At 68.7% G+C, this 114893-nt stretch carries 106 protein-coding genes, 1 tRNA gene and 1 pseudogene (1 of these 108 only partly in view); 69 read left to right on the top strand and 39 right to left on the bottom strand.

Annotation, left to right across the window (positions count from 1 at the left end; all coding sequences use genetic code 11):
- The 4 genes from ppc to ppk1 all read left to right on the top strand — a co-directional run.
- Positions 1–1578, top strand: partial view of a phosphoenolpyruvate carboxylase gene (gene ppc / locus N5095_RS08275; RefSeq protein ID WP_267622296.1) — the 3' portion only. 1170 nt of this gene lie to the left of the window's left edge; 1578 of the gene's 2748 nt are visible here — the last part of the coding sequence; the start codon falls outside the window, past its left edge; its stop codon occupies positions 1576–1578.
- A gap of 156 nt (positions 1579–1734) precedes the next feature.
- Positions 1735–2421 carry a helix-turn-helix domain-containing protein gene (locus N5095_RS08270; RefSeq protein ID WP_267622295.1) on the top strand — a complete coding sequence of 229 codons (687 nt, stop codon included), beginning with the start codon at positions 1735–1737 and terminating at the stop codon, positions 2419–2421.
- A 191-nt stretch (positions 2422–2612) separates the two neighbouring features.
- A complete protein-coding gene (locus N5095_RS08265; RefSeq protein ID WP_267622294.1) occupies positions 2613–3305 on the top strand; it encodes a metallophosphoesterase family protein in 693 nt (230 codons plus the stop codon).
- 4 nt (positions 3306–3309) lie between these two features.
- Positions 3310–5853 (top strand): polyphosphate kinase 1, encoded by a 2544-nt coding sequence (gene ppk1, locus N5095_RS08260; protein WP_267622293.1) that lies wholly within the window; start codon positions 3310–3312, stop codon positions 5851–5853.
- A gap of 136 nt (positions 5854–5989) precedes the next feature.
- Here the strand turns inward: ppk1 and N5095_RS08255 are convergent, their stop codons facing one another.
- Together N5095_RS08255 and N5095_RS08250 are read right to left on the bottom strand one after the other, a co-directional pair.
- Positions 5990–9313 (bottom strand): hypothetical protein, encoded by a 3324-nt coding sequence (locus tag N5095_RS08255; RefSeq protein ID WP_267622292.1) that lies wholly within the window; start codon positions 9311–9313, stop codon positions 5990–5992.
- A gap of 374 nt (positions 9314–9687) precedes the next feature.
- Entirely contained in the window at positions 9688–10539 is an 852-nt protein-coding gene (locus N5095_RS08250; RefSeq protein WP_267622291.1) for an isoaspartyl peptidase/L-asparaginase, read from the bottom strand.
- 159 nt (positions 10540–10698) lie between these two features.
- On the opposite strand from N5095_RS08250, the gene icd reads away from it, so the two are divergent.
- Positions 10699–11961: an isocitrate dehydrogenase (NADP(+)) gene (icd, locus tag N5095_RS08245; RefSeq protein ID WP_267622290.1), complete on the top strand. Its 1263-nt coding sequence runs from the start codon at positions 10699–10701 to the stop codon at positions 11959–11961.
- A gap of 134 nt (positions 11962–12095) precedes the next feature.
- Here the strand turns inward: icd and N5095_RS08240 are convergent, their stop codons facing one another.
- On the bottom strand, positions 12096–13673 hold the full coding sequence (locus N5095_RS08240) for an amidohydrolase (protein ID WP_267622289.1): 1578 nt from the start codon (positions 13671–13673) through the stop codon (positions 12096–12098).
- Between the two features lie 90 nt (positions 13674–13763).
- Between N5095_RS08240 and hmgA the strand changes: the two genes are divergently transcribed.
- Together hmgA and N5095_RS08230 are read left to right on the top strand one after the other, a co-directional pair.
- Positions 13764–15008, top strand: a complete 1245-nt coding sequence (gene hmgA / locus N5095_RS08235; protein WP_267622288.1) for a hydroxymethylglutaryl-CoA reductase (NADPH) — start codon at positions 13764–13766, stop codon at positions 15006–15008.
- A 256-nt stretch (positions 15009–15264) separates the two neighbouring features.
- Positions 15265–15612, top strand: a complete 348-nt coding sequence (locus N5095_RS08230) for a hypothetical protein (RefSeq protein WP_267622287.1) — start codon at positions 15265–15267, stop codon at positions 15610–15612.
- A gap of 84 nt (positions 15613–15696) precedes the next feature.
- Here N5095_RS08230 and N5095_RS08225 read toward each other — a convergent pair whose 3' ends face one another.
- Complete coding sequence (locus tag N5095_RS08225) at positions 15697–17250, bottom strand: methyl-accepting chemotaxis protein (protein WP_267622286.1); 1554 nt, start codon at positions 17248–17250, stop codon at positions 15697–15699.
- A 282-nt stretch (positions 17251–17532) separates the two neighbouring features.
- Between N5095_RS08225 and N5095_RS08220 the strand changes: the two genes are divergently transcribed.
- Positions 17533–17709, top strand: a complete 177-nt coding sequence (locus N5095_RS08220) for a hypothetical protein (protein ID WP_267622285.1) — start codon at positions 17533–17535, stop codon at positions 17707–17709.
- A 15-nt stretch (positions 17710–17724) separates the two neighbouring features.
- Here N5095_RS08220 and N5095_RS08215 read toward each other — a convergent pair whose 3' ends face one another.
- Complete coding sequence (locus tag N5095_RS08215) at positions 17725–18255, bottom strand: DUF5817 domain-containing protein (RefSeq protein ID WP_267622284.1); 531 nt, start codon at positions 18253–18255, stop codon at positions 17725–17727.
- 131 nt (positions 18256–18386) lie between these two features.
- Here N5095_RS08215 and N5095_RS08210 point away from each other — a divergent pair, with 131 nt between their 5' ends.
- The 9 genes from N5095_RS08210 (at position 18387) to N5095_RS08170 (ending at position 25939) form a co-directional block, all read left to right on the top strand.
- The gene (locus N5095_RS08210) at positions 18387–19178 is read left to right on the top strand and encodes a YihY/virulence factor BrkB family protein (RefSeq protein WP_267622283.1); all 792 of its coding nucleotides are present in this window, start codon (positions 18387–18389) and stop codon (positions 19176–19178) included.
- Between the two features lie 215 nt (positions 19179–19393).
- Positions 19394–19768 (top strand): translation initiation factor IF-5A, encoded by a 375-nt coding sequence (locus tag N5095_RS08205; RefSeq protein ID WP_267622282.1) that lies wholly within the window; start codon positions 19394–19396, stop codon positions 19766–19768.
- A 33-nt stretch (positions 19769–19801) separates the two neighbouring features.
- A complete protein-coding gene (locus N5095_RS08200) occupies positions 19802–20647 on the top strand; it encodes an arginase family protein (protein ID WP_267622281.1) in 846 nt (281 codons plus the stop codon).
- A 377-nt stretch (positions 20648–21024) separates the two neighbouring features.
- Positions 21025–21792 carry a Nif3-like dinuclear metal center hexameric protein gene (locus tag N5095_RS08195; RefSeq protein WP_267622280.1) on the top strand — a complete coding sequence of 256 codons (768 nt, stop codon included), beginning with the start codon at positions 21025–21027 and terminating at the stop codon, positions 21790–21792.
- A gap of 139 nt (positions 21793–21931) precedes the next feature.
- Complete coding sequence (locus N5095_RS08190) at positions 21932–23041, top strand: deoxyhypusine synthase (RefSeq protein ID WP_267622279.1); 1110 nt, start codon at positions 21932–21934, stop codon at positions 23039–23041.
- A gap of 338 nt (positions 23042–23379) precedes the next feature.
- Positions 23380–24459 carry a D-xylose 1-dehydrogenase Gfo6 gene (gfo6, locus tag N5095_RS08185; RefSeq protein WP_267622278.1) on the top strand — a complete coding sequence of 360 codons (1080 nt, stop codon included), beginning with the start codon at positions 23380–23382 and terminating at the stop codon, positions 24457–24459.
- Between the two features lie 295 nt (positions 24460–24754).
- Positions 24755–24946: a hypothetical protein gene (locus N5095_RS08180; protein WP_267622277.1), complete on the top strand. Its 192-nt coding sequence runs from the start codon at positions 24755–24757 to the stop codon at positions 24944–24946.
- A gap of 78 nt (positions 24947–25024) precedes the next feature.
- Positions 25025–25528 carry a cupin domain-containing protein gene (locus N5095_RS08175; RefSeq protein ID WP_267622276.1) on the top strand — a complete coding sequence of 168 codons (504 nt, stop codon included), beginning with the start codon at positions 25025–25027 and terminating at the stop codon, positions 25526–25528.
- Positions 25529–25744: 216 nt separating this feature from the next.
- Positions 25745–25939, top strand: coding sequence for a cold-shock protein (locus N5095_RS08170; protein WP_267622275.1), 195 nt, complete (start codon positions 25745–25747; stop codon positions 25937–25939).
- Between the two features lie 114 nt (positions 25940–26053).
- Here N5095_RS08170 and N5095_RS08165 read toward each other — a convergent pair whose 3' ends face one another.
- Both N5095_RS08165 and N5095_RS08160 read right to left on the bottom strand, forming a co-directional pair.
- Positions 26054–27052, bottom strand: a complete 999-nt coding sequence (locus tag N5095_RS08165) for an NAD(P)H-binding protein (protein WP_267622274.1) — start codon at positions 27050–27052, stop codon at positions 26054–26056.
- 105 nt (positions 27053–27157) lie between these two features.
- Positions 27158–28111, bottom strand: coding sequence for an NAD(P)H-binding protein (locus N5095_RS08160; RefSeq protein WP_267622273.1), 954 nt, complete (start codon positions 28109–28111; stop codon positions 27158–27160).
- Positions 28112–28231: 120 nt separating this feature from the next.
- Here N5095_RS08160 and N5095_RS22350 point away from each other — a divergent pair, with 120 nt between their 5' ends.
- The gene (locus N5095_RS22350) at positions 28232–29152 is read left to right on the top strand and encodes a DMT family transporter (protein WP_267622272.1); all 921 of its coding nucleotides are present in this window, start codon (positions 28232–28234) and stop codon (positions 29150–29152) included.
- A gap of 243 nt (positions 29153–29395) precedes the next feature.
- Positions 29396–29650 (top strand): annotated as a pseudogene (locus N5095_RS22540) (DUF8113 family protein); the annotation flags it as partial.
- Between the two features lie 42 nt (positions 29651–29692).
- On the opposite strand, the gene N5095_RS08145 reads toward N5095_RS22540, so the two are convergent.
- Both N5095_RS08145 and N5095_RS08140 read right to left on the bottom strand, forming a co-directional pair.
- Positions 29693–30367 (bottom strand): phosphoesterase, encoded by a 675-nt coding sequence (locus N5095_RS08145; protein ID WP_267622270.1) that lies wholly within the window; start codon positions 30365–30367, stop codon positions 29693–29695.
- Positions 30368–30490: 123 nt separating this feature from the next.
- Positions 30491–31489 (bottom strand): DMT family transporter, encoded by a 999-nt coding sequence (locus N5095_RS08140; protein WP_267622269.1) that lies wholly within the window; start codon positions 31487–31489, stop codon positions 30491–30493.
- Positions 31490–31744: 255 nt separating this feature from the next.
- Between N5095_RS08140 and N5095_RS08135 the strand changes: the two genes are divergently transcribed.
- Positions 31745–32542 carry a helix-turn-helix transcriptional regulator gene (locus tag N5095_RS08135; RefSeq protein ID WP_267622268.1) on the top strand — a complete coding sequence of 266 codons (798 nt, stop codon included), beginning with the start codon at positions 31745–31747 and terminating at the stop codon, positions 32540–32542.
- 157 nt (positions 32543–32699) lie between these two features.
- On the opposite strand, the gene eif1A is transcribed toward N5095_RS08135, so the two are convergent.
- From eif1A to N5095_RS08110, 5 genes are all read right to left on the bottom strand, one after another.
- Positions 32700–32987, bottom strand: a complete 288-nt coding sequence (eif1A, locus tag N5095_RS08130; RefSeq protein WP_267622267.1) for a translation initiation factor eIF-1A — start codon at positions 32985–32987, stop codon at positions 32700–32702.
- A gap of 125 nt (positions 32988–33112) precedes the next feature.
- On the bottom strand, positions 33113–34087 hold the full coding sequence (locus N5095_RS08125) for an ROK family protein (protein ID WP_267622266.1): 975 nt from the start codon (positions 34085–34087) through the stop codon (positions 33113–33115).
- 79 nt (positions 34088–34166) lie between these two features.
- Positions 34167–38237 carry a PAS domain S-box protein gene (locus N5095_RS08120; protein WP_267622265.1) on the bottom strand — a complete coding sequence of 1357 codons (4071 nt, stop codon included), beginning with the start codon at positions 38235–38237 and terminating at the stop codon, positions 34167–34169.
- A gap of 3 nt (positions 38238–38240) precedes the next feature.
- Positions 38241–38672, bottom strand: a complete 432-nt coding sequence (locus tag N5095_RS08115) for a response regulator (RefSeq protein WP_267622264.1) — start codon at positions 38670–38672, stop codon at positions 38241–38243.
- Positions 38673–38871: 199 nt separating this feature from the next.
- Positions 38872–40188, bottom strand: a complete 1317-nt coding sequence (locus N5095_RS08110; RefSeq protein ID WP_267622263.1) for a flippase-like domain-containing protein — start codon at positions 40186–40188, stop codon at positions 38872–38874.
- Positions 40189–40423: 235 nt separating this feature from the next.
- On the opposite strand from N5095_RS08110, the gene N5095_RS08105 reads away from it, so the two are divergent.
- Positions 40424–41731 carry a glycosyltransferase family 2 protein gene (locus tag N5095_RS08105; RefSeq protein WP_267622262.1) on the top strand — a complete coding sequence of 436 codons (1308 nt, stop codon included), beginning with the start codon at positions 40424–40426 and terminating at the stop codon, positions 41729–41731.
- Positions 41732–41755: 24 nt separating this feature from the next.
- Here N5095_RS08105 and N5095_RS08100 read toward each other — a convergent pair whose 3' ends face one another.
- The 3 genes from N5095_RS08100 to N5095_RS08090 form a co-directional block, all read right to left on the bottom strand.
- A complete protein-coding gene (locus N5095_RS08100; RefSeq protein ID WP_267622261.1) occupies positions 41756–44026 on the bottom strand; it encodes a glycoside hydrolase family 3 C-terminal domain-containing protein in 2271 nt (756 codons plus the stop codon).
- A 93-nt stretch (positions 44027–44119) separates the two neighbouring features.
- Complete coding sequence (locus tag N5095_RS08095; protein WP_267622260.1) at positions 44120–44338, bottom strand: DUF8015 family protein; 219 nt, start codon at positions 44336–44338, stop codon at positions 44120–44122.
- A 118-nt stretch (positions 44339–44456) separates the two neighbouring features.
- Positions 44457–44858, bottom strand: a complete 402-nt coding sequence (locus tag N5095_RS08090) for a pyridoxamine 5'-phosphate oxidase family protein (protein WP_267622259.1) — start codon at positions 44856–44858, stop codon at positions 44457–44459.
- Between the two features lie 159 nt (positions 44859–45017).
- Between N5095_RS08090 and N5095_RS08085 the strand changes: the two genes are divergently transcribed.
- A complete protein-coding gene (locus N5095_RS08085) occupies positions 45018–45917 on the top strand; it encodes a fructosamine kinase family protein (protein ID WP_267622258.1) in 900 nt (299 codons plus the stop codon).
- A gap of 383 nt (positions 45918–46300) precedes the next feature.
- The gene (locus tag N5095_RS08080) at positions 46301–47989 is read left to right on the top strand and encodes an asparagine synthetase B family protein (protein ID WP_267622257.1); all 1689 of its coding nucleotides are present in this window, start codon (positions 46301–46303) and stop codon (positions 47987–47989) included.
- A 37-nt stretch (positions 47990–48026) separates the two neighbouring features.
- Here the strand turns inward: N5095_RS08080 and N5095_RS08075 are convergent, their stop codons facing one another.
- From N5095_RS08075 to N5095_RS08055, 5 genes are all read right to left on the bottom strand, one after another.
- Positions 48027–49118, bottom strand: coding sequence for a ferredoxin--NADP reductase (locus tag N5095_RS08075; RefSeq protein WP_267622256.1), 1092 nt, complete (start codon positions 49116–49118; stop codon positions 48027–48029).
- A gap of 116 nt (positions 49119–49234) precedes the next feature.
- Positions 49235–49642 (bottom strand): peptide-methionine (R)-S-oxide reductase MsrB, encoded by a 408-nt coding sequence (msrB, locus tag N5095_RS08070; RefSeq protein ID WP_267622255.1) that lies wholly within the window; start codon positions 49640–49642, stop codon positions 49235–49237.
- A 201-nt stretch (positions 49643–49843) separates the two neighbouring features.
- Positions 49844–50209 (bottom strand): nucleoside triphosphate pyrophosphohydrolase, encoded by a 366-nt coding sequence (locus N5095_RS08065; RefSeq protein ID WP_267622254.1) that lies wholly within the window; start codon positions 50207–50209, stop codon positions 49844–49846.
- Complete coding sequence (locus N5095_RS08060) at positions 50206–50985, bottom strand: aldo/keto reductase (RefSeq protein WP_267622253.1); 780 nt, start codon at positions 50983–50985, stop codon at positions 50206–50208. The genes N5095_RS08065 and N5095_RS08060 overlap by 4 nt, the downstream gene beginning before the upstream one ends.
- Before the next feature lie 87 nt (positions 50986–51072).
- Positions 51073–51747: an HAD family hydrolase gene (locus tag N5095_RS08055; protein ID WP_267622252.1), complete on the bottom strand. Its 675-nt coding sequence runs from the start codon at positions 51745–51747 to the stop codon at positions 51073–51075.
- 127 nt (positions 51748–51874) lie between these two features.
- Here N5095_RS08055 and N5095_RS08050 point away from each other — a divergent pair, with 127 nt between their 5' ends.
- The 4 genes from N5095_RS08050 (at position 51875) to N5095_RS08035 (ending at position 55551) form a co-directional block, all read left to right on the top strand.
- On the top strand, positions 51875–52945 hold the full coding sequence (locus N5095_RS08050; protein ID WP_267622251.1) for an NAD(P)/FAD-dependent oxidoreductase: 1071 nt from the start codon (positions 51875–51877) through the stop codon (positions 52943–52945).
- Positions 52946–53029: 84 nt separating this feature from the next.
- Entirely contained in the window at positions 53030–53836 is an 807-nt protein-coding gene (locus N5095_RS08045) for a DUF1405 domain-containing protein (RefSeq protein WP_267622250.1), read from the top strand.
- Positions 53837–53898: 62 nt separating this feature from the next.
- Positions 53899–54369, top strand: a complete 471-nt coding sequence (locus N5095_RS08040) for a cupin domain-containing protein (RefSeq protein ID WP_267622249.1) — start codon at positions 53899–53901, stop codon at positions 54367–54369.
- A 102-nt stretch (positions 54370–54471) separates the two neighbouring features.
- Positions 54472–55551 (top strand): enolase-like domain-containing protein, encoded by a 1080-nt coding sequence (locus tag N5095_RS08035; protein WP_267622248.1) that lies wholly within the window; start codon positions 54472–54474, stop codon positions 55549–55551.
- Positions 55552–55564: 13 nt separating this feature from the next.
- Here the strand turns inward: N5095_RS08035 and N5095_RS08030 are convergent, their stop codons facing one another.
- Positions 55565–56518 carry an HFX_2341 family transcriptional regulator gene (locus tag N5095_RS08030; RefSeq protein ID WP_267622247.1) on the bottom strand — a complete coding sequence of 318 codons (954 nt, stop codon included), beginning with the start codon at positions 56516–56518 and terminating at the stop codon, positions 55565–55567.
- Between the two features lie 528 nt (positions 56519–57046).
- On the opposite strand from N5095_RS08030, the gene secY reads away from it, so the two are divergent.
- Positions 57047–58519 (top strand): preprotein translocase subunit SecY, encoded by a 1473-nt coding sequence (gene secY / locus N5095_RS08025; protein ID WP_267622246.1) that lies wholly within the window; start codon positions 57047–57049, stop codon positions 58517–58519.
- 546 nt (positions 58520–59065) lie between these two features.
- The gene (locus tag N5095_RS08020) at positions 59066–59257 is read left to right on the top strand and encodes a DUF7511 domain-containing protein (RefSeq protein WP_267622245.1); all 192 of its coding nucleotides are present in this window, start codon (positions 59066–59068) and stop codon (positions 59255–59257) included.
- A 60-nt stretch (positions 59258–59317) separates the two neighbouring features.
- Here the strand turns inward: N5095_RS08020 and N5095_RS08015 are convergent, their stop codons facing one another.
- Entirely contained in the window at positions 59318–60229 is a 912-nt protein-coding gene (locus N5095_RS08015) for an ArsR/SmtB family transcription factor (protein ID WP_267622244.1), read from the bottom strand.
- Positions 60230–60379: 150 nt separating this feature from the next.
- Positions 60380–61330, bottom strand: a complete 951-nt coding sequence (locus N5095_RS08010) for an ArsR/SmtB family transcription factor (RefSeq protein ID WP_267622243.1) — start codon at positions 61328–61330, stop codon at positions 60380–60382.
- A 282-nt stretch (positions 61331–61612) separates the two neighbouring features.
- On the opposite strand from N5095_RS08010, the gene N5095_RS08005 reads away from it, so the two are divergent.
- Positions 61613–62011, top strand: coding sequence for a DUF8159 domain-containing protein (locus N5095_RS08005; protein WP_267622242.1), 399 nt, complete (start codon positions 61613–61615; stop codon positions 62009–62011).
- Positions 62008–62922 (top strand): alpha/beta fold hydrolase, encoded by a 915-nt coding sequence (locus N5095_RS08000; RefSeq protein ID WP_267622241.1) that lies wholly within the window; start codon positions 62008–62010, stop codon positions 62920–62922. The genes N5095_RS08005 and N5095_RS08000 overlap by 4 nt, the downstream gene beginning before the upstream one ends.
- A gap of 115 nt (positions 62923–63037) precedes the next feature.
- Here the strand turns inward: N5095_RS08000 and N5095_RS07995 are convergent, their stop codons facing one another.
- The 3 genes from N5095_RS07995 to N5095_RS07985 form a co-directional block, all read right to left on the bottom strand.
- Positions 63038–63796 carry an SDR family NAD(P)-dependent oxidoreductase gene (locus N5095_RS07995; RefSeq protein ID WP_267622240.1) on the bottom strand — a complete coding sequence of 253 codons (759 nt, stop codon included), beginning with the start codon at positions 63794–63796 and terminating at the stop codon, positions 63038–63040.
- A 193-nt stretch (positions 63797–63989) separates the two neighbouring features.
- The gene (locus tag N5095_RS07990; protein WP_267622239.1) at positions 63990–64433 is read right to left on the bottom strand and encodes a desampylase; all 444 of its coding nucleotides are present in this window, start codon (positions 64431–64433) and stop codon (positions 63990–63992) included.
- The gene (locus tag N5095_RS07985) at positions 64420–65025 is read right to left on the bottom strand and encodes an NUDIX hydrolase (RefSeq protein ID WP_267622238.1); all 606 of its coding nucleotides are present in this window, start codon (positions 65023–65025) and stop codon (positions 64420–64422) included. Before N5095_RS07985 ends, N5095_RS07990 begins: the two co-directional genes overlap by 14 nt.
- Positions 65026–65144: 119 nt before the next feature.
- Here N5095_RS07985 and N5095_RS07980 point away from each other — a divergent pair, with 119 nt between their 5' ends.
- Complete coding sequence (locus tag N5095_RS07980; protein WP_267622237.1) at positions 65145–65813, top strand: PHP domain-containing protein; 669 nt, start codon at positions 65145–65147, stop codon at positions 65811–65813.
- A gap of 174 nt (positions 65814–65987) precedes the next feature.
- Here the strand turns inward: N5095_RS07980 and N5095_RS07975 are convergent, their stop codons facing one another.
- Positions 65988–66401 (bottom strand): Lrp/AsnC family transcriptional regulator, encoded by a 414-nt coding sequence (locus N5095_RS07975; RefSeq protein ID WP_267622236.1) that lies wholly within the window; start codon positions 66399–66401, stop codon positions 65988–65990.
- Positions 66402–66497: 96 nt separating this feature from the next.
- On the opposite strand from N5095_RS07975, the gene carA reads away from it, so the two are divergent.
- The 8 genes from carA (at position 66498) to N5095_RS07935 (ending at position 73140) form a co-directional block, all read left to right on the top strand.
- Complete coding sequence (gene carA / locus N5095_RS07970; RefSeq protein ID WP_267622235.1) at positions 66498–67583, top strand: glutamine-hydrolyzing carbamoyl-phosphate synthase small subunit; 1086 nt, start codon at positions 66498–66500, stop codon at positions 67581–67583.
- Between the two features lie 314 nt (positions 67584–67897).
- Positions 67898–68275 carry a HalOD1 output domain-containing protein gene (locus N5095_RS07965; RefSeq protein WP_267622234.1) on the top strand — a complete coding sequence of 126 codons (378 nt, stop codon included), beginning with the start codon at positions 67898–67900 and terminating at the stop codon, positions 68273–68275.
- 86 nt (positions 68276–68361) lie between these two features.
- A complete protein-coding gene (locus tag N5095_RS07960; RefSeq protein ID WP_267622233.1) occupies positions 68362–69225 on the top strand; it encodes a COX15/CtaA family protein in 864 nt (287 codons plus the stop codon).
- Positions 69226–69550: 325 nt separating this feature from the next.
- Positions 69551–70477 (top strand): basic amino acid ABC transporter substrate-binding protein, encoded by a 927-nt coding sequence (locus N5095_RS07955; protein ID WP_267622232.1) that lies wholly within the window; start codon positions 69551–69553, stop codon positions 70475–70477.
- 42 nt (positions 70478–70519) lie between these two features.
- A complete protein-coding gene (locus N5095_RS07950; RefSeq protein WP_267622231.1) occupies positions 70520–71353 on the top strand; it encodes an amino acid ABC transporter permease in 834 nt (277 codons plus the stop codon).
- Entirely contained in the window at positions 71350–72171 is an 822-nt protein-coding gene (locus N5095_RS07945; protein ID WP_303651554.1) for an amino acid ABC transporter ATP-binding protein, read from the top strand. Before N5095_RS07950 ends, N5095_RS07945 begins: the two co-directional genes overlap by 4 nt.
- Positions 72172–72240: 69 nt before the next feature.
- A complete protein-coding gene (locus N5095_RS07940; protein ID WP_267622230.1) occupies positions 72241–72525 on the top strand; it encodes a hypothetical protein in 285 nt (94 codons plus the stop codon).
- A gap of 81 nt (positions 72526–72606) precedes the next feature.
- Positions 72607–73140 (top strand): DUF5815 family protein, encoded by a 534-nt coding sequence (locus N5095_RS07935; RefSeq protein WP_267622229.1) that lies wholly within the window; start codon positions 72607–72609, stop codon positions 73138–73140.
- A gap of 25 nt (positions 73141–73165) precedes the next feature.
- Here the strand turns inward: N5095_RS07935 and N5095_RS07930 are convergent, their stop codons facing one another.
- Positions 73166–74203 (bottom strand): S66 family peptidase, encoded by a 1038-nt coding sequence (locus N5095_RS07930; RefSeq protein WP_267622228.1) that lies wholly within the window; start codon positions 74201–74203, stop codon positions 73166–73168.
- Positions 74204–74359: 156 nt separating this feature from the next.
- Here N5095_RS07930 and carB point away from each other — a divergent pair, with 156 nt between their 5' ends.
- Complete coding sequence (gene carB / locus N5095_RS07925; RefSeq protein WP_267622227.1) at positions 74360–77605, top strand: carbamoyl-phosphate synthase large subunit; 3246 nt, start codon at positions 74360–74362, stop codon at positions 77603–77605.
- A gap of 196 nt (positions 77606–77801) precedes the next feature.
- Here carB and N5095_RS07920 read toward each other — a convergent pair whose 3' ends face one another.
- Positions 77802–78623: an NAD(+)/NADH kinase gene (locus N5095_RS07920; RefSeq protein ID WP_267622226.1), complete on the bottom strand. Its 822-nt coding sequence runs from the start codon at positions 78621–78623 to the stop codon at positions 77802–77804.
- 214 nt (positions 78624–78837) lie between these two features.
- Here N5095_RS07920 and N5095_RS07915 point away from each other — a divergent pair, with 214 nt between their 5' ends.
- The 11 genes from N5095_RS07915 to N5095_RS07865 all read left to right on the top strand — a co-directional run bounded on the left by N5095_RS07915 (position 78838) and on the right by N5095_RS07865 (position 90007).
- On the top strand, positions 78838–80058 hold the full coding sequence (locus N5095_RS07915; RefSeq protein WP_267622225.1) for a KaiC domain-containing protein: 1221 nt from the start codon (positions 78838–78840) through the stop codon (positions 80056–80058).
- Positions 80059–80562: 504 nt separating this feature from the next.
- On the top strand, positions 80563–81192 hold the full coding sequence (locus tag N5095_RS07910) for a Yip1 family protein (RefSeq protein ID WP_267622224.1): 630 nt from the start codon (positions 80563–80565) through the stop codon (positions 81190–81192).
- Positions 81192–82718, top strand: coding sequence for an NEW3 domain-containing protein (locus N5095_RS07905; protein WP_267622223.1), 1527 nt, complete (start codon positions 81192–81194; stop codon positions 82716–82718). Before N5095_RS07910 ends, N5095_RS07905 begins: the two co-directional genes overlap by 1 nt.
- Positions 82719–82806: 88 nt before the next feature.
- Positions 82807–83601, top strand: a complete 795-nt coding sequence (locus tag N5095_RS07900; protein ID WP_267623020.1) for an ABC transporter ATP-binding protein — start codon at positions 82807–82809, stop codon at positions 83599–83601.
- Positions 83598–84740: an ABC transporter permease gene (locus N5095_RS07895; RefSeq protein ID WP_267622222.1), complete on the top strand. Its 1143-nt coding sequence runs from the start codon at positions 83598–83600 to the stop codon at positions 84738–84740. Before N5095_RS07900 ends, N5095_RS07895 begins: the two co-directional genes overlap by 4 nt.
- A gap of 71 nt (positions 84741–84811) precedes the next feature.
- Positions 84812–85147, top strand: coding sequence for an amphi-Trp domain-containing protein (locus tag N5095_RS07890; protein WP_267622221.1), 336 nt, complete (start codon positions 84812–84814; stop codon positions 85145–85147).
- A 51-nt stretch (positions 85148–85198) separates the two neighbouring features.
- A complete protein-coding gene (locus N5095_RS07885; RefSeq protein WP_267622220.1) occupies positions 85199–86512 on the top strand; it encodes an NAD(P)/FAD-dependent oxidoreductase in 1314 nt (437 codons plus the stop codon).
- A 128-nt stretch (positions 86513–86640) separates the two neighbouring features.
- Positions 86641–87273 carry a TetR/AcrR family transcriptional regulator gene (locus N5095_RS07880; RefSeq protein ID WP_267623019.1) on the top strand — a complete coding sequence of 211 codons (633 nt, stop codon included), beginning with the start codon at positions 86641–86643 and terminating at the stop codon, positions 87271–87273.
- The gene (locus N5095_RS07875) at positions 87270–88775 is read left to right on the top strand and encodes an MATE family efflux transporter (protein WP_267622219.1); all 1506 of its coding nucleotides are present in this window, start codon (positions 87270–87272) and stop codon (positions 88773–88775) included. The genes N5095_RS07880 and N5095_RS07875 overlap by 4 nt, the downstream gene beginning before the upstream one ends.
- Before the next feature lie 313 nt (positions 88776–89088).
- Positions 89089–89706 carry an arsinothricin resistance N-acetyltransferase ArsN1 family B gene (locus tag N5095_RS07870; protein WP_267622218.1) on the top strand — a complete coding sequence of 206 codons (618 nt, stop codon included), beginning with the start codon at positions 89089–89091 and terminating at the stop codon, positions 89704–89706.
- A 25-nt stretch (positions 89707–89731) separates the two neighbouring features.
- Entirely contained in the window at positions 89732–90007 is a 276-nt protein-coding gene (locus tag N5095_RS07865; protein WP_267622217.1) for a hypothetical protein, read from the top strand.
- 71 nt (positions 90008–90078) lie between these two features.
- Here N5095_RS07865 and N5095_RS07860 read toward each other — a convergent pair whose 3' ends face one another.
- Entirely contained in the window at positions 90079–90669 is a 591-nt protein-coding gene (locus N5095_RS07860) for a DUF6149 family protein (protein WP_267622216.1), read from the bottom strand.
- Between the two features lie 260 nt (positions 90670–90929).
- Here N5095_RS07860 and N5095_RS07855 point away from each other — a divergent pair, with 260 nt between their 5' ends.
- On the top strand, positions 90930–92168 hold the full coding sequence (locus N5095_RS07855; RefSeq protein WP_267622215.1) for an NAD(P)/FAD-dependent oxidoreductase: 1239 nt from the start codon (positions 90930–90932) through the stop codon (positions 92166–92168).
- Between the two features lie 50 nt (positions 92169–92218).
- On the opposite strand, the gene N5095_RS07850 is transcribed toward N5095_RS07855, so the two are convergent.
- Complete coding sequence (locus N5095_RS07850) at positions 92219–93238, bottom strand: zinc-dependent alcohol dehydrogenase family protein (protein WP_267622214.1); 1020 nt, start codon at positions 93236–93238, stop codon at positions 92219–92221.
- Positions 93239–93360: 122 nt separating this feature from the next.
- Between N5095_RS07850 and N5095_RS07845 the strand changes: the two genes are divergently transcribed.
- The 8 genes from N5095_RS07845 to N5095_RS07810 all read left to right on the top strand — a co-directional run bounded on the left by N5095_RS07845 (position 93361) and on the right by N5095_RS07810 (position 100118).
- Entirely contained in the window at positions 93361–93585 is a 225-nt protein-coding gene (locus N5095_RS07845) for a DUF7979 domain-containing protein (RefSeq protein WP_267622213.1), read from the top strand.
- A gap of 117 nt (positions 93586–93702) precedes the next feature.
- Entirely contained in the window at positions 93703–94119 is a 417-nt protein-coding gene (locus N5095_RS07840) for a DUF7124 domain-containing protein (protein ID WP_267622212.1), read from the top strand.
- An 82-nt stretch (positions 94120–94201) separates the two neighbouring features.
- Positions 94202–94495, top strand: coding sequence for a DUF211 domain-containing protein (locus N5095_RS07835; protein ID WP_267622211.1), 294 nt, complete (start codon positions 94202–94204; stop codon positions 94493–94495).
- The gene (locus N5095_RS07830; protein WP_267622210.1) at positions 94492–95073 is read left to right on the top strand and encodes a VIT1/CCC1 transporter family protein; all 582 of its coding nucleotides are present in this window, start codon (positions 94492–94494) and stop codon (positions 95071–95073) included. Before N5095_RS07835 ends, N5095_RS07830 begins: the two co-directional genes overlap by 4 nt.
- 64 nt (positions 95074–95137) lie before the next feature.
- Positions 95138–96070, top strand: a complete 933-nt coding sequence (gene mptA / locus N5095_RS07825; RefSeq protein ID WP_267622209.1) for a GTP cyclohydrolase MptA — start codon at positions 95138–95140, stop codon at positions 96068–96070.
- Between the two features lie 97 nt (positions 96071–96167).
- Positions 96168–96238 (top strand) — tRNA-Pro (locus tag N5095_RS07820).
- A gap of 68 nt (positions 96239–96306) precedes the next feature.
- On the top strand, positions 96307–98067 hold the full coding sequence (locus tag N5095_RS07815) for a DUF7845 domain-containing protein (RefSeq protein ID WP_267622208.1): 1761 nt from the start codon (positions 96307–96309) through the stop codon (positions 98065–98067).
- 569 nt (positions 98068–98636) lie between these two features.
- Positions 98637–100118 carry a hypothetical protein gene (locus N5095_RS07810; RefSeq protein ID WP_267622207.1) on the top strand — a complete coding sequence of 494 codons (1482 nt, stop codon included), beginning with the start codon at positions 98637–98639 and terminating at the stop codon, positions 100116–100118.
- A 336-nt stretch (positions 100119–100454) separates the two neighbouring features.
- Here N5095_RS07810 and N5095_RS07805 read toward each other — a convergent pair whose 3' ends face one another.
- Both N5095_RS07805 and N5095_RS07800 read right to left on the bottom strand, forming a co-directional pair.
- On the bottom strand, positions 100455–101522 hold the full coding sequence (locus N5095_RS07805) for an AI-2E family transporter (RefSeq protein WP_267622206.1): 1068 nt from the start codon (positions 101520–101522) through the stop codon (positions 100455–100457).
- A 47-nt stretch (positions 101523–101569) separates the two neighbouring features.
- Positions 101570–102409 (bottom strand): helix-turn-helix domain-containing protein, encoded by an 840-nt coding sequence (locus tag N5095_RS07800; protein ID WP_267622205.1) that lies wholly within the window; start codon positions 102407–102409, stop codon positions 101570–101572.
- 73 nt (positions 102410–102482) lie between these two features.
- On the opposite strand from N5095_RS07800, the gene N5095_RS07795 reads away from it, so the two are divergent.
- The 3 genes from N5095_RS07795 to N5095_RS07785 all read left to right on the top strand — a co-directional run bounded on the left by N5095_RS07795 (position 102483) and on the right by N5095_RS07785 (position 106045).
- Positions 102483–104162, top strand: a complete 1680-nt coding sequence (locus N5095_RS07795) for a gamma-glutamyltransferase family protein (protein WP_267622204.1) — start codon at positions 102483–102485, stop codon at positions 104160–104162.
- Between the two features lies 1 nt (position 104163).
- A complete protein-coding gene (locus N5095_RS07790) occupies positions 104164–105540 on the top strand; it encodes an OFA family MFS transporter (RefSeq protein ID WP_267622203.1) in 1377 nt (458 codons plus the stop codon).
- Positions 105541–105925: 385 nt separating this feature from the next.
- Positions 105926–106045: an LPXTG cell wall anchor domain-containing protein gene (locus N5095_RS07785; protein WP_267622202.1), complete on the top strand. Its 120-nt coding sequence runs from the start codon at positions 105926–105928 to the stop codon at positions 106043–106045.
- A 57-nt stretch (positions 106046–106102) separates the two neighbouring features.
- Here N5095_RS07785 and N5095_RS07780 read toward each other — a convergent pair whose 3' ends face one another.
- Together N5095_RS07780 and ilvD are read right to left on the bottom strand one after the other, a co-directional pair.
- Positions 106103–107656, bottom strand: a complete 1554-nt coding sequence (locus N5095_RS07780; RefSeq protein ID WP_267622201.1) for a D-glucuronyl C5-epimerase family protein — start codon at positions 107654–107656, stop codon at positions 106103–106105.
- A gap of 131 nt (positions 107657–107787) precedes the next feature.
- Positions 107788–109545 carry a dihydroxy-acid dehydratase gene (gene ilvD / locus N5095_RS07775; RefSeq protein WP_267622200.1) on the bottom strand — a complete coding sequence of 586 codons (1758 nt, stop codon included), beginning with the start codon at positions 109543–109545 and terminating at the stop codon, positions 107788–107790.
- Between the two features lie 255 nt (positions 109546–109800).
- On the opposite strand from ilvD, the gene N5095_RS07770 reads away from it, so the two are divergent.
- Entirely contained in the window at positions 109801–110649 is an 849-nt protein-coding gene (locus N5095_RS07770) for a bacteriorhodopsin (RefSeq protein ID WP_267622199.1), read from the top strand.
- 43 nt (positions 110650–110692) lie between these two features.
- Here N5095_RS07770 and N5095_RS07765 read toward each other — a convergent pair whose 3' ends face one another.
- The gene (locus N5095_RS07765) at positions 110693–111406 is read right to left on the bottom strand and encodes a MogA/MoaB family molybdenum cofactor biosynthesis protein (RefSeq protein ID WP_267622198.1); all 714 of its coding nucleotides are present in this window, start codon (positions 111404–111406) and stop codon (positions 110693–110695) included.
- A 138-nt stretch (positions 111407–111544) separates the two neighbouring features.
- Between N5095_RS07765 and N5095_RS07760 the strand changes: the two genes are divergently transcribed.
- From N5095_RS07760 to N5095_RS07745, 4 genes are all read left to right on the top strand, one after another.
- Positions 111545–112585 (top strand): zinc-binding dehydrogenase, encoded by a 1041-nt coding sequence (locus tag N5095_RS07760; protein WP_267622197.1) that lies wholly within the window; start codon positions 111545–111547, stop codon positions 112583–112585.
- Positions 112575–112958: a DUF7977 family protein gene (locus N5095_RS07755; protein ID WP_267622195.1), complete on the top strand. Its 384-nt coding sequence runs from the start codon at positions 112575–112577 to the stop codon at positions 112956–112958. The genes N5095_RS07760 and N5095_RS07755 overlap by 11 nt, the downstream gene beginning before the upstream one ends.
- 116 nt (positions 112959–113074) lie before the next feature.
- Positions 113075–113476 (top strand): DUF4864 domain-containing protein, encoded by a 402-nt coding sequence (locus tag N5095_RS07750; protein WP_267622193.1) that lies wholly within the window; start codon positions 113075–113077, stop codon positions 113474–113476.
- Between the two features lie 2 nt (positions 113477–113478).
- Positions 113479–114381 (top strand): alpha/beta fold hydrolase, encoded by a 903-nt coding sequence (locus N5095_RS07745; protein WP_267622191.1) that lies wholly within the window; start codon positions 113479–113481, stop codon positions 114379–114381.
- A 151-nt stretch (positions 114382–114532) separates the two neighbouring features.
- Here N5095_RS07745 and N5095_RS07740 read toward each other — a convergent pair.
- Positions 114533–114893: hypothetical protein (locus N5095_RS07740; protein ID WP_267622188.1), on the bottom strand; the 361-nt coding region annotated here is incomplete at its 5' end.

Here is a 114893-nt window from a genome sequence, read left to right as displayed (position 1 = left end):
GGCGCCGGCAACGTCGTCGACACCTACCTCAGCCCGCTGATTCGGCAGGTCGACACGTTCGGCTTCGCGCTCGCGAGCCTCGACCTCCGCGACCACCAGGAGAACCACACCCTCGCCATCGCCGAGGCGCTGGAGGGCGAGGACGTGGACTACCGCGCGATGGACGAGGCGGAGCGCGTCGACTTTCTCACGGAGGCGATTCTGCAGGACGAGCCCGTGTTCGACATCGAGGAGCCGGGCGACGTGTCGGACACTGCCGGCCGCGTCTGTGAGCTGTTCGCCAACCTCGGCGAGTGGCAGCGCGAGTACGGCGTCGCCGCCATCGACACCTACTGCATCTCGATGACGGACGAGCCGAGCCACGTGCTCGAAGTGCTGTTCCTCGCCGACCAGGCCGGTGTCGTCTCCCTGCCGGAGCACTGCGGCATCGACGTGGTGCCCCTGCTCGAGACCGAGCGCGCGCTGAAGGGCGCCCGTCGCATCATGGGCGACCTGTTCGAGAACGAGGCGTACGCCGCCGCGCTGGAGGCCAGGAACGGCGTCCAGGAGATAATGCTCGGCTACTCCGACTCGAACAAGGAGAACGGCCCGCTCGCGGCCGGCTGGGACCTCCACAAGAACCAGCGCCGCCTGGCGGACATCTGTGACGACCACGACGTGACGATGCGGCTGTTCCACGGCCGCGGCGGCTCCATCTCCCGCGGCGGCGGGCCGATGAACGAGGCGATGCTCGCGCTGCCCAGCGAGACGGTGACGGGCCAGATCAAGTTCACCGAGCAGGGGGAGGCCATCGCCGAGAAGTACGCGAACCCACGCATCGCGGAGCGTAACCTCGAACAGATGCTGGACGCCCAGATTCGAGCGCGCTACCGCTCGATTCGGGAGCACGGCGAGTCCGTTCCCGAGGAGTGGACCGACGCGATGGAGACGATGGCGGAGGCCGCCCGCTCGGAGTACCGGGACCTACTGAACACGGAGGGGTTCGTCCCCTACTTCGAGCAGGCGACGCCCATCACCGTCATCGAGGACCTCAACCTCGGCTCCCGGCCGGCCTCGCGCTCCGGCGAGCGCACGGTCGAGGACCTCCGGGCCATCCCGTGGGTGTTCTCGTGGACGCAGTCCCGCTGTATCCTCCCGGGGTGGTACTCCCTGGCGTCCGGGATGGAGGCCTACCTCGACGGCGGCGGCGACGAGGAGACCCTGAAGGAGATGTACGAGGGGTGGCCCTTCTTCCGCACCACGCTCGACAACGCCGCGCTGTCGCTGGCGCGGACCGAGATGGAGATCGCCGAGGAGTACGCCGCGCTCGCCCCCGAGGAGTTGCGCGAGCGGTTCTTCCCGCGCATCCGCGACGAGTACGAGACCGCCGTCGAGCGCGTCCTCTCGGTCAGCGGCCGCCGCCGGCTCCTCAAGCGCGAGTGGCTCGGTGAGAGCCTCCGCCGGCGCAACCCGTACGTCGACCCGCTGAACCTGCTCCAGACCCATCTGCTCGGACAGACTCACCGGACCCCCGAAGAGGAGCGGACGCTCCGGCTCACGGTGAAGGGTATCGCCGCGGGGATGAAGAACACCGGCTAAGTCCGTGCGTCGAGGGGCGTCGGGACCCCGAGGCACAAGCTTCATGTCCCGCACTCGCGACACCAACTACATGATTAATGTAATGAAAAAGCCACGTTCGCCGGGGAGCCAGGTCGTGCGGTCCCGAAGGGAGGTGAGCGGCTGGGCGACCGAACCATGATCATCGTCGAGTTCCGAACCGACCCGACCATCTTCGAGCAGTCGTTCGCCCGGAACCCGGAGACGACCGTCGAGTGGGAGCGCTCGAACGCCGTCGACGGCGACCGTCTCCGGGCGCTCGTGTGGGCGACCGGTGGCGACCTCGACGCCTTCGGTGCCGACCTCGCATCGGACCCCACGGTGCTGCGTGTCGAACCCCTCACCGACGTCGGCAACCGCCGGCTGTTCCAGGTCGAACTCGGAAGCGATGGCGTCGACGCCAGCGTCTACCGACACCTCGTCGAGGTCGGCGGCATCGTCCAGAAACTCGTCGGCACCGACCGGGGGTGGGAGTTCCGCGTGAAATTCCCGACCCGCGGTGCGGTCGACCGTTTCTTCGACGCCTGCAGGGCCAAGGGCACAGACCCGACGGTCCGACGCCTGTACGAGGAACGCACGACCGAGCACGGGCGCCAGGAGTACGGCCTGACCGAGCCACAGCGCGATGCGCTCCTCGAAGCGGTGCGGGCTGGCTACCTCGAGGTCCCCCGGAAGGCCGACCTCCAGGAGCTGGGAGCGAGCCTGGGCGTCTCCGATACGGCCGCTTCACAGCGACTGCGACGGGGGATGAAGACCCTGGTCGAACACACCCTCCAGTCGGGCACGGACGACGACGGGGAAGCAGCGTCGGAGACCGGCGAGTGACGCCAACTGACGGCGGGTGGCGGTGGGCCGAGTAGGGGTGAGCCGAGGCGACGGTGAGGCCGGCCGTGGTGCCCGACGCGCCCCCCTGCCGGCGTGGACCTGAATATCGCTCCCTACGTCTATATAGCGGTCGGGAACCCTCTTAGCAACGGTTTATCCGGCTCGAGCACGTCACCTATCGACAGCACAGCATGACTCCTCGTTTCAGCGACGACATCGAAGCCTACCACCGACGCGTCGACATCGACGAGTGGAACGACGTGTACGTCGTCGGCGACGTACACGGCTGTCTGCGGGAGCTCGAGGCGCTACTCGACGACCTCGACCCCGGAGCGGACGACTTGGTCGTCTTCGTCGGCGACCTCGTCCGGAAGGGCCCGGACAACCACGGCGTCGTCGACCTCGTGCGCTCCGCGGACAACATGCTCAGCGTCCGCGGCAACAACGAGGAGAAGATTCTCCGCGGGAACAAGGACCCGGACGACCTCACGGAGGCCGACAAGGAGTGGCTCGCTTCGCTCCCGGTCGCCATCTCTTGGGAAGGAACGCTCGTCACCCACGCCGGCGTCGACCCGCGAAAGCCGCTCGACGAGCACACCGTCGACGACCTCCAGAACGTCCGGTCGATGGTGCCCGACGCCAGCTACCAGCCGCCGTTCTGGTTCGACCGCTACGACGGGCCCGACCGCGTCTTCTTCGGCCACACCGTCCTCGAGGAGCCGGTCGTCCGCGAGTACGCCGTCGGCCTCGACACCGGCTGCGTCTACGGCGGGGAGCTCACCGCCTACGACTGGCGCCGGGACGAACTCGTGACCGTCGACACCGACCGCACGGTCGAACACCGCGACCCCGAGAAGTTCATCGCGCCGGCGCCGCTGGCGTAGGTTCATGAGCGACGGGCACCTTCCCGACGACATGAGCGGCGAGTCGACGGACGGAGCCGACGACCGGACGGAGCCGGACGGGGGTGACGCCTCCGAGACGGAGTCGGAGTCGTCCCCTGCCGAGACGGAGTCGAGAACGGAACCGGTCGACGCCGACGCCGTCGATTCGAACGGCGGCGACGGAGCCACCGAGCCCGAACCCGCCGCCACCGACACCGACGACGCCCCCGTCGACACCGACATCGTCGACAACGAGCACGTCGACACCGACACTGTCGACGACGAGCCCGTCGACCTCGACGACCCACGATACTACCTCAACCGCGAGCTGAGCGAACTCGCCTTCCAGCGGCGGGTGCTCCACGAGGCGCTCGACGAGCGAAACCCCCTGCTCGAGCGCACGAAGTTTCTCGCCATCTTCACTCAGAACATGGACGAGTTCTTCATGAAGCGGGTGGGGGGGCTGAAACAGCAGATGGACGCCGGGGTCACCGAGCTGACGCCCGACGGCCGGACGCCCGAGGAGCAGTGGGCCGAGATTCTGGAGGAGAGCCGCGGACTGTTCCGCGACCAGGCGGACTGCTTCGAGAACGCCGTGCGGCCGGCGCTCGCCGAGGCGGGGGTTCGCATCGTCGACCACGACGCGGTGGACGACGACCAGCGGGCGGCGCTCAGAGAGTACTTCGAGTCCTCGGTGCTGCCGACGCTGACCCCCCTCACCTTCGACCCCGCGCACCCGTTCCCGTTCATCTCGAACCTCTCGCTCTCGCTCGCGGTGTTGACGCGAGGCGACGAGGACGGCGACGGCGAGCCCGACGAGACGAAGTTCTCGCGGGTGAAGATTCCGAAGAACCGCCCGCGGTTCGTCGACGCCGACGACCCGGGTGCGCGCGTCGAGGGGCGGGAGTCGGCGACGCTCGTCCCGCTGGAGCAGGTCGTCGAGGCGAACCTCGACCTCCTCTTTCCGAACGTCGAGGTCGTGGACACCTCGCTGTTCCGGGTGACGCGCAACGCCGAGGTCCGGCGCAACGAGGAGGTCGCGGAGGGGCTCATCGAGATGATAGAGGACGTGCTCCGCCAGCGCCGGTTCGCCACCGTCGTCCGCCTAGAGGTGGACGACGACATGCCGCCCGAGGTGCGGGAACTGCTCGTCGACCAGCTCGGCGTCGACGAGGCCGAGGTGTACGACCGGTCGGGCCTGCTCGACTACAAGGACCTGTTCGACCTCGTCGGGCTCGACCGCGCGGACCTGAAACTCGACCCGTGGACGCCGCAGGTCCACCCGCGCTTTGCGAACCTCGACCCCGACCGCCCCGACGAGCTGTTCGACGAGATTCGCCGCGGCGACGTGCTCGTCCACCACCCGTACCACTCGTTCACCAACACGGTCCAGACGTTCCTCGACGCCGCCGTCAACGACCCGGACGTGCTCGCCATCAAGGCGGCCATCTACCGGACCGCGAGCGACTCGCAGGTCATCGAGAGCCTCATCGAGGCCGCCCGGAACGGGAAGCAGGTCGCGGTGATGGTCGAGCTGAAGGCGCGCTTCGACGAGGAGAACAACCTCCGCTGGGTCAAGCGCCTGGAGGAGGAGGGCATCCACGTCGCCTACGGCACCATCGGACTGAAGACTCACAGCAAGACCGCCCTCGTCGTCCGCGACGAGGGTGACGAGGTCCAGCTGTACTCGCACGTCGCCACCGGCAACTACCACTCCGAGACGGCGAAGACGTACGTCGACCTCGGGCTCCTGACCGCGGACCGCGACATCGGTCAGGACCTGGTGAAGCTGTTCAACTACTTCACGGGCCACTCGCTCCACGAGCAGTACCGCAAGCTGCTCGTCGGGCCCGAGAACATGCGCGACCGGTTCAGCCGGCTCGTCGACCGCGAGGCCGAACACGCACGCGCCGGCCGGGACGCCCGCATCGTCGCGAAGCTGAACTCCCTCGAGGACCCGGAGATGGTGAAGAAGCTGTACGAGGCCTCGATGGCCGGGGTCGAGGTCGACCTCGTCGTGCGGGGCATCTGTCGACTCAGGCCCGGCATCGAGGGCGTGAGCGACACCGTCTCCGTGTCGAGCGTCGTCGGCCGGTTCCTCGAACACTCGCGCATCTACTACTTCGAGAACGGCGGGGGGTCGAAGACCCCCCAAGCAACCGACGAAGCCGGCGAAGCCGGCGAAGTCGGCGACGAGGCCGACCCCGAGTACTACCTCGGGTCGGCCGACTGGATGACGCGGAACCTCGACCGGCGCGTGGAGGCCGTCACCCCCGTCGAGGACCCCGACATCCGCGCGGAGCTGGAGTTCGTCCTCGACACGATGCTCTCCGACAACCGCAAGCGCTGGGTGATGGACGAGGACGGAAACTACGAACAGTGCCGCCCCGAGGAGGGCGACCCCGTCGTCAACACCCACCGCCGGCTGATGCACCGCGCGAAGGAGTCGGTGCCGGAGGAAGAGCCGCTCACGGAGCACACCCGCCGCGAGCCGGCTCGCGAACCCAGCGTCGACCTGGAAGGGACGTTCACCGACGGCCAGCCCTGAGCGGCGCCGAGGCCGCGTTCTCACGCCTGCGAGAGCGCCGGACCGGCGAGCCGTAGGCGCGGCGTGCCCACTGTCGAGGGACGCTACCCGGAAACGCGGAGCCGAAAACCGAATCTGGAGAACGACGACCCGGTCCTCAGCCGAGGTACGCGGGGTCGTACTTCTCGCCGTCTATCCACACCTCGACCCGGCCGTCGACCGAGAAGTCGGTGACGGTGCCCGAGAACTGGTAGTTGTCGGAGTACCAGCGCACCGAACCGGAGCCCGACGAGCCGCTCACCGAGTCGTCCGACTCCGTGTTGTCGGTCGCTCGGAGGTCGCCGGAGACGGTGAAGTCGTAGTCCGCGTCGTCACCCGTCCCGAGAATCGACATCTCGCGGTCGTAGGTGCCCGCGTCGCCGCCGGAGCCCGAGTCGTCGGCGCCGAACTCGGCGGGGTCGCGCTTCTCGCCGTCGACCCACAGGTCGACCGGCCCGTCGACTTCGAAGGACGTGATGTCGCCGGCGAAGCGGTAGTTGTCGGAGCGCCACTGCACCGACCCGCTGGCGGTGGTGTCGCTCACGCCGTCGCCGGACTCCGTGTTGTCGGTCGGGCCGACGCCGTCGGCGACGGTGAAGCGGTAGGTCGCGTCCTCGCCGGTGCCGACGACGGAGAGTTCGCGGTCGTAGCTCCCGTCGTCGGTCGACCCGCCCGAACCACCGGAGCCGCCCGACCCGGCGTCGCCGACCGTCACCGCCTCGCCGTCGACGAGCACGCTGACGGTGGCCACGTCGCCCTCGGTGACGGTGAAGTCGGTGAGGTCGCCGGTGAAGGTGTACCCGTCGCTGTAGCCGTTGCCGACGACGCCGGCGCCGCCGCCGTCGAGCACCGTGTCGCTGTCCTCCAGCGTGCCGGTCGGCTTCACGCCGCCGGAGACGGAGAACTTGTAGTCCACCACGCCGTCCTCGCCGACGACGGTGAGCGTGTGCCACTCCTGGCCGAGGTCGACGGGGTCGTACCGCTCGCCGTTTATCCACACCGCTACCGGTCCGTCGGCGGTGAACTCGGTGAACTCGCCGGAGAACTGGTAGTTGTCCGAGCGCCACTGCACCGACCCGGAGGCGGAGGAGCCGCTCACCGAGTCGCCGGACTCGACGTTGTCGGTCGCCCGGAGGTCGCCGCTGACGGTGAAGTCGTAGGACACGTCGTCGCCGGTGCCGACGATAGCCATCTCGCGGTCGTACGTGCCCGCGTCGCCCGACCCGGAGCCCGAGGAGCCGGACGACCCGACCTCGGGGAAGTCACTCGGGGCGTACTTCGCGCCCTCGACCCAGATGTCGACGTCCTCGTCGCCCGAGCGCACCGTGAACGCCTCCAGGTCGCCGGAGAAGTGGTAGTTGTCCGACCGCCACTGCACCGTCCCGGTCGCGTCGACCCCGTCGACGAGGTCGCCGCTCTCGGTGTTGTCGCCGCGTACGAGGTCCGCCGTGACGACGAACTCGTACTCGGTGGGGTCGCCCGTCCCGACGACGGCGAGGGTCTTGTCGCCGCCCGACCCCGACGACCCCGAACCGTCGTCCGCGTCCGAGCCGTCACCGGAGCCGGACCCCGACGAGCCGTCGTCGCCGCCGCCGTAGTCGTAGGACTCGCGGTACACGTCGATGCCGCGCGCGGCGCGCATCCCGTCGTCCAGCTGGTTGCCCGTGACGTACACCGAGCCGTCACCGTCGAAGGCGAGCGAGCGCGTCTCGGCGCCGCGGACGACGCAGTTCTCGACGAGCGTCTGCTGCTGGCTCTGGAGGTCGTAGCCGATCCAGACGCCGTAGTCGCCGCCGACTTCGAGCGTGGCGTCGTGGACGCGGACGCGCCGGACGGCGTCCCCGCGGAGGAGACAGATTCCGGAGCCGCCGTGGTTCCAGATGTCGGCGCCGAAGTCCAGCCCGTCGATGACGCCGCTGTCACGGTAGGTCGCGTGGACCGCGATGTCCGTGTTGTCGGGCGAGGAGCGAAGCGCCCCGTCGACGGCCACGTCGGCGACCGTCACGCCGTTCATGTCGAAGGCGTAGAATCGGTTGTCCGAGGTGATGTCGAGGTCGAAGTCGAGGTTCGAGATGTCCTCCTCGGGGTGGATGACGACCGCGGCGTTGCGGAAGGTGTTCCCCTCGTCGCGGACCGTCCCCTGCACGGAGACGTTGCTAGCGTCGTCTTTGACCTTCACCGCGGGACCGCTCCCGCCCTCGGCCTTGCCGACGATGGTCACGTCGCGGGCCTCGAAGTTCGCCCCCTCGATTGCGAGCCCGGTCGCCCCCGTCGTCACCCGCGTGCCGACGACCGTGGTGTCGCCGTCGGCGTGGGAGATGCCGGTGCTGACCGTCTCGATGTCGCCGCCCTCGATGCGGACCGTCCCGGCCCGGAACTCGTCGGTGTTCGGGTGCTGACCGACGCCGACGAGCGAGCAGTCCCGGACCGTCGGGTTCTTCACGAGTACGTCGGTCGTCCCCTGTCCCACGTCGACGCCGCGCCGGCAGTCGACGGTCGTCGTCGAGAGCGCCGTCACGCCGGTGCAGTGCTCGGCCTTGAGCGGCTCGCCCTTCCCCGGCCCCTTGCTCTGGGCGTGGCGCGCCGTGACGTTGTCCCACGTCACGTTCTTGCAGTCGAAGAAGTAGAAGCCCGCCGAGAAGTAGTTCTCGACGGTAGAGTCGGCGAAGACGCCGTCGCGAACCCACTGCATCTCGAACATGTCGCGGGTGTACTCCCGCCGGGACATGTAGTCGATATCGGGGTCGTTGTTGTCGCCGACCATCGTGAGCCCCTCGATGCGGGGGCCCGCGAGCAGGTCGACGCGCTCGACCTGCCCGTTCCAGGAGTCGTAGGCGAAGCGCGTCCCCTCGGCGACCTCGATGGCGCCGGAGCCGACGCCGGTCACCTCGGCGAGCTCGACGGCGAACTCGTTGGTGCCGCCGTCGCTCCCCGCGTCGTGGTAGTCGCCGGCGCGAATCTGGACGTAGTCGCCCGGCGCGACGTTCAGGGCACTCGCGTCCACGGGGACGCTGGTGCTCCCCCGCGGGACGTCGCCCGTCGTCTCGGCCCAGTCACCGGTGAGACCGTCGCCGACGAACCGGATGCCGATGTGCTCCGTCGTCCGGACGAGGCGGGCGCCGTCGGTGCCGGTGATGGTCAGCGACTTGCCGATGTGGTGGCTGCGAGAGATCTCGTACTCGCCGTCGCGGAATCGGACGGTGTCGCCCGGGTCCGCCCAGCCGACGACCTCGTCGAGCGCGCGGTCGGCGTCCCACCCGTTCGCCGCCATCACGTCCCGGACGTCCCAGGTCCGGCCGGCCGCCGCGGCCGACTCGCTCCCCGCGCCGGCGAGCGCCGCCGTCCCGGCCGCGAAGCCGGACAGCTGGAGGAACCGCCGTCGGCCGTAGTTGGTCTGTTCGTCCCCCGATTCCCCGTCGCGTGTGTCGTTGGTGCCTGACATACCCGTAGATTCCGCGTGTGCTCGACAGCGCCGCCGCTGTCGGGCGAGTTGCCCTGTGGTGTTCTCGTTCGGAGCTCGCCGGGGCTGTCGTGACGGAAACGAGAGATGAACCCCCCTGAATGTCACCCGCGGCGAACCGTCACTCCTGCCTGTGCGAGTCTCGGATAAAACATCTCCGACCGTTCACCTCAAAAGATTGACTGTTTCGCACTCTTGCACTACGTTTCAAGCTTCTGGCCGGTGGTGACCCGAATCGGCTCGAATCCGCGAAAACGGCGCTTAGGACGTTCGTATACGGGCGAATATCCATCTGAGCCGAGTGTACCGTGTGAACACACCTCATTTAGCCGAGGTCGACCGACGGCGGGGACCGGTCACTCGCGCGCGACGCCCGTCTGCATCCCGTCGCTGTTGAACGCGCTCCCGGCGCCGCCGTCGGCGTCGAGGACGATGAGGCCGGCCTCGCCGCCGGTCAACTCGGCGAACTCGGCGACGGCGCGGTCGGCGGCCCGCTGTGCGTCACACCCCGACTCGAGGTGCCGGACCGCGCGACGGGTGAGGGTAACGCGCGCGATATCCTCGCCGAACCCCGTGGCGCTCGCGGCGCCGGCCGGGGCGGCGTAGAACCCTGAACCGACCTGGGGGACGTCGCCGACACGCCCCGCGAGCGCGAACCAGCGCCCGCCGGTCGAAGTCGCCGCCGCGAACTCCTCGCCCGAACGCGCGACGGCGCCGACCGTGTCGTGACCGCCCCACACCTCGCGGAGCCACTGCAGATGCCGCTTCGGCCCTCCCTCCGGCGGCTCGGCGTCGGCCCACCGCGCCTCGCTCTCGTCGGTCAGGAGGTCGACGCCGGTGTCGACGCCGAAGTCCGCCGCGAGGTCGACGGCGTGGTCGCCGGCGACGAACACGTGGGGGGTCTCCTCGAGGACGACGCGGGCCGCGGAGACGGCGTCGCGGACGCCCGCCATCGACGCCGCCGCGCCGACCGAGCGGTCGCTCGTCATGACGCCCGCGTCGGTGCGGACGACCCCGTCCGCCTGCACCGCCCCGCCGTAGCCGGCGTTGAACCGGTCGTCGGCTTCGAGGACGTTCAGCGCCGCCTCGACGGCGTCGAGGGGGGTCGCCGTCGAGGTGCCCTCCCGGGCCGCCTCGTCGAGGACGGCCTGTCTGGGTTCCGGTTCGTCGGGGTCGCTACCGGCGCCGCCGTGGACGATGACCTGCATGCTCTCTCGGACTCCGGTCTGTGGGATAAGCGTCGGGATTCAGGGTCGTGCACCCACCCCCCACGACTCGCGTTCACACCCCCGGCTCCGTGCGAATCTTGCCACTGCCGTCCGCAAACGGCAGTCCTTTAACGGCGCCGGGAAAACCCGCTATCGTTCATGAGCCACGAGTACGAGAAGGTCGAGGTCCCCGCGGACGGCGAGCAGATCACCGCCAACGACGACGGCACGCTGAACGTCCCCGAGAACCCGGTCATCCCGATTATTCACGGCGACGGGATCGGACAGGACGTGGGTCCGGCCGCTCAGAAGGTGCTCGACGCGGCCGCCGAGGCCACGGGTCGCTCGGTCGAGTGGATGCGCGTCTACGCCGGCCAGTCCGCCCGCGACAAGTACGACGAGAACCTCCCCGACGACACCGTCGAGGCCATCAAGGAGTTCCACGTCGCCATCAAGGGCCCGCTCACGACGCCCGTCGGCGCCGGCTTCCGTTCGCTGAACGTCGCGCTCCGCCAGAAGCTCGACCTGTACGCGAACGTCCGACCGACCTACCACCTCGACGGCGTCCCGTCGCCGGTCAAGAACCCCGGCGCGATGGACATGGTGTTCTTCCGCGAGAACACCGAGGACGTGTACGCCGGCATTGAGTGGGAGGCCGGCACCGACGAGGTCCAGCAGGTCAAGGAGTTCGTCGAGGGGGAGATGGGCTTCGACGAGACGATGCACGACGGTCCCATCGGTATCGGTCTCAAGCCCATCTCGGAGTTCGGGACGAAGCGTCTCGTCCGCGAGTCCATCGACTACGCCCTGGAGAACGACCGGGACTCGGTCACGCTGGTCCACAAGGGCAACATCATGAAGTTCACCGAGGGCGCCTTCCGGGACTGGGGCTACGAAGTCGCGGAGGAGGAGTACGGCGAGGACGTCATCACCGAGGACACGCTGTGGGAGGAACACGACGGCGAACAGCCCGAGGGCACGCTCGTCGTGAAAGACCGCATCGCCGACAACATGCTCCAGCAGCTCCTCACGCGTACGGGTGACTACGACGTCATCGCGACGATGAACCTGAACGGGGACTACATGTCCGACGCCGCGGGCGCCCAGATCGGCGGCCTCGGCATCGCGCCCGGCGCGAACTTCGGCGAGACCCGCTGTCTTGCGGAACCCGTCCACGGCTCGGCCCCGAAGCACGCCGGCAAGGACAAGGCCAACCCGACCGCCCTCATCCTCTCGGGCCGCCTCATGTTCGAGTACATGGGCTGGGACGACGCCGGGAAGCTCATCCGCGACGCCGTCGAGGAGTCCATCTCCTCCGGCAAGGTCACCTACGACCTGGAGCGTCAGATCGAAGGCGGCGAGAAGCTGAAGGCCAGCGAGTTCGCCGAGAACGTCGTCGAGAACATCCACGAACTCTCGTAGAGCGCTTCCGGGACCTTCGCGGCTCTCAGCGCTTTCGCGGTTCGCAGTTCGCACTTTTCTCGGACTCCTCTCCCGAGCCGCGGCGCCGCCGTCCACAACGCCCCAGTGGACACAGCGGACCGCCGAAAACGGACCTACCGCCCGTCGTACACTACGTCGCCGCCGACTACGGTCGTCGCCACGTCGATGTCCCGAATCGACTCCTCGTGTGCCCAGGGCGACCGCTCCAGCGCGACGAGGTCGGCGCACTTCCCCACTTCTATCGTCCCGGTCCGGTCCTCGTCGAAGCCGGCGTACGACCCGCCGAGCGTGTACGCCCGCAGGGCTTCGGTGACGGTCAGTCGCTGGCCCTCCGCGGGCGCGTTGACGGCGTGGTGTACCCCCAGAAGCGGGTCGAGCGGCATACAGTCGCTCCCGAAGGCGAGGTGGACGCCGGCGTCCAGCAGGTCGCGGTACCGGTTGGTCTCGGTCCGGCGGTCGCCGAGCCGGTCTTCGTACAGCCCGCCCTCGCCGGCCCACTTGAGGAAGTTGGGCTGGACGGAGGCGACGACGCCGGTCTCGGCGAACCGCGCTATCGCCTCGTCGCTGGCGAGTTCGACGTGCTCGACGCGGTGGCGCGAGTCGCCCGGGTCGGCGCAGTCCGCGTAGGCGTCAAGCGTGGCGTCGACCGCCTCGTCGCCGATGGCGTGGGCGGTGAACTGGAGGCCGGCGTCGTCCGCGCGGGCGACGAGTTCGTCCAGTTCGTCGGGGTCGACGACCCACTGCCCGTAGCCGTCACCGGGCGGGTCGTCGACCGCGTCGGCGTCCGCGTACGGCTCGGAGAGCTTCGCCGTCCGGCCGCCGAAGGAGCCGTCGGTGAACGACTTGATGGCGCCCGTCCGAACCCGGTCGCTCCCCGCGTTGGTGCGGAGTCCGGTCTCGAGGACGGCGTCGAGGTGGTCCGTCCAGTAGTTGATGCGCACGCGTAGGGGGAGTTCGCCCGCCGTGTCGAGGTCGCGGTAGACGCGGGGCGCGTGGGAGTTCCGCACCATGTCGTGGACGGCGGTGACACCGAGTTCGTTCGCGCGGGCGGCGGCGGCGCGAACGAGTTCGCTCGTCCGCTCGGGGTCCGGTTCGATAGCCGCCCAGACCGCGTCGACGGCCTCCTCGACGACGACGCCGGTCGGCCGGCCCCCTTCGCGCTGCACGTCCGCTTCGGGCATCTCGTCGAGCAGGCGCTCGAGCGCGACCGAGTTCAACGAGGCGGTGTGCATATCCTCACGCACCGCGACGACCGGGCGGTCGTCGGCGACCCCGTCCAACTCGTCGCGAGTGAGGTACTCGCGTTCGCGCCACGTGCTCTCGTCGTAGCCGAAGCCGAGCACCCAGTCGTCGTCCCCGCTCCCGTCGTCGTCCCCCCGGCGGAGCTCGGCGGCGCGCTCCCGGAGTGCGTCGAGTGCCGCCCCCCGGTCGGCGACGGAGAGGTCGGCGTTCACCAGCGAGCGGCCCGTCATCGGCAGGTGGGTGTGGGCGTCGACGAACCCGGGGAGGAGCACGCGGCCGTCCAGGTCCACGACCTCGGTCTCGACGCCGACGAGGAAGTCGACCTCGTAGGCGTCGCCGACGCGGACGATGCGCCCGTCGCGGACGGCGACGGCCTCCGAAACCGAATCAGGGTCGGTCAGGCTGTGGACCTCGGCGTTCGTCAGCACGAGGTCCGCGGGAGCGGTCATACCGGGAGGGGAGCGGGAGCGGACAAAACCGTTCGGGATGCCGCCCCGTGAACCGACAACCCTTAGCGACCGCCGCGACGACTGCGGGCCATGAGCGACGACGCCGCTACCGACTCCGAGACGCCGGAGGACGCCGAGGCGCTCGCCGAGCGCGTCCGCGACGGCGAACTCCGACTCCACGAACTCGAAGACCACGCCGACGCCGACACCGCGGCGACGGCCCGGCGCCTGCTGGTCGAGACGCAGTCCGGGGCCGACCTCGGGACGGTCGGTGACTACGCGTTCCCGGCGGCTGAGGCCGATAGCGCCATCGAGAACATGGTCGGCACCGTGCAGGTACCCCTGGGCGTCGCCGGCCCCGTCCGAATCCACGGCGCCGCCCTCGACGGCGAGCGCTACCTGCCGCTCGCGACGACCGAAGGGGCGTTGCTGGCGAGCGTCAACCGCGGCTGTTCGGTGCTGAACGACGCCGGCGGGTCGGCGGCGCGCGTGACGAAGTCCGGGATGACGCGCGCCCCCGTCTTCCGCGTCGCCGACGTGGCCGAGGCCGAGGCGCTCGTCTCGTGGGTGCGCGACAACGAGGGCGCCCTCGCCGAGGCGGCCGAGGAGACGACGAATCACGGCGAGCTGCTCGACGTGACCCCCTACGTCGTCGGCAACTCCGTCTACCTCCGCTTCCGGTACGACACCAAGGACGCGATGGGGATGAACATGGCCACCATCGCGACCCGCGCCGCCGCCGACGTGGTCGAGGCCGAGACCGAGGCGTCGCTGGTCGCGCTCTCGGGGAACCTCTGTTCGGACAAGAAGCCCGCCGCGGTCAACGCCGTCGAGGGGCGCGGTCGCTCCGTAACGGCGGACGTGACGATTCCCCAGGAAACCGTCGAGGAGCGCCTCCACACGACGCCGGAGGCGATTGCGGAGGTGAACACCCGCAAGAACCTCGTCGGCTCCGCGAAGGCGGCGAGCCTCGGCTTCAACGCCCACGTCGCCAACGTCGTCGCCGCGATGTTCCTCGCGACCGGCCAGGACGCCGCGCAGGTCGTCGAGGGCGCGAACGCGATTACGACGATGGAGGTCGTCGACGGGGGTCTCTACGCCTCCGTCTCGCTCGCGAGCCTCGAAGTCGGCACCGTCGGCGGCGGGACGAAGCTCCCCACGCAGAACGAGGGGCTCTCCGTGCTCGGCGTCGCCGGCGGCGGCGACCCCGCCGGCTCGAACGCGGACGCGCTGGCGGAGGCCGTCGCGGTCGGGTCGCTGGCGGGGGAGCTCTCCCTCCTCTCGGCCCTCGCCTCGCGGCACCTCTCGAGCGCCCACGAGGACCTCGGGCGCTGATACTGTCGGTTGCACGTTCTGGAACTTCTCGGTATTCGGGGCGCCGAGGCGTTCCAAATGGGTACGGCCGACAGTGCGAGGCTCGACAGCGTAGCTGACAGGCAGTGAATCTCTCCCGTGAGCGGCACACCGCGCGCCCGCTTCGACCGACTCACGCCCGCTCGTCAGGTCATGTCGGGGGTGGTCCCCGCACCGTTGGTAAACGTTCGCACCCGCGAGGCCAACGTTTTTGCGCTCGACGGTTCGTCAGTGAGCCATGGACTGGTCCCTGTTCGGCCGCTACTTCCTCTGGTACGGTGTCGGTGCCGGTGCGGTCGTGGCGGTCGTACTCCTGGGAACGGCGTCGGTCGCCGGATTCCCACTCGGTCTCGCCGCGACGGTTCTGTTCCTCGGGTCGTCGGCCGTCGCCGCCGCGCTGTTCGGCACCTCGGACACCGGCATCGAGACCGCCTCCTCGGGCGCGCTCGTCGGGTTCGGCTCGTCGAACCCGATGGACTTCCAGCCCGAGTCGCTGCCGGGGTTCGACCGGGCCGCCGTCGCCTGTCTCTTCCTCGGCACGGCGCTGTACGGCGGCGTCGTGGTCGCCGTGCTGCTGGCTGGATGAGGGGAGCGTCCGACGCTCGCTCACCTCCCGTTTTCGCGTCCCTCCGTTCTCGTCCTCGGGTCACAGTCCCGGTAGCCGACCTTCTCAGGCGTCCTCGTCGCGGACGTCGAGCACCTCGGCCGCCCCCTCGGCGGTCAGCCGGTCGACGGTCGCCTGGAGGCGGTCCATCGACGCCGCGATGTCGCCGACGAGCGCCGACTGCTCCCCGTTCGCGGCGTCGACCGTGTCGACCTCCTCTCGGACCTGACTCGAACGCTCGGAGGCGGCCTCGACGATGCTCGCCACTTCCTCCGTGCGCACCGCCTGGTCCTCGGTCGCGGCCGCGATGTCGTCCATCCCGCTCGACGTGACGTCTACGGCCTCGACGATTTCCGACTGGTTGTCGACCATCTCGTCGACGGCCTCGGTGCTGTGGCGAATCTCCTCGGTGACCGACTCGATGCCGTCGACCGCCGTCTCGGCGTTCTCGCGGGTCTCCCGGATGATGGTCTCGATTCGTTCGGACTCCGACTGGACCTCCTCGGCGAGGTTCTTCACCTCGTTCGCCACCACGGCGAACCCCTCGCCGGCCTCGCCCGCGCGGGCGGCCTCGATGTTCGCGTTGAGCGCGAGCAGGTTCGTCTGGTCCGCGACGTCGTTGATGACTTCGACGATTGCGTCGACCTCTGCGACCTGCGCCGCGAGCGCGCGGGTCTGTTCGGCGACCTCGTCGCTACTCTCGACGACGCTCTCCAAGCGCTCGGTGGCTGTCTCGCCGGCGTCGGTGCTCGCGGTCGCGAGCCGGCCGGCCTCCCGAGCACAGTCGCTGATCTCCGTGGCCGAGGCGGCCACTTCCTCGACGGTCGCCGCGAGCGACTCCACTTCCGCCGACACCTCCTCCATGTTCTCGGCCTGCATCTCGGCCAGCGCCTCCGCCTCCTCGACCGCCGTCTCGACGCACTCGGTCGTCTCCGACGCTCGCGCCGCCTTCGTGCCGACCTCCTCGGAGACCTGCGCCTGCACCTTCGCCATCGCCTGCTGGCGCTCGACGTGGTCCGTGGCGTCGACGCCGACCTCGAAGCCGCCCACGACTTCGCCCTCCGGGTTCCGTAGCGGGACGGCGCTCGACCGGACCCACCCTTCCCCGTCGGCCGTCGAGATGCGCCGGAACTCCTCCTCGCGTCGCGCCTCGCCCAGCCGGGTCACCGTCTGTGCCTGCGTCTCCACACCCTCCGGGATGGGGAGCACGTCGTGGATGTACTCGCCGACGACCGCCGCGCTGGGGAACCCCAACTGGGCCTCGGCGATGGGGTTGTAGTACGCCACCTCGTCGTCTGCGTCTATCACCCAGGCGAACTCCGGATACGACTCGACCACCTGCTCGAACAGTCCGCGCCAGTAGTTCCGCTCGTAGCGGAGGCGTTCCGTCTCCTCGGTCGCCCCCGGTGTCGGACGAAGTCCACCCGGTGACCCCGATGACTCCGGACGCGACGCTGACGACGGCGACGACTGCGTCCCCCCGGTCGCTCCCTCGGCGACGGCCCCGCCGTCGGTTCGTTCAGCCGGAGCGTCCGTCGCGGCGTCACCGCCGGTCGACCGCTCGTCGACTCCGTCATCGGACCTTCCTACCCCACGGATACGCCGAAGTCGCTCTCTCATACGGTTCTCGTCGTGTCGAATATCATAACGGTTGCGCGCCAACTATCACGTCCGATACTGCTGACACGACCGCCGGCCGGACGACGTGACCAGCGGCCGGGCGTCGTGATCAGTTCCGCCGGCAGCCACACCCCGGATTCCGGCGGCTCACCGCGTCCGAGGCGCCGGTTTCGAGCGCACTTCGGCGTTCACTTTCACCACGCGGCCATGGCGCGCCTTTAATTCGAACGTTCCACAAACGTACAATGTGCCCGTTCGGCGAGCACCGGCGGGCACTCCACCATGTCCCAGGATACTCGCCACCCGCGTCGCTGTCTGAGCGACGACCACGACTGCCCCGACGACGCGGACGACCCGGCCGCGACGACCGCCTACCGCTGGCTCCGCGTCGCGAAGCTCCTGCTGGGCGCCCTCGTCTCGCTGCTGACGGCGCTGCAGCTGTTGGGGATGCTCCCGTAGCCCCCACGTCGACGCTCAGAGCAGTCGGTACCGACCCCGACTCTCGCTTACCTCCCCCCGTCGCGTCAGCTTCGTCAGCAGGTCCCGCGCGGCCTCCTCGGGGACGCCGTATTCGGTCGCGTAGGCGACGACCGCCGCCTCGGTCGGCCGGTCGCCCTCGCGAATCGCGTCCTCGACCACCTCACGGCGACTCCGCGAGGCTCCCGAGCCGGCTCCGACGCTCGTCGACTCGCCGGCGGCGGCGACCTCGTCGGCGTCCAGCCCGGACGCTTCGAGGTACTCGCGGTCGTCGACCCCGCTGTCCTCGACCTGTCGGCCCATCTCGGCGACGGAGTCGAGGTCGGCGAACGTCTCGCTCTCGTCGCGTTTCTTCGCGAGGATGGCCGCCCGAGCCTGTCGAGCGGCGTCGCGCTGGTCGGTCTCGATGAACTTCTTCAGCTTCTTCACTTGGTGGCGTTTCCGACAGCGGGGACACTGCGCCGTCTCCCCGGGGTCCGAGAGAATCCAGTAGGTGCCGCAGTTGTTGCAGCCGACGACCGCGTACATGTCCCGCCCTTTGGTCGGTTCTCGGTTTGAATCCACCGCCGGTGAGCCGCGACTCGCTGGCGTCGGCCGCAGTACGGCGATAAGGCTCATTGTGGTCTCCGAGAGATACCGGGTGTGGAGGTCTGCAGCACATGAGTCTCACGACGGACGCGCGAAGAATCGTTGCCACGGTGCGTGACAGAGACGTGACGTTTATGGCGGCGAGTTTTGCCCACTACGCGCTCGCCTCGCTCATCCCACTGTTGCTCGTCGCGCTCGCGCTCCTCTCGTACTTCGGGGCCGCCGACGCGCTCATCGAGGTGCTCAGGCAGAACCTCTCCGACAGCGGCGCGCAGGTCGTCAACCGCATCCTGCAGGTCGAGAGCGGACGAGGGGTCGCCGGCGGAATCGGGCTTCTGCTCTCGCTGTGGAGCGGACTGAAGGTGTTCCGCGGGCTCTCCATCGCCTTCGCGGAGGTGTACGACACCGCCTCGGAGCCCGGGTTGGTCGAGCAACTGAAGAAGGGGTTACTCGTGCTCGGACTGTTCCTCCTCGCGTTCGCCCTGCTCGTCACGACCGGCGTGGTACTCGCGACGGTGAACCTCACGATTCCCGCCCCGCGGCTGTTCGGCAACCTCGTCGCCGTCGTCGCCCTCGTGCTCGCCTTTCTTCCGCTGTACTACGTCCTCCCACCGGTCCCGGTGACGGTCCGCCACGCGCTCCCCGGGACGCTGTTCGCGGCGGTCGGCTGGGTCGTACTCCAGGTGGGATTCAGCTACTACACGCAGACGGCCGGGAAGTACGCGGCCTACGGCATCGTCGGCGCCCTGCTCCTGTTCGTCCTCTTTCTCTACTTCGGCGGCATCGTCCTCCTCGTCGGCGCGGTAATCAACGTCGTCATCGACCGTAGTACCCCGACGGCGTCGCTCCGGACGCCCCGGTGAGGACGTTTCGGACGCTCGAAGACGGCACTTCGAACGCTTCGGTGACGACGCGTCGCCCCACCGTGTGCGGATATCGACCCGGAGGTCCGTTCGACACGTCCCCGCCGAGGGACGACATCTTCGGCTCGCCGCGGCTCGACCCCGACCGGGCGGAGTAGCGCCCGACCTCGGGACGTTCCAAACGGTTTATACCGCCGTCCCGATAACGCGCTCCCATGGCGAAAGAGCAGAAGCAGGTCCGCGAACTGCAGGAGGGAAGCTACCTGATGATGGAGGACTCCCCCTGTAAAATCAACGCCTACAGTACGGCCAAGCCGGGCAAGCACGGCAGTGCGAAGGCCCGTATCGAGGGGAAGGGCGTGTTCGACGGCAAGAAGCGTAGCCTGAGCCAGCCCGTCGACGCCAAAGTCTGGGTGCCCATCATCGAGCGAAAGGGGGGCCAAGTCGTCTCCGTCAGCGGCAACGACGCGCAGGTCATGGACCTCGACACCTACCAGACGTTCACGATGCGCGTCCCCGAGGACGAGGACTTCTCGCCGGACGACGAGATCGAGTACCTTGAGTACGAGGGCCAGCGGAAGGTCGTCTGAACGGCGCGACCCGACTTCTTTATCTCGACTACGATGTTCCCCGGGGCAACGGCCGACCGCGAGACCGCCGACTACGTCGTCGTCGGCGCGCCGCTCGACGTCTCGACCACGTTCCAGCCGGGCACCCGCTTCGGTCCCGAGCGCGTCCGGCGGTTCGCCGAGACGTTCGACGACTACGACCGCCGGACCGACCTGCGCTTCTCCGAGCTATCGGTCCACGACGCTGGCGACGTGCGGGCGTGGGACGACGCCCCCGACTATCTCGACTACCTCGAAGGGACCTGTCGGGACGTCGTCTGGGACGACGCCGTTCCCCTCCTCCTCGGCGGCGAGCACACCGTCACGTCGGCGGGCGCCCGCGCCGTCGCCCCCGACGTCCTCGTCGTCCTCGACGCTCACCTCGACCTCCGGACGGCGTACGACGGGAACCCGTGGAGCCACGCGACGGTCACCCGGCGCCTGCTCGACGGCGACCCCGGCGTCGGCGACGACCCGGACGAGGACGACGGTCCGGTCGACGAGGCGGTGATTCTGGGCGCCCGCACCGGCTCCGAGGCGGAGTGGGAGCGCGCCGACGAACCGGACGTGACCGTCGTCCCGCCCGAGGACGTCGCCGACTGGGAACCCGACTTCGGCGACCGGTCGGTGTACCTCTCGGTCGACATCGACGGCGCGGACCCGGCGTTCGCTCCCGGAACGGGGACGATGGAGCCGTTCGGCCTCTCGCCCCGGGAGATGCGCGATGTCGTCCGCGCGGTCGCCCCGCACGCCGCCGGCTTCGACGTCGTCGAGGTGAACGACCGCGACGACGGGCAGGCCGCGTCGCTGGCGGGGAAACTGCTGAAGGAGTTCGTGTTCGCTCACGCGGCCGGGGACTGACCGGTAGCGCACGTCGAACGTATCGACCGGGCGAGACGGAGCCGGGGCTCGTCGATTCGGTGTCGAAACGGAGCGGCTTCCAGCAGGCGTCGGCTCGTGCCTGACCTACCGGAACAGACGGCGTACTTTGCGTTTGATGCGTTTCTGCGTCTTCCTCGGGAGACGTCGCCACGCGTACAGTGCCTTGCGGAACTTACCCATGACAGTTTCACCCTGCTTGACCGCTCGCGGCCGCTCCCACACAAGGAACGGTAACTCCGACTACGCCGGTGTCCCCGATAAGGCTGCTGGCAGAGTTGACGCTTCGATTTCACGACTCGACGGTGTCGGCGACCCGGACCGCCGGCTACAAACCCCGTCCGGCCCATCGACGTCGCATGAAGCTATCCGACGTCGTCGACCGTTACGACGAGCGCCTCCGGACCGACGCCTACGCCGACCTCGACGCCAGCCCGAACGGCCTGCAGGTCGGCCCGCGCGAGGCCGAGGTGGAGCACGTCGCGTTCGCCGTCGACGCCGCGGTCTCGACGATGGAGACCGCCGTCGACGCCGGCGCCGACCTCCTCGTCACCCACCACGGCGTCGTCTGGGGTGGCCTCGACCGCGTGACCGGCCGTGCGTACGACCGCGTCGCCCCGCTGGTCGAGAACGACCTCCCGCTGTACGTCTCGCACCTCCCGCTCGACGGCCATGGGGAACTCGGCAACGCCGCCGGCCTCGCCGACCTGCTCGACCTCGGCGGTCGGGAGCCGTTCGGCGAGCTGGGGCCGGAGCACATCGGTCAGCGGGGTCGACTCCCCGAGTCGATGTCGGTCTCGCGGCTGGCGACGACGCTCGACGCCGAACTCGACACCGGGGCCCAAGGCGTACAGGTGCTCGACTTCAGGCCCGACGAGGTCGAGGACGTGGCGGTCGTCACGGGGAGCGGCGTCGACTGGCTGGACGAGGCCGTCGAGGTCGGCGCCGACGTCCTCGTCACCGGCGAGGGGAAGCAGAAAGCGTACCACGAGGCGAAGGAGGCCGGCCTGAACGTCGTTCTCGCCGGTCACTACGCGACCGAGACGTTCGGCGTCCGTTCCCTGATGGGGCTGGCCGAGGGGTGGGGGCTGGAGACGACGTACGTCGACGAGCCGACGGGGCTGTAGGGGTTCGGCGCGGGTGGGGCTTCGAAACGGCCGGGAACCTCGGAGAGGCGACAGTACGGTGACCGGGGGACGCTCGGTCACGACGAACCGCGCTTCTCCAACCGCGGCGTTCAACTTCCCCGCCCGCACACCTCCCTGCATGACAGACGACGCCGGACACGACCCCGAGACGGACGCCGATTCTGCTTCCGAGGGTGGCCACGGCCACGACGACCGGGACGACCGCGACGAACACGGCCACCACACCCCCCACCGCGAGACGTTCGACCACGACCCCGTCTCCCACGCCGAGGTGCGCGCCGGGATGACGGTCGGCGACCTCGCCGGCGAGTACGGGAAGGCCGGCATCGGCGCCGCCAAGATGCACGAGGCGGTCGACGTGACGGCGGAGATGTTCGCCGACGAGGACTGTACGGTCTTTCTCTCGCTGGCCGGCGCGATGGTACCGACCGGGATGCGCCGCATCGTCTCGGACCTGATTCGCGACGGGTACGTCGACGCTCTCGTCACGACCGGGGCGAACCTCACCCACGACGCCATCGAGGCCATCGGCGGCAAGCACCACCACGGGGCCGAGCACGCCGAGGGGAAGACGACGCGCGAACACGACGAGACGCTGCGCGACGAGGGAGTGGACCGCATCTTCAACGTCTACCTCCCACAGGAGTACTTCGCTCACTTCGAGTCCCACCTGCGCGAGGAGGTGTTCCCGCCCCTGGCGGAGGAGGGGGTCGTGAGCATCGAGCGGTTCGTCCGCGAACTCGGGCGGGCGAACGCCGAGGTGAACGAGCGGGAGGAGGTCGAAGAGGACGCCGGCGTCGCCGCCGCGGCCTACGAGTCGGACGTGCCAATCTACTGTCCGGCGGTGCAGGACTCCGTCCTCGGCCTGCAGGCGTGGATGTACGCACAGACCTCCGACTTCTCGCTCGACGCGCTCGCGGACATGACCCCCCTCACCGACCTCGCCTTCGAGGCCGAGACGGCGGGTTGTCTGCTCGTCGGCGGCGGCGTCCCGAAGAACTTCACGCTCCAGACGATGCTCGTCACGCCCGGAGCCTACGACTACGGCGTCCAGTTAACGATGGACCACGAGGCCACCGGCGGGCTCTCCGGGGCGACACTGGACGAGGCGCGCTCGTGGGGGAAACTGGAGAAGGACGCCCGCAACGTCACCGTCGTCGGCGACGCGACCATCACGCTCCCGTTGCTCGTGGCGGCGAGTCTCGAAGCCATCGAGCGGCCGGAATAGCGGCCACCTAAGCCGCGGTTGAGGACCGTTGCGGACAGATTCGACAAGTCCGGTCGATGACTAGTCACTTCCAGTGCCGGTTTAGCACGGCTATAGTAAACCGGGTCGGGGCCCTCCGATGAAACGCCGCAGCGTTGCGTCGTCTCCCCACCCGGCGCGGCGCGTAAGGCACCACCCACCCACCCCCGTCCGCGACTCACCCCCGTGGACACCCGTTTTGGACACGGTAGTCGGGAGGAAAACGTCCGTTCTTCGACGACTCCGGACCGCCGAGTCCCTGCGCCGTCGCTCCCGAGTCGGGAACAAGAGCTTTCGAGCCGGCGGGCACACGCACAGTCGTGTCCGACTTCGACCTCGACATCGACGACTTGACCGCCCGCGACTGGGAGGGAGAGACCGACGCCGAACCGGTCCGCTTCGCCCTCGTCGGCCTCGGCTGGTGGACCCGCGAGCAGGCGATTCCCGCGATGGTCGACGCCGACTACGCCGAGCCGACGGTGCTGGTCAGCGGGTCGCCCGAGAAGGCCGAGGACGTCGCCGCCGACCTCGACACGGTGACGGCGACGCTCGACTACGACGAGTACGCCGACGGCGACGCGACCGACGACTACGACGCCGTCTACGTCTGCACGCCGAACGCGCTCCACCCCGAGCACGTCGAGGCCGCCGCCGACCACGGAAAGGCCGTGCTCTGTGAGAAGCCCCTCGCTGCGGACCTGGAGGGCGCCGAGACGGCCGTCGACGCCTGTCGCTCGGCCGACGTGCCGCTGATGGTCGCGTACCGCGTCCTCACGAGCCCGCTCGCTCGCCGCGCGCGCGAACTCGTGCGAGACGGCGCCATCGGCGAAGTCGTCTCCGTGCTCGGGCACATGTCCGACACCATCCTCGACTCGGCCGGGCCGGACTCCTGGCGCCTCGACCCGGAGCTCTCGGGCGGCACCACCATCAACGACATCGGCATCTACCCCCTCAGCACGATGCGGTTCGTGCTCGACGCGGACCCACGGGCCGTGCAGGCGACGACGACCGCCGCACAGGAGGCGTTCGAGGGCGTCGACGAGCACACCGCCTTCACGCTTGAGTTCTCGGATTCCCTGCTCGCGGCCTGCACCGCGAGTCACAGCGCCGAGGTGGTCTCCAGCCTGCGCTTCGTCGGCACCGAGGGCGAGTTGACGCTGGAGGGGCCGTTCTTCCCCGACTCCGAGAAGACCCTCCGACTGTCGACCGGCGACACCGAGAGCGAGTTCCGCCCCGACACCGCGAACCAGATGCGCGAGGAGTTCGACTACTTCGCCAACCACCTCCAACGCGACGAGCCGTTCGAGCCGGACGGCGAGACCGGGTTGGTCGACATGCGACTGATCGAGGCGCTGTACGAGTCGGCGGAGAGCGGTGAGCGCGTCGAGGTGGACGCGTAAGCGGAACGAAACCTCAAATTACTTCGACGGCGCAGGGCTATCCGAAGACGGCCGATGACGATAGCACCACTCCGAGCCGGGGTGGCTCCCGGCGACGACGAGCCCTATGAGTGCCGAGGCCCGTTTTCCGGACACAGCTCTCTCGCCGAGAGCAGGGTAACCTCGCGTCACGGAGTCGCTCCGTCGTGTGCGACACGCTACTGTGAATCGGTGCAGCGCCGCTAACGGCGAGGGAAGCTGGTTCAGTTACGCCGGGGTTAGCGCGTATTCAAGCCCCCGATGGCGTCTCTCCGGTATGTCAATCAACTCCCCGACTCGAACAACCCCCTCGTTCACCTGCCCGTTCTGCCGTCGACAGGAGTCGGTCCACAACCGACCGCTGCACCTCCGAACCTGTTCCGAGGTCGACCACGACGTACAGATCGAGCGGGTCCAGCGCAATACCATCGACGCCGAGTACGACCGCGCGTTCGGGGAGTGCCGGTAGCGAGGACGCGCGAGTCGCGTCCCGTATGATAGCACACGTCGTTGCTAGATTATGCTCGATTCCGACCGATACTGAGGGATGGCAACAGGAGCCACATTAGGACCGACCGCGAGCGTAGCGACCGAGACCGACTGCCCCGCGTACTGGACCGCCGGCGCGTTGATGATAGTCAAGGCCGACGCCGAGACGACCGACGGCGCGTACGCGCTCGTCGACCACCTCGCGGCCCCCGGCTGGGAGTCGCCGTACCACGTCCACCACGGTGAGGACGAGGTGTTCCACGTCGTCTCGGGCGAAATCGAGTGCGTCGCCGGCGACGACGCCGACGAGCGCTTCCGTGCCGGCCCGAACGACACCGTGTTTCTGCCCCGAGACGTACCCCACGGGTTCCGCGTCGTCGGCGACGAGCCCTGCCGGATGCTGATTCAGGTGACCCCCGCCGGCTTCGAGGGGTTCGTGGCCGGGGCCGGCCAGCCGGCGGAGCGACTGGAGACGCCGCCGCCGGCGGAACCGGACGTGTCCGCCCTGACCGCGGCGGCCGCGGAGTACGGACTCGACATCCTCGGCCCGCTTCCGGAGTGATTCCCCGTCGGCACCCCTGTGAACGGCTGTGATGGTGTCGATTCGACAGAAGTACGGCCGCGGACTGTCGGACCGGGAGGGACCAGACGGGGGAACTGCTGGTTTGGCCGAACGACTGACTCGAACCGGCGATTCGAGATATTTGTCCAATCTAATCCAGAATTTGCGGACGAATACGGAACACTTACCCGTGTGACTCGATTGGATTCAATTGCAATGGCAAACGGTAAGGTCGACTTCTTCAACGACACTGGCGGCTACGGTTTCATCAAGACGGACGACGCTGACGACGACGTGTTCTTCCACATGGAGGACGTTGGCGGCGAGGACCTCACCGAGGGGACCGAGATCGAGTTCGACATCGAGGACGCCCCGAAGGGCCCCCGCGCGACGAACGTCGTCCGTAACTAACGGCTGATTTGCACCGTCGCCGACCGCGACGGAGCAGACGCTCGTTTCTCCGAATCATATATCGCTCGCCACCGAACGGTCAGTTCTCGTCGGATGTTCACCGACACGAGTCACTCACTCACCATCGGACAGCGGACGCTGACGACGACGCTCGTCGGTGTTCGGCGTCGACACCTCGACTTCAGCCAGCTTCGCCTGGACGCGGTCGACCGTCGCCTCGATTCCGTGACCGACCAGTGCCCGCCGAATCGCCAGCCCGTAGCCGTCGAGGGGAATCGGCAGCAGGTCGCGCACGTCGCCGTCGTCGGCGACGACCTCGTTCTCCAGTCCCTTGACGAGCGGTCGGACGACCTCGCCCGGAAGCTCCGTCGCGAGACCGGCGAGGCGTGCCGCGTGGTCGGGTCGGAGCCACGAGACCGGCACGACCCGTGTGGGCCAGCCGCCGACGCGGCCCGTCCGAGTCAGGAGGTCTCTCCACGTGACGACCCGCGGACCGCCCACGTCGTAGACCCCGCCGGCCGTCTCGGCGGACTCGAGCGCGCCGACGAGGTAGGCAATCACGTCGGCGGCGGCGATCGGCTGGCAGTCGACGCGGACCCACCGTGGAGTCACGAGTACGGGGAACCGCCGGACGAGCTGGGAGACGACCTCGAAACTCGTGTTCCCGGCGCCGATGACCACCGCCGCGCGCAGGACGGTGAGCTCGTAGCTCCCCTCGACGAGCACCCGTTCGACTTCCCGGCGCGAGGCGAGGTGAGCCGACAGCTCCTCGTCCTCCTCGTCGCCGAGGCCGCTGAGATAGAGCACGCGGCCGACGCCCGCCTCGGTGGCTGCGTCCCGGAAGTTCGTCGCGGCCCGGCGGTCGGTCTCCGCAAAGTCCTCGTCACCGCTCTCCCCCATCGAGTGGATGAGGTAGAACGCCGCGTCGACGTCGGCGAGCGCCGCCTCGAAGCTCCCCCGTTCCAGTACGTCACCCTCGACGACCGCGTCCGCCGGACCGTCGTAGCCGTCCGCGTCCCGAGTCAGGACCGTGATGTGGTGGTCCCGTTCGGTCAGGACGGGGACGAGTCGACTCCCGACGAACCCGGTCGCGCCGGTGACGAGAACGCGCATCGCCGGGGGTTCGATCGGACCTCGTTTACGTGTTGTCACTGCCGCAATGACTGGGGTTGAGAGCCGCAACAGCCGGTGAACTAGGGCTCGGAGACGAAAAGACGGTCAGTCGGCACTCGGTTTCGGGGGGAGCCGGTCGAGCTTCGACAGCACGCGGTCGCGCTTCGTCGGCTCGTCCGAACCGGCGTCGAGTGCCCGTCGAATCGCCGGCCCATAGTCGTCGAGGTCGACGGGAACGGCCTCACGGATAGCTGCGTCGTCGGCGACGACCTCGTTCTCCAGCCCCTTGACGAGGGGTCGGACGACGTCACCGGGGAGGCTCGTGGCGAGAGATGCGAGATACGCCGCCACCCCAGGCGTCATCAACGGCGTGGGGACGATCCGCGGCGTTCGGCCGGCGACCAGCCCGGTGCGTTCGAGCAGCCCGCCGTAGGTGATGACCTCGGGTCCGCCCACGCCGTAGACGCCCGCCGCCGTCTCGGGGACTTCGAGGGCGCCGACGAGGTAGGCGATGACGTCGTCGACGGCGATAGGCTGACAGTCGACACCGACCCAGTCGGGCGTGAGGAGGAAGGGGAACCGCCGTGCGAGTTGGGAGACGAGTTCGAAGCTCGTGTTCCCCTCACCGATGATGACCGCCGCCCGGAGGACGGTGAGGTCGAACGACCCCTCCGAGAGCACCCGTTCGACCTCCCGACGCGAGGCGAGGTGCGGGGAGAGGTCCGCGTCCTCGTCACCGAGGCCGCTGAGGTAGACGACGCGCTCGATGCCCGCCTCGCTCGCGGCGTCGCGGAAGTTCTCCGCCCCGCGGCGGTCCCGCTCCGCGAAGTCGTCGCTCGCCCCCATCGAGTGGATAAGGTAGTACGCGGCGTCGACACCCTCCAGGGCGGACTCGAAGCTCCCGGGCTCGAGCACGTCACCCTCGTACACCGCGTCCGCCTCGCCCTCGTACCCGTCGGCGTCGCGGGTCAGAACCGTGACGTGGTGGCCGCGAGCCGAGAGAACGGGAACGAGCCGACTGCCGATGAAGCCGGTCGCTCCGGTGACGAGAACGTGCATTGGGGGTCTTACGGTCGACGTCGGTTTACGTCTTCTCGCCGGCACGAAGTCGGGGAAGGGGTCGTCGTCGGAGTCACCGGAACCGTGAGTCATAACCCCCGCCGGGCCGAGCATCGAGGAGTGAACAGTCGCGCCGTCGCGGTCTCCCTCTTCGCCCTCCTCGCGACGCTCTGGGGGTTCTCCTTCCCGGCGATTACCGTCGGACTCCGGTCGCTGGACCCCGTCTTGTTCGCCGCGTTCCGATACGACATCGCGGCGGTCCTGCTCGTCGGACTCGCCGTCCTCCGGACGACCGACTCGCTCCCGCGCCGGCGCAACGACGCCCTCGCCGTCCTCGCCGGGGGCGTGTTCCTCGTCGCCGGGAACGCCTTCCTCTTCGTGGGCCAGCAGACGGTCCCGGCCGGCGTCGCGGCGGTGATGCAGAGCCTCGTCCCCGTCGCGACCGCGCTGTGGGCGTTCGGCATCCTCCCGGAGGAGCGCCTCTCCGCGACCGGGGCCGCCGGAGTCCTCCTCGCGTTCGTCGGCGTCGCCCTCGTCGTCCGACCGGACCCGGCGAACCTGTTCGTCGGCGACACGCTCGGCAAACTGCTCGTGCTCACACAGGTTGCGTCGGTGTCGCTCGGGGGCGTCCTGATTCAGCGCGCGAAACCGACGCTCGACCGGGCCGCGCTCTCGGGCTGGTCGATGGCGGTCGGTGGACTGATTCTCCACGCGGTCAGTCTCGCGGTCGGCGAGGCGTTCGCGGTACCGAGCGCGTTCGACGCCCGGGTCGCGGTGCTCTACCTCGGCGTGTTCGCCACCGCCGTCGCGTTCTACATCTACTACACCCTGCTCTCCGTGCGCGGCGCGCTGGAGACGAGCCTCGTCGCTTACCTCGTCCCCGTCGTCGCGACCGTCGCGGGCGTGTTCTTCCTCGGGGAGGAGGCCACCGCCTTCACCGTGGCCGGCTTCGCCCTCGTGTTCGTCGGCTTCCTCGTCCTGAAACGTCGGTCGCTGGCGTCGCTCGTCGCCGGCGCGGGACGCGGGGCGCCGGACGGGTGACCGTCGGGGTTCGACTGACGGACTCCGGTCTCGGCACCGACGGCCGTGGTCGCCGGGGCTTTAGCCGACCCGTCCGAACCGGAGACCATGACGGACGGCGACCACACGGACCACGACCGCGAGGAGACGGACCCGAGTGACCTCATCGACACGTCGGAGCCGACGCCAGCGGGCGACGACACCGGTACCGACGCCGACGAGGCGACCGCCGACACCGAGGGCGGGGGCGACGCCGCGAGCGACTTCGACCGTGTCCGCGAACGGGCGGTCGACGCGCTCGGCGAGGACGACCTCACGTCGGTATACGTCGGGCTGATTCACGACGACGGGCGCAACGAGTTCTTCTTCGGCAACGACGTCGACGAGTCGGAACTCCAGTCGACGGCGACGCGCCAGTTGGGGATGCTGACCCGCGTGCTCGCCGACGGGTCGAACGCGAGCGTCGAGGAGATTACCGACCTCGCGGCCGACGCGGCCCGCGAGTTGGACATGCAGTAGGCGGTCGCATGGGGACGGACGCCGACTGGACCGTCCGGGGGTCTATCCAGTCCGGCGCGGGGCCGAGGACTCCGGCGAGTCGGCGCCCGTCGACGACCCGGACCGTCCCGCCACCCCCCCGTCGTAGAGCGCGTACACGGCGACGACGACGGTGGCAGCGACGAGGAACCCCCCGACCGCCTGCGGCCAGGTGTGAGCGCCGACGACCGGTCGGTTCGGGACCATCACGACCGGAACGGCCAGCGTCGGCCAGTACTGGCGGTCGAGGAGGACGAGGAAGGCGGCGGGCGTCGTCGAGAGGAGGACGTGACCCGAGATGTTCCAGAACGGCGAGAGGACGACGTACGGGACGGCGACGGCGGCGTAGGCGACCACGAGGGCGGGGACCACGTCGCCCCAGTCGAAACGCCGCCAGAGCGCCCACGTCGCGCCCGCGGCGAGGAAGATGCCGCCGGCGACGAGCGTGTCGACCTGCGGTCCGTTGCCCTGCATCGTCTCTACCGGCCCCTGTCCCGTCACGAGCATGTACGCGAGTGAGGGGACGAGCGACGCGGCGCCCGCGGCGAGGAAGGTCCCCCACCGGCGGTACAGCGCCGACCGTCCGAGGTCCGTGCGCGCCCACTCCCAGTGGACGGTCAACAGTGCTCCCAATCCCAGCACGACGGCCGGGTGGAACAGGTACGCGTAGTACTGCATCACCGTCTCGAGGAGAGTCATACCGCTCGTTGGGTAGCACGGAGCGCCTCAAAGGCCTGCGGGCCGACGGGGTTCCCGACCGGTCAGAGGTCGGTCGTAGTCCCCATCGGTCGCGACGTCGGCCGTAGCCTCGGTCTGTCGCGATCAGTCGCAGTCGCGCCCGTAGCTCCCCGACCCGTCGGTCAGGACGGGACCGGAGCGGCCGTCGTCGGAGAACCGTTCGACGACGGCGGGCCACAGGCGACGGGCCGTCGTCGCGAGCGTGTCGCCGCCGAGCACCGCGAAGCCGAGGAAGACCACCGCGAAGCCGGCGACCGTCGTGGCCGACACCGACTCGCCGAGCAGCGCCCAGCCGGCGACCGTCGTGACGACCGGCACGACGTAGAACACCAGGTTGGCCTTGATGGCGCCCGTCTCGTCGAGCAGGCCGAAGAAGGCGACGTAGGCGACCGCGCCCGCGAAGACGGCGACGTACCCCAGCGCGAGCAGGGCCGTCGGCGTCCACTGGACCGTCGCGACCGACTCCCCGGCGGCGACGCTCATCCCGTGGGTGAGGGCGGCCGCGAAGGGGAGCGCCCACGCCGTCCGGACGGTGCTCGACACGTCGGTGTCGGCCCACCGGATGAGCACGCTCCCGAGCGCGCCGCTGACGGCCCCGAGAAAGAGGATTCCCTTCCCGAGGGCGTCGCCGCCGAGGAGGTTCGCCGGGTCCGGACTCACGACGAGACCGACACCGAGCAGGCCGAGCACCATCCCGACCGCCCCGCGCCGCGAGAGGCGCTCGTCGGAGAGGAGCACCGCCGCGAACACCGGCGTCAGGATGGGGTTGAGGCTGAACACGACGGACGCGACCGCGCTGGTCGCGTACTGCTGGCCGACGAACAACAGCGCGTTCGCGAGCCCGATGGCGAACACGCCGGTGGCGAGGACGCCGACCCAGTCGCCGCGGGTCCGGGGCAGGAGCTCACCCAGGTCGGTGGCGACGGCGGCGTAGGCGAACAGGACGACCGCCGCGATGTCGAAGCGGAACGCGACGAACAGGAGGGGCGGGAAGTACTCGAGACCGGCTTTCGCGCCGACGAACGTCCCGCCGAACAGCAGGCTCGCCAACACGAACAGGCCGAGGGTACGGCGCTCGACCACTACTCGCTCGCCTCCGTCGGCTGTTCGGCTACCGATGCGCCACCGACGACCGGCGAGTCACCGACGACCGGCGTGATTCCGGCCGGAGAGAGAAACGTGGAGTTCATCTTAGTCACCACTACGGGAGCCGGGGTTATACCTTTGTTCAGAAATATTTTCAAAGAAAGAAATTGGTGCGGGGCGCGACTGTCGTTCACACCGTGAAAGGGTTTCACAGCTCGAAACCGTTATCCGCTCCGACCGAGAGGGGACGGTATGGAGTCGGTGCTCGAAGATATCGAGTTCCTCGCGCTGTCGGCTAACCGAGTTACGGCGTTGACCCGGCTCGCCGAGGGACCGCGGAGCCGGGGGGAGTTGGCCGCGGCCACTGGAGCGTCCCAGCCCACGCTCGGGCGCATCCTCGGCGACTTCGAGGAGCGCCGATGGGTTCGGCGGACCGACGACGGCCGGTACGTCGCCACCCCGACGGGTCGGCTCGTCGCGGACGGGTTCGACGAGCTCGTCGACACCTTCGAGACCGAACGGACGCTCAGGTCGGTCGTTCAGTGGCTGCCGACCGAGGGAATGGAGTTCGACCTCCGGCGGCTGCGGGGGGCGACCATCACAGCACCCAGCCGAACCAGGCCCAACGCGCCGGTACAGGGACTGCTCGACCTGCTCGAACGCACCGACCACGTCCGCTTTCTCTCACACGCGTTCAACGAACAGACGCTCGAAGTCGTCGAGCGGCGAACCGCGGCCGGCGACCAGCGCCTCGACGGCGTGTTCTCCCCGGGTGCCATCGAGGCGCTCGCGGACGACGCCGGACTCCGCGAACACCTCCGCGGACTGCTCGACACGGAGCGCGCCGAAATCCGCATCTGCGAGGCGGAGGTTCCCCTCGCGGTCACCATCGCCGACGACACCGTCCACCTGCTGCTGCGCGACGACCGCGGAATCCTGCAGGCGTCGCTCGAATCGGAGGACGAGGCGGTGCGCGAGTGGGCGCTCGCGGCCCACGAACGGTACTGGGAGGGAGCGACGCCGCTCGACCCGTCGGCGCTCGACGGCTAACCGGCCGGCTCCAGGGAATCGGACATCGGACGGTTCTCGCGGCCGAGTCGGGGCGTAGCCGTCGCTCGTCGGGGACGGCGGTGGTCACTCCGGGAAAACGGTCGACGGACTCGCGGCTACACGGCGGCGCTCGCCCTCGCAGTTCGAAAACTAACGCTCAGTCGATGTGGCCTTCGCGACGGAGCTGCTCCGCGTCCTGGCCGCTGTAGCGCCACTCGATGTTGGCTTTCTCGTCCTGCCAGTCCCACGGCTCGACGAGGACGACGTCGCCCTCGTTGATCCAGGTGCGGTACTTCATGCGGCCGGGGATGCGGCCCATGCGGTTCTTCCCGTCCTCGCAGCGGACGCGGACGTGGTTCCCGCCGTTGTGTTCGGTCACGACGGCGAACAGCTCGTCACTGTTGGGCATTCGGAGGTTCTTTCGTCCCCCTGTGTCTTCACTCACGGGCTACCTAGAGGAGACAGCCTGATAAGTGATTGGCGATTCGAGCTAACAGGTCGCACTCCGCCTATCGCGGGGCATCTCTCCGCTCTATGCCGACTCTCCGTTCCGGACCACCCACTCCGTCGTTACTCTTCGTCTCGGACCACCCGGGTTCTGTCGTCCCCGTTCTCCACTCCGGTGGCCGACGCGACTGCGCCGTACAGCTCCGCGTCCTCCCCGAGCGGCGAGAGGCGGACCGCCGGCGGGTCGGCGAGGGTGTAGTCGTCGAGATGGCGCTCGATTCCCGACAGCGTCCGCTCCGGGTTCGAGAGCGCGACGGAGCCGCCGACCGCAACCACCCCGGGGTCGTACGCGTTCACCACCGCACCGACGCCGGCCGCGTTGTACCGCGCCACGCTGTCGAGGACGCGCTCCGCGACGGCGTCGCCCGCCTCGGCGGCCGCGAACACGTCCGGCGCGGTCAGGTCGCCGACGGTCCGAAGTCGGGACGGGTCCTCGGTCGCGCCGAGCACGCTCTCGGCGAACCGGGGGATGCCCCGACCCGAACAGTACGCCTCCCACGCGCCCCTGACGCCGGTGCTCCACAGCTCCCCCTCGGTCTCGACTGGGAACAGCCCGACCTCTGCGGCGTACCCGCGCTCGCCCCGAATCGGGCGGCCGTCCTCCACGACGCCGCCGCCGATGCCGGTGCCGAAGGTGACGTACGCGACGCTGTCGCACCCTCGGCCCGCACCGAAGGCCCACTCGCCGACGGCGGCGGCCGTGCAGTCGTTCTCGACGACCGTCGGGAGCGAGAACCGCTCGTCGACGGCCGCCGCGAGCCGGAGGTCGCGGACCGTCCCGCCGTCGGCCGTGTCGAACTCGACGATTGCGCCGCGGTCGGCGTCGACCAACCCGGTCGTCGCCACCGCGACACCTCGAAGTCCCCCGGTCGACCGACGCCGCACCCGGTCGACGGCGTCGAGGACCTGCTCGGTGAGCGCGTCCGCTCGCGTCGGCTCGGAACGCACGTCGACCGGCCCTCTGGGGGTCCCCCGGCCGTATCGGAGGCGGGTGCTGCCGATGTCGAGGACGGCGGCGTCGGCTGTCGCGGGTGTCACGGCCGGGCGTTCGCGACCCGTCGGCTTCAGTGTGGCTCCACCCGCTCGGTTCGGCGGGGGTCGGGACGACGACCGGGGACTACCGGTCTTCGGGCCACTCGGGAGCGCCCTCCGGTCGGCTCCCCGCCTCGGAGCCGGGGTGCGGGTCGGACCCGGGGTCGGAGGCGTGTTCGTGGTCGGGCTCGGACCCGGGGTCGGAGGCGTGTTCGTGGTCGGGTTCGGACCCGGAGTCGGAGTCGACCTCGCGGTCGGGGAGCGGTCCGGAGTCCGTCGCGGACTCCGCCTCCGCGGTCACGCTCGCCGGACCGGCGGAGACGGTGACCTCGAAGCGGGCGCCGCCGTCGACCCCGTTCGCGGCCGAGACGGTCCACTTGTGGGCTTCGACGACGTTCTTCACGATGGCGAGACCGAACCCCGTCCCGTCCGCTTCGGTGGTGTACCCCGACTCGAAGACGTGTCCGACGTCGGCCTCCGGGATGCCCGGGCCGTCGTCCTCGACGTAGAACCCGGCCCCGTCGGGCAACGCACCGACGGTGACGGTCGGGTGGTCGCCGTCCACGGAGCCGTGCTCGACCGGGTCGTCGGGCTTCGCCCGACTGCTCGTGGAACCGTGTTCCACGCTGTTCCGGAACAGGTTCTCGAACACCTGGACGAGCCGCGGACGGTCGGCCGCTACGGTCGGGAGGTCGTCGGCGACGACGAGGTCGGCGTCCCCCGTGTCGACGTTCGACCAGGCGGCCCGGGCGACCTCCCCCACGTCGACCGGTTCGGTCTCGCCGACGACCTTCCCCTGTCTGGTGAGCGTGAGCAACCCGTCGATGAGTTCGTTCGTCCGGGCGGCCGCCCGAGCGATGGCGTCGAGACGTTCCTCCGAGGGGTCAGTACGAGCCAGCTCGAGGTTCAGCGTGATGACGTCGAGGGGGTTGCGCAGGTCGTGTGAGACGATGGAGGCGAACTCGTCGAGCCGGGCGTTCTCGCGTTCGAGCTGGCGCTGGTACTCCACGCGCTCGAACTCGTAGCGAATCCACTGGGCCATGAGCGCGACGAACGTCTTCTCGGCCTCCGTCAACGGCTCGGACCGCGGCTCCGGGTCGACGAAGCAGAGCGTCCCGAAGGGGTCGCCGCCGACGGTCACTCGGGTCCCGACGTAGGTGCCGAACTCGCCGTCCGGGTCGTCCGAGTTGTCGACGACCACGTTCAGCCCCTCGCCGCGGACGGTGTCGTGACACGGGGTCGCAGAGAGCCTCGTCGTCGCGCCGGGTTCGGCCACCGACTCGTCGCCGCCGACCGCCACCACCTCGCGCAGGTCGGTCTCCGTCCGAACCCGGGTCAGGTGGGCGTTCGCGACCCCGAGCCGGTCACAGCCGATGGAGAGGATCTGCGGCAGCTTCTCCTCGAAGGTGAGGTCGCTCCGGGAGGCCGTCTCCGAGAGCCGCCTGAGCGCCCGCTCGCCCGTGCGGAGCTCCTCTTCGATGCGAACGCGCTCGGTGATGTCGGTGATGAACCCCTCCAGCGCGTCGACCCCGTCTCCGTCGTCGCCGACGCCGACCCCCTGCTCCCACACCCACCTGAGTTCGCCGTCCGCCGTCAGGATGCGGTACACCAGCTCGAACGGCTCGTCCCGGTCGAGGGCGGCCTGGACCGACTCCCAGACGCCCGCCTGGTCGTCCGGGTGGACGACGTCCTGACCGAAGGAGACCTCGCTCCGCTCGAGTTGTTCCCTCGCGTACCCCGTCAGCTCGGTACACCCCTCGCTGACGAACGACATCGGCCAGTCCGGCGTGTTCTCACAGCGGTAGGCCATCCCGGGGAGGTTCGACAGGAGCGTCGAGAACTTCCGGCGGCTCTCCCTGAGTTCGCGTTCGATGCGGACCCGCTCGGTGATGTCCCGGGCCTCGGGGATGAGCAACACCACCTCGCCGCTCTCGTCTCGGACGGGTTTGACGGAGAAGTCCGTGGTGGCGACGCGGTCGCTGCCGTGGACGTCGAGGGTGAGCCGGACGAACTCGCCGTCGGCGGCCCGCTCGACGACCCCTCGAAGGACGTCTCCGGTGTCCCCCGTCCGCGGGAACCAGTCCGTCTCCCACAGCGGCTTGCCGACCACGTCCTCCCGGTCGAGGTCGCCGAACTGGAGTGCGGTCTCGTTCGCCTCGAGGACCGTCCCGTCGGGCTCCAACAGCCCGGTGAACTGGTAGGTCTGGTTGAAGATGGCGTCGTACTGCCGCTCGCGCTCGACGCGCTCTGAGGCGTCGCGGACGACCCCGACGGTCCCCCGGAACTCGCCGTCGGGCCCGAGCGGCATGAGCGTCAGGTTCAGCTCACAGGGGAGGCGCGTGCCGCCCTTCCGGGTCAGCGTCACCTCGTAGCGGCGGACCCGCTCGCCCTCCCCCGCGAGGAGTTCGCGGATGCCCTCCTCACAGCGTTCGATGTCGGCCTCGTTCATCACGACCGAGACGTGTTCGCCGACGAGTTCGGTTCGGTCGTACCCCGTGATACTCTCGATGGCGCGGTTGCAGTCCCTGAACGTCCCGTCGGCGTCGAGCTTGTACACCCCGTCGCCCATCGTCTCGAATATCTGCGTGTAGCGGTACAGTTCGTCGCGGCGCTCCTCGCGCTCGGTCACGTCGACGAGCGAGCCGAGCACCGCGGGCCGACCGTCGTGGTCGATGCGGCTGTCGAGGGCCTCGACGTACACCAGTTCGCCGTCTGCACGGACGCCGGTGTACTCGTAGCGCAGGCGGTCGACACCGGCCGACCACTGGAGCCGGAGGTTGTCGACGACGCGGTCGCGGTCCTCGGCGGCGACGAGCTCGCTCGGCGGCGTCGAGAGCAGCGTCTTCCGGTCGTAGCCGAAGGTCTCTGCGAGACGGGGGTTCACGTAGACGAACGCCCCGTCCTGAACGATGTACACCCCGACGAGACTCTCCTCGACGAGCGTCCGGTAGCGCGATTCGACGAGCTCCCGCGCCGACCGTACGCGTTCGAGCTCCTCCGTCCGCTCGTGCACCTCGGAGAGGTCGTGGGTGACCGTCTCGAACCCCCAGTCCTCGTGAGTGCTATCGTCACCCAGCCGGCTGACGACCAGGTTCGCCCAGAAACGGCTGCCGTCCTTGCGGACGTGCCACCCCTCGTCCTCCGAGCGACCCTCCGACCGGGCGCGTGTGAGGAGTTCGTCGGGGCGCTCGTTCTCCGTGTACTCCTCGGGGAACAGAACGGAGAGGTGCTCGCCGATGACCTCCTCGGCCGTCCAGCCGGTGAGCTCGGTCGCGACGTCGTTCCACGTCGAGATGCGGCCCTCGGGGTCGAGCGTGCAGACGGCGTGGTCCTCGACGCTCGCGACCAGCAGGCGGTAGCGCTCGCGTTCGCGGTCCAGCTCCCGCTGGCGACGCTTCCGGTCCGAGACGTCGCTCGCGATGGCGAGCACCCGCGCCTCGCCGCCGAGTTCGACGCTCCGGAACCGAATCTCGGTCCAGCGGCGCCCCCCACTGGCCGTCTCGACGCACCACTCGAAGGTCTGCGGGCCGTCCTCCATCGCGCGAGAGATGACCGTCGAGATGCCGGCGCCCGTCGTCTCGGCCTCCTCCGGTGCGGTAATCGAGCCGATGGAACGTCCGAGAACCTCCGCCTCGGCGTATCCGAGCAGGTCACAGGCGAAGTCGTTCACTTCGACGATGCGTTCGGTGTCGGGGTCGACCACGAGGATCGCCTGGGAGACGGCGTCGAATATCTCCCGATAGCTCGTCTCCGCTCGCACCCGCGAGACGGACTCGGTGATGAGCTTCGCGAGGACGGTGTACTGGGCGGTCCCGCGCTCCTTCCGGAGGTACCCCGTCGCGCCGGCGGCGAACGCGTCGCTCGCGACCTCCTCGCTTCCCTTCCCGGTGAAGAGAATGAACGGGAGCTCCGGGCGGCGCTCGCGAACGGCCTCGAGAAAGGAGAGCCCGTCCATTCCCGGCATCTCGTAGTCGCTCACGACGCAGTCGATGTCGTCGTCGAGCCGGTCGAGCGCCTCGCGCGCGTCGGTGACCGGGACGACGGAGAGGCTGTCGTCCGCGCTGGAGAGCACCTCCGCGACCGTCTCGGCGAACCCCGGCTCGTCGTCGACGTGGAGCACGCTGACCGCCTGGGATTCCTGCCTCGCGACGGCCATCGCCTACGCGCCCGTCCCGACCGCGTCGCGGATTCGCTCGACCAGTCGGTCCGTTCCGCCGACGTCGCCCGCCTTCCGCAGGTAGTCGGTCGCGCCGATGGCGGCCGCCTCGCCCTCGACGGTTTCGTTTCCCTTGTTGGTGAACATGATGAAGGAGGTGTTCGGGTACTCGTCGCGGACCGCGGAGAGGAACTCCAGGCCGTCGACCGACGGCATCCGGTAGTCGCTGACGATGCAGTCGACCGGCTCCTCGTTGAGGACGGTGAACGCGTCGGGTGCGCTGGTGGCGGTCGACACCTCGATGTCCGGATACCGTCCGCCGAGGACGCCCGCGAGGGCGTCGAGGTAGTCCGGCGAGTCGTCGACGAGGAGGACGCGGATGTGCTCGGCTCGTCGCTCGTCTACGGCCCTGTCCGGGGTCTCTGTCGTGGTCATGGTTGGGAGTCCGCCCGCGACGACGCAGAGCGGCTCGTCGCGACCGCCCGGCGGCCGCAGGCGTCGCCCCCCGTCACCGCGCGTGTGTCGTGAACATTCAGCACGGTAGGTCTTAACGAAATGGTGCGATTATCGAAGAGGTTCTACACGGTCCATCACGGTCGGTCGCCCGCGACGGGGGGCAGACTCGTCGCCGGCGTCAACGGCCGACGCTGCCCTCGTCGGCCGTCGGGAGGCGGCCGTCGTCCGCCTCGGACAGCCAGCCGAACGCCAGCATGGCGAGCACGATTCCTCCGCCGAGGACGAGTCGCGGCCAGTAACTCGCCGTCCGGTACAGGACGACGGCGCCGGCGACGACGCTCGCCGCGACCGGCGTCGCGGCCGTGAGGAGCCCCACGAGCGCCACGTCGACGCCGCCGACCCCGCCCGGCAACGGGACGACCGCGGCCAACACGGCCGCGGGGACGACGGCGACGATGACACCCAGGGGCGCGGCGTGGCCCAGCGCGACGAACGAGAGCCACAACGCGAGGAGACTCGTCGCGTGAGCCAGCGCCATCAGGGCGACGACGGCGACGAGTCTGCGCCGCGGGGCCGCCCGGAGCCGGCCGAACGACCCGAGGAACCGGTCCACTCGGGCCTCGACCGCCGTCCGGTCGGGAACGGACACCCGGGGGAGCCGCCCGACCGTCGCGACGGCCCACCAGAGCAGGCCGGTTGCGACGGCGACGAGCCGGGTTCGCGACCGGTGGACGGCCGCGAGCGCCAGGAGACCGGCGGCGACGAGACTCACGACGAGCACGGCGACGTCGCCGGCCCTCGGCACCGCCGTCGCGAGGAGGTACCCAACGCCGACGAGACCGAAGAGGGCCACCATCGCGTTGGCGAGCAGACTCAGACTCACCACGGCCGCGACCCCCTCCTCGTAGTCGGCGTCGGCCGACCGGGCGACGAGCAGACCGCTGACGGGGGTGCCACCGGCCTGCCCGGACGGCGCCACGGTGTTCACGAACGCCGCCGCCGCGTAGGCCGTGAGCGCCCGCGGGAGCGACACCGGGCGGTCGAGCGCGCCGAGGACGACCCACAGCGCCGTCCCCCGAGCCGCGAGGGTCGCGAGCGCGAGCGCACCGACGGCGGCGGCGACCCCGCGGTCGACACCGGCGAGGGCGTCGACGAGCGTCTCGACGCCGACGACCCGCGCCGCCACGAGCACCACCGCGACGGAGCCGGCGAGCCAGACGGCCGCGCGTCCCGGTCGGCTCCCGAGCGTCGACCGGACGCCCCCGCTCACGTCCGGGCCTCCATCGTCGCGGGCCGCTTCGTCGACGGCTCTGACCTCCGGGACGGCGTCGACGGCGTCGCCTCCTGCGACGAAATCGACGGTTCGGACCGTCTCGACCGTCCCGACGGCCCGACAGGTCGACGGTCGTGACGTACCGCTCCACGGCTCGGTTGCATCTGACCCCTGTAGGGCGGGCGACGAGATAACCCTGTTCCGTCCGAGTGCGGCGGGCACACCACGGTCGACAGTGTCACGGCAGGGTCGACACCGTCACGAGTCCGGACGGACTCGTCGGACCGTCACAAGACTTACTCCCGCGGCCGGAGTACCTCACGGCCGACGAACAGTATGTCCCCTTCGCCATCGTGTCGTTCGGTCCTTCCGTCCAGGCAGCCCGCTCGCGACGCTCCGTCGGGGAGACGGGAGCGGGCGCCGTCGACTCGGGGCTCGACACCACTTCCCTCCAGCCGTGGCCACCGCTGACCGCCGGGCGTGGGCCGACCAGGTCGGATTCGCGCTCGTCTCGGCCGTCGTCGTGGTGGTCGGCTTCCTCCAAGGTCGCGCCTCGGTCGTCGTCCCGCTCGGCCTGCTCGCCGGGGTCGCCGACGCGGGGTCGCTCGTCCTCCTCAACGCCACGGTCGCCTGCCTCGTCTTCTCGACGACGCTCCTCCTGTCGGCGGCGGTCTTCTTCGCCGACGTCGTCCGGGGCGACGGCGGGCGGGCGCATCCGACGACCGGCCCGAGCGTCGCCGCCATCGTCCCCATCTACGGCGACGCCGCCGTCCTCGACCGGAGCGTCGGGAGCCTCCTCGCCTCCCGGTACGAGGACCTCGACGTGTACGTGGTGTGTGAACCGGGCGACGAGCCGACGGTCGAACGGGCCCGCGAGCTGGCGACCGCCCACGAACGCGTCCACTGTCTCGTCAACACCGACCACCCGGGGTCGAAGGCGGCGGCGGTCAACTTCGCCGCGCAGGTCGCCGACGAGGACTACCTCGGGGTGTTCGACGCCGACGAACGCGTCCACCCCGAATTCGTCGCCGCGGCGGTCGCCGGGCTCGACGACGCCGACCTCGTGCAGGGGCGCACCCTCCCCCGACCCGACGGGCTACTCGAGAACGTCGTCTACTACGAGTCCGTCGTGCTCGGCTATCTGACCCACCGCCTGCTGTCGGCGCTCACGGGGTTCCGGATGGCGACGAGCAACGTCCTCGTGATGCGTCGCGAGGCGTTCCGGCGCGTTGGCGGCTACGACCCGTCGATGCTCACCGAGGACTTCAACTTCGCCTTCCGGTGTTACGAGGAGGGAGTCAGGGTCGAGGAGCGCCTCGAGTACCCCTCCGAAATCGAGGCCGCCCACACCCCCACCGACTGGTGGGGCCAGCGGAAACGCTGGATGACCGGCTACGCGCAGGTGCTCCACCGACGACTGGAGGCGGTCGACCCCGTCGGCGCCCCGCGAACCGTCGTCTCCCTCCTCATCTGCGCCGGCGCGATTCTGGGGAACCTCTTTCTCCTCTCGCTGGCCTCGCAGGCGGCCGCGCTCGCCGCCGCCGGCGCGGTCGGAGTGCTCGCGCTCCCCGTCGCGACGGTGTGGGTCGTCTGCCTCGGGGTCCGGCTTATCGACGCCCGCGCCGGCCACGTCGAAGGGGTCGGTCTCGGCTGGCTGCTCGTGCCGGTGGTCGCACCGCTCTACAGCCTCGCGGCCATCAAGGGGTTCGTCGAGTACCCGCTCTCCTGGAGCGGCGAGTGGTACCGAGTGACGAAGCAGGGGTGAGGAGGGCCGAGCCCCGGTCGGCCGTCACTCTCCCAGCCGCGCCGACGGCCGGAGGTCCCGGGAGGACCGCCCGACGGCGACCGTGAACGCGTCGCGGTCGACGACCCACCCGCTCGCCCGCTCGTCGTAGACGGCGAACGCCCGGTCGGCGAGCGGAACCGACACGGTCCGGGACTCGCCCGGAGCGAGTTCGACCGACGTGAAGCCGGCCAGTTCGCGGGGCGGGCGAGGGAAGGGCTCGGACGTGCTCTTCGAGCCGTCGGCGCCGACGCTTCCCTCGGGTTCGACGTACGCCTGCACCACCTCCCGTCCCGCCCGGTCGCCGACGTTCTCGACGGTCGCCTCCGCCGTGGCGACCGAGTCGAGCGGCGTCGGTGACTCCCCCGCCGACCGAACCTCCGGAACCTCGCCGTCGACGACGAGGTCGCGGTACGCGAAGTTCGCGTACGACAGCCCGTGGCCGAACGGGAACAGCGGCGCCGTCCCGCCGGCGTCGAACCCGCGATACCCGACGAAGATGCCCTCGTCGTAGCGGGCCTCGCGGTACCCCGCTCGGCCCCTGACCCCGGGGTACTGTGCCCGCGTCTTCGCCGGGTAGTCGCCGGCGGCGGCGCCGAACGTCACCGGGAGTCGGCCGCCGGGGTCGTCGTCGCCGAACAGGACGCGGGCGAGGGCGTCGCCGGCTTCCTGCCCGGGGTACCACACTTCGACGACGGCGTCGACCGCGTCGAGCCACGGCATCTCCACGGGACCGCTCGTCGTGAGGACGACGACCGTCGGCGTCCCGGTGTCGGCGACGGCGCGTATCAGCCGGTCCTGTGCGCCCGGAAGCGAGAGGTCCGGGCGGTCCGCACCCTCGGTGGCGGCGTCGCCGGCGACGACGACCGCCACGTCGGCGCCCGCGGCCGCGTCGACCGCGTCCTCGAACCGCGGGTCGCGCTCGCGGAGTCGAGGGAGGAGGGGCACCTCGGGGAGCGGGAGGCGGCCGACCCGCGGGACGCCGCGCTCGAAGACCACCTCGCTCCCGGCGCCGACCCGCCGGCGGAGGCCGGAGAGCGGACTCACCCGTCGTCGCGGGGTCACCGCCGCGCTCCCGCCGCCGCTCGCCTTCGCCTCGTCCGCGTCGGCGCCGAGGAGGGCGACCGTCCCCGGGTCGGCGTCGAGCGGGAGCGTCCCCGCCGCGTTCTTCAGAAGGACCGTCCCGCGGACGGCGACTTCCCGGGCGAGGCGCCGCCAGCCGCCGGGGTCGGACTCGACGGCCACCCTGTCTCGCGCCCCCACTACTCCCAGCCGTTCGTACCGGCCGAGCAGGCGTTCCACCATCTCGTCGAGGCGCGCCGGCGAAAGTGCCCCCCGGTCGAGCGCCTCGGGGAGGTCCCGGGCGAACGGCGTCGGTCGGAGCAGTTCCCACGCGTCGGGTTCGTCGGCGGCGGGGGCGAAGACGGCCCGGAGGAGGTCTTCGCGGTCGCTCGGGAGCCAGATGGGCCACCGGCGTGCGAATCGGCGTGGACCGACCGGCCGCCCGCGGTCGTCGGTGAGCAGGTCGCGCGCGGAGACGCCGGGCATCTCGAGGTCGAGTCCGGCGATGGCCGCCTCGGCCCCGTCGTGGACGGCGCCCCAGTCCGACACCGTCACGCCCTCGAACCCCCACTCCTCGCGGAGGACGGCCGTGAGCAGGCGGCGGTGCTCGCTCGCGTAGACCCCGCCGACGCGGTTGTAGGCGGTCATCACTCCCCCGGCGCCAGCCCGGACCGCCGCTTCGAACCCCGGAAAGTACAACTCACGGAGCGCGCGCTCGCCGACCTCGGCGCTCACGGTGAGGCGGTCGCGCTCCTGGTGGTTCGCGACGAAGTGTTTGGCGACGGCGAGGGCGTCGCGGGACTCGATTCCACGGACGACCGCCGCGCCGACGCTCGACGTGAGGAGCGGGTCCTCGCCGAGGTACTCGAAGCTCCGGCCACAGCGCGGGTCCCGAAGGAGGTTCACGCCCGGACCGAGCACGGCGTCGAACCCCTTCGTCCGCGCCTCCGTCGCCAGCGCCGCCCCGAAGCGCTCGGCGAGTTCGGGGTCCCAGGCCGCCGCGAGCGCCATCGAGGCGGGGTACGCCGTCGACCGGCCGGCACGAACGCCGGTCGGGCCGTCGGTCATCGAGGAGGCGGGGATTCCGACTCGGGGAATCGGCGGGACGTACCCCGTCGCTCGGCCGTCCGGGTCGACGCCGCCACGGACGAGTCGGAGCTTCTCGCTCCGAGTGAGGCGGTCGAGGAGGTCGGCGACGGTGGCTGAGGGGGACATCGAATCTCGTCGCCGACGGTTCGAGTCCCGTCGGCTACAACCTGACGGCACCGGCGAGCGCCCGACCCGTCGACGACACGCCCGCGGGAGGGCTCAGTTCAGCGGCTCTACCTCGTCCGTGAGGTCCCTCGGGGCGTCGACCGGCCCGTTCACGAACAGCCCGTGGGCCATGATGAGCGCCGCGACGGCACCGGCGCCGAGAACGGCCAGCGGCAGTGATACCGCCGTGAACAGGCCGACCGTGGCTCCGGCGGTCATACTCAGGAAGATTCCGACCAGCACGACGTCGTAATACTGCCAGGTGTACGACACGCCGACCCATTGCCGCGCTACCGACAGGAAAGCCACGAATAGGTTCGAAGAGGTTGTTCGGGAAATTAAATCCGACACCCCCGCGCACCCCGCCGCCCCTGCCGTCCCGGCGCCGCGGTCAGTCGTACCGCTGGACGGTCGCCGACCCGACGTCGACCCGGACCAGCGTGTTCTCGCCGGCCCACGCGTCCTCGTCGACGCCGTACTTCCGGTTGATACGGCGGTTCGCCGCCCGGGTCGCGTCCGCGTCCTCGACGACGCTCGCGGTGCCGAGGAGCGTCACGCTCCACTCGGGCATCCCCTCGCGCTCGCGGGCGACCGACAGCGACACCCGGGGGTTCGCCCGGAGGTTCGACAGCTTCCGCCCGGTGGTGACCAACTCGACGGCCTCGTCGTCGGCGTCGTAGTGGAACCACACCGGCGCCGCGTGTGGTCGGCCGTCCCTACAGGTCGCGAGGTGGGCGAGCGACCGGGCGTCGGCGAGCAGGTCGGCGACCGCGTCGGGAACCGGGTCGGTCATGCGGTCGAACAGGACCGGAGGCGGAATAACGGTTCCGCGGGCGGTTTCGGCCCGTCGTCGGCGCGGGTGGCTACGGCCCGTCGACGGCGCGGGTGGCTACGGCCCGTCGACGGCGGGAACGCCACAACGGCTACGGCCGACCGGGGTGAACGCGTTCCCGTGAACGGAGGCGCCCCGGACGACCCCGACGGACCGGACCCGTCCGATACAGGCGAGCCCGACCCGCCCACGGTACGTGCCGCCGCACTCCTCGGGAGCGACGTCCGCGACACCGGCGAACTCGACGGTGGACAGGTGGGAACCGTCCACCGCGTCGAACTTGTCGACGGGCGGGTCGTCGTCGCGAAGACCGGGCCGGCGCCGCTGTCTATCGAGGCGGCGATGCTCCGCCACCTCGGTCGGGAGAGCGACCTCCCGGTGCCGGACGTACTCCACGCCGAGGACGACCTGCTCGTGATAGAGTACGTCGAGAACGACGGGCGGGTCACGCCGGCGGTGGAACGCGACGCCGCCGACCACCTCGCGGCGCTCCACGCCGAGACCGCCGGCGCGTTCGGCTTCGAGCGCGACACCCTCACCGGGCCGCTCCGCCAGCCCAACCCCTGGACCGACTCGTGGGTCGCGTTCTTCCGCGAGCACCGACTCTCCTCCATGGCCGACGAGGCGGCGGCGAACGGGCCGCTCCCGGCGTCGCTCCGCGAACGCGTCGCCGACGTGGCCGCCGACTGCGACGACCTCCTGACCGAACCGGAGACACCCTCCCTACTCCACGGTGACGTGTGGCGAACGAACGTGCTCGTCCGCGACGGCACGGTGGCGGCGTTCGTCGACCCGGCGTGCTACTACGGCCACCCGGAGGTCGAACTCGCGTACGTCGACTGGCTCGACACCTTCGGTCGGGCGTTCTTCGAGCGGTATCGGGAGCGCCGCGGGGTCGACCCCGGATTCGACCGCCGGAAACTGGTGTACGCGCTCTACCCGCAGTTGACACACGCCCGCCTGTTCGGCGGCCACTACGTCGACGTGGTCGACCGGACGCTGTCGTCGCTCGGCTACTGAGCCGGGACCCGCCCGTGGGGGCTTCAAACGCCCGTATTGGCGGCAGGCCGACACGAACGCGGCGTCGACGCCGATTTATCCGGGCCGTAAGTTCACACTGCGTCGACTCTCGGTATTTCCGACGACTTCTCGGAGGTCGGCACCGATGGCGCCGCTCGGCCCCTTATGAGCCGCATAAGCAAGTGCCGCCGGGACGAAGGAGGGGTCGATGACCAGTCGGGGACTCGCGGACGGTCGTCGCCGGGGGCGGTGCTACCGGGGAGCCACCGGCACGTGGACCGTCCGCCGCGACGGGCGGGTGGCCGGAACTGATTTCGGGGTGACATCCAGTGAGTAGCACGATTAATCCGTTCGCGTCCACTACCCGGCGGACGAGGCCCACGATGAACAAGGAGCTGTTCGGCGTCTTCGGCGGCCGGGACGCGCTGGAGCGGGTCCGCGGACCCGACGCGTTCGACGAGGTCGTCGCCGGCGACGCCGTCGCCGTCGGGCTCACCGACCCCGGACTCGACGTGTCCGGCCGGAGCGACTGCTACGACGGCCCGGAGGGGGTCTGTGCGGTGTTCGGGGAGGCGTTCGCCCCCGACGGCACGAGCGAGGTCGCCGAGTGGCTCGCGACGCGCTACGCCGAGGAGGGCCTCGACGCCGTCGCCGACCTCAACGGCTCCTACGTGGCGGTCGTCGACGACGGCGACCGGGCCCGCGTCGTCACCGACGCGATGCGCTCCTGGGAGGTGTTCTACGTCGACGTCGGTGGCCTCCGTCTGTTCGGCACCGACGTGGGTGCCCTCCGCTCGCAGGTCGACCGACCGGTGCTCTCCCGCGAAGCGCTTCTCGAGTACCTCCACGTCGGCACCGTGTTCGGCGAGCGGACGCTGTTCGCCGATATCCACCGGGTGCCGTTCGACGGCTACCTCGGTCCCGACGCGGTCGGCGAACTCGACCGGTTCGTCTACCGCCCCGAGTCGGGCCGGGCCGAGCGCCGGACGCTCGACGACCACGCGGCGGCGCTCGCCCACCGAATGCAACGGGCGCTCGCCCGCCGCTCGGGACTGCCGGGTCCCCGCGGGCTTCTCCTCTCCGGCGGGAAGGACTCCCGCGTGTTTCTCTCCCAGCTCGACATCGACCGCTGTTACACCATCGGCGACGCCGGGTCGCGCGAGGTGCGCGCGGCGTCGAAGGTGGCGGCCCAGTACGGCGCCGACCACACCATCCTCGAACCCGACGAGCGCTACCTCCGGGGCGACGGGAGCAAGGTCCGCTACGGCCAGTCCATCAAGGAGTCCCTGCACATCCACCACGCCGGCTACGACGACCACTTCGACGTGACGACGATGTACCACGGCGTCCTCTTCGACACTCTCCTCAAGGGGTACTTCCTCGAACGAGCCGGCGTCGAGGCGTTCGGCTCGAAGCTCCCCTCCGCGCGGCTGGCTTCCGACCCCGACCCCGTCGAGTCCCTGCTCGACACGCTCGGCTACTTCCCCGAGGAGAGCCCGACCGTCGCCGACGCCGTCGCGGAGACGTTCGACGGAGTCGCGTTCGACGACGGGGACTCCCTCCACCTCGACGACCCGGGTGACTTCCTCCGCGGACGACTCCGAGCGGAGCTCGACCGCGGCCGGGACCGCGCCGAGTCGGTCCACAACGCGATGGACCTGCTCGTCGTGCGCAACCAGCCGGTGCTCCCCTTCCGTACCCACCTGGCGGACAACTACCTCGAGAGCTTCGTCGCCGCCGACGCCGAACTGCTGGACTGGCATCTGACGACCCCCCCGGAACACCGCCGCGACGCGACGTTCTGGCGGGCGCTGGAGCGCATCGACACCTCCATCTTCCACCACCGGCCGCCGAGTCAGCCCCACGCCTCCCGCCGGCTCAACGAAATCGAGCGCTTCCTCCGCCGGAAGCTCCCCTTCTGTGAGTCGTTCGAGGCGGCGTGGCCCGACCGCGAACGGCTGTACGCCGACTGTGGGCTCGCGGAGGAGCTGTTCCCGGGACAGGCCGCGATGCACCGACTCCCCGCCCGACTCCAGCTCCGCGCGAACGACGCGCGCTGGTGGCTGGAGTAGGGTCCCGACCCCTCCCGCGAGGCCGAACCGGCCGGAACTACCCGTAGCTCTCGACGTTCCGGAACCGCTCGGGGATGCCGCCGTGTTCTGCGACCTCCTTCACCTGGTTCGCCATCGCGCCGATTCCGCAGATGAACAGTTCGAGCGAATCGGGGTCGAGGTTCGGCGTCTCGCCGCCGGCGAGTTCCTCGCCGACGAACCCCTGGAGCTTCTCCGGGAGGTCGTCGGTGTCGACGGCGTCCGGGTCGAGACACTTGAGGAACACCTGCTGGACGTAGTCGGTCTCGCCCTCCCAATCCGAGAGTCTCGACTCCCGCGACAGCGTCGGGAGGTAGTGGAAGTTCTCGCGTTCCTCGTCCATCTCCTGCCACTCCTCGTGGTACGCGAGGTCGTCCTCCCACGACGAGCCGAGGACGAGGTACACGTCCTGTGTCTCGCCGTCGGTCTCGTCCCACCCCTCCTCGAAGACGTAGTTGATCATGCTCCAAAAGGGGGCGACGCCGGTGCCCGTCGCGACGAACACGAGGTCCCGCTCGGTCGGCTCGTCGAGGCCGAAGTCGTCGCCGTAGGGGCCGCGGACGAACAGCTCGTCGCCGGGTTCGGCCTCCTCACAGAGGTGCGGGGTGAGCCCGCCGCCCGGGACGCGCCGGACGGTGAGTTCGATGTACTCCCGGTTGGGCGAACTGGCGATGGAGTACACCCGCGGCGGGTAGTCCTCGAAGGTGATGCGGGTGTAGTGGCCGGGGACGAACTCTATCTCCTCGTCGGGTTCGAAGCGGAGCTTCAACAGCGACGGGTAGGAGCGCTGTGCCCGGCTCACGAGGGTGTCGACGGTGTCGGCGAACCCCACGTCCGCCTCGGCGAGGGTGTCGCTGATACCGTTCCACTCCGCGACCCGCTCCGGCGGCTCCTCGGGGAGGTCCTCCGATTCGAGGGTCTCCTGGACCATCGGCCAGTGGTCCGCGAGCCGGTCGAGCACCTCCTCGGTGCGGTCTTCGTCCATCGCCTCGGCGAGCGTCACCGTGGCGTCCGTCTCGGTCAGCATCTGGTCGTGGGGCTCTACGTCCCCCTCGGCCTCCGCGTGAGCGACCGGGTCGTGTGGGTCCACGTCCTCCGGATTCTGCGCCATCGCTCGTCGGTTCGGCGAGCAGGAGGTTATCTCCAACGGCTGTCGCGAGCCGTCGTGGACGACGTACGGGTGGGTGAGATGCCGTTCCGACGGTCGTCGCCGACGACCTCGACCCGCTACTCGTCGTCTTCGAACGTCAGCGCGACCGAGTTGATGCAGAAGCGCTTGCCCGTCGGCGCCGGGCCGTCGTCGAACACGTGTCCGAGGTGGCTCTCGCAGTTCGCACACACGACCTCGATGCGGTGCATCCCGTGGCTGTGGTCCTCGCGGGTGTCGACGGCGGACTCCTCGGCGGCGTAGAACGCCGGCCACCCGCACGACGACTCGTACTTCGTCTCGGACTCGAACAGCACCTCGCCGCAGCCCTTACAGCGGTAGACGCCCGCCTCGTCGTGGTCGACGTACTCTCCCGAGAAACGGGCCTCGGTTCCCTGTTCGCGCAGGACGCGATACTCCTCCTCGGTCAGCTTCTCGCGCCACTCCTCGTCGGTCTCCGGTCGGCCGCGGCTGTCGGATTCGCTCACGGGGCAGGGTAGGGACCGCGCAGGGAAGTGCCGTTCGGCGCCGGAGGTTGAAGTGCGAAGACGCGACCATCCGGTCCCATGCGCTGACGAGTCGCCGCCGCGGGGCCGAGGTGGGTGCGTGACCGACCCCCGGTGGTGTGCTGTGGTCGCCCGTTCGCCCCTCCACAGCCGTGCCCCCGAGCCGGCTACCGCGTCGTCTCGCTACTCCCGAACGCGTTCGAGGACGAGCTGTTCCGCGAACGTCCCCCGCTCGCGGGCCTTCTCCCGGCCGATCTCCTGTAGCTCCTCCCGGTCCACGTCGCTCGCCCGGCAGATGGCGCCGACGACGGCGAGTACGTCGGCCAGCTCCTCCGGGTCGCGGCTCTCCGCGTACTCGCGGGCCTCCTCGACCAGCTTCTCGCCGAGCCGATGCTGGAACTCCGCGTCGTCGGCGACGTGTGTCTCCGGTTCGGCGCCCGTCTCGCGGACGATCTCGGGGACGTGGTCGCGGACGAGTTTGTCGTACTCGGTCGTCCGCTCCCCGACTGTCGGGTCCGCGGCTTCGGGTTCGCCACTGTCGTCGGTCATTCGGGGAACAGTTCCTCCTCGCGGTCGATAGCTTCGATGGCCGCGACGTCCTCGTCGTCGAGTTCGAGCTCCGCGGCGGCGAGGTTCGCCTCCAAGTGGGCTCGGCTCGACGCCTTCGGAATCGTGACGACGACGTCGAGGCCGGCGAGCCACGCGATGCTCACCGCGGCCTCCGTGGTGTCGTGTTTCTCGGCGACGTCGGTCAACTCCGGTACGTCGAAGACTCGCCCACCGGCCAGCGGCGAGTAGGCGACGAGCGGGTAGCCGCCCTCGCGGGCGTGCTCGACCAGCTTCGGGCGCTGAAAGAGCGGGTGGTACTCCGTCTGGTGGGCGCCGAGCGGCGAGTCGAGCAGCTCCCGTACCTCGTCCAGCTCTTCGACAGTGAAGTTGCTCACGCCGACGGCGCCGACGCGGCCGTCGTCGACGAACTCGTCCAGGACGGGGAGCGTGACCTCGGGGTCGTACGTCTCGATGGGCCGGTGGACGTACAGGAGGTCGACGGCGTCGACGCCGAGGCGGTCGAGGCTCGCCTCGACGCTCTCGCGCAGCGTCGTCGCCGGCGAGAGGCTGTCGGCCCACACCTTCGTCGCGAGGAGCACGTCCTCGCGCGGGACGGACGACGCGGCGAGACCGTCGCCGACGACCGACTCGTTGTCGTATATCTGTGCGGTGTCGAGGTGTCGGTAGCCGAGGTCGAGCGCCGTCGCGACCGCGTCGGCGCCCGTCGGGCCGTCGAGACCCATCGTCCCGAGACCGACCGGCGGAAGGTCGTACATACGGGCACCAGGGGTCGGGGCACTTAGGGCTCGTCGGTTCGCGCCGGGAGTCGGGTCCGACTCGGCCATCGCCGGGCCGGAACCCGTTCATCCGCCGTCGACGAGGTCCGGAAGCTCGTCGAGCCCGTCGAGTTCGTGGGTCGGGTCGGCGTCGAGGACGGCGTCCGCGCGGTGGGGCCGGCGGACGAACGCCGAGTCCAGCCCGGCGCGGTCGGCGGCGACCACGTCGGATTCGCTGTCGCCGACGAACAGCGTCGCCTCGGGGTCGGCGTCGAGGTCGGCGAGCGCCCGCCGGAGGTAGTGGGGGTTCGGCTTCTTCAGTTCGAGGCTCTCGGGCGTCGGCTCGCGGCCGTAGGCTGTCTCGAACAGGTGGTTCACGTCGTGATGGTCGAGGAGAAAGTCCACCGTCGCCTGCTGGTTCGAGGAGACGATTCCCATGGGGGTGTCGTCGCCGGCGACCGACCGAACGGCGTCGAAATCGTCGTACAGCCGCTTGCGGCCCGCGCGGACCTCGGCGACCTGCGCCTCCGAGGAGCGGCGGTCGCGGGCGGCCCAGAACGCGGTGCGGTCGACGCCGTATCGCTCGGCGAGCGAGCGCAGGGTGTCGGGGGCGACCCCGACGGTGAGCGCCTCCACGTCGTCCGGGTGCGGGTCGAGGTCGAAGTCCGCGAACGTCCGAGCGGCGGCCTCCCGGAGCACGGCGCGCTCGACGAGCGTCACGAGCACGCCGTCGTTGTCGAACAGAACTGCGTCGTAACTCACTACACGAGGGTTGGGTGTGCGCGGAAATGAGCGTTTCCCGGGGCCGACCCCACGGAGAGCTTCGCCACCGGTCGACACACACGGCCGGTAGTCGAACCCTTTTGCGCCGCGCGTCCCACCTCCCGGCATGGAGTCTCTCGCCATCGTCGGCGCCGGTCCGGCCGGTGTCGGCGCCGCGTACGCCCTGCGCGACGCAGACGTCGACGTGACGATTCTCGAGAAGAGTCGCGGCGTCTGCGGTCGTGCCGCCACGCGCCGGCGGAACGACTGTCGGTACGACCACGGCGCCAACTACGTGAAAGCGGACGACCGGACCGACGACCTCCTCCGCGAACTGGGCGAGGACGGTCTCGTCGACGTGGAGCTCCCCGTCTGGACGTTCACGAGCGACGGCGCGATTTCGGCGGGCGACGAGGAGCGCGGCGACGCCCACAAGTGGACGTGGGAGACGGGCATCACCCAGCTGGCGAAGCGCCTGCTCGACCGGACGGACGCGACGGTCGAACGCGAGACGCGAGTCGAGGCGGTCGAGCGTGTCGAGACCGGCGGAGTCGACGGCGTCGAAGGGGCGCGAGACGAGTGGGGGTGGCATCTCGCCGACACCGATGGCGAGGCTCACGGCCCATTCGACGCGCTGGTGCTCACGCCGCCGGCGCCCCAGACGGCCGCCCTGCTGGCGGCCACGCACTGGCAGAGCGAACACCTCCCCGCCCTCCGCGAGGCCGTGGGCAGCGTCTCCTACCGACCGACGCTGTCGGCGATTCTCCACTACCCCTTCGAACTCGACCGCCCGTGGTACGGCCTCGTCAACGTCGACAAGGACCACGACGTGGGGTGGCTCTCCCGCGAGGAGTGTAAGCGCGGCCACGTCCCCGACGGCGAGACCCTGCTCGTGGTCCAACTCGGCGCCGAGTGGTCGGACGAACACTACGACGACCCGGAGGGAGCGGTCGTCGACGCCGCGGCCGCGAAGGCCGCCACCCTCCTCGACGACGACCGGCTCGCGGACCCGGACTGGACGGACCTCCAGCGCTGGCGCTACGCCCAGCCGAACGAGGGTGCCGACGCCGACGTCCTCCGGCGTGGGGAGGTCGACGGACTGTACTTCGCCGGCGACTGGGTCGTCGGCGAGGGCCGGGTCCACCGGGCGCTGTGGAACGGGTACGAGGTCGGCGAACGCATCGGCGAGGGACGGTAGACGCTCGTAGCGTCGAGGGTCGAGGGTCGCGGCCGGTTCACCGGCATCGCCACCGCTTTGAGGCCGACCGCCGAGCGTTCGCCCATGTCGCAGTCCGACGCCGCGTCCGAGTCCGACCCCGGGTCGGGGTCCGACTCGGCCGCACGGCAGGCGTCCCGCGGTCGGCTCCCTGACCGTGATGCCTTGCCCAAGTGGCTCGCTCCGCTCCCGCGGTGGCTCGAGGACTTCGGGCTCCGCATCGCGTGGCTCGTCGTCGCCATCAACGCCGTCGGTACCCTCTTCGGATTCTGGTACTACGGCGTCACTCCGATTCCCCTGTCGACGCCGGTCATCACGGGCCAGTTGGCGTTCGAGCCGCCGGTGATGTGGCCGCTCGTCCCCGACTCGCCGACGGCGACGCTGTTCATCGCGCTGTCGCTTGCCCTGTGGAAGCTGGGTCGCTCGAACGAGGCGGTGAACGCGCTCGCCTTCTTCGGCTGCTGGAAGCTCGGACTGTGGACGCCGTTCGTCCTGCTCGCGTTCGCCGACGGCTTCCTTGCGTCGACGATTCTGCCGATGTACCTCTTTCTGTTCTTCAGCCACCTCGCGATGGTCGTACAGGCGTTTCTCATCCACCGCTACTCCGATTTCCCGGTGTGGGCGGTCGGCGTCGCCGTGTTCTGGTACGGGTTCAACGACCTCGTGGACTACTTCGTCCCCATCGTCGGGACGCCCCACCACACCCTCCTGCCGGGCCAGACGGTGAACGCGGCAGGCTACTTCACCCACCCGGCGGCGATTCACTACGTCGGTGCCGCCGGCGCGGTCGTCCTGACGCTGACGGCGACGTTCCTCGCGCTGTCGACGCGCGCGAAGAAGGCGGAGGTCGGGGCGCTGTCGGGACGGAACTGACGCCACCCGTCGACGGCGACGCGAACTCCGCCCTTTTTCTGCCCGCCCCGTCACGACGGACCATGGAGAAAGTCAGCGTCGACGACGTCGAGGAGACGAACTTCGCGGGCGTCAGCGTCTCGCGACTCTCCGACCCTCTCGGCACCGAAGACCTCGCCATCAACCACTACGACCTCGCGCCGGGAGACTCCTTCTCGGCGGGGATGCACACCCACCTCGACCAGGAGGAACTGTTCTACGTCATCAGCGGAACGGCGACGTTCGAGACCCGTGACGGCGAGGTAGAAGTCGGCGCCGGCGAGGCGATTCGGTTCGCACGCGGTGACTACCAGTCCGGCCGCAACGACGCCGAGGTCGGCGCGGACGGCGAGCACGTCGTCGCGCTCGCGCTCGGCGCGCCGAAGGGGAGCACCGAGATGCGCGTCCCTCAGCCCTGTCCCGAGTGTGGCGACAGCGACGAACTCGCGGTCTTTTTCGCCGAGGACGGGTTCACGCTGCGCTGTCCGACCTGCGGTGCCGAGTTCGACGCCTGAGTCGCGGTCGAAGCGACCGGCGCCGACCGACGCCCACGTCGACGGGCGTCCCGCGTCCGTCCTGCAATCCGATTTATCCCGTCGCCCGCCGTAGCGCGAGTCATGACGCTTTTCGACCGGGTCGCCGACCTGCCGCTCGTCGTCGAGGAGTCGAGCCGCGAACGCCACGAGCGCGACACCTCCAGCGGCTTCCTCCGGAAGTCCACGACCTTCCTGCTTCGCGGCGAGGCGGCGACCGGCCGCGGCGAGGACGTGACCTACGACGCCGAGGACCACGACGCCCTCGCGGACGCCCCGACGGACCTCGTCTCGGAGTGGGGCCTCGACGGGGAGTGGACGTTCGGCGAGTTCTCCGGCGCGCTCGACGAAGGTATCGAGGACGGCGAAGTCGACCTCTTCCCGACCAAGCCTCCCGAGCGGGAGGCGTCCCGGCACTACCGCCGGTGGGCCGTCGAGAGTGCGGCGCTCGACCTCGCGCTCCGTCAGTCCGACCGGAGTCTGGGGGAGACCTTGGAGCGAGAGTACGCGCCAGTCCGCTTCGTCGCCTCCACGCGGCTGGGCGACCCGCCGACGACCGACCGGGTCGAGGCCATCCGGGAGCGCGTCCCCGACATCGAGTTCAAACTCGACCCCACACCCGACTGGACGGACGACCTCGTCGCCGACCTCGCCGAGACGGGCGCCGTGCGAGTGCTCGACCTCAAGGGACGCTACGAGGGGACCGAGGTGGACAACCCGGCCGACCCCGACCTCTACCGCCGGGTGTTCGAGGGGTTCCCCGACGCCGTCGTCGAGGACCCGGGGGTGAGCGACGAGGTGGCGGCGCTGGTCGAGGAGCACGGGGGGCGCGTCTCGTGGGACTACCCCATCACCGGCGTCGAGAGCGTCGAGGAACTCCCGTTCGAGCCAAACTGGCTCAACGTCAAGCCGTCTCGGTTCGGCACCGTCGAGTCGCTGTTCGAGACCGTCGAGTGGGCGGACGAACGCGGGGTGTCACTGTACGGCGGCGGACAGTTCGAACTCGCGGTCGGCCGCGACCAGATTCAGGCGCTCGCGTCGCTGTTGTACCCCGACGGCCCGAACGACGTCGCCCCCGGCGTCTACAACGACCCCGACGTACCTGCTGAGTTGCCGGCGAGTCCGCTTCCCGCTCCGGCGGGCGAGCCCGGGTTCGGGAACTGAGCGGGCTCCCGCGTCACTCCCCGTCCGCGTGCGCCCGGACCCACAGCTGACCGATGCGGGACAGTTTCGTCCGGTAGGACTTCCCGCGCTCCTCCTGTTCGATGTACCCCTTCCCGCCGGGGCCGAGCCGGTCGACGTTGTAGAGGACTTTGGAGCGGAAGCTGTCGGTGTACTCCTCGTCGAGGTCGCTGGCGAGGGTCTCTGCGAGCTCCGAGACGGAGGCGAACTCCCCGTGTTCGCCGAGGGTGAAGAGGACGAGTTCCTCGAACGGTTTGACGTTCGAGAAGGAGGCGACCGGAAGTTCGACGACGTGGCTCTCGCCGATGCGCTTCGCCCCGATGGTGGTGCCGCGCTCGTCGAACTCCGAGAGCAGGTCGGCGATGGAGTCGAGGCGCTCGTCGACCTCCCCTTCGGAGAAGTCGCCGGCGCGCACGTCCGAGAGGAGGCGTTCGGCGGCGCGTAACTCCTCGGCGAGTTCGGTCTCGAGATACTTCTCGGGCGCCGTGTAGTACGTGTGGATGCGGTCGCGGTCGGCCTGCCGTTCGACCATGATGGAGTGGGCGGCGGTCGCGAAGGCGAAGGAGACCGGCCGGGGCATCGCGCTGACGTTCACCCACACGTCGCGGGGTTCGGGCCGGGCGTCGGTGTCGTTCTCCACCTCGCTACCGGTCCCGTCACCTTCCGCCGTCCCGGCGTCGAGTTCGGCGTTGATCAGGTCGTACGCCTCTTTGAAGGCGGCGTCGTAGTCGTACACGTCGTCGAGAACGAGGCGCTCGGTACGTGCCCCGAGGAGGTTCCGGAAGTCCTTCTCCAGCTTCCCCGACAGTCGACGGGAGTACTCGACGTTCGCCTCGCTCCCGACGGCGCCCTCCAAGAGGACCACGCGGTCGACGTCCATCTGGTCCCGGATGAGCGGGGCGATGAGCCGGTCGTAGTCGAAGCCGACCGGCACGATGTGTGTCTGCATCTTTCTCTTGCGTGGTAGTTCGCGGGGTATCGATTAAAGGGACGTTGGTTCTCGGCGTTCTGTCGTTCCGTGTGGGTGGGACGAACTCTCGGTGGGTTCGTTTTGACCCACAGCTCATCGCCGAATGGAGCAGAATCGGTTCGGAACTAACGGAGCAACGGTGACTCAGCAGAGTCCTCACACGGATGCGACGACCGATACAACGGTCGCCGGCGCGCGCCGCCCCGACCCCGTGTCGCGGCTCGACGCGCGAGGGACCACGGCCGCCCTTGTAGCGGCCGTCCGGAGGCTGGGGAGGTGTGAGGTTGTACTGCAGGGTGGGCTTCGAAAGGGGCCGAGAGCGTGGGGGCTTTCGCAGGGCTTCCGGACGCTACTGCTCCAGCAGCCCGAAAACGAACCCACCGAGAGTCGAATCCGACACCCGACGTTTGGCCATCGTTACCGCACACAAACACGCTACATCCTCACACACTCACAGGGAAGTTACCGAAGCGACACACATACAAACCCCGACCGGAAGTACCGTGCATGGGATGGAAAGAAGCCGCCGAACCACTACTGACGCGCATGCCGTCGGTAGTTCGGCCCGAGGGGCACGTTCCCTTCAAGCGGAAACTCGGGTGGACGGCCGGCATCCTCGTACTGTACTTCTTCCTCACGAACATCACCGTGTGGGGGCTCGCTGAGCAAGGCAACGACCTATTCGGGCAGTTCCGCTCGATTCTGGGCGGGAGCCAGGGGTCGATTCTCCAGCTCGGAATCGGGCCCATCGTCACGGCGTCCATCGTCCTCCAACTACTGGGCGGCGCGGACTTGCTCGGACTCGACACCGACGACCCGCGCGACCAGATTCTCTACCAGGGGCTCCAGAAGCTGCTCGTCGTCGCGATGATCTTCCTGACGGGCATCCCGATGGTGTTCGCGGGCGGATTCCTCCCGGCGAGTAGCAACCTCGCCGACGCGCTCGGCGTCGGAATCTTCGGCGTTCAGGTGCTCATCTTCGCCCAAATCGCCGTCGGGGGGATTCTCATCCTCTTCATGGACGAGATCGTCTCGAAGTGGGGCGTCGGCTCCGGTATCGGCCTGTTCATCATCGCCGGCGTGAGCCAGCAGCTCATCGGCGGGCTGTTCGGCTGGCAGGGGCTCACCGGCAACATCGGCTTCCTGCCGGCGTGGGTCGGCATCATCACCGGGAGCATCGACATCGGCTCGCCGCTGACCGCCGAAGGCCTCCAGGCCATCTTCATGGGCCAGGGGCAGCTCATCGCGCTCGTCACGACGGTGCTCATCTTTGTCGTCGTCGTGTACGCGGAGAGCGTCCGCATCGAGATTCCGCTGAGTCACGCCCGCGTGAAGGGCGCTCGCGGTCGCTTCCCGGTGAAGCTCATCTACGCCTCCGTCCTGCCGATGATTCTCGTCCGCGCCCTGCAGGCGAACATCCAGTTCCTCGGGCGCATCCTCCAGAGCCAGCTCGGCGCCGCCGGGATGCCCAACTGGCTCGGCGTGTACAACCAGCAGGGCCAGCCCACCGCCGGGTTCTTCTACTACTTCAACCCTATCCAGGCACCGGGTGACTGGATGTGGTGGACCGGTATCGCACAGGAACCGTGGCAGGTCGCCCTCCGCGTCGCCATCGACCTGACGTTCATGGTCATCGGCGGCGCCATCTTCGCCGTCTTCTGGGTCGAGACCACCGGAATGGGGCCGGAGGCCACGGCGAAACAGATTCAGAACTCCGGGATGCAGATTCCCGGCTTCCGGCGTAACCCGCAGGTCATCGAGAAGGTGATGGAACGCTACATCCCGCAGGTGACCGTCATCGGCGGCGCGCTCGTCGGCCTGCTCGCGGTCCTCGCCAACATGCTCGGCACCATCGGCGGCGTCTCCGGCACGGGGCTGCTGCTCGCCGTCTCCATCACGTACAAGCTGTACGAGGAGATCGCCGAGGAGCAGCTCATGGAGATGCATCCGATGATGCGCTCCATGTTCGGCAACGGGTAGCCACCTCTAACCCGAGTTCGGCTCCCTCCGTCGCGGACGAACCTCCTTCTGTGGCCGGCCTGTTTGCCGTCTTCGCCGCCGACCAGTATCGGCCCCTCTCGGGTCGACACACCTTCGTCGGGCGTCCGGGCCGAACGACCGTCGGTTCCCACCGTACCCGCGAGATACCCACCTCGAGCATAGTCAGGTTTAATTACTGTAGGTGGTTGAGAGTATCTGCATGGCACGCGACGGTGCGGCAGGCGAGTCCGGCCGGACCACGGGACGGTCGGACGCGTCACTTTTCGAGTCACCTCACTGACCCGCCGAGACGCTGGCACGCGGCGGCCGGACCCGGCGTGGAGCCCGCATCGAGGTCTGCGACACCGAGGCCGACCGGTTACTGTGATGCCGGCGTCGGTTCCGTGCAGGCGAGTACCGACGGCTCACCGTGAGTCGACACGAGGCGTTCTCATCAGTGATACTCGGCGTGACAGATTTTTATACGAGTTCGGTGTCGCCACCAGACGAACATGGACGCGGAACGAGGCCCGAGGTCGTGAGTCGATGAGCATCACCGAACGCCGCGACGACGACTCGCTGTACGCTCTCCCTCGCTTCGAGCTACAGTGTCACCTCGACGACATCGACGACCCGACGGAGGTGACGGTGTTCGCGGACACGCGTACCGTCGAGTTGGCGACGCAGTGGATTTCCGTCGACGCCGGCTCCGCGGTGTCGCTCGAAGACGTTCGCTGAGTTCGGCTCGTCGGGTCGGTCCGGACCGACTGGCCGCCGTCGGCCGTCCGGCGGCACCCGTCAGAACTCCGGCGGTTTCTCCTTCGGCTCCCTGTCTGGAATCGCGCCGACTGACGAGTCGAGGACGGTGAGCGAGTCGTCGACGAGGAAGCGGAGTTCGTCCCCTTCACAGCAGAACCGGACGTCGATTCGGAGCGGGTCGGTAGACTCGACCCGTTCGAACTGCTCGTAGACGTTGTCGGAGGGGAGAACGGCGTAGATGTCGACGCCGCGGTCGTAGAAGAACGACACCGCACGCGGGTGAACCGTCAGTACCGACCCCGCGTGCGTGTGGAGGTACCAGTTACATCGATTGCACGCGTGTCTGACTGCGACGTTCTCGTCCTCCAGTAACGGCGCAGATAGTCGTTCACCGTCCTGGACGGTCGTGCTGACCGACCCGGAACAGTAAGGACAGTGATTCTGGCGGAACGCGGCGTAGTCACGACGGAGCCGATTCGTCGCCGCACGCTTCAGCGACTCGGGGTCGTCGGGGTCGAACGCGGCCGCCGGAAGGGGGTAGGTGGAGTACTCGATGTCACAGTCGTGACAGCGGATGTGCATACGCCCGCCGCGATAGCCGAGGAGCGTCGCTTCGCCACAGGAGTCACAGATGCCGCCGGAAGGGAGCGGGTCGACCGTGACGTCGGATTCGAGCCAGAACTGGAGCGCTTGGTACACTCGGATGCCCGGGAGTTCGAGGCGGTAGCCCGCGTCGGTTCGGGTGACGAAGGGGTCGACCAGCTTGTTGAGGTGGTACGAGAACTTCCCGTTGTCCTCGACGCCGACGGCCTCCTGCAGCTCCGAGAAGGGAACCGTCGAGTACTCGCCCGGCTCGCTCAGGTCGCCGAGCGCCTCGACGATTCGGAGGCGCGTCTCGTTCGCCAGGACGCCGAAGAGGGCGTCTTGGGTCGGAGCGTCCGACTCGGCCATGAACGTCCTGCTCCCTTCCGACGGAAGGGTCCTTCGCTTCTGAGAGCGGGACCGACGAGCCCGTCGTCGAGCCGGCGACTCGGACGGGGTGGCCCGACGCCGGACGGGCGGTGTCACCGGAATCCGGTCGACAGCAGCTACTTCGGTCGTCTATCCGTCGTCCTCGGCGAACTCCGCGAGACCGCCGCCGCGGGCGACCTGTTTTATCTGACTGTCCGACGATACGTCCTCGACGACGACAGACTCCAGTACGTCGAGCGATTCGTCGAACAGGAGCCGTAACTCGTCCCCCGCACAGAGGTATCGCGACTCGATTCGCAGGGGGTCGGTCGACTCCACCTGTTCGAGCTGTGTGTAGACGTTGTCCCACGGGGGCGTCTCGTAGATGTCGACCCCCCGTTCGTAGAAGAACGAAACGGCTGCGGGGTGTATCGTCATGACCGCCCCGGCGTACGTGTGGATAAACCAGTTGCACCGGTCACAGGAGTGCAGCATCGAGACGTGTGCATCCTCACACGGCGGGGTAGGAATCCGGTCGCCGCCCTCGACCGACCGCCAGACCGGCCCCGAACAGTACGGGCAGACCGCTTGCAGAAAGGCGAACTTGTCCTGCCAGCTACGCCGTACAGCCGCCCGTTCGAGCGACTCGGGGTCGTCGGGGTCGAACGCCGCCGCGGAGAGCGGGTACTCCTGATACTTCGTCCCGCAGTCGCGACAGCCGACGTGGTACCGTCCGTCCCGATAGCTGATGGACAGTCCGCCCTCCTCACAGAAGTCACAGACGTACCCCATGTGGTGGGGCTCGACGGTGACCGGCTCCTGGAGCCAGAACTGGAGCGCCTGATAGACGCGAATCCCGGGGAGTTCGAGGCGGTAGCCCCCTTCGGAGCGGACGACGAAGTAGCCGGTCAGTTTGTTGAGGTGGTAGGAGAACTTCCCGTTGTCCTCGACGCCGACGGCCTCCTGCAGCTCCGAGAAGGGAATCGTGGAGTACTCGCCCGGTTCGCTCAGGTCACCGAGCGCCTCGACGATGCGGAGACGCGTCTCGTTCGCCAGGACGCCGAAGAGCGCGTCGTGGGTCGGGCGGGTACCGTCGGTCATACGTCCCCTGGCCGCCTCCGACGTAAGGGGTCTTCGCTCCCGACGGCCTGCCGACAGGAGGTGAAACGTTCTTCACCCAGAAATTAAGAGGAATCACCCCCTCAACCCCGTTGCCGTCGTCCGGGACCGTCGTCTGTGCCTCTGTACGGTACCCCGTTCGACGCATCGACTCAGTGTGTGGTGTCGCCCGGCACCCCACACGCCACGGGGGACGGCGTTGCCCGGCGCCGTCTCCCCGTTTCTGCGGCAAGCGTTTAGCCCCCCGCGGTCGTAGCGCACTGTATGAGCGACGACATGACCGGGTTGGAGGCCGAACTCCGTAGCAACGGCATCAGCGTGGAGGCACTCTCACGCGGGGATCAAGTCGAGTTGACCTACCTCACCGCCTTCCCCGGCGAGCGCGTCCACCACCCCGAGATGGGCCGCGCGCTCAACACCTTCATCGACCTCGTCGAAGACGACCGCTGGGAGCCCGCCCGCGTTGAGGCCACCGTGGTCCGAGCCGACGACGACGTACAGGGAACGTGGCACGCCGAACCCGAGTGGTTCGACGCACTGTGTTCCTACCGCATCAGCGAAACCGAGTTCTCGACGCGCGTGCTCGACACGCTGGAGGAGTCCGTCGACGAGGAGTCGGAGACCCTCGACGAGACCGCCGACGCCTCCGGGGGTGCGGCGTGAAGCGCCTCCTCGTCGAGCGCGAGCCCTCACGCTTCGAGTTCTCGAAGGTCCGCGCCCGCTTTCGTAGCGACGACACCGAGTGTGTCGGCTGGCTCTACCGCCCGGACCGACCGGTCGACGCACCCGTGGTCGTCATGGCGCCCGGCTTCGCCGCCGAACGACGGTGGGGCCTCCCGGCGTACGCAGAGCGCCTCGCCGAGCGCGGGTACGCCGTCTACCTCTTCGACTACCGCGGCTTCGGCGACAGCCGGGGCGAACCGCGGGGGCTCGTCAGCCCGAAGCGACAGCTCGCGGACCTCCGCGCCGCCATCACGGCGGTCCGCCGGTTGGACGGCATCGACGAGAACCGGCTGGCGCTCTGGGGCATCTCGCTCTCGGCGGGCCACGCGGTCCGGGTCGCCGCCGAGGACACCGGCGTCGACGCCGTCGTCGGCGTCACCCCGCTGCTGGACGGTCGGTCGCTCGTCCTCTCCGGCGGCGTCGTCACCGGGCTCAAGCGCGTCGCCGCCGGCGTCCGCGACAGACTCCAGTCTATCGCGCTCGGCGACCACACGCTTCCCGTCGCCGACGAAACCGGGACGGCCGCGTTCGTCCAGCCCGGGACCCGCGCCGGCTACCTCGACCTCCTCGACAGCGACGACGCGTGGGACAACGAACTCCCCGCCCGGTCGTTCCTCTCCCTGCTCCGGTACCGCCCGGTCGGGACGGTCGGCGACGTGACCTGCCCGACCCTCCTGCTCGGCGGGACCCGCGACGAGGTCGCTTCGGCCGACTCGGTGTCGAGCGCCGCCGGGAAGATGCCGAACGCGACGTACGTCAGCCTCCCGACGGACCACTTCGGCGTCTACCACGGCGAGACGTTCGAGCAGGTCGTCGGCCACGCGACGGCGTTCCTCGACGCGAACCTCTGAGGCGGGACGACCGCCGTCGTCCCGTTGGGTCTCGAGCCCGCCGCCGCAGTCGTCAGCGTCGGCTCCCTCGGCGTCGAGACGAACCGTCGGGAGGAGAAATAGTCGTCTTCGCGCTCTACCAGTCGATGACTTCCTTGTCCCGCCAGAACCGGCCGGCGGGACTCCCCGCCTCGAACCGGCTCAGCCACACCGGTGTCTCGGCGCCCTTCTCCACCGGTCGGGTGGCGTCGTCGCCGGCCATGTCGGTCTTGACGTACCCCGGACACGCCGAGTTGGCGATGAGGCCGTCGTCGGCGTACTCCCCGTGGAGGTACGCGGTGAGGCCGTTGATGCCCGTCTTCGAGATTCGATACGAGGGGGAGCCGCCGGACTGGGCCTCGTTGAGCGCGCCCATCCCCGAGGAGAGGTTGACGACGCGCCCGCCCTCGTTCTGGAGAAGGAGGGGAACGGCGTGCTTGCAGACGACCATCGGGCCGCGGAGGTTGGTCGCCAGCGTCCGGTCGATTTCGGCGGTGGGCTCCGCGACGATGTCGTCACCAGAACGCGAAGCGTTCTGGTTGGCTCGAAAATCGCGGAGCGATTTTCGAACGTTCCCGAACTCCCCGACGCCGGCGTTGTTGACGAGTACGTCGAGGCGGCCGACCTCGTCGAAGATGCCGTCGACGGCGGCTTCGACGTCTCCCTCCTGGGTCACGTCGAGGAGGACGCGCTCGGTCCCTTCGGGCGTCTCGTTGGATTGACTCCGGGACCCGGCGTAGACGGTCGCGCCGAGCTCGGAGAGCTGGGTGGCGATTTCGGCCCCGATACCGCGGTTCGCGCCCGTGACGAGGGCGACCTGTCCGCTGAGGTCGTCGTAGAGTTCCGGCTCGGTCATCGCCCGTGGGTTGGCGTCTGTGGTGGGAAAGGGATTCGTTTTCGAGTGTAGCCGGTTGGAGGTGTCCGGGCCGGAGCGTGATTCGAATTGTCTGCGGAAGCCCCGTCGCCCCTTCCGGAGCCCCACCCGCGGGTGGTTCGGCTGGCCGTCGCTCCCCGGCCGGCAGGTGAGTCGTCCCACCGGTGCTCCGGCATCAGTCGTCCACGACCTCGACCGTCAGCGACTCGAACGCCTCCCCGGTCCAGCGCCACGCCCGTACGACGAACTCCTCGTCCTCGTCGGAACCCGGAACCACGATACAGTAGACGTAGCCGGGCCACGTCGCCTGTCGCCGGTCTGTGTCGCTCGGCTCCGGTGGACCACGGGGGTGTGAGTGGTAGAAGCCGACCACGTCGTCGCCGGCCGCCTCGGCGGCCTCGATTTCGGCGAGCGTCGCCTCGGGGTCGAGTTCGTAGTGCGTCCGAGGGTCGGCGGCGACGTTCGGGACGGGACGGGCGTCGCGGACGGCGTCCGACTCGTCGGGGTCGGCCCGCGAGCCGATCAGCACGCCACACACTTCTCGGGGTGCCCCGCTCCGAGCGTGCGAACGTAAGGCGTCGCGGACCGAAGCGTCGAGGAGGAGGTTACGAGAAGTCACGCCGCATGGCAATCTCGAACCAGGGGCACCAGCGCAGCTGACGGTAGAACCGGGGGTTCTCGTAGAGGTGTTCGTAGTCGGCCCACAGGATGCCGCCGATCTCCTCCGGGTCGGGGTCGAGGGAGGTGTCGTCGAGCGTCACCTTCAGCACGGTACAGACCTCCCACTCGACGCCCTCGTTGGGGTAGTAGCGCTTGTACTCGAACTTGTCCGTCACGCGGAGGTCGTCGTACTGGTCGGGGGTGACGCCGAGTTCGTCCTCCAGGCGGAGGCGGGTGGCCTCTTTCTGGGACTGGCCCTGGTCGGGGTGGGAGGCGACGGTGCCGTCCCAGTACGTGTCCCAGAGGCGCTTGCCGGGGGCGCGCTGGCCGAGCAGGATGCGCCCCTCGCCGTCGAAGACGAGCGCGGTGAACGCTCGGTGGCGGATGCCGTCGCCCATGTGGGCGTCCAGCCGGTTGACGACGTCCTGTTCCTCGTCGTTCTCGTCGACGGCGACGACGTTCTTCCGGGCGTTCTTGTGGGTCTCCGCGTCGCTCGACCCCTCGGCCGGCGTCGCCTCGTCTTTGGACGACATGGCGTCTTCCGTACTCATGGCCGTCTCATGGCACAGGGGGGCTAAGGATGCTTCGGTGCGGGCGCCTTCGCCGTGCGCGCGCTACGGGCGCCGCGGAGAAGACAAGAACAAAGAGCCGCCCCGGAGAACGTCGGCTCGTGTACTCCGTCGACCTCCACACGCACAGTCGGTTCTTCCACGGGTGGGCCGGTCGCCCGACACGGTTCGACCCCGTCGGACTCCGGCTGCTCGCCGCGGGGGCTCGGCTCCGCGGTCTCGACGGCCTCGCCGCGACGAACCACGACTACGCGTACTCGGCGGAGGTCGGCCTCCCCACAATCCCGGGTATCGAGGTGTCGACGACGGAGGGTCACGTCGTCGTCGTCGGCGAGAGTCCGCCGCGACGGACGGCGCTCCAGGGGTACACCCCCGCGGAGGTCGTCGACTACGCCCACGACAACGGCTGTGCGGCGATTCTCGCCCACCCGTTCCGCAACAGCGGCGCCCGCGACGCCGACGCCGACTTCGACGCCGTCGAAATCAACGGGAAGAACCCCGAACACATCGAGGCCACCAAAAAGCTCGCCCGCGACCTCGGCCTCCCGCTCGTCGGCGGCAGCGACGCCCACTACCCCGTCGAGGTGGGCCGGGCGTACACCCGTATCGACGCCGACTCCCTCGAACCGCGGGCCGTCGCCGACGCCATCCGGGACGGGCGGGTGACGGCGATGACGAAGTTCGGGCCGCTCGACCGGCTGCTCAACCGGGCGTACACCGTCTCACACTCCCAGAAGGACTGGATGGACGCCGAGCCGGTCGAGAACTGAGACCGGCCGAAGGCCGGGAGCGTCCGAGAATCAAGGCCGTTCGAGCCGCCTTCGAGATTCGCAGCCCGGTTCCTCGGGTGCGGACCGACCAACCCGGCTTGCCGAGCGCGGACGACCAACTGGGTTCGACGGGCGCGGATGGCCAGCCCAGTTCGACCGTCGCACCTCGGCCGGCTACCCCAGTCGCTCGTCGAGGATGAGCCGGGTCTTCGTGCTCTTTACCTCCTCCAACTCGCGGGCCTTCGTGATGAGTTCGTTCACCGCGCGCGTGTCCACGCAGTCGACGACGAGCACGATGTCCTCCTCGCCGCTCACCTGCCAGACGAAGTCCACCTCGTCCCAGTCGGCGATGTCGTCCGACACGCCGGTGGTGTCCACGTCGACGGCGACGGTCACCTCTATCATCGCCTTCACGTTCCCCGTGTGGGTCGTTACCGTGAACCGCTCGATGACACCGTCCTCGGTCATCCGCTCGACGCGGTTGCGGACGGTCCCCTCGCTCGTGCCGACGCGCTCGGCAATCTCCGTGTACGGGGTTCGTGCGTCCCGTCTGAGCACGTTCAGGATGCGGCGGTCCAGGTCGTCCATACACCGACGTGGGTATCGCCGTCCTTAGCGATTACGAAATTCGTAACATCGCTTCGAAAGCAACACTTATGCTCGTGGCTCTATACGCTTCTCGTAATGTCGGACGCCTACATCGCGCTGGCCGACGGGCGCGTACTCGAAGGGCGCGGACGCGCCCCCGGCCGGACACGCGGAGAACTGGTGTTCACGACCGCATACACGGGGTACGAAGAGAGCCTCACGGACCCCTCCTACGAGGAGCAGGTCCTCACGTTCTCGTACCCCCTCATCGGCAACTACGGCGTCCGAACCGAACGGATGGAGTCCGAGCGGGTCCACCCGACCGCGGCCATCGCTCGCGAGCTCACCGACGAGGTCGTCGAGTGGCTCGCCGACGAGGGCGTCCCCGCCATCGACCACGTCGACACCCGGGAACTCGTTACGAGCGTACGCGAAGAGGGCGCCATGCGGTGTGGCATCGCCGTCGGCGACGACGTCACCCCCGAGGACGCCCGCGAGGAACTGGAAGCCTGCGAGGGGATGAGCGACCACGTCGACATCGGGAAGCAAGTCAGCGTCGACCGCGCCCGCGTCGTCCGCGCCGAGTCCGGGAGCGAGTCCGACACGCAGGTCGCACTCGTCGACTGTGGCGTGAAGGGTTCCATCGTGGACTCACTCGTCGAACGCGGCGCCGACGTGCACGTGCTCCCCTACGACGCGAGCATCGAGGACGTGGCGTCGCTCGACCCGGACGTGCTGTTCGTCTCGAACGGGCCGGGCGACCCGGCCAACTTCGAGGCCGCACGGGCGCTCGTCGAGTACTTCGTCGGCGACGTGCCCGTCGCCGGCATCTGTCTCGGCCAGCAGATCGTCGCCCGCGCGCTCGGCGGCGACACCGAGAAGATGACGTTCGGTCACCGCGGCGTCAACCAGCCGGTGCGCGACCTCGAGTCGGGCCAGGTCGTGATGACGACCCAGAACCACGGCTACTCCGTCGCCGAGCCCGGTCCGAAGCTGACCGTCACGCAGGTGAACGTCAACGACGACACCGCAGAAGGGCTGGAGAACGAGGAACTGGACGTTCTCACGCGCCAGTACCACCCCGAGGCGAACCCCGGCCCGGAGGACACGCTGGGCTTCTTCGACGACGTGCTCGCGATGACCGACGCCGGCGCCCGCCGGACGGTCGTCGCCGACGACTGAGTGGGCGACGGAATCGACGACGGCGGAATCGACGACGACCGACCCGCTCCTTCTTTGCCGCGACGACGGCATCCGTAGTCGCCGCTCGGACAATCACCGTCGGCACCGCCGCTTCCGTTTAGTTCCGAACCGGTCGGTGAAAACGACGGATAGCCAGCACCTTCTTCCCTGAAACCGGCGTAGCGGCGCATCGACGCCGGACGGACGAAGGGGGAGAGCCTGGGGAGCGTCCACGTCCGGGAGCAGCGGCGGCGTGTCGGCACGGCGGGTGGTGAGTCGACGCGACGGGAGCCGGGTCGAGGCGGCCCGTCACGGTGACGGCGAAGCGCCGGACCCGACTACGGCGGTGGGCCGAAGCGGCCGATACGGAACACACTCGCAACTACATGATGGACCCCACCGACACCCGACCGACGGAGAAGCGAACCTTCCACCACGAGCCGGACGACGGAGCCCACATCGGAACGAGCATCGCGGAGGCCATCGCGGCCGTCGAGGGCGTCGACGCCGGCGACGCCCCGTCACCGCTCGAGTCCGTGGTCGACACCGACGCGCTCGACGCCCTGTTCGCACCCCGCAACGAGGACTGTACCCGCGGACGAGGGCTCGTCCGGTTCCCCTTCGAACGACACCTCGTCACCGTCTGGGCCGACGGTACCATCGTCGTCGAGCCGGACGCCGTCGGCGGGTAGCCGTCGACCGTGCGCCACGTCCCGGCCCGACGCGGACCGACCCGGTTCGGACAGGCCTAAGTACGACCGACCCCGAGTCCCGGATAATGGACCGTGCAGACCTCCGGCCGTCCTTTCGCGGCTTCGCCGCGTTCACGACGGCGCTGACCGGCCTCCTCGTCGCGCTCGGCGTCTACACCGCCGCGACGGGGTCGGGGCTCGCCTGTTCGGCGCAGTGGCCGCTGTGTAGCGGTGGGGTGCTCCCGCAGACCCTGCCGGACTTCGTCGAGTGGTTCCACCGGCTCGTGGCGATGGTGGTCGGCTTCTTCATCCTCGGCACGGCGCTCTGGTCGTGGCGCGTCGGCGGCCGGGCGAAGCTGACGGCGACGCTCGCGCTCGTCCTCCTGCCGCTCCAGGTGAGCATCGGCGCCGTCACGGTGACGCTCTCCGGACTGATTCCCGGCGGCTACTCGCCACCGACGCAGGCGGCCCACCTGCTCGCCGCGCTGAGCATCTTCACGTCGCTGCTGCTGACGACGCTGTTCGCGTCCGACGGCGACTACGCGAGTTCGTCGCTGCGGCGAACGCGGCTCGCGCTGTTCACCGCGGGCGGGCTCCTCCCCATCTCGCTGCTGACGAGCAGGGTGCCGCTCCTGTTCGGCTACACGCCGGCCGCACAGGCGGCGTTCGTGCTCTCGTCGCTCGCGCTGTTCGCCGCGCTCGTGGCGGCGGCGTTCTGGGCGGGGCGGTCGATGCCGCGGCTCCGGACGACGCTCGTGCCGGCGCTCGTCCTCGTCTTCGCCCACCTGCTGCTCGGGCGCGACCTGCTCATCTACAGCCCGACGGTGCGGGTCGCGAACGCCGCCATCGTCGTCCTCGCGGCCGCCGTCGTCGGGCTGGCGACGTGGTTCGCGCTCCGCGGCGAGGACGAGGGGACGGTTTCGGAGAGCGGGTTCGTGGGTGGGGACTGACTCGGTCGCACCGCGAGCGACTCGTGTCGCGAGCACGTGCCACCGTGGCAGGGCGGAGACTGACGCGGTCGCGGCGTTGCAGCCAAGCGGCCGCTCCGAGCGCGACGAGCCGCCGCGGCGGTACGAGCGACCCGTGTCGCGAGCACGCGCCACCGCGGCAGGGGAGCGACTGACGCAGTCGCGGAACTCGCAACCGACGGTCCGCGGCGACACGAAGCGACGCCGAACGTATCACGAATCCTGAGTACTGATTCCCGCAGAAATCGCCGTACGAGCCCGGAGAAGACCGAAGAAGCATTATACCGTGCGGCCGATGAGTCTTGGCATGGACCGACGTACCTACATCAAGTCGACGGCCGGCATCGGCGCCGGTCTCGGACTCGCCGGCTGCATCGGTGGCGGCGGTGGCGGCGAGGGCGACGGGAACGCGAGCGAAGGGACCACGACCGAGGGTGGCTCCGGCGAGGGGAACGCCTCGGGCAACGGGAGCGCCTCCGGTAACGAGAGCGGCTCCGGCGGCGAGTCGAAGGGACAGATTCTCATCGGGTCGGACATCCCGTACCGGCCCTTCGAGTACCGGACGAACGAGGACGAGTTGGTCGGCTTCGACGTGGACATCGCCGAGGCCGTCTTCGGCGAGCAGCTGGGGTACGACCCCGAGTTCAAGCAGACCAGCTTCGACACCATCATCCCGTCGCTGAACAACGGGAACTTCCGCGTCATCATGTCGGCGATGACGATCAACGACACGCGGGCGGAGAAGGTCGACTTCTCGGACCCGTACTTCACCGCGTACCAGACCATCGTGGTCCTCCAGAACAGCGAGGTGCAGTCGGCGGAGGACCTCGCCGGTAAGTCCGTCGGCGTCCAGAAGGGGACCACCGGTCAGACCGCCGCCGAGGAGCTCAAAGAGGAGCTCGACGGCGACCTGACCATCAAGAGCTACGACCAGATTCCGGCGGCGTTCAGCGCGCTGATGAACAACCAGGTGTCGGCGGTCATCAACGACAACACGGTCAGCGCCGAGTTCGTCAATCAGAACGAGGACGCAGTCCGGTTCGTCGAGGGCGACGGCGAGGCCGCGGCGGAGGGGGAGAACGCCCCGCCGTATCTCACGCTGACGGTCGAGGAGTACGGTATCGCGTTCCGACAGGACGACGACGAGCTCCGCGAGCAGGTCAACGAAGCGCTCGCGACCATCCGCGAGAACGGGACGTACGACGAGATATACAGCGAGTACTTCTCGGGCTGACCACCCCGTAGAGCTTTTACCTGATTCGTTCAACGCATACCAATGGCAGAGACATATTCCGACGGAACGACGACCGACGGGACCGGGGAGGGGTTCCTGAACGACCGGACGCTGAAGTGGGTCGGCGTCGCCGGGTCGGCGCTGTTCACCCTCGTCATCGCCGCGTTCCTCGCGTACATCGTGGTCGTCCAGGTGAACTTCGCCCTGCTCGTCGAGGTCTTCCAGCCGCAGTTCGTCGACGCGCTGTACACCGTCCTCACCGTCGTCGTGGTCGGCAGCGTCCTCTCGGTGACCGCGGGGGTCATCGTGGGACTCGCACGCGTCTCGAAGACCACCTTCACGCGGTCGGTCGCGAAGGGGTACATCGAGTTCTTCCGCGGGACGCCGCTCCTGTTCCAACTCGCGGTCGTGTTCTTCGGCATCCCGGCGCTGTGGCCCTCGGGGCAGTTCCCCTTCCAGAACTTCGCGTACCCGGCGGCCATCATCGGGCTGACGCTGAACCACGCGGCGTACATCGGCGAGGCCATCCGCGGCGGCATCGAGTCGGTGCCGGACGGCCAGATGGAGGCCGCCCGCTCGCTCGGGATGTCCTACATTCAGTCGATGCGCGAGGTCGTGCTCCCGCAGGCGTGGCGCAACGCGCTGGCCGCCATCGGCAACGACCAGGTCATCCTCGTGAAGGACACGTCGCTGCTGACGTTCATCGCCGTCCCGGAGCTCATCTCCTTCTTCCGGAACGTGAACAGCACCAACTTCGACGCGTGGACGCCGCTCCTGCTCGTCGCCATCGGCTACCTCGCCATCACGGTCCCGATGGGGATGCTCGTGCGTTATCTGGAGGCGCGTGCGGACCCCGCGGGGAGGGGTGACCGATGAGCGACTCCGCCGAGCGGACCGAGTCCGAGTCGGCGTCGACCGAGCGCGACGGGCAGTCCGCAGAGAGCGCCCGGGCGGCCGGCACCGAGCGTCCGCTGCTCGAGTTCGACGAGATTGACAAGTACTTCGGGGAGACGCACGTCCTGAAGAACGTCTCCCTCGACGTCCCCGACGGCGAGGTGTGTGTCGTCATCGGCCCTTCGGGGTCGGGGAAGTCGACCCTCCTTCGCTGTGCCAACCGGCTGGAGGAGATTCAGTCCGGCGAAATTCGCCTCGACGGCCAGTCCATCTCCGCGAAGGACGCGGACATCAACCGCCTGCGCCAGCGCATCGGGATGGTGTTCCAGAGCTTCAACCTCTTCCCGCACAAGACGGCACTGGAGAACGTCGCGCTCGCCCCGCGAAAGGTGAAGGGGATGCCGAAGGAGAAGGCGAACGAGCGGGCGGCGGACCTGCTGGACCGCGTCGGACTGTCGAAGCAGAAGGGGTCGTACCCGAATCAGCTCTCCGGCGGCCAGCAGCAGCGCGTGGCCATCGCCCGTGCGCTCGCGATGGACCCGAAGGTGATGCTGTTCGACGAGGTGACGAGCGCGCTCGACCCCGAACTCGTCGGGGAAGTCCTGGGAACGATGCGGGACCTCGCCGACGAGGGGATGACGATGATGGTCGTCACCCACGAGATGGGGTTCGCCCGCGAGGTGGGCGACCGAATCGTCCTGATGGCCGACGGGGAAATCGTCGAGTCCGGCGAACCGAAACAGTTCTTCGAGAACCCCGAGACCGAGCGCGGCAAGCGGTTCCTGTCGCGACTGCTCTGAGGCGGCCGACGTCGCGCGTCGGCTGACGGCCACGCGACTTTTCCTCCGACCGTCCGAAGCCGACCGTGTATGTCCGACGAGTCCGAGCTGAACGTCGAGGTCGAGGTCGAGGTCGAAGTAGAGGTCGACGAGGACGAACTCGAAATCGAGGTCGACCGCGCGACGGAGGCCGAGGCGGAACTCGAGATGGACGGTCTCGAAATCGAGGTCGAAGTGGAGGTCGAACGCGAGGGTGAAGACGAAGACGAAGACGAGGACGAAGAAGAAGCCGACCTCGAAGAGTTCGAGGGCGCGGAGGACGACGAGTCGGCCGGCGACGAAGAGGACGACGACGAGTCGACCGACGAGCCGTAGTTCCCGACGCGACCCCCGGAAGCCGACCGAACCCGCCCCGGAGAGCGCGTCGTTTATACGCCCGAAGGGGCAACTCCGGGTATGACCGAACCGCGCGTCCCCGAGGCGCCGGGGGCCGAACTCGAACTGCCCTGCGGCGAGACCAAGCGGGTCCGCGACCTCGACATGGGTATGCGGGAGTTCGACTGCGCCTGTGGCGAGACCCACGCCGTCGTCACCGACGTGCACCCGCCGGATCGATTCCTGCCCGACTTCCTCGTCGCCGTCCTCCGGGAGGCCATCGAGACGACCAGCGAGGAGATGCCGGAGTTCGGCACGCCTCACCTGATGGGCATCGTGCTGGAGGAGTTCCCGAAACGCGTCGTCGCCGAGGACGTCACCGACGACCAGGACGTGGGCTACGCGATGGTGTGGGTGACCGACTTCGACTCCCGCCGGCTCCACGAGATTATCGTCGAACTCGTCGTCGAACTCATGGAACACGCCGTCTCCCACAGCGACGACACCGGCGCGACCACCGAGTTCGAAGAGCAGATGCTCCAGTTCGACGTGAGCGAGTTCGTCGAACAGTACCGGGAAGAGCGCGACCTGAGCGAAGACGACGTGTACGCCTGAGTCTCGACCCGCCGTCTCCCCCGCCTCAGTCGACTCGCAACTGATTCTCCCTCGCGTCCAACGTCGCCAAGCCCCCCAGCGGCAGCGGCACGTGCGGGTCGGTGTGACCGAAGTCGACGTCGAACACGGCGACCGCGTCGGGCGCGTACTCGGCCAACTGCGTCGTCACCGCGTCCCGGATGTCGGACCGGTACTCCTCGAAGTCGCGGTCGCGGTCGACGCGCGGGTTGAAGCTCTTCGGTCGCCCGACGAGGACGCCGTCGAACCGTTCGAGCAGACCGCGCTCGCCCATCGAGCGGAGCGTGTACCCCACGTCGGCGGCGTCGGGGAGCGTCTCGGACGTTTCGAGGGCGAGGACTGCACCGTCGAAGTCGTCCGGGTCGGGAAGGTACCGCGAGGTCTCCAGGTGCCACGAGACGATGCTGTAACAGCCGCCCCAGACCCGTCCCTCGACCGCCCGCTCCGCGTCGGCGTCGGGGCCGAGCCACCAGCCGTGGCCGTCGGTCGGACGCCACTCCCGTGGCTCCCCGTCGAACTCGTACCATCCGTCCGTCCACTCCTCGGCCGGGTCGACGACGCCGAGCCCGTCCTCGAACAGGGCGCGTCGGAGGTACCGTTCGGTGTACGGGTGGAGGTCGGGGTCGAGCGCGAGCGTCGGCATAAGTTGGGCGGCGTAGCTGACGATGCCGAGGTTCCAGAGGTACAGCCGGAGGTTGTCGTTGTCGCTGAAGCCGTAGAACCGGGTGGGGTTCTCCCGGAGGACGTCGGCGTCGAGGTGACGGAGCACGCGAATCTGGTCGTCGCCGCCGGTGACGGCCATCACGCCCCGGACCTCGGGGTCGGCGAAGGCGCGTTCGATTTCGGTGGCGCGCTCCGCGGGCGGGACCGGTTCCTCGGCGCCGACGCGCTCTGCGGTCGGGTAGACGACGGGGTCGAGGCCGAACGTCTCGCGGAGGCGGTCGAGTGCGACCGAGAACCACGGCTCGGCCGGGGGTCGGGAGGGGGCGAGAACGGCGAGCGTGTCGCCCGGTTCGAGGGCGGGCGGGACGGTGAACGAGGGCATACCCCTGCGAGACCGGCGCTGACACAAAAAGATACGGCGGGCGTGTGGTTCGGTACCACGGCGTGTTCACGACATCCTTTGCGAAATTCGTAACGCTATTTCGCATCTCGTATCGATTCGCCGGGCTTATTACGATTCGCGGATTCGGTGTCGATAATGAGCGACGAGGACACCGACACCGTCGTTTCGGACGACCCGAGCCAACACCCCGGCACGGCGTCCGAGGACCGGACCATCCTGCTCATCGGCAGTGGACCCATCCAGATCGGACAGGCCGCCGAGTTCGACTACTCCGGCGCGCAGGCGTGTCGCGCCCTGCAGGAGGAGGGCGCCCGAGTCGTCCTCGTCAACTCCAACCCGGCGACCATCATGACCGACCCCGAGATGGCGGACCGGGTGTACATCGAGCCGATAAACACCGAGGCCATCTCCGAAATCATCCGCAAGGAGGAGCCAGACGGCGTCATCGCCGGTCTCGGGGGGCAGACCGGCCTGAACGTCACCGCCGAACTCGCCGAGGAGGGCATCTTAGAGGAGTACGACGTGGAGATAATGGGCACGCCGCTCGACACCATCTACGCCACCGAGGACCGCGACCTCTTCCGCCAGCGCATGGAGGACATCGGCCAGCCCGTCCCCGCCTCGACGACCATCTCGCTGGACGAGGGCGAGTCGGTCCAGACGCTCACCGAGGCCGACCTGAAAGAGCGCGTCGAGGCCGCCGTCGAGGAAGTTGGCGGCCTCCCAGTCATCGCCCGGACGACCTACACCCTCGGCGGCTCCGGTTCCGGCGTCGTCGAGGAGATGGACGAGTTGCTCGAACGCGTCCGCAAGGGGCTTCGCCTCTCGCGCAACGACGAGGTGCTCATCACCGAGTCCATCGCCGGCTGGGTCGAGTTGGAGTACGAGGTGATGCGCGACGCCGACGACTCCTGCATCATCATCTGCAACATGGAGAACCTCGACCCGATGGGTATCCACACGGGCGAGTCCGTGGTGGTGACGCCCTCGCAGGTCATCCCCGACGACGGCCACCAGGAGATGCGCACCGCCGCGCTCGACGTGATTCGCGAACTCGGGATTCAGGGCGGCTGTAACATCCAGTTCGCGTGGCACGACGACGGCACGCCGGGCGGCGAGTACAGGGTGGTCGAGGTGAACCCGCGCGTCTCGCGCTCCTCCGCACTCGCCTCGAAGGCGACGGGGTACCCCATCGCCCGCGTCACCGCGAAGGTCGCACTCGGCAAGCGCCTCCACGAGATAGAGAACGAGATAACGGGCGAGACGACGGCGGCGTTCGAGCCGGCAATCGACTACGTCGTCACGAAGGTGCCGCGCTGGCCCAAGGACAAGTTCGACGACGTGGACTTCGAACTCGGCACCGCGATGAAGTCCACGGGCGAGGCGATGTCCATCGGGCGCACCTTCGAGGAGTCCCTGCTGAAGGCCCTGCGCTCCTCGGAGTACGAACCGAGCGTCGACTGGGTCGACGTGAGCGACGAGGAACTCGAAGCCGACTACCTGGAGTCGCCGACGCCGGACCGTCCGTACGCCATGTTCGAGGCGTTCGAGCGCGGCTACAGCGTCGAGGACGTGGTCGAACTGACGGGCATCAAGACGTGGTACGTCGAGCGCTACGCCCGCGTCGTCGAGGCCACCGAGGCCGCCGCGGCGGGGAACTTCCAGCCGGCCGCCAGCGCCGGGATGACGAACGCCGAGGTCGCCGCGGCCGCCGGTGCCGGTATCGAAGAAGTCGAGATGCAGGTGCCGGACCGCGCGTTCAAGCAGGTCGACACCTGCGCCGGCGAGTTCCGCGCGTCGACGCCGTACTACTACTCGGCGCGCCAGCCGGAGTACCTCAACGGCGACCCGCTGGAGGAGGTGCGGGTCGACCGCGACGTGGAGAGCGTCGTGGTCGTCGGCGGCGGCCCCATCCGCATCGGGCAGGGCGTGGAGTTCGACTACTGCGCCGTCCACGCCGTCCGCGCCCTCCGCGAGATGGGCATCGACGCCCACGTCGTCAACAACAACCCCGAGACGGTGTCGACGGATTACGACACCTCCGACGGGCTGTTCTTCGAGCCGATTACGGCCGAGGAGGTCGCCGACGTGGTCGAGGCGACCGGCGCCGACGGCGTGATGGTGCAGTTCGGCGGTCAGACCTCCGTCGACGTGGGCGACCCGCTGGAGGACGAACTCGCCCGCCGCGGCCTCGACTGCCGGATTCTGGGGACGTCGGTCGAGGCGATGGACCTCGCCGAGGACCGCGACCGGTTCAACCGTCTGATGGACGAGAAGGGCATCCTCCAGCCGGAAGGTGGCTCCGCGACGAGCGAGGCCGAGGCGCTGGACCTCGCCCACGACCTCGGCTACCCGGTGCTCGTGCGCCCCTCGTACGTGCTCGGCGGGCGCGCGATGGACGTGGTGCACAGCGACGAGGAACTCAAGGAGTACATCGAGGAGGCCGTCCGCGTCTCCCCGGACAAACCCATCCTCGTCGACCAGTTCGTCGCCGACGGCGTGGAACTCGACGTCGACGCCGTCGCCGACGACGAGGGGAACGTCCTCGTCGGCGGCATCATGGAACACGTCGAGGCCGCCGGGGTCCACTCCGGCGACTCCGCCTGCATGATTCCGCCGCGTTCGCTCTCCGAGGAGACCCTCTCCCGGGTTCGCGAGGTCGTCGAGGACATCGCCGACGCGCTCGACACCGTGGGTCTGCTGAACGTCCAGCTCGCGGTGAAGGACGGAGACGTGTACGTGCTCGAAGCCAACCCGCGCTCCTCGCGGACGGTCCCATACGTCTCGAAGGCGACGGGCGTCCCCATCGCCAAACTCGCCGCGAAGGTGATGGCCGGCGCCTCCCTCGACGAACTCGACGCCGAGGAGACCATCCCCGAGAAGGTGAGCGTCAAGGAGGTCGTCCTGCCGTTCGACCGCCTCCCCGGCTCCGACCCGCGCCTCGGCCCCGAGATGAAATCCACCGGTGAGGTGATGGGCACCGCGGCCTCCTTCGGGAAGGCCTACGACAAGGCCCAGTCCGCGACCGGCAAGCCGGTTCCCGAGTTGGGGACGGCCGTCGTCGACCTCTCGGATTCCGAGTTCCCCGACGCCGACACCGAGGCAGGGGCGGAACTCCGCGACGGCTTCGGCGAGTTCTTCGACCTCGTCTCCTTCGACGACGACGAGGCGTTCCGCGACGCAATTCGCCGCGGCGAGGTCGACCTCGTCGTCTCCCGGAACCGCACCGCGCTGGAGGCTTGCGTCGAGGAGGAGGTGACCTACTTCTCCACCGAGGCGAGCGCGAGCGCCGCGGTCGAGGCCCTGCGCGCCAAGGACGAGGACATCGACGTGGAGGCCGTCTCCGACCGCCCGCGCCGGGTCGCCGAGTGGGGGAAGTAGGCGGTCCCGGTTCCCCCGTCACGGCGACAGGACCCCGCCGTCGACGGCGCTCGCTACGGTTATCTCCTCGTCGGTCGTACCCTCGCTTACAGGACGAGTCCGCCGGTGGGGTCCGGTGACCTGGTCACCCCACGAACACTTGTACCGCCGGCGGGCCGACCTGTGCGTTCTCGCGCTCGGTCACGCTCAATCACGCTCAATCAAGCTTGTCGAGCGCGCGGAAGAAGTCGGAGGCCGGGCCGGCGAGCCGCACGGGCGGCTCCGTGCGACCGATTTGCACCTCCGTCGGGGGCTCGACGACTTGCTTGCTCCGGCCGTCGCTGACGACGACGGCCTCGTCACCGCCGGTGATGCGGACCGTCACCGTCGCATCGGGTGCGGCGACGAGCGGCGGCATCCCGTCTCCGGCGCACATCTCGTTGACGACGAGGGAGTCGACCGCCGGATGGACGAGCGGGCCGTCCTCGCTGAGGTTGTAGGCGGTCGACCCCGTCGGCGTCGCGACCAGCACGCCGTCGACGTGGCCCACGGAGTACTGCGAGCCGTCGACCAGTACCTCCACGTCGATGCCGCCGCCCCGCCCGCGCCGGGGGCCCTGGACGACCACCTCGTTCATCGCCGCGTCGCCGCGCCAGCCGTCGCCCTCGGCGGCGATGCGGGCGATGTCGCGCGTGGCGATGCCGCGCTTCCGGCCGGCGTCGACGACCGAGTGTACGGTGTCGACGGCCTCCTCCGGGGAGACGGCGTTGAGAAAGCCCACCTCGCCGAGGTTGACGCCGAGCATCGGGGCGTCGCCGGCACCGCGGGCCGCGAGGAGGAAGGTGCCGTCACCGCCGATGGAGACGACGAGGTCGCAGGTGCCGAACTCCGAAACCGGGGTGCCCGTCTCGCCGAGCAGCGTCGCGGCCGCCTCGTCGAGACGGGTCGACACCCCCGTCTCCGCCAGCCGGTCGCGGATGTCGTCAGCCAGGCGCGCCGCCCGCTCGTTCCCCTTCTGGGCGACGATTCCCACGTTCATAGCCCGCGGTTCTCGCCCGCTCTCCAAAAGCACACCGTCCTCGCCGTCGTTCACCGCAAGGCAACATTCATGATGCCCGAGACATACGGTCCGCCCATGTCCGTGGCCCCGGCACCCGGCCCGCTCGATTCGACGCCGACCCGCCGGAACGACCGGTTCGAGCGGAGTCCGACACCGCCGACCGGGAGGCGGTCCACGAGGAGCGTGACCGGCCGTGAGTGAGGGCGAAGACGGCGACGACTGGTTCGAACGGGCGATTCGGGAGCCGGCGGTCGAGGAGGGCTCCGACGCCGGCGAGCAGAGGGTCGAATCCGGTGACTCGGGAGTCGAATCCGGTGACGAGGCGCCAGCGACCGGCGAGGTCGACGCCGAGCAGACCGACGCCGCCGACGGGTCGACCTTCGGCTTCGACGCCGAATCGTCCGGCTTCGACGCCGAGTCGGGCGTCGACCCCAACCCGGACCCCGGCCCGTCCGGCGCTTCGGGCCACGACACGGGCGACTCGAGCGCGGACCCGTTCGGGGAGGACTTCGCGACCGCGTTTCAGAACGCGCCGTCGCTGGGTGGCCCCAGTGGTGCCGACGCCGACGCCGGCTTCGACGATACCGGCCCCGCAGATGCCGGGTTCGGCATGGGGTCGCCGCAGGGCCACGCCGGGGGCGCCCCCGGTTTCGGGGAGTTCGGTCAGCAATCCGGGTCGGGGTTCGACGCGACCGACGAGGAGGAGTTCGAGTCGACCATCCCACGCATCGCGCTCGGCATCGACGGACTCGACGAGATGGTGCTCGGGGGCGTCCCCGAGCGCTCGCTCATCGCCGTCATCGGCTCGGCCGGGACCGGAAAGACCACCTTCGGGCTCCAGTTCCTTCACGAGGCGCTCCGCGAGGGCGACAGCGCCGTCTACATCACGCTGGAGGAGAGCCGCGAGGCGGTATTGTCGACCGCCGAGGAGAAGGGGTGGCCGTTCCGCTCGTACGCCGAGGAGGACCGCCTCGCCGTCGTCGCCATGGACCCCGTCGAGATGGCGAACTCCCTCGAGTCCATCCGCAACGACCTGCCCCGCCTCGTCGAGGCGTTCGGCGCCGACCGCGTCGTCCTCGACTCCGTCTCCCTGCTCGAGATGATGTACGACCACCCCTCCAAACGTCGGAGCGAGGTGTTCGAGTTCGCCCGCTCGCTCAAGCGCATCGGCGTGACGACGATGCTCACCTCCGAAGCCAGCGAGGACACGCCGTACGCCTCCCGCTTCGGAATCGTCGAGTACCTCACCGACGCCGTGTTCGTCCTCCAGTACGTCCGGCCGTCGAACTTCCGCGAGACCCGCCTCGCCGTCGAGATTCAGAAGATTCGCGACGCGAACCACTCTCGCGAGACGAAGCCCTACGATATCACCGACGACGGCATCTCGGTGCATCGGCAGGCGAATATCTTCTAATCGACCTTTTTTCGCCCTCGGGTGGCCGCTTCGCGGCCACCNNGCCCACCGCTCGGGCAAAAAAGCTCGACCATCGCCAGAACGCGCCGCGTTCTGGCTATCCAGCCAGAAACCGAAGGTTTCTGGCGACAAAAAAGGCCGCTCGCTCCCTGCGGTCGCTCGCGGGGAGAACAGAACGACCCCAGGGCACCGCCACCGCTACCGCGACAGCACCGCCACTGCCGCCCCGACAGCACCGCCACCGCTACCGCGACAGCACCGCCACTGCCGCCCCGACAGCACCGCCACCGCTACCGCGACAGCACCGCCACTGCCGCCCCGACAGCACCGCCACCGCTACCGCGACAGCACCACCCGCCTCGTCGCCCGTCGAACCCCGCCGACGCTCCGCCCGAACCCCTCTGACAGCGCCGCCCGCCGCTCCGCGCTTCTTTTATCAATACTTCGATAGAACGATTCCATCCCGTGGTTTCAAGCCGCGTACGGTCCATCACCCGGTATCACATGGTCCTCGGTCTCCTCACGAATCCGGACGAGTTCTTCGAGCGGCGAGCGGCGAATCCGGGCTACCTCCGACCCGCGCTGGTGGTGCTCGCGGTGGCGGTCGTCTCGGTCGTCGGTGGGATTCCGGTCATCCGCGGGACGTTGAGTGCCGTACCCGAGTCGGCGGGCGCCTTCGTGACGATTATCCAGGTGGTGTCGGCGGCGGCCGGCGTCGTCGCGACGTTCCTCAGGTGGGTGGTCTACGCGGCGGTCTTCTACGGCGTCGCCAAGGTCGCCTTCGACGGTGACGGCGGCTTCGGCGAGACCCTCGCGCTGGTCGGCTGGGGGTTCGTCCCGGCGCTCTTCGAGGCCGTCGTCTCGGCCGTGGTGAACTTCTCCGTGTTCGGCGGGGTCGAGTTCCCGCAGGACCCACAGCAGATAGCCGCGTTCACCCGTCGACTCCAGTCCGACCCCGCGTTTCTCGTGGCGGGCCTGCTCGGCATCGTCTTCCTCCTCTGGAGCGCGTTCCTCTGGACGTTCGCCGTACGCCACGCCCAGCGTCTCGACCTCCGCGCGGCGGCCATCACGGTCGCCGTCCCGACGGTGTTCGGCCTCCTGCTCCGAGTCTGGGGCATCGTCGGAGGTCTCTGATGCGGCGACTCGCACTCCTCGTCGCGGTCGCCTGCCTCGTCGGGGGGGTCGTCGGGACGCTCCCGGCGGGCGCCGCCGACGCGAACGTCACCGTCTCGAACGTCTCGGTCACGCCCGGGACGGCCGTCCCCGGGGAGACCGTTCGTATCGAAGCGACGGTGCAGAGTCTCGCCGGGAGCGCGGAGCCGGTCGAAGTCGACGCCGTCGCCCTCCGCACGCGAGGTGGCGACTTCGAGGAGTTCGACCGCATCCGGAACCTCGGTACGCTCTCGCCGGGTGCGAGCATCCCCGTCCCGCTCACGGTCTCGTTCGACGAGGAGGCCACGAGACGGCTCGAAGTCGTCGTCTACGGCGACGACGACGACGGCGACGGCGTGCTCGTCCGCTACCCGGTGACGGTCAGGGTCGCCGACGAACGGCCGCAGGTCGGCGTCGACGTGGGACCGGCGACCGCCGGCACCGAGACGACCGCGACGGTGACGGTCGCGAACGGGCTCGACCGCGACCTGACCAACCTCGCGTTGACGCTCTCCGGCCCCGTCACCGAGGAGCCGCGGAAGCGCGTCCTCTCGACGCTTCCGGCCGGTGAGACCCGCCAGTTCACGTTCAACGCCACGCCGCCCGCGGCCGCCGCCGGTGAAGTGAGCGCCCGGCTCCGCTACCGCCTCGCCGGCGGGCCGCGACGGACGGTCACCCGGACGACGACGGTCGACGTGCGGCCCCGACGCGAGCAGGTGACGCTCAACGCGACCGTCTCGACGAACCGGACGGTCGGCGGCCAACAGCTCCGGGTGACCGCCGCCAACACCGGAAACGTCCCCGTCTCCGGCCTCCTCGTCCGCGGGCGGGCGTCGAACGCCAGCGTCGGCCAGGCGGTCGTCGGTGACCTGCCGCCGGGTGTGAGCCGGACCGTGAGGCTGCCGGTGAGCGACCTGGACGGGACGGCGACGGTCGACCTGCGCGGCGTCTACGAGGTGGACGGCCGGACGAACCGGACGAGCGGGGAGTCGGTCGTCGTCAGGGCGAACCCCGGCCGAATCGAACTGACGGGGCTCGACAGCGCCGACGAGGGCGACTACCTCCGCATCAGCGGGAGCGCGAGCAACGTCGGGCTCGCCGCCGTCGACAGCGTCATCGTCCGCATCCTCCCGACCGACGGCGTCGAGCCGTCGCCGCCGAACCGGGAGTACTTCGTCGGCACCGTCCCCCCGAGCGACTTCGTCTCATTCGACGTGAGCGCGCAGGTCGCCGGGAACGTGAGTCGCGTCCCGCTCGAAGTGACGTACCTCTCGGACGGAATTCGGCGGACACAGACCGTCGAGGTGCCCGTCGAGCCCAGCGTCGGCGGGAGTAGTGAGGGGAGCGGTGGAAGCGACGGCGCAGGGGCGGGCGGCGGACCCGGGGACGACGAGAGCGGCGGCGGCCTCGGCGGCCTCGTCCTGCCGGTCGTCGGCGGACTCGTCGTCCTGCTCGTCGTCGCCGGCTTCGTGGCCGTCGCCTGGAGGAACCGCCGTGACGACGCCTGAGGGCGACGGGGACGGCTCCGCGGCGGGGTCGGACCCGTCAGCGACGGAATCGGACCCGTCGACCGCGAGGTCCGTCCCCGACCGCACCGTGTTGGAGGCCGACGGCGTCGTCAAGCGCTATCAAACCGGCGGGGAGACGCTGACGGCGCTGAAGGGGATAGACCTCGCCATCGAGCCGGGAGAGTTCCTCTCCGTGATGGGGCCGAGCGGGAGCGGGAAGTCCACCCTGCTCAACCTCCTCGGCCTGCTCGACACGCCGACGGAGGGTGTCGTCACGCTCGACGGCACCGACGTGACGACGTTCTCGGACCGCGAGCGCACGGACGCGAGAAAGCGGACCATCGGGTTCGTCTTCCAGAACTTCTACCTCATCTCGACGCTCACGGCCGTCGAGAACGTCGAGGTGCCGCGGCTGCTGGACCGCGACCCCGAGACGAGGGCGCGCGCCCGTGACCTCCTGCAACGGGTGGGTCTCGGCGACCGCCTCGACCACCGACCCGACCAGCTCTCCGGCGGGCAGAAACAGCGTGTCGCCATCGCCCGGGCGCTCGTCAACGAGCCGCGGGTCGTACTCGCCGACGAGCCGACCGGGAACCTCGACCGCGCGACGGGTCGGACGGTGCTCGAGCAGTTCCGAGAGGTCTGCGGCGAGGGGGTCGCCGTCGTCGCCGTCACCCACGACAACGTCGTCACCGAGTACACCGACCGCGACGTGACGCTGGTCGACGGCGAGCTGTTCGAGGGGCCGTTTCGCGAGGTGGACCGAAAGATGCGCGAGGGGACGCTCGAACGGCCGGGCGGCGCGTCGCCCGCGGCCGAGTCGGCGTCCGCCGACCTGGGCCCGGGCCAACGAAAGGGGGACACCGACGGCTCCGACCCATGATTCCGGACCGCCTCTACCGGCAGTTCCCGACGCTGCTCATCGCCCGGCGGAACCTCACGCGGACGAAGGCCCGGAGCGCGCTGGCCATGCTGGGCATCGTCATCGGCGTGCTCGCCATCGCGTCGCTTGGGCTGTTCGGGGCGACGCTCCAGCAGTCCGTGACGGGGTCGCTCGGCGGCATCGGTAACGAACTCGTCGTCTCGCCGGCGACCGAGGAGGGCGTGGAGTCGCTCACTGAGGCCGACGTGCGCGAAATTCGTCGCGTCGCCGGCGACGCCTCGGTCGTCCCGATCAGACAGGGCGCGGTGCAGGTGCGCTACCGCGGGGAGTCGAGCCGGGTCGCGGCCTACGGGATGGACAACCCCGGGGACAGTTACGCCGCCGCCGAGGGACGCATCCCCGACGGGTTCCGAAGCGGCGTCCTCGTCGGCGCGTCGCTCGCGGACGAACTCGGCGTCCGGCCGGGGAGTTCGCTGACCGTCGGCAACCGTACTTACCGCGTGCAGGCCGTGCTGGCGGCCCAGCAGGGGTTCTCGACGGTGAACCCCGACTCGGGCGTGGTGCTCCCCATCCGCGCCGTCCCGGGGGAGGGGTACTCGCAGGTCGTCGTCGGCGCCGACAGCGGCGAGGAGGCGAACGCGACGGCCGTCGCCATCCGCGCGGCGCTGAACGACCGCGAGGAGCGCGTGAGCATCTTCGAACTCGGCGACATCGTGGAGCAGATCGGCTCGGCGTTCCAGGCGGTGAACCTCTTTCTCGTCGGCATCGGCTCCATCTCCCTGCTCGTCGCTGGGGTGAGCATCCTCAACGTGATGCTGATGAGCGCCATCGAGCGCCGCGAGGAGATCGGCGTCCTCCGCGCCGTCGGCTACCAGAAGCGCGACGTGCTGAAGATCATGCTCTCGGAGGCGCTGCTGCTGGGCGTCGTCGGCGGGGTCGTCGGCGCCGGGCTCAGCGTCGGTGGCGGGCTCCTCATCAGTCAGCTCATCCTCGGGGACGCGCTGGCGGCGCTGACCCTCGGAAACGCCCTCTACGTCGTCGCCGCGTTCGGGTTCGCCATCGTCACCAGCGTCCTCAGCGGGCTGTACCCGGCGTACAAGGCCGCCAACGAGGAACCGGTCGAGGCGCTGCGGAGCTGAACTGCGAGGGAGCGGCGGACCGACTCGCCGCGGCCACCTCCCTTTTCACTCGCTTTCCCCAATATCCGGACATGGCAGACTCGACGGAACACTCCTCGAAGATGAATCGCGAAGAGTTCGCAGGGTACCTGCGGCGGCTGGCCGACGAGTTCGAGAAGGAGGGTGACATCGACGTGCCGGTCGGCAACAAGTCGGTCCGTCTGCACCCGCCCGACAGCGTCAAGCGGGACATCGAGGTGGTCGAGCGCTCCTCCATCCTCCGCGGGAGCAAGGAGGCCATCGGACTCGACGTGAAGTGGAAGAAGTCGAAGAAGTCGGGGACGTCGAAAGAGTCGAACGACGCCGACGAGGCGCCGGACGAGGAGCGTTCCGGGACGGACGGAGACGGGGCGGCCGCCGGGGAGTAGTCCCGTCCCGCATCCACAAGCGTCTTGCCGGGCGGTGGCGCAGTCTTTCTCATGATTCACGTCGTCGGCGGCGGCGTCGCCGGACTCGCCGCCGCCTACCGGCTCCAGCAGCGGGGCCACGAGGTGCAGGTGCTCGAAGCCGGGGGCGACCTCGGCGGGCTGGCCGCGTCCTACGAGACCGCGGGCGACCCCCTGGAAAAGTACTACCACCACCTCTCGAAGTCCGAGGAGACCATCGTCGAGCTGGCCGAGGAGCTCGGCGTCGCGGAGCGCCTCCAGTGGCGCATCGGGAAGAACGCCTACTACGTCGACGGCGTCGTCCACCCGCTCGACACGCTCCCACAGATCGCCGCGTACCCCCACATGAGTCTCTACGACAAGTTCCGGCTGGGGATGCTCACGAAGGGAGTGGACTTCCGCGGCGGCGTGCCGAAGTTCGACTCCTACGAGTCGCTGGAGGACTACGAACAGGTCCCAATCAAGCAGTTCCTGCTCGAGCACACCACACGGGGCGTGTACGAGAACTTCTTCGAGCCGCTGCTCGACGCGAAGTTTGGCTCGCGAAAGGACGACGTGAGCGCCGCGTGGCTGCTCGGCCGCGTGAAGTTCCGCGGGGAGCGCCACCCGCTGAAGGGCGAGTACCTCGGCTACTTCGACGGCGGCTTCGCCCCGTTCGTCGACGCGCTCGTCTCGGCCGTCGGTCGCGAGAACGTCACGACCGGCGCCCGCGTCGTCGGCGTCGACACCGACGACGGCGCGGTCTCGTCGGTGACCGTCGACACCGACTCGGAAACCGAGACACACGACACCGAGGCGGTCGTCGTCGCCGCGATGCCGAACGTACTGGAGGCGCTCGTCGGCTACGAGTGCGACATCGACTTCCAGGGCGCGGTCTGCGCGGTCGCGACGATGGACCGCCAGTTGACGGACACCTACTGGCTCAACGTCGCCCACGACGCCCCGTTCGGCGCGCTCATCGAGCACACGAACTTCGTGCCGCCGGAGCGCTACGGCGGCCAACACCTCCTCTACGTCGCCAGCTACGTCCAGTCCGAAGAGGAGTGGCTCTGGCAGGCCGACGACGCCGAGGTCGAGGAGGCGTGGCTCGACCACGTCGCCGAGATGTTCCCCCGGTTCGACCGCTCGTGGGTCTCGGCGTTCCGGGTCGCGCGCAACCCCCGCGCGGCCCCGGTGTACGAACGCGGCTACCTCGACATGGTCGTCCCCTACGACCTCGGCGACGAGGTCGGCGAGGGCGTCTACTACGCGGGGATGGCGAGTCGCGCCCAGTACCCCGAGCGCAGTTTGAACGGGGCGGTCGTCGCCGGCTACGAGGTCGCAGACCGCATCGACGCGACGCGGTAACGCCACCGACGTATCGGATTTCCGGGTAATCTCCTTCGAACCGAAAGTCATTAACCCGGCGCTGACTGACCAGTTAGTCAGTGAGTGTCGAGACGGACTCCGTCCCCGACGAGGTCCACGCGGAGATCATGGCGGCGACCTACCGTGCGGTGTGTACGGAGGGGTACGCCGACCTGACGATGCGTGACATCGCCGAGGAGGCGGGCAAGAGCAAGTCGCTGCTGCACTATCACTACGACACGAAGGAGGGACTCCTCGTGGCGTTTCTCGACCACATGTTGTCGCGTTTCGAGGCCGACGTGGAGGCGATGGACGGGGAGTCGCCGACCGAACGTCTCGCGGCGCTGGTCGGGAAGCTCTCCTCCGACACCACGGTCGGGGCCGACGAGGCGAACGAGACGGACGAGGAACGCCGACGCTTCCACCGTGCGCTCCTCGAACTGCGGACGCAGGCCCCCTGTCACGAGGCCTACCGCCAGCAGTTGGCCCGGAACAAGGCGGCCATCCAGGACCGCTTCGCCGACGTGATTCGCGAGGGAGTCGAGACGGGCGAGTTCCGCGCGGTCGACCCCGAGCGGGCCGCTCGGTTCGTGCTCGCCGCCCTGGACGGTGCGCGAAACGCACACGTCGCGCTCGGCGACGCCGACGACCCGCCGGCGGTTCGGGCGTCTATCGCCGAGTTCCTCGGCGTCGACTCCGGGTTCGACGGCGAGTCCGATTTCGGCGGCGAGCCGGTCGACGACTCGGAGGCCGAGGAATGAGCGGCGGGCGGGACGTCGAACTCACCGAGGGGAAGCTCCTGAAGCCGATGCTCGTACTCGCGGTGCCCATCGTCCTCTCGCAGATGATGCAGGTGGCCTACAACCTCGCGGACACCTTCTGGGTGGGCCGCGTCGGGCGGGAGGCGGTCGCCGCGCTCTCCTTCTCCTGGCCGCTCGTCTTCCTGATGATATCGGTCGGCGGCGGGTTCACCGTCGCCGGCACCGTCCTGGTGGCACAGAACAAGGGTGCCGGTAACGACGAGCGCGTCGACCACGTCGCCGGGCAGACCATCGCGTTCGTCACCGTGGTCGGCGTCGCGTTCTCGATTCTCGGGTGGTTTCTCGCGCCGACGCTCCTCCCGCTCATCGGCACCACGCCGGGGACCGTCGTCCACGAGCTCTCGGTGGAGTACACCCGGACCATCTTCCTCGGCGTGTTCTTCATGTTCGGCTTCTTCATCTTCCAGGCGCTGCTGCGCGGGTGGGGGGACACGAAGACGCCGATGTACCTGATGGCGCTCGGCGTCGTCATCAACGTCGTGCTCGACCCCTTCCTCATCCTCGGCTTCGAGGGGAACCCCCTCTTCTCGCTCGTCGGGCTCGGCGGGCTCCAGTCCTCGCTCCTGGCCGCGACGGGGTTCACCGGGATGGGGGTGCAGGGCGCCGCAGTGGCGACAGTCGTCTCCCGGGGCATCGGCGCCGCCGTCGGCTTCTTCCTGCTCTTCTCGGGGCGGGTCGGCATCGAGTTGACGCTCGACGACCTGCTCCTGAAGCGCGAGACCGTCGAACGCATCGTCCAAATCGGCGCCCCGTCGAGCGTCGAGATGAGCATGCGCGCGCTTGGCGTCACCGCGATGACGGCGCTGGTCGCCTACGCGGCCGTCAGCGTCTCCGACGTGGGTGCCGGCGCCCCCGCGAAGGACGCCGTCGTCGCCGCTTTCGGCATCGGGTCGCGGCTCACGTCGCTCGTCTTCCTCCCCGCCATCGGACTGTCGCAGGCGACGGAGACGGTCGTCGGACAGAACCTCGGCGCCGAGAAGCCCGAGCGCTCGAAGCGCGGCGTGTTCTACGGCGTCGGGATGCTCGCGCTGGGCCTCTCGGTCGTCTCCGTCGTCTTCTACGTCTTCGCCGAGCCCATCGTCTCGGTGTTCATCACTGGCGGCGACGCGGCGGCGGTCGTCGCCGTCGGCGTCGAGTACCTCCACATCATCGCCCCGACGTTCGTGTTCATGGGGGCGTTCAACGTCGTCAACGGCGGCTTCCGCGGGTCGGGGTCGACGCGGACCGCGATGGCGTTCTCCATCCTCTCGCTGTGGCTGTTCCGCATCCCGCCCGCCTTCCTCCTCGTCGAGTTCTTCGGCTGGGGGCCGGAGGCCGTCTGGTACGCCATCGCGTTCTCGAACGTCGCCACCCTCGTCGTCGCCGGGGCGTGGTTCCTCCGCGGAACGTGGACGGAAGGCGTGGTGGACGTGACGCGAGGCGTGAAGCCGGCAGATGATTAGCCCGGAGCGACCGCGGCCGCGACGCGTGGTCTCGCGCCACGACACGCCGTCGCGGAGGTGCGACTGAGCGCAGTGACGGTCGGAGCCCGTCTCCAACCGACTCGCCGACGCGGAGGTGCGACTGAGCGCAGCGAGGGTCGGTGTCCGTCTCCGACCGACTCGCCGACGCGGTGGTGTGAGCGACTGAGCGCAGCGACGGGCGCCGGGTTATCTGCGCCCAACTCGCCGACGCGGTGGTAGGATAGACTACCGAGTCACCGACTGCCGACTCCGACCCCCAAATCCCTTCTCTCCGCCCGTCGCACTGGCCGGTGTGCACGTTCGACCCGCCACCGCCTCCGACGCGGCCGCAGTCCACGACATCTACGCCCCCGTCGTCGCCGGCACCGCGATTTCCTTCGAGGACGATCCGCCGACGGTCGAGGAGATACGCCGGCGAATCGTGAACACGTTGCCGACACACCCGTGGCTCGTCTGCGAACGCGACGGGGACGGCGGAGACGGTGAGGGCGGCGAGGGAATCGTCGGCTACGCCTACGCCGGCCCGCACCGCTCGCGCGACGCGTACCGGTGGTCGGTCGACGTGTCGGTGTACGTCGCCGAGGACGAACGCGGCGCGGGCGTCGGGCGGACACTGTACGAGTCGTTGTTCGCGTTGCTGGTCGAACAGGGGTTCGTCACGGCGTACGCGGGCATCGCACAGCCGAACGAGACGAGCGTCGGTCTCCACGAGTCGCTGGGGTTCGAACCGGTCGGCGTCTACGAGAGCGTCGGCTACAAACGAGGGGCGTGGCGCGACGTGGGGTGGTGGGCGAAGCGACTCAGGGAGCCACCGGCGGAACCGACCCCGCCCGTCGGAGTCGAGACGGTGCGGGTGAAGGTGGGCGAGGAGCGTTTTCAGGAGCTGCTCGCGACCGGCCACACGAGTTAGGGGTCGGCGGGGAGAGAGGCGAGGTATGGTCGAACGAGACCTCGGTCAGGCGAAGATCGTCTACGACGACCCCGAGGAGGGCGTCGTCGAGCGCGTCGTGCAGAACGAACACGCCGTCCACGTCCGCGACCACTGGGTCGTCCGGACCGGCGAGGACGCGGAGGGGAACCACGTCATCCGACGCATCCCCAGAGAGCGCGTCCACTACGTCGAACGGAGCACGGAGGAGTTCAAGAAGACCGTCGAGTCGATGGCCGACGACATCAAGGACAAACTCGGCGTCGGCGGCGGTAGTCGGTAGTCGGAGACGGCGTCAGCCGGGAGCGTCGTCGGTCGAGAGCGTCGGAGGTGGGGGTCGGCGGTCGTTCCCCGTCAGTCGTCGCTCTCGCCGCGCATCCCGACCGCGTCGCTCGAATCCACGTCGGCCGGCTCCTCGCCGCCGCCGACGCGGAGTTCGCCGTCCGGCCCCTCGACGTACACGTCGTCGGCGAAGCCGCCTTCGGCGTGGGGGTGTTCCGGGTTCTCCAGTTTCTCGGGCGTCGACGGCGCTGACGCCACGCCGTCGGCGGGCGCGAACTCCCCGAGCGGGTCGGCGATGGTGATGCCGTGGCGTTCGAAGAAGTCGGCGTAGCGGTCGTAGTGGGCCTCCAACTCGTCGGCCGGGAACTCCATCATCTCCGTCCAACCGTGGTTGTAGAAGTCGAAGTTCGCCTGGATGTGGGTTATCTCGCGAGCGCCGGCCTCGTCGAACCCCGCTTCGAGGGCGGCGACGTAGGTGTCCATCGTCGCGTCGAAGAAGCCGTCCAGGTGGTCCTTGCGCTCCTCCTCGCGACCCTCCTCTGCCTTCTTCAGGAAGATACTGGTGTGCAGTCGGACCAGTCCGGCGTTGACCACGCCCCCGATGCCCGGGGTCGTGAGCGCCTTCCTCGTCGCCCAGTGACGCGCGTTCTGGCGAATCTTCATCGGGGCGTGCTTAGGGTCGCGTCGCCTTGAAGGACACGAATACGGCGGGTGGGGACGGGGTCGACGGCGGTGGGAGGGAGCCGACGGCGGTGGGAGGGGGTCGGCGGCGGTGGGAGGGGGTCGGTGGCGGGTGCAGTCGGAGCATCCGGCGGCTGAGAGCGAAGTCGGGGACGACGCCGGGATGCCCGGAGGCGACCGCGTCGAACGCCCGGTTCCGGAGATAGCAATCCACATTAACCCCCGTGCCGAATCCTGTTCACATGACCGATTCGTTTGTGATCATCGGTGACGGGATCGCCGGGAGCTCCGCCGCGGAGACGCTGCGCGAGGAGGCCCCCGACGCCGATATCACGGTGATTACGGACGAGGGCGAGACCCTCTACAACCGCATCCTCATCAAGGAGTTCGCGAAGGGCAAACTCCCCGAGGCGCCCATCTTCATCCACGACGAGGAGTGGTACGAGGAGCGCGACATCGAACTCAGCCTCAACACGCTGGTCAAGGAAATCGACACCGACGGCCACGAGCTCGTCACCCACGACGACTCGGTCATCGAGTACGACAAGCTGCTCGTCGCCACCGGCGGGACGCCGACACAGCTCCCGGTCGACAACTCCGACGCGGAGGGCATCCACCACTTCTGGACGTTCCAGGACGCCCGGAACATCAAGGAAAGCGCCGAAGACGCCGACGACGCCGTCATCGTCGGCGCCGGCCTGCTCGGCATCGACCTCGCGGCCATCTGTGGCGCCCAGGGCGTCGAGGCGAAGTACCTGATGCGCGGCCAGGCCTGGTGGCGCTACGCCCTGTCCGAGGAGGGCGCCGAGGTCATGCACAACGCGATGCGCGACGTGGGCGTCGAACCCGTCTTCGACAGCGGCGTCGACCACTTCGAGACGGACGACGACGGCCGCGTCGAGGCCGCGGTCGACCCCAACGGCGACCGCTACGACTGCGACTGGGCCGGCGTCGCCATCGGCCTCGACTTCAACACCGAGGTGCTCCAGGGCACCGGCGTCGAGGAGGACGACGGCGTCGTCGTCGACCAGTACATGCGGACCAACGTCGACGACGTGTTCGCCGCCGGCGACCTCACCCGCTTCTACGACACCATCCTCGGCGAGTACGCCCAGAACGGCTCGTGGGGAAGTGCGAAGGAGCAGGGCTCCATCGCCGCGAAGAACATGGTCGACCCCGAGTCCGCGGAGTTCCGCTGGGTCTCCTCGTACTCCATCACCCACTTCGACTTCCCGTTCCTCTCCTTCGGCCACCCGACAATCGGCGACGACGAGGTCGAGAAGAAGTACTCCGACACCGAGTACCGCCGCCTCGCGCTGAAGGACGGGAAAATCGTCGGCGGCGTCCTCATCGGCGACCTCGCCCCCCAGAGCGCCTACAAGCGCCTGATGAAGGAGGAGCGCGTCGTCGGCGACCAGAAGGAGACCCTGATGCAGAAGAAGTTCGACCCCGACGAACTGGCGGCGTCGACCGAGCAGTAGGCGGCCCACGTCGCTCGGACCCGCTCACACGGCCTCGTTCGGTCCCGCCGCTACCGCTCTCTGACGAGCGAGATTTTCCCGACCGCTTCGCCCGCCTCCAGCCGTGCGTGGGCCTCGCTCACTTCGGCGAACGCGAACGTTCGCTCGTCCACGAGGGGTTCGAGCCGGCCGTTCTCGACGAGCCGCGAGAGCCGGCGCAGTCGCGTCCCGATGTGCGAACGGTCGGCGTCCTCGATGACCGGCCGGATTGCGAGGGTGACGCCGAGGGTCAGACAGTCCGCCTGCAGGGCGCCGAAGTCCACGTCACCGGACGAACTCGTCTCCGTCGTGAGGACGGTACCGTAGGGCGCGACGGCCTCGAAGGCGGTGGGGAGGTGGTCGTTGCCGACCGTGTCGACCACGACGTCGAATCCCTCGCCGTCGGTGTGCTCGGCGACGTACTCCTCGACGGACGCCGACCCGTAGTCGACGGTGGCGTCGGCGCCGAGTTCGACCGCGAGTTCGCGCTTCCGGGCGCTGGAGCCGGTGGCGACGACCTTCCGGGCGCCACACCAGCGCGCGACCTGCACCGCGGCGTGGCCGACGCCGCCGGTGCCGCCGTAGACGAGCACCGAGTCGTCCTCCCCGACGTCCGCCGAGTCGACGAGCAGTTCCCACGCGGTCAGCCCGACGACCGGCAGGGTGGCTGCCTCGCGCAACGAGAGTCCGTTCGGTACCGGTGCGAGGGTGTCGGCGTGCGCGACCTGGTAGTCCGCGAGCGCACCCTGGGACCCCGTCACGCCGCCGGGCATCCCGTACACCTCGTCGCCGGCTTCGAAGGCCGTCACGTCGTCGCCGACGGCCTCGACAACGCCGGCCACGTCACAGCCGAGGATTCGCGGTGAATCGGGGGCGAACGCCGGGAGGTCGCCGCGACGAATCTTGGCGTCGACGGGGTTGACGCTGGAAGCCCGGACCCTGAGGAGCACCTCCTCGGGTCCCGGCGTCGGGCGGTCGACTTCGGTCCGCTCGAAGGCGTCCGGACCACCGTACTCCTCGACGACCCAGGCGTCCATACTGTGTCCGTTCATATCCAGCAGTGAGGCCTGTCGCGGAATCAACGCTGGGGCCGCCGGGAAACCACCCGACCCGGACCGGCGTCCCGTTCGCCGACGAGCAAAGATTTATGAGTCGAGATGCTATTTGGTACCGTATGTCACAATCTACCACTCGGACAGCCTGCTCCATGACGGTCGTCGAGCCGGCGGACGTGCCCGTAGACGCCCGCGTCGTCCACTTCGACGAACTCGACGACGCGGCACAGGACCGGGTCGTCGCCCGAGCGGCGAGTGGCACCGACGTGGGCCCGCTCCCGGACGGGCTGGAGGCGGGCGACGTGGTCGTGTTCACCGACTACTTCCGCGTGGTCGCCCACTGAGGCGGGTTCCGGGGAGGGCTCGAGGCGGGGTGGGGCAGTCGGGAGTCGTGCGACACGCCGAGCCCGCACGACGCCCGGAAGCGACACGGTTTTCCACGGCCTGCCGGAAGGTGAGGTATGGACAGCGGCGGCAGTAGCGACATGACCCTCGCGTTCGAGCTGGCCGCGTTGCAGGCGCTCGCCGAGCCGGACGCGGTGTTCAGCGACGCCCGGCAGTGGACCGAGTACGTGGGCGTCGTCAGCGAGAAGCCCACCTACGTGGTGACGAACTTCACCCGGAAGAACCGCATCCGTCAGGACTTCTTCTCCGGCCCGCGCGGCGTGAAGGAGAGCCTCGAGAACGTGAAACGCCAGTTCGACACCGACCGTCACGTGTTCGTCGGCACGAGCGACGAGGACCGCGAGGTGGCCGAGGCGACCGACTGGGAGTACCTCCCGCTCGAACAGGCCGCCGAGGCCGCCGGGTGGACCCTCGCCGACGACGGCCCCGAGGAGGACCACTTCGAGTCGGAGGGCCGCGACGACTGGCCCTGATACGCACGCGAGCGTCGACGGCACCGTGCGCTCCCCTCCACACCCCGTTACGTCTATTGCTACGTGGGCGTTCTCTCGACGTATGGCGGACGTGACACGACTCGTTCTCGACCTGTTGAAGCCCCACGACCCGGACCTCGTCGAGTTCAGCAACGGCGTCGCCGAGTCCCCGAGCGTCGAGGGACTGAACACGACGCTCATCGAGACCGACCGGGAGGTCCAGAACGTGAAACTCACCGTCGAGGGTGACGCGGTCGACGCGGCCGAGGTGGAGGCGGCAGTCGAGGACCTCGGGGGCACCGTCCACTCCATCGACGAGGTGACGGTCGGCGACCGGCCCGTGCAGGAACGGCCGACGCCCCAGGACCGCCGGTGAGCCGACGGCTCGACGACCTCCGCGAACTGCTGGCCGACGAAGACGTCCGGTCGATATCGCGCCGATACTTCGTCTCGAACGGGTTCGACGGGACGCTGACGAGCGTCGGCGTCGTCGTCGGGTCGTACCTCTCGGGGGTCCCCGACGGACTGACGGTGTTCAAGATCGGCGTCGGCGCGGCCATCGGCCTCGGTACGTCGGGTGTCTGGAGCGTCTGGGAGATCGAGCGCGCCGAGAAGCGACTGGAAATCCTCCGGCTCGAGCGAGCGATGTTGACCGACCTCGACGACACGGAAATACAGCGCCGCCAGCACGGCGCCCGCAGAATCAACGCCGTCATGAGCGGACTGGGGCCCGTACTCGGGGTCCTCCTGCCGCTCGTACCGCTGTTGTTCGAGGGGAGCGTCGTCACCCTCCGGACCGCCACCCTGGCGTCGGTCGGCGTCGGCGTCGGACTGCTCTTCACCTTCGGGGCCTACCTCGGCGACCTCTCGGAGCAGAACTGGGTCGTCTCCGGGCTCCGGATGGGGCTCGCTGGGGTCGTCGTCGCGCTTCTGAACCTCGTCCTTCCGGGATGACGCCGGCGATACCGGTTCGCTCCTTCCGAAAGCCCTAATCGCGGAGAGTCCTACGACTCCGGTAATGAGCAAGCAGTTGCCCGACGTTCAGGCGAACGAGCCTGACGTCACGGTCGGGCTGAGCCAGGTGGGGGTCACCGGCGTCGAGAAACTCGTGAAGGTCGCCCGCGACGGGAAGCGCCCCATCGTCCTCATGGCGGAGTTCGAGGTGTTCGTCGACCTGCCGGCGACCCGGAAAGGGGCGGACATGTCCCGGAACATGCAGGTCATCGACGAGGCGCTGGAGGCGGCGGTCGAGGAGCCGACCTACCGCGTCGAGGACCTCTGTGGCGACGCCGCCGAGCGGCTGCTCGCCAAACACGACTACACGACGAGCGCCGAGGTCCACATGGAGGCGGAGCTGATCACCAAACAGGAGACCCCGGAGTCGGACCTGCCCACCCAGGGCACCGCCGACATCATCGCCGGCGCCACCGCCACCGAGGAGGGCACCCGCGAGGAGATCGGCGCACGCGTCACCGGGATGACGGTCTGTCCCTGCTCGCAGGGGATGTCCGAGACCCGCGCCCGCGAGGAGCTCGCGGACCTCGGCGTCGACGACGAGACCGCCGAGGCGTTCTTAGAGCGCGTCCCCCAGCCGGGGCACTCCCAGCGCGGCCACGCCACCCTCACAGTCTCGAGCGAGGGGAGCCCCGAGGTCGACCTCCGGGACGTCCTCGACATCGCGCGGGACTGCATGAGCGCCCGCATCTACAACCTCGCGAAGCGCCCCGACGAGGACCACATGACCTACCACGCGCACCTGAACGCGAAGTTCGTCGAGGACTGCGTGCGCTCGATGGCCGAGGACGTGGTCGACTCCTTCGACCACCTCCCCGAGGACGCCGTGATTCACATGAAGCAGTCCAACGACGAGTCCATCCACCAGCACAACGCCCACGCCGAGCGCGAGGTCACGATGGCCCAGCTCCGCGGCGAGCTGAACGGCGATCACTGAGCGGGCCTCGAAGTCGAAAGCGAGAGCCCTGTTCGCACGGCCCCGCCCCGCGACGAAGCGAAGACGTTAAACGGGGTACGGCCGTTCTCCGAAACGCGGGACCGTAGGGTAGTGGTATCCTCTGCCGATGGGGTCGGTAGGACCTGAGTTCGAATCTCAGCGGTCCCACTTCCGCTTCTTTCGTCTTTCATTATCGGGGGCCTGAGCGGTCTCCTTCTACAATTTTCTCCAATTAGATGTGGGGAATCATCTGCCATTTCGGTCCTAAGGAGGTGGTTGAGGTGACGGTCGAGTTATTCTCGACCACTCAGTGTCACGAGTTCGACGTACACTTCATCTTCACCGAGTACGGGCTGAAGCCGTACTACTGGATGGACTCCATCAGAAAGGAGTACGACGGGTGGCAAACCGAAGGGAAGCCAACCGCTCAAATGTCCTTCAACGGCCATGATTACATCCTCTGCTACGACTACGACAAAGGAGGGTTAGACCCGTGGGAGCACGAGAGCTATCACCTGCAAAGCGTACCCGAGTTCCGCTTCTACTTCGCTCGAAAGGACGCTCTCTGGAATGGGGGGCGGCCCGACTCGAAGGGCGCACGGAAGGGAGCAGCTGGAACTATTACTGTCCGACCCCGCTGGCCGAACCTAACTAGCAACGGCAATCGGGTGTCCGTCCCCGATCTCGGTCAGCCCTACATCGACGCACAGGTTCAAGCATCGAACATCCCCCACGACCAGTATCACGAACTGCTCCGGCACATTATGGCCGCGTTCGGTGGCTCCACCTCGTACTTCTCGGAACCTCACGAGATGAGTAACATTGGGGACGCCGCCGTTTACCTTCGTATTGATAGCGAGGAGAGTGGTTCTCTCTATGCCGCGGATGGTCCGATAGCCCGCTCCCACAACCTGCTCGAAGCAGACCGTTCTGGATATCGGAAGCACGTCGAGGATCATCGAAAGCGTCCCGGCTACTACGTCACCACGACTATCACCGACGAGCGCGCCGCTGACCTGGTGCGCGGCCACAAGTTCGGGAAGGAGGTGAAGCATTACTACCCGGAACACCCCAAGAAATTCGAACCGGACGATCCTCTATACCACCCGAAGCTCGAGATCTCCTACCAGACGAGCGTTACCGATGAGACCGTATACTGGGACGATCTCGAGGATCTCACTCGTGAGCTCGAGGAGACCCTATTCAACATAATGGACTGGTCCGGCCTGTCCATCCGTGGCGGAAGCCACCTCGTGAGCGACCAGTACTTCGACGCGAGCGCCGAGCACCGCCGCTCACTCCGGATCACCGACTGTCCGCTCCCGGAGGTCGAGAACGAGCAGGAGATGCGTGTGATGCGTCTCTGGCGCGATATGACCGACTCCGACGAACAACTGGTCGACCATCTTCTCACAGACGGCGGCCAACAGTCGATGCAGGGTGCAGCCGAGAGTATCGACTGCTCGTATCGGACCATCCGCCGCTCTGTGCAGCGTTTGGAGGGACTCGTTGAACAGACCTACGGGAACTTAGAGATAGCTAGCAAGCACCAACAGCAGCTGATGCTGAAGCGCCTACGCGCCGCGAAGAACCGCTTCGAGCAAACAATGGAGCAGACAGTAATGGAAGTAGCCGACGCCGCTAGCGACCAGCAGCGGAGCGCGTGGAGCAAGGTGCGCGCTGAGTACGACATCACGGTGAAGGAGGATACCGGCGACTGTCGGAAACTCCTCGAGATTGGCTATCAGCCGAAAGACAGTGAGGAGGCTCGTGAGGTGCTGAACGAGATTCGCCTTCGGTATCAGGAGACATTCGGCTTCAATTCCACTCACGGAATTCACGCCCGCGTCACCTACCTCAGCGGCCAGAGCCGGCGGTTCCGCTCCCTCGATCAGAAAGTGACACCAATGCGGCGTGGTGGAGATCGCACTCGAGACTACCGCGAGAAAGTCGAGCAAATCGACTGGGCAGAACACGGCTACTCACCCGCCGACTGACGGGCCGACTCGTGAGAGGCATCGCTACCTCTTCCTCTATTTTCCGGCGTTTTTGACCAGTTTTTGCTCCTGTGAGGGCAGGGCTTTGGCTACCTCTCTCTGCACAACTCGAGGTAGCCGAAGCCACCCCAAACGAGAACCGGACGACCGCTGTCCGGTTCTCGCTTAGAGGGTGTGGTTAAGACCACCTAGTCAAAATACGCCCCCGTCCACAGCAACTAGTCTATCCCTGAGAAATGATAAAATCCCGCCACCTACATTAGTGTATTTAGCATAGAATACAGAGACGGACAATCTTTCAGTCGAAAGGAGTATAGATTCGCCAGCAGGAGTTCTCACAAATGTTCTCTGAGAGAAGGAAACTGCGGTCTTCCTACTCAATAACGGCGTCCAGATTCCACCATCTAATTAACAACCACCTGTCGATAAATCGCCTTACAGGAGCGGTCTGCCTAATCGCAGTATTTGTTGCCCTCATTTCGACATTCGTTTCAACCCCAGAAACTCGAGGATCTGTGGTCAATCCTCTTCTCATCGGCGTTATAACTCTATTCACCATAAGTTTGACAGTGACAATAACAGGCGTGCAACTCGCTTCAAACCGCTATTCCCACCGGATAGACACGTCTATTCTCCGAAGCACCCCAGTAATTTCACACTTTTTCCCACACGTACTTGCCATTTCAATAGGTGTTATCTTACTCTCTTCCCCGAGAATCCAACTATATATTTACTTTGTGTTCGTGTTATTGTCCATATTGGCTATTTTAATCATATTCCCGTATATGTACTGGCTAGTTCAGGCTCTAAGACCCGAAAAAGTCCTGAGTGCCATTATTGGAGAAATTGATCCTGAGTTCCTCAATGGAATTGATAAAGTAGTCGAGGATCAAAAATCCACTATATACGAGAGCAATGACGCAGAGAAAATAAAGAATATATTTCAGGAAGTGAGATATCTCAAAGTTGCCGACGAAAATCCCGTAGACTCGTTTTTAGATGTCCAAAGAGCTAGAATTAGAGATGGGGATACGCGGTCCGCAAAACAGCTGCTCGATAAGTACCGTGAACATGTTGATGAAGTAGTTGAGAACCAATATCGAACCTTCAGAACGTCCCATGATACCTCTCAACTTGCATGCTGGTACCTTTATAGCCCTTATGAGCAGATTTTCCGGATAAGTCTGAAGCAGGACAATCAAGCGATTATGATGCAGGTCGTCTATCTTCTCCGAGAATCCGTTTTGTCTTGGCAGGAAAAACGGGTCAGAGGGATTCCCAATGTGTTTATCCGGCTGTTTGGAAGGATTACAGTAGATTACGCTTCACATTTCAGTCGAAGTCAGTCTCAATCGGTAGTAACCAGTTACAGCAAGATTGCCCGTGCAATAGCCTCTGATATAAATTCGCCTGGAAGGGAGTTCACAGATCCTTTGACGAATTTCGTCAATTATTCCCTCAGTTTCGCCCTTCAATCGATTGAGGAGGGGGACTACAGATCAGCGAGAAGCATTAATAGTGCACTTCGATCGCTTGTAGATGCCACATTAGAAATCCCCAGCGGAGATCCAGATAGAATACTACTTTCGATGGGGCTAATTGGAGAAGCATTTGCAGAGTCTGATGCAGTCTCCAAGCAAATTATCGAAATCGCCAACGAGCCATCTAGCATGAATGAAGCAGAATGGACTATTACCTTACTGGTCACATTCAAAGACAAACTTGAGGAGTACGGTAATGACTACACATCTAATGAAGAAATCAGAGAAAGAGTCTTGGAGGAAATTGACCGTATCAACGGGGCTCTGGAGGAACGCGATCGAAGAATCGCATCGAAGATAGACAAAGACGAAGAGCATGTTTTAGCGGTAATCCGTGCCAGCCGTCATATGAGACGGCCCTTTAGCCCGAACGATATACTAGATGAGATAGATACGACAATTTCCGCTGATGTAGTTCAAAACATATGCGAATCCCTCAAAACCATCAACGCAATTACTCAGGATGATGATGGAAATTATTCCAAGAGTTTTGAATCGGTGTCGGGCTAATCTGCTACGCTCTGAGTAACTCTATACCGATAGCAATCACTCCTTCTCGCAACTTGTTTTCTCCCAAGCTAACCCCACGGGGACTCACTTCGCAAAACGGACACACCTCGAATTGCACACTCTAATTAACTCAGCGTGTGCAAAACGACCGGAACGAGCAACAACCGGCCCAGCAGAGGTCGAGTTCGTCTGCTCCGTGCCGCTATTTCATATGCGAACTCCCAATCCGGATAATCGACAAAGTGCGGTGCGGAGAGGACGTGTGCGATTTCGTGCGCCTTCGAGCGAGTCAGAGTAGACGGGTCCCAGTCAAGAGCCACCACCGCCGGACTCCACTCACTCCGGCGTCTCCGTCCCCTCGCCTACCTGCTCCGGCAGGGTGGGGCCGATGATCTCCGTCTCGGCCTCGGCCGCACCCTCCGGAAACTCCTCTCGCGTGTACACCTCCACCAGCGCCTTCAACGCCCCGAGCACGATGGGTCCATAGAAGATGCCCACGAACCCGAGCGCCGCCGTCCCACCGAAGATGCCGAGGACGAACAGTCCAGGGTTCAGCCGCGCTTCGTGGCCGCCGAGCACCGGCCGGAGGTAGTTGTCCGAGAGGCTCACGACGAGCGCGCCGTAGGCCGCGAGTGCGACCCCGTGGAGGGGGTCGGAGACGAAGAGGAGATACACCGCGGCGGGCGCCCAGACCACCGAGGCGCCGATGAGCGGCAACAGCGCGAGCAGCGTCGTCATCACCGTCCAGAAGGCGGGGTTGGGGAAGCCGACCGCCCATAACCCGATGCCGGTGAGGACCCCCTGTACGCCGGCGACGACGACGTTGACAACCAGTGCCGCCCAGGTGAGACGGTCGACCCGGGCGTACAGTTCGTCCTGCACCGCGGGCGTGAGCGGGGTGACCCGTCGGAGCCACGCCATCAGCGCGTCGCCGGTGGTGAGGAGGTAGTAGAGGACGAACACGAGCACCGTGAGCCCGACGGCGGCGTTCGTCAGCCCGCCCAGCACCCCGACGAGTCCGCCGACCGGAAGCGACCCGCCGTTGCCGATCATCTCCACGAGGTCGGGAACTTGAACTCCCATCTCCTCCAGCCACCGGACCAACTCCCCCTGCTCCAGGTAGGCGGTAATCGTCTCGAACACGCTCCGGGCGCCGCTGAGCGCCACTTGGGCCAGAATGGCGATGGGAAACAGCACGGCGAACACCGTCGCGGCGATGAGCACCCCGGCGGCGACTCGCGACCCGACCCGCGGTTCGAGTCGTCGGTGAAGGGGGTGGAGGGCGTACCCGAGCAGCAACGCCGCGAGGACGTACTGGAGGTAGGGGAGAACGAGCAGGGCGGAGAGTACCCCGAAGACGAGGAGGAGGGCGAGGAGGAACGTCCGCTGGCGACCGAGGTCCATACTGAGATGACGACGACGACGGCCAAGAAACCCGACCCTCGTCGGGGTCAGTTCTCCGTCTCCGACTCCGAACTCGCGTCGGCCTCCCGCTCCGACTCCGGGGACAGCGTCGACTCCGACTCCCGATTCTGTTCGGACTCCGGCGTCTCCCGCAGAGCGCCTTCGAGCGCCTCCATCACTTTCCCCTCGGCGCGCTGGAGGTGCTCCCACGCGGTCGTCTTCGTCACACCCAGTTCGGCGCCGATTTCGTCCAACGAGACCGTTCGGTCCGGTCCGTAGAACCCGCGGTCGACGGCGAGCAGGAGGACTTCGCGCTGGCGGTCGGTGAGGCGCTCGCGCAGGTCGAGGGCGTCGAGTCGTCCGCCGGCGTCCACGGACCCCAGCCCCACGTCCCGGACGAGTTCCGTCTCGTTGCCCGCGGCCTCGAGTGACTCTCGCACCGTCGCCGTGGACTCGTCGGGTCGGAGGTACAGCGTCCATCGCTCCCACCCCGCGGAGATGGTCGTCCCGTTCCGGTAGTGGACCCCCAACTCGGAGAGCCGCTCCGAGATGCTGTCCCACCGGGTCGCGTCGACCGTCACCGCGACGTACACGCGCGGCCGACCCGGCTCCGTCAGCGGCTCCACCTCGAGGATGGACTCTGCGGCCTCGAACGCGTCGAGGAACGCCGGAATCTCCGCTTCGTCCCCCGTCACCTCGACGATCCGTTTCCGACGTCCGTCACGTCCCGTCATCGACGAACGCGAGCGGAGCGTGACGTTCGGGTACGCCGCGCTCACGTCGCTCTCCGGCTCTCCGTGGTGACGGACGAGTAACACCACCTCGCGCATGCGGCGGTCGGTCTCGTGCACGTCTCGGTCGTCCCGGTTCCCGGCGCCCTCGTCCATGCTCCCGACTCGGACCGAGGACACCAAACAGGTTGGGGTCGCGACTTAGAGGGGCGCACGCCGTGGTCGACGTATGGTAGATATCGACCGGTTCGGGTCGCGACGCTCGACCGTCTACGGACAGCGCGGAGTCGTCTCGACGAGCCAGCCGCTCGCGGCGCAGGCGGGCATCGAGACCCTGCGAGAGGGCGGAAACGCCTTCGACGCGGCCGTGGCGACCGCCGCGGCGCTCAACGTCGTCGAACCCACGAGCACCGGGCTCGGCGGCGACGTGTTCGCCCTGTATCGCACCGCCGACGGCGAGGTCGGCGCCATGCGCTCCTGCGGCGGCGCACCCGCCGACGCGACCGTCGAGAACGTCCGCGAGGCCGTAGCGGCCGACGGGCCGGAGGGGAACTACCGGCGGGGCCGAGGTGGCGAGGAGGGCGAGGGGGGTCCCGACGGCGACGGGCCGCTCGACCCGGCCGACGTGACGATGCCCGATATCGGCGCGCACACGGTCACCGTCCCCGGGACGGCCCGCGGCTGGGAGACGACGGTCGAGGAACTCGGTCGGCTGACGCTCGCCGACGCCCTCGGGCCGGCCATCCGCTACGCGACGGAGGGGTACCCCGTCACCGAGGTCATCGCCAGCCAGTGGCGCCACGGCGAGGACCTCTTCACCGACACCCACGCCCGCGAGGCGTTCCTCCACGAGGACCGCGCGCCGACGGTCGGCGAGACGGTCACCCTCCCGAAACTCGGCGCGACGATGGAGCGCATCGCCGACGAGGGTGCCGACGTGGTGTACGAGGGCGAGGTCGGCGAGCAGATAGCGAGCGAGGTGCAGGACCAGGGCGGCTTCCTCACGACCGACGACCTCGCCGCCTTCGAGCCGGAGTTCGTCGACCCCGTGTCGACGACGTACAACGGCGCCGAAGTGTACGAACTCCCGCCGAACAACCAGGGGCTCATCGCGCTCGAAGCACTCAACATCGCAGAGGAGGTGGGTGCCGCCGACCACGACCTCCACTCCGCCGAGCGCGTTCACGCCTTCGCGGAGGCGACGAAGCTCGCCTTCCACGACGGCCACCGCTACATCACCGACCCCGAGTACGAGGAGGTTCCGCCGCTCGCGTCCGACTCGTGGGCGAGAAAGCGCGCCGAGAAGGTCGGCGACACGCCGGTCGACGCCTCCTTCGGCGTCCCGGACGCCAACGCGGAGGACGCGGACACCGTCCTCCTCTGTGTCGCCGACGACGAGGGGAACGTCGTCTCCTACATCAACTCCCGCTTCGCCGGCTTCGGCTCCGGGCTGGTCGCCGGCGACACCGGCATCGCACTCCAGAATCGGGGCGCGTCGTTCTCGCTCGACCCCGACCACCCCAACCGTCTCGAACCGGGCAAGCGGCCGTTCCACACCCTCGTCCCGGCACTCGCGAAGCTCGGGCCGGACGACTGGCTCGGCTTCGGCGTGATGGGCGGGTACATGCAGCCACAGGGCCACGTCCAGCTGATTTCGAACGTCGTCGACTACGACCTCCCGCTCCAAACCGCACTCGACGAGCCGCGCTGGCGCTACCGCGAGGACGGCAGTCTCGCCGTCGAGGAGCGCATGGCCGAGGGCGTCCCGACGAAACTCGTCCGGAAGGGCCACGACGTGCGAATCCTGCCCGGCGGGCTGTTCGGCGGCGCACAGGTCGTCCGCAACGACTCGGGCACCCTCTCGGGCGCGACCGAACCCCGGAAGGACGGCCAGACGGTCGGATACTGAGATGGGCGACGACACAGCCGACGCCCCCACGTCGGAGTCCGACGCATCCGTGCCGGAGTCCGACACCCCCTTATCGGAGGTCGACTACGGCGCCCGCGCCCGCGAGCACCTCGGGTTCTCCCGCTGGTGGCTCGTCGTCGCCGCCGCGCTCGCGATGGCGGTCGTCAGCCCGTACCAGTACGTCTGGTCGTCCATCGAGGGGCCGCTCGGGCGCGACCTCGGGGTCCCGCTCTCACAGCTCGGACTGGTGTTCACGCTGTTCGTCATCGTCCAGTCGGGGTCGCAGTTCCCCGTCGGCTGGTGGCGCGACCGCCACGGCCCCCGACTGCTCACCGTCGCGGCGGCCGTCCTCGCCGGCGGGGCGTACTACCTGCTCTCGTACGCCACCGCCGTCTGGGAGCTGTACCTGCTCTACTCGCTGGGGGCGCTCGGCGTCGGCATCGTCTACACCATCTCGGTGAACACGGCGCTGAAGTGGTTCCCCGACCGCAAGGGGCTCACCGCCGGCGCCGGGACGATGGCGTTCGCGGCCGGCGCGGCCCTGTTCGTCCCCTACGTCCGGGCGAACGCGACGGTCGGCGGCTACGGCGCCGTCCTGCGCAACATGGGCATCGTCATCGGCGTCGCTATCCTCGTCGCCGCCCTCGTGCTTCGCGACCCGCCGGAGTCGTGGTTCGAGCGCCGACGCGCCGACCTCGACGCCGCGGCGGACGACGGGAGCGGGGACGGGGACGGCGCCGGCGGCGCCCGCGACTACCACTGGCGCGAGATGCTCGGCACGTGGCAGTTCTGGCTGATGTACGGGATGTTCGTCGCCGTCAGCGGCGCCGGACTGATGCTCACCGCGAAAATCGTCTCCTTCGCGCAGGCGGTCGGCCTCGACGCCGTGACGGCCACTGCCTCCGCGATTCTCCTCCCCATCGCCGGCGGCGTCGGTCGGCTGTTGCTCGGCGAACTATCGGACCGCCTCGACCGCCGGCGGGCGATGGCGGCGTCGTTCACACTCTGTGGCCTCGGACTGTTCGCGGTCGTCCAGTTCGGACTCCTCGGCTCACGGCTCGGCTTCCTCGCCGCCGTCGTGGTGGCGACGTTCTTCTGGAGCCCGCAGTACACCCTCTTTCCCGCCGTCGTCGCCGACTACTACGGCGAGGAGAACTCCTCCGCGAACTACGCGCTGCTGTACTCGGGGAAGATGTGGGGCGGCGTCTTCGGCGGCGCCGTCACCGGCCTGCTCGTGAGCGGGTACGGCTGGCCCACGACGTTCCGCCTCGGTGCCGTGCTCGCGCTCCTCGCCGGGGGCGCCGCCCTCGCGCTCTCCGGTCCGGGTCCCAGCGGCGAGCGGCAGGTCGAGGGGGCCGCGGTCGGGAGCGAGGACTGACGGGCCCGAGAGCGCGAGAAGTCCGCGTCGACCGACGCCGACGCGGCCGACGCCGTTCGGTACGTTCTCGATACCGCGGCTTTCCGGTCGCGTTGCCGCGCGGCACGATGCGCCTACTGATACGGCTCGGCGTCGTAGCTCGACCTGTGACCGTCCGAGTCAGCACACAGACGCGGGAGTTGGCCGAGTACCTCGCCGCCTTCACCGCCGTCGCGTTCGTCAGCCTCGCCACCCTCGCAGTCGTCGGCGCCGTCGTCCCCATCTGAGCCGACCGCCAGTGCCGAGTCGCACCGCGGCCGACCCGACCTCGGCGGCTCGAAGAGGGAGTCGAACACGTATCGCCCGTCGACGAGCGCGTTATGCGCTCGCGTGACGTATCTCCGGTATGCATCTCCCGAGAACCGGGACGCCCGAGGGGACGTTCGACTACCTCCTCGCGTTCATCTTCGTCGCCATGCTGACGCTCGCCGCGCTGTACGTGCTCACGGGTCTCGTTCCCCTCTGAGCGGACGCCGGGAACGGGAACGCGCGGTCGCGACGGCCACGAGGCCCCACTACGCCGCTACGCCGAGGGGTCGTAGTCCTCGGCGAAGCGCTCGGCGGCGGCCGCGAACGCGTCGTCGCCGGTGAGCTCGTGGTACGTCCCGAGTTGGTCGACGTGGAGCCGGTGGTACTCGGGGCGCTGGACGCCGTGTGCCAGACAGAAGTCGCTCACCCCGCCCTCGTTACGGAACGCGTCGGCCCGGGCCTTCGTCGTCGTCGCGCTCGCCCGGAACAGGTCCCGCGCGAGTTCGCTCCCGTACGCGAGCCACATCTCGTACAGCCCCCACGCGGCGACGTTGTGGCCGCTGAACACGTGACTCGCCGGGAGCTGAGCGTACTTCTCCAGCCAGAGGTACCCCTCGTCGTCGAGGCAGGCGCCCCACGGGTTCTCGGCGACCGGTCCGTCCGCACGGGTCACGATGCTGTCGAGCGACCGAAGCACGTCCACGCCGTAGCGCCCCGCCGACTCCCCGCCGCCGTCGACGTACAGCCGCGCGAACGCGCTGAGCGCGAGGCCCTGTGTCGTCGCCGAGTACCACGGTTCCCGAACCGTCCAGTCGGCGTCGACGTGGGGTTCGACCGGGAACTCGTGCGGGAAGAACAGCCCGCCGTCGTATGCCTCGCCGGCCTCGTGGAGCGCCGTGCCCATCGACATCGCCTTGTCGAGGTAGGCGGGCTCCTCGGTTAGCTCGTAGCAGCGGAGGAGGCCGAGCACCGTCCGCGCGGAGGCGAAGGGGTCGAACCCGGTGTCGCCGTCCCGATAGACGAGGTCCGGCATCGAGGAGAGCTCCTCGGCGCCGTACTGACACTCCGCGGGCACCTCCTGTGGCCACGACGACCGCTCGAGTTCGGCGAGGTCGAACTCCTCGAACCGCAGGTCGGCCTCGGAGAGAGACGTTCGCTCCGCGGGCTCGGTGGCGACCTCGCCCTCACTCCCGTCGTCGTCCGCCGACCCCGTCGCGTCGGCGGTCGGCTCGTCGGCCGTCGTCGACCCGGTCGCCGTGGCCGACGACGCGTTGCCGAGTGCGGCCGTCCCGTTCCCGTCGCCGGACCCGCCGAGCGCCCCGATTCCGGCGGCCGCCCCGCCGACTGCGAGGACGCCGACGACGCCGGCGCCGGAGAGGAACTTCCGTCGGGAGGACTTCGACGCCCGGTCCCAGCGTGCGGCGGCCGACTCCAGGGTTCCGGCCACCGACCCGTCATCGTTCGCCGACCGCTCGGTGGCAGTCGGTCCGGCGCCGACGCCATCGTCCCCCGAGGCGGCGGCCGGTCCGGTCGACCCGGTCGACCCGGTCGACGCGGCCGACCCACCCGCTACCCCGGCGTCGGGTTCCACGTCCGCCGGCGACGCCCGCTCCGAAACCGCCTCGGCGAACGACTCGACCGTCGCGCGCCGCTCCTCGGGGAGGGGGTCGGGCGAGTACATCTCGGTGTGGACGGCCTCGCGGACGCGCGTCACCTCCTCCTCGTCGATTCCCGCACCCGCACCGAGTCGGGAGAGGTACTCCGAGACCGACTCCGACGGATTCCTATCGAATCCGGAGATGGTCTCTATTTCTTTGATTATACTCATCGGTCCTTGGGAATCACCACCCGTTCGGGGCTTGAAAAGTTTCGGTTCGGTAACGCGACCGAACAGGGGGTAAGGTCCGGCTACCGGGAGCTGCGCCGGCTATCGTGTGGCTTTCGGGTCGGAATCGCGGGCTACTCCCGCTTCGCGCCGGGGTTCGTCACCGCGCCGTTCGCCGCCGAGCCGAAGCTCTCGCCGTACTTCGCGAGCACGCCGGTCTCGTAGGCCGGCGGTTTCGGCTCCCAGTCGTCGCGGCGGGCCTCGAGTTCGTCGTCCGTGAGGTCGACGGAGAGGTCGCGGTTCGGAATGTCGACCGTGACCTCGTCGCCCTCCTTCAACAGGGCTATCGGCCCGCCGTCGCGGGCTTCGGGGGCGACGTGGCCGACCATCGGCCCGCGAGTGGCGCCGGAGAAGCGCCCGTCGGTGAGGAGTGCCACGTCGTCCTCGTGTCCCTGGCCGACGACGGCGGCGGTGACGCCGAGCATCTCGCGCATCCCCGGGCCGCCTCGGGGGCCCTCGTTGCGGATGCAGATGACGTCGCCGGACTCGATGTGGCCCTCCTGGACGTACGCCATCGCGTCCTCCTCGTTCTCGAAGACGCGGGCGGGACCGGTGTGGTGGAACGCGTCGTCGCCGGTGACCTTGAGGACGGCACCGTCGGGCGCGAGGTTCCCGGTGAGAATCTTGATGGCTCCCTCCTCGTGGAAGGGGTCGTCGACGGGCGCGAGGAAGTCCACGTCGATGTCGTCGTCCGCCGGGAGCGAGTCCGCGATGTGGTCGAGTTCCTCCGCGATAGTTCGGCCGGTCACCGTCTTCGCGTTGCCGTGGAGCAGGCCCGCGTCGAGCAGACGCCGGAGGACGACCGGGACGCCGCCGACCTCGTGGAGGTCGTTCATCACGCGCGTGCCGCCGGGCTGGAGGCTGGCGATTTTCGGCGTCTTGCGCGATATCTCGTCGAACTCCTCGATACCGAGGTCGATGCCGGCCTCCGCCGCGAGCGCGAGCAGGTGGAGCACGGCGTTCGTCGAGCCGCCGACCGCGACCTGGAGCGCGATGGCGTTCTCGAAGGACTCCTTCGAGAGGATGTCCGAGGGTCGCCGCTCGTGCTCGACGGCGTCGAGGACGAGTTCGCCCGCGCGGGCGGCCTCCTCGTAGCGCTCGTCGGACTCCGCGGGGGCGCTCGCGCTCCCCAGCGGTGCGAGGCCCAGCGCCTCGGAGATGGACGCCATCGTGTTCGCGGTGAACATCCCGCCACAGGAGCCGGCGCCGGGGCAGGCGTGGCGTTCGAGGTCGTCCAACTCCTCGGCGCTCATCTCTCCCTCGGCGTAGGTGCCGACGCCCTCGAACACGTTCTGGACCGTCACCTCGCGGCCCTCGTGCTGGCCGGGCATGATGGAGCCGCCGTAGAGGAACACGGTCGGGAGGTCGGTGCGGATGGCCGCCATCATCATCCCGGGGAGGTTCTTGTCACAGCCCGCGACGGTGACCAGCGCGTCCATGCGCTCGCCGAAGGCGACGAGTTCGACGGAGTCGGCGATGACCTCCCGCGAGATGAGGGAGGCCTTCATCCCCTCGGTCCCCATCGAGATGGCGTCCGAGATGGTGATGGTGCCGAACTCGATGGGCATCCCGCCCGATTCGTCGACGCCGTCGATGGCCCCCTGCGCCACGTCGTCGAGGTGGACGTTGCACGGCGTGATGTCGGCGGCGGGGTTGGCGACGCCGACCATCGGCGAGGAGAGGTCCTCGTCGTCGAACCCCATCGCTCGGAACATCGCCCGGTGGGGTGCTCGCTCGGCACCCTCCGTCACTTCGTGGCTCGGGAGCCGGTCGTCCTTGTCGCCGGCGAAGCGGTCCTCGTCCTCCGTCTCGCGCGGTTCCTGTTTGCTCATACCAGACCCGTGTCCCGCGCGAGTATAAAACACCCCGCACGGACAGATATTACGTCGGATGCCTCGGCCGACACACCGTGGCGGGCGCGTCGGGCGACACGCCGCGGCGGACGTCCCAAATGGCGCACCCCGGCCGGGACTCGGCTGTCGGCGTGTCGGGAAGCCGTCTCGTTTCCCGACAGCTACATCGTCTCGTCGTCCTAAGAGCGACCAGACACGTCGCGGCCGGTCCAGCCGCGAGTTTCCGCTACAGTCATGTCACCATCGACACTCATAGCCGGCGGTCCGGTCGTAACCGCCGGTGTTCCGTTACAGACGACCCAGTCGACCGTCGCCGAAGCGATTCGCACCGACGTCCTGCTCTCCTCGTCGCTCTGGGTCAACGTCGCACTCGCGGGCGTCGCCGTCCTCCTGTTCGTCTACATGGGCCGCGACGTGGAGCCGGAGCGGGCGAAGCTCATCTGGGTGGCGATGCTGCTCGTCCCGCTCGTGTCGCTCGCGAGCTACACCGCTCTCGTCTCCGGCCTGACCGTCGGCGTCGTCCAGATGCCGCCGGGACATCCGCTCGCCGGCCAGGAGGTGCTCTCACCGTGGGGTCGGTATCTCACGTGGACGTTCTCGACGCCGATGATACTGCTCGCGCTGGGCCTGCTCGCCGGCACCAACCGGGCACAGCTGTTCACCGCCATCACGATGGATATCGGGATGTGCGTGACGGGTCTCGCGGCGGCCTCCATCTCCTCGTCGTACCTCCTTCGGTGGGGGCTGTACGTCATCAGCTGTGGCTTCTTCGTCGCCGTTCTCTACGTGCTCCTCGTCGAGTGGCCGCGAGACGCCGAGGCGGCGGGCACGGCGGAGATTTTCGAGACGCTCAAGCTGTTGACCGTGACGCTCTGGCTCGGCTATCCGGTGCTGTGGGCGCTCGGCCCCGAAGGGTTCGCCGTTCTCTCCGTCGGCCTGACCTCGTGGGGATACTCCGCGTTCGACATCGTCGCGAAGTACGTGTTCGCCTTCCTCCTCCTCCGGTGGGTTGCGGCGAACGCCGGAGCCGTCGCCAGCGCGCCGGCCCCGACGGGTCGCGACGCCGCCACGGCCGACGACTGAACCGCCCAGCCCCACCGCCGTCGTCTCCGTACCCCTCCACGGCTCACTCCGTCTCGTCGCCTCCCTCGCCCTCGTCCCGGCGCGCCAGCCCCGCGAGGTGGCCCATCTCGGGGACGATTATCTCCTCGCTCCCCAATCGCGCCGCGTTCTCGCTCCCCGGGAGACAGAACACGGGGACGCCGCGGGCGACGCCGGCGACCGCCCGGGTGCCGACGACGCGCGTCCCGACCTCGTCGTAGGAGAGCCGGCGGAACAGTTCGCCGAACCCGGGGAGTTCCTTGTCGAACAGCGACTCCGTCGCCTCGACGGTCACGTCGTCGGGGGTGACGCCCGTCCCGCCGGTGGTGACGACGGCGTCCACGTCGTCCCGGCGGACGAGGTTCTTCACCTCCCCCTGCACCCCGTCGTAGTCGTCGGCGACGAGGTTCCGCACGACCACCTCGTGGCCGGCGTCCCCGACGGCGGCGGCGATGGCGTCGCCCGCGGCGTCGTCCTCGAGCGAGCGCGACGAGGAGACGGTGACGACCGCGACGCCGAGTTCCTCGACGTCGTGGTGGTGGTGGTCGTGCGTTCCCGACTCGCCGTGTTCGTGACCGTGGTCGTGTTCCCCATTGTGGTCGTGCTCCCCGTCGTGGTCGTGCTCCCCGTCCCGGCCCTCGCCGTTTTCCTCGTCGCGCTCGTCCCCCTCGCCGCGGTCGTCGTGGTGGCTCGGGTGGTCCTCGTAGTTCGGCTCCTGCTCTCGGGGCTCTTCGCTCATGGCCTCAGCTTCGGCCGCCGACGGTATAGTTTCGGGTCCTCACACCCCTGCACGGGACCGGAGGGAACCCCGTTTCGGAACCCGGTAAATCCCCGCGATGGCCATACAGTAAAGACCCCAGCCGGGAAGATGTGGCACATGCAGGCAGTTCAGTTCGACGAGCACGGCGACCGCGACGTGTTGGAGTACGGCGAGTTCCCCGACCCCGAACCCGACGACGACGAGGTACTCGTCGACGTGAAGGCCGGCGCGCTGAACCACCTCGACGTGTGGACCCGGAAGGGACTCCCGGGCATCGACCTCGACTTCCCCCACATCCCCGGAAGCGACGCCGCCGGCGTCGTGGAGGCCGTCGGCGACGACGTGACCCGCTTCGAGGCGGGCGACCACGTGGCCGTCTCCGCCGGCGTCTCCTGTGGCAAGTGTGAGTTCTGCCGCCACGGAGAGGAGCCGATGTGCGTCTCCTTTCACATCCTCGGCGAGCACGTCCGCGGCGTCCACTCCGAACTGGCGGCGGTGCCGGAGGACAACCTCGTTCCCGTCCCCGACCACGTCGACTGGGAGGTGGCCGGCTCCGCCTCGCTGGTCTTCCAGACCGCGTGGCGGATGCTGCTCACCCGGGGGCGACTCGCGCCCGGCGAGAAGGTGCTCGTCCACGGCGCCTCCGGCGGCGTCGGCCACGCCGCCGTCCAAATCGCCGACTACGTTGGCGCCGAGGTGTACGCCACCGCGAGTACCGAGGAGAAACTGTCGTACGCCGAGGAGGTCGGCGCCGACCACGTCATCAACTACGAGGCCGACGACTTCGCCGGCGAGATTCGCGACCTCACCGGACGGCGCGGCGTCGACGTGGTCGTCGACCACATCGGTGCGGCGACGTGGACGGACTCGTTGAAGAGCCTCGCGAAGGGCGGGCGCGTCGTCACGTGCGGTGCCACCACCGGCGGCCGACCGGAGACCGACATCAACCGCATCTTCTGGAACCAACTCGAGGTCATCGGCTCGACGATGGCGACGCCCGGCGAGGTCGACGACGTGCTCTCGCTCGTCTGGGACGGCACCTTCGAGCCGCGCATCCGCGAGACGCTCCCGATGAGCGAGGCCGCCCGCGCCCACGAACTGCTCGAGAACCGTGAGGGCTTTGGGAAGGTGGTGGTAATCCCCGACAGTGAGCTCTGAGTCGGGACCGGCAGGGAGAGAGAACGACCGGTCGGTCGAGCGGCGGTCGACCGACGGCGGCGCCACCGAAGAGCGGCCGACGTACGTCCACCGGCCGAACGGGACGGAACGCGCGCGTTCCGAGACGACCGGCGAGGAAGCGGGGGGGACGGAGGGGGCCGAGCCAGGCGGGTTCGGGCGGGCAGGCTGGCTCCTCGTCGTCGCCGTCGTTCTCTCGACGCTCGTCGTGCCCGGCCTGATATACCTCTTTCCTGCCGCGCCCGCGAGCCTCGGGCTTCCCTTCCTGGCGACGTATCTCGCCCTACCGATGGTGCCCGCGGTCCTGCTCGGTCTCGTCGCGGTCTGGACGATGACGGGCGCGAAGCGGGAGTAACAGACAGGCAGGGCGACGGTGAGAACCCCCGAATCCGGGCGCGAATCACACGTTTTGCCGGTTCGTCCAGCGGGCTGAGGCATAGGTATATACTTTGACAGAGCGTATCAGGGACCATGTCCGAACGGTCCGTGAACGCCGGGGTCCCCCGCCCCGACCCGCTGCTGTCGCCGGCCGACGTCGTCCAGCTAGGTATCGACGCGCTGCGCGAGAACGACGCTCCCTACGCCGACCGGGGGGTCGAGACCGTCTACGCGTTCACCACGCCGGCCGTCCGCCGGGCGACCGGCCCGTTCACCCGATTCACGGGAATCGTCCACCGCAACTACCGCCCGCTACTCGACATCGACCGCGCCGGCACGACGCCGGTCGAGCAGTCCGGTGACCGCGCGTCACAGGAGGTCACCGTCGTCGCCCCCGACGGCGACGAGGCCGTGTACGAGTTTCGCCTCGCCCGCCAGTCCGGCGGCGCCGACGACGGCTGCTGGCTCGTCGACGGGGTCTCCCGCATCGCGTAACGATGGCAGGTGAGACCGCCGAACGCGACGCCGGCGCCCTGCCCGCCGGCGTCCCCGGCGATTCCGTCTACGTCGAGACCGACGGGGTTCGCCTCCACACCGTCCAGGCCGGCCCCGACGACGGCCCGCTGGTCGTCCTCCTCCACGGGTTTCCCGAGTTCTGGTACGCCTGGCACGAGGCGATTCGGCCGCTGACCAACGCCGGGTATCGCGTCGTCGTCCCCGACCAGCGGGGTTACAACCTGAGCGACAAGCCCCCCGAGGTTCGGGATTACGCCATCGACGAACTCGCCGGCGACGTGGTCGGCCTCGCCTCGGAACTCGGCTACGACGCCGCCCACGTCGTCGGCCACGACTGGGGCGCCGCCGTCGCGTGGTGGACGGCGCTCGCGTATCCCGACGCCGTCGACCACCTCGTCGCCGCCGCCGTTCCCCACCCCTCGGTGTTCCGGCGGACCCTCCAGCAGTCCTGGGAGCAGCGCTTCCGAAGCTGGTATATGGGGTTCTTCCAACTGCCGAAACTTCCGGAGTCGACGCTCTCCGCCGGGAACTACCGACTGCTCGCCCGCTCGATGCGCAAATCGAGCGTGCCGGGGACGTTCACCCCCGCGGACCTCGACCGCTACCGGGAGGCCTGGAGCCAACCCGGCGCGCTCACCGCGATGATAAACTGGTACCGCGCCGCCGCCCGCGAGCGGCCCACGCCGCCGAACGAACGCGTCGGACAGCCGACGCTCGTGCTGTGGGGCGCCGGCGAGCCGTTCCTCAACAAGTCGATGGCCTGGCGCTCGGTGGACTACTGCGACGACGGGCGCGTCCACCTGTACGACGACTGCACCCACTGGCTCCACCACGAACAGCCCGTGGCGGTGGCGGAGCGAATCGTCGACTTCCTCGGGGAGTGAGCGGGCGCGACGGCGGTCGTTCGACCGGTCGACGGTCTGCTCTCTCCGCGGCCTTCGCCGTCTTCCGCGTCCCTCGCCGTCTTCCGCGTCCTTCGCAGTCTTCACTGTGACCCGACCCACCGCAGGCCGTGTCAGTCGTCGACCTGCGGAGTCACTCGTCGCGGTCGTCGGTCCGCAGGGCCCGAGCGGCTAAGAGGAGGAAGAACGCCCCGCACACCCGTAGACCCGGGAGGTACCGCTTCCGCCACTCGAAGGGGGCCGAGCCTTCGTACGCGAGCCTGTTTCCGAACTCGACGTACTGCCTCGGGAAGAGGAGCAAGACGGCGCCCACCGCGCCGATGAACGCCATAAACGCCCTGTACGCGCTCCCGCCTCGCAAGCAGACGACCGCCACGACCAGCCCCTCCGCGCGAACGTACGGCACGACCCAGCGCCGGTCGACGAAGTCGTCCGGGTTCTCGACGGCGAGGTTCTGCATCGTCGTCAGGAACTTCGTCGGGAACAGCGCCATG

It is taken from the genome of Halobium salinum, from assembly GCF_026586625.1.
Lineage (GTDB): Archaea > Halobacteriota > Halobacteria > Halobacteriales > Haloferacaceae > Halobium > Halobium salinum.
This window is presented reverse-complemented; position numbering and strand designations above follow the sequence as displayed.

Coding starts and splice junctions, on each gene's coding strand:
- N5095_RS08270 (WP_267622295.1), top strand. CDS start 1,735: ATGATCATCGTCGAGTTCCGAACCGACCCGACCATCTTCGAGCAGTCG.
- N5095_RS08265 (WP_267622294.1), top strand. CDS start 2,613: ATGACTCCTCGTTTCAGCGACGACATCGAAGCCTACCACCGACGCGTC.
- ppk1 (WP_267622293.1), top strand. CDS start 3,310: ATGAGCGACGGGCACCTTCCCGACGACATGAGCGGCGAGTCGACGGAC.
- N5095_RS08255 (WP_267622292.1), bottom strand. CDS start 9,313: ATGTCAGGCACCAACGACACACGCGACGGGGAATCGGGGGACGAACAG.
- N5095_RS08250 (WP_267622291.1), bottom strand. CDS start 10,539: ATGCAGGTCATCGTCCACGGCGGCGCCGGTAGCGACCCCGACGAACCG.
- icd (WP_267622290.1), top strand. CDS start 10,699: ATGAGCCACGAGTACGAGAAGGTCGAGGTCCCCGCGGACGGCGAGCAG.
- N5095_RS08240 (WP_267622289.1), bottom strand. CDS start 13,673: ATGACCGCTCCCGCGGACCTCGTGCTGACGAACGCCGAGGTCCACAGC.
- hmgA (WP_267622288.1), top strand. CDS start 13,764: ATGAGCGACGACGCCGCTACCGACTCCGAGACGCCGGAGGACGCCGAG.
- N5095_RS08230 (WP_267622287.1), top strand. CDS start 15,265: ATGGACTGGTCCCTGTTCGGCCGCTACTTCCTCTGGTACGGTGTCGGT.
- N5095_RS08225 (WP_267622286.1), bottom strand. CDS start 17,250: ATGAGAGAGCGACTTCGGCGTATCCGTGGGGTAGGAAGGTCCGATGAC.
- N5095_RS08220 (WP_267622285.1), top strand. CDS start 17,533: ATGTCCCAGGATACTCGCCACCCGCGTCGCTGTCTGAGCGACGACCAC.
- N5095_RS08215 (WP_267622284.1), bottom strand. CDS start 18,255: ATGTACGCGGTCGTCGGCTGCAACAACTGCGGCACCTACTGGATTCTC.
- N5095_RS08210 (WP_267622283.1), top strand. CDS start 18,387: ATGAGTCTCACGACGGACGCGCGAAGAATCGTTGCCACGGTGCGTGAC.
- N5095_RS08205 (WP_267622282.1), top strand. CDS start 19,394: ATGGCGAAAGAGCAGAAGCAGGTCCGCGAACTGCAGGAGGGAAGCTAC.
- N5095_RS08200 (WP_267622281.1), top strand. CDS start 19,802: ATGTTCCCCGGGGCAACGGCCGACCGCGAGACCGCCGACTACGTCGTC.
- N5095_RS08195 (WP_267622280.1), top strand. CDS start 21,025: ATGAAGCTATCCGACGTCGTCGACCGTTACGACGAGCGCCTCCGGACC.
- N5095_RS08190 (WP_267622279.1), top strand. CDS start 21,932: ATGACAGACGACGCCGGACACGACCCCGAGACGGACGCCGATTCTGCT.
- N5095_RS08180 (WP_267622277.1), top strand. CDS start 24,755: ATGTCAATCAACTCCCCGACTCGAACAACCCCCTCGTTCACCTGCCCG.
- N5095_RS08175 (WP_267622276.1), top strand. CDS start 25,025: ATGGCAACAGGAGCCACATTAGGACCGACCGCGAGCGTAGCGACCGAG.
- N5095_RS08170 (WP_267622275.1), top strand. CDS start 25,745: ATGGCAAACGGTAAGGTCGACTTCTTCAACGACACTGGCGGCTACGGT.
- N5095_RS08165 (WP_267622274.1), bottom strand. CDS start 27,052: ATGCGCGTTCTCGTCACCGGCGCGACCGGGTTCGTCGGGAGTCGACTC.
- N5095_RS08160 (WP_267622273.1), bottom strand. CDS start 28,111: ATGCACGTTCTCGTCACCGGAGCGACCGGCTTCATCGGCAGTCGGCTC.
- N5095_RS08145 (WP_267622270.1), bottom strand. CDS start 30,367: ATGACTCTCCTCGAGACGGTGATGCAGTACTACGCGTACCTGTTCCAC.
- N5095_RS08135 (WP_267622268.1), top strand. CDS start 31,745: ATGGAGTCGGTGCTCGAAGATATCGAGTTCCTCGCGCTGTCGGCTAAC.
- N5095_RS08120 (WP_267622265.1), bottom strand. CDS start 38,237: ATGGCCGTCGCGAGGCAGGAATCCCAGGCGGTCAGCGTGCTCCACGTC.
- N5095_RS08115 (WP_267622264.1), bottom strand. CDS start 38,672: ATGACCACGACAGAGACCCCGGACAGGGCCGTAGACGAGCGACGAGCC.
- N5095_RS08100 (WP_267622261.1), bottom strand. CDS start 44,026: ATGTCCCCCTCAGCCACCGTCGCCGACCTCCTCGACCGCCTCACTCGG.
- N5095_RS08090 (WP_267622259.1), bottom strand. CDS start 44,858: ATGACCGACCCGGTTCCCGACGCGGTCGCCGACCTGCTCGCCGACGCC.
- N5095_RS08080 (WP_267622257.1), top strand. CDS start 46,301: ATGAACAAGGAGCTGTTCGGCGTCTTCGGCGGCCGGGACGCGCTGGAG.
- N5095_RS08075 (WP_267622256.1), bottom strand. CDS start 49,118: ATGGCGCAGAATCCGGAGGACGTGGACCCACACGACCCGGTCGCTCAC.
- N5095_RS08065 (WP_267622254.1), bottom strand. CDS start 50,209: ATGACCGACGACAGTGGCGAACCCGAAGCCGCGGACCCGACAGTCGGG.
- N5095_RS08060 (WP_267622253.1), bottom strand. CDS start 50,985: ATGTACGACCTTCCGCCGGTCGGTCTCGGGACGATGGGTCTCGACGGC.
- N5095_RS08050 (WP_267622251.1), top strand. CDS start 51,875: ATGGAGTCTCTCGCCATCGTCGGCGCCGGTCCGGCCGGTGTCGGCGCC.
- N5095_RS08045 (WP_267622250.1), top strand. CDS start 53,030: ATGTCGCAGTCCGACGCCGCGTCCGAGTCCGACCCCGGGTCGGGGTCC.
- N5095_RS08040 (WP_267622249.1), top strand. CDS start 53,899: ATGGAGAAAGTCAGCGTCGACGACGTCGAGGAGACGAACTTCGCGGGC.
- N5095_RS08035 (WP_267622248.1), top strand. CDS start 54,472: ATGACGCTTTTCGACCGGGTCGCCGACCTGCCGCTCGTCGTCGAGGAG.
- N5095_RS08030 (WP_267622247.1), bottom strand. CDS start 56,518: ATGCAGACACACATCGTGCCGGTCGGCTTCGACTACGACCGGCTCATC.
- secY (WP_267622246.1), top strand. CDS start 57,047: ATGGGATGGAAAGAAGCCGCCGAACCACTACTGACGCGCATGCCGTCG.
- N5095_RS08020 (WP_267622245.1), top strand. CDS start 59,066: ATGAGCATCACCGAACGCCGCGACGACGACTCGCTGTACGCTCTCCCT.
- N5095_RS08015 (WP_267622244.1), bottom strand. CDS start 60,229: ATGGCCGAGTCGGACGCTCCGACCCAAGACGCCCTCTTCGGCGTCCTG.
- N5095_RS08010 (WP_267622243.1), bottom strand. CDS start 61,330: ATGACCGACGGTACCCGCCCGACCCACGACGCGCTCTTCGGCGTCCTG.
- N5095_RS08005 (WP_267622242.1), top strand. CDS start 61,613: ATGAGCGACGACATGACCGGGTTGGAGGCCGAACTCCGTAGCAACGGC.
- N5095_RS07995 (WP_267622240.1), bottom strand. CDS start 63,796: ATGACCGAGCCGGAACTCTACGACGACCTCAGCGGACAGGTCGCCCTC.
- N5095_RS07985 (WP_267622238.1), bottom strand. CDS start 65,025: ATGAGTACGGAAGACGCCATGTCGTCCAAAGACGAGGCGACGCCGGCC.
- N5095_RS07975 (WP_267622236.1), bottom strand. CDS start 66,401: ATGGACGACCTGGACCGCCGCATCCTGAACGTGCTCAGACGGGACGCA.
- carA (WP_267622235.1), top strand. CDS start 66,498: ATGTCGGACGCCTACATCGCGCTGGCCGACGGGCGCGTACTCGAAGGG.
- N5095_RS07960 (WP_267622233.1), top strand. CDS start 68,362: ATGGACCGTGCAGACCTCCGGCCGTCCTTTCGCGGCTTCGCCGCGTTC.
- N5095_RS07955 (WP_267622232.1), top strand. CDS start 69,551: ATGGACCGACGTACCTACATCAAGTCGACGGCCGGCATCGGCGCCGGT.
- N5095_RS07950 (WP_267622231.1), top strand. CDS start 70,520: ATGGCAGAGACATATTCCGACGGAACGACGACCGACGGGACCGGGGAG.
- N5095_RS07945 (WP_303651554.1), top strand. CDS start 71,350: ATGAGCGACTCCGCCGAGCGGACCGAGTCCGAGTCGGCGTCGACCGAG.
- N5095_RS07940 (WP_267622230.1), top strand. CDS start 72,241: ATGTCCGACGAGTCCGAGCTGAACGTCGAGGTCGAGGTCGAGGTCGAA.
- N5095_RS07935 (WP_267622229.1), top strand. CDS start 72,607: ATGACCGAACCGCGCGTCCCCGAGGCGCCGGGGGCCGAACTCGAACTG.
- N5095_RS07930 (WP_267622228.1), bottom strand. CDS start 74,203: ATGCCCTCGTTCACCGTCCCGCCCGCCCTCGAACCGGGCGACACGCTC.
- carB (WP_267622227.1), top strand. CDS start 74,360: ATGAGCGACGAGGACACCGACACCGTCGTTTCGGACGACCCGAGCCAA.
- N5095_RS07920 (WP_267622226.1), bottom strand. CDS start 78,623: ATGAACGTGGGAATCGTCGCCCAGAAGGGGAACGAGCGGGCGGCGCGC.
- N5095_RS07910 (WP_267622224.1), top strand. CDS start 80,563: ATGGTCCTCGGTCTCCTCACGAATCCGGACGAGTTCTTCGAGCGGCGA.
- N5095_RS07905 (WP_267622223.1), top strand. CDS start 81,192: ATGCGGCGACTCGCACTCCTCGTCGCGGTCGCCTGCCTCGTCGGGGGG.
- N5095_RS07895 (WP_267622222.1), top strand. CDS start 83,598: ATGATTCCGGACCGCCTCTACCGGCAGTTCCCGACGCTGCTCATCGCC.
- N5095_RS07890 (WP_267622221.1), top strand. CDS start 84,812: ATGGCAGACTCGACGGAACACTCCTCGAAGATGAATCGCGAAGAGTTC.
- N5095_RS07885 (WP_267622220.1), top strand. CDS start 85,199: ATGATTCACGTCGTCGGCGGCGGCGTCGCCGGACTCGCCGCCGCCTAC.
- N5095_RS07880 (WP_267623019.1), top strand. CDS start 86,641: ATGGCGGCGACCTACCGTGCGGTGTGTACGGAGGGGTACGCCGACCTG.
- N5095_RS07875 (WP_267622219.1), top strand. CDS start 87,270: ATGAGCGGCGGGCGGGACGTCGAACTCACCGAGGGGAAGCTCCTGAAG.
- N5095_RS07865 (WP_267622217.1), top strand. CDS start 89,732: ATGGTCGAACGAGACCTCGGTCAGGCGAAGATCGTCTACGACGACCCC.
- N5095_RS07860 (WP_267622216.1), bottom strand. CDS start 90,669: ATGAAGATTCGCCAGAACGCGCGTCACTGGGCGACGAGGAAGGCGCTC.
- N5095_RS07855 (WP_267622215.1), top strand. CDS start 90,930: ATGACCGATTCGTTTGTGATCATCGGTGACGGGATCGCCGGGAGCTCC.
- N5095_RS07850 (WP_267622214.1), bottom strand. CDS start 93,238: ATGAACGGACACAGTATGGACGCCTGGGTCGTCGAGGAGTACGGTGGT.
- N5095_RS07845 (WP_267622213.1), top strand. CDS start 93,361: ATGTCACAATCTACCACTCGGACAGCCTGCTCCATGACGGTCGTCGAG.
- N5095_RS07840 (WP_267622212.1), top strand. CDS start 93,703: ATGGACAGCGGCGGCAGTAGCGACATGACCCTCGCGTTCGAGCTGGCC.
- N5095_RS07835 (WP_267622211.1), top strand. CDS start 94,202: ATGGCGGACGTGACACGACTCGTTCTCGACCTGTTGAAGCCCCACGAC.
- mptA (WP_267622209.1), top strand. CDS start 95,138: ATGAGCAAGCAGTTGCCCGACGTTCAGGCGAACGAGCCTGACGTCACG.
- N5095_RS07815 (WP_267622208.1), top strand. CDS start 96,307: ATGTGGGGAATCATCTGCCATTTCGGTCCTAAGGAGGTGGTTGAGGTG.
- N5095_RS07805 (WP_267622206.1), bottom strand. CDS start 101,522: ATGGACCTCGGTCGCCAGCGGACGTTCCTCCTCGCCCTCCTCCTCGTC.
- N5095_RS07800 (WP_267622205.1), bottom strand. CDS start 102,409: ATGGACGAGGGCGCCGGGAACCGGGACGACCGAGACGTGCACGAGACC.
- N5095_RS07795 (WP_267622204.1), top strand. CDS start 102,483: ATGGTAGATATCGACCGGTTCGGGTCGCGACGCTCGACCGTCTACGGA.
- N5095_RS07790 (WP_267622203.1), top strand. CDS start 104,164: ATGGGCGACGACACAGCCGACGCCCCCACGTCGGAGTCCGACGCATCC.
- N5095_RS07785 (WP_267622202.1), top strand. CDS start 105,926: ATGCATCTCCCGAGAACCGGGACGCCCGAGGGGACGTTCGACTACCTC.
- N5095_RS07780 (WP_267622201.1), bottom strand. CDS start 107,656: ATGAGTATAATCAAAGAAATAGAGACCATCTCCGGATTCGATAGGAAT.
- ilvD (WP_267622200.1), bottom strand. CDS start 109,545: ATGAGCAAACAGGAACCGCGCGAGACGGAGGACGAGGACCGCTTCGCC.
- N5095_RS07770 (WP_267622199.1), top strand. CDS start 109,801: ATGTCACCATCGACACTCATAGCCGGCGGTCCGGTCGTAACCGCCGGT.
- N5095_RS07765 (WP_267622198.1), bottom strand. CDS start 111,406: ATGAGCGAAGAGCCCCGAGAGCAGGAGCCGAACTACGAGGACCACCCG.
- N5095_RS07760 (WP_267622197.1), top strand. CDS start 111,545: ATGCAGGCAGTTCAGTTCGACGAGCACGGCGACCGCGACGTGTTGGAG.
- N5095_RS07750 (WP_267622193.1), top strand. CDS start 113,075: ATGTCCGAACGGTCCGTGAACGCCGGGGTCCCCCGCCCCGACCCGCTG.
- N5095_RS07745 (WP_267622191.1), top strand. CDS start 113,479: ATGGCAGGTGAGACCGCCGAACGCGACGCCGGCGCCCTGCCCGCCGGC.